The following is a 115,343-nucleotide window of genomic DNA, read 5'->3' on the forward strand; positions in this document are numbered from 1 at the left end:
GCCGATGAAGCGTTAGACGCTGAACTGAGCGCCAGCTTCAAAGCCTATACCGACGGCTTACAGCCGATGCTGAAGTACGCTAAAAACGGCATGTTTGAAGCGATCATCAACCATGAAAATGAACAGGCCAGACCGCTGGACTCTGCGTACAACAAGGTGCTGTTAAAGGCGATCGACATTCGTACCACCAGGGCGAATCAGTTAAGCGAACAGGCGCATCAGCGTACACAGCTTGGTATGGCTTTTATGCTGGGCGCATTCGTTCTTGCGCTGGCGCTGACCGTGATGACGTTCATTGTTCTGCGCCGTACCGTCATTCATCCTCTGTTGCGTGCCGCCCAGCGTATTGAGCAAATTTCAGCGGGGGATCTGACCATGCCGGAGGAACCGACCGGGCGCAGCGAAATTGGTCGCCTGAGCCGCCATCTGCAAACAATGCAACGTTCGCTGGGGACAACGGTAGGCACGGTGCGTCAGGGCGCGGAAGAGATTTATCGCGGTACCAGTGAGATTTCGGCGGGGAACACCGATCTGTCTTCACGTACCGAACAACAGGCTGCGGCGATTGAACAAACGGCGGCCAGCATGGAAGAGTTGACGGCGACGGTGAAGCAAAACGCCGACAACGCGCATCATGCGAGCAAGCTGGCAGAAGATGCCTCCGGCAAGGCCAGTCGGGGCGGTCAGATGGTTTCTGGCGTGGTCAAAACCATGGGCAATATCTCAACGAGTTCGAAGAAAATCTCCGAAATCACAGCCGTTATTAACAGCATTGCTTTCCAGACCAATATTCTGGCGCTGAACGCAGCGGTTGAAGCAGCGCGGGCAGGAGAGCAGGGCCGTGGGTTTGCCGTGGTTGCCAGTGAGGTGCGCACATTGGCAAGCCGCAGCGCTCAGGCGGCAAAAGAGATTGAGGGATTGATCAGCGAATCAGTCCGACTGATTGACCAGGGTTCCGGAGAAGTGGTCGCAGCGGGCAATACGATGACGGATATTGTCGATGCGGTAAAACGCGTCACCGACATTATGCTGGAAATTGCAGCGGCCTCTGATGAGCAGAGCCGGGGTATCGTCCAGGTGAGTCAGGCAATTTCAGAAATGGATAAGGTAACGCAGCAAAATGCCTCGCTGGTTGAAGAAGCCTCTGCCGCTGCGGCATCGCTGGAAGAGCAGGCGGCGCGCTTAACGGAAGCTGTTGGCACATTCCGTTTAACAGGGACAAGTGCTATTAAACGCGTTCCTGTGACGACAAAGCCTGACCATTCACGCCCGCAGGCGGCAACTGCCAGTGGCGATAACTGGGAAACGTTTTAACAATAAAATCAATTAAGGGACCTGATGGTCCCTTAATTTTAGGCATCAAAACGGCACGGTTTTGCGTATTGCGGCGATCAGGATCTGCGCGGCCTGAGAGAGCTGCACATCGACACGGGTAAGAATGCCGATGGGTTCACCCGCACCGTGGGTGGGTATCGGCAACGACACCAGCGTCGCCTGGCGTAAATCTTCTCTAACCGCGCCTGAAGGGACAAACCACACATAGTCGTAATCGACCGTCAGTTGGCGGGAGAGCGATGCTGAAAGCGTTTCAATACAGCCCGGCGGCATTTTGCAGCCCTGACTTTGCAACAACGCCTCTGCGTGCTGGCGAGGGGCGGTTCCTTTTGGTGAAACCACCACCGGCCACTCCATCACCCGACTCAGCGTGATGGTTTCCTGCAACAACGGATGGTTAGGGCGCACGACCAGTTTGAGCGATTCCAGAAATAACAGCTCGTAGTTCAGACCAACCATCAATTCCGGATCGGCCATACGGCCAATGCCGAGATCAATTTCCCCTGACTTTAAACCCGCCAGGATCATGGGATTACTCATGGTGGCAACCTGCAGCGTGGTCTCCATTTGCTGCTTATGGAACGGGCCAATGACCGCCGGCAGAATGCCCAGGGCCGCGGTGGGTAAGGCGCCAATCCGTACAACATCCGTCTGTGACTCTTCGCGCTGGTTTAAGGCTTGTCCGGCGGTGTTGAGCGCATCCAGCACTCTGACTGCGTGGGTAAGAAACTGTTCTCCGGGCAGCGTTAATTGTGCGCCAAGGCGACCACGCTCAAAGAGCCGGGTACCGGTCAGTTGCTCCAGTTCATTCAGCGTTTTGGAGAGGGCTGGTTGGCTCAGGTTAAGGGTCTCAGCCGCGCGGCCCAACGTTCCCTGCTGTGCAACGGCGACAAAAGTATGAAGGTGGCGCAAGCGAATGCGCTGATTGAACAGAACATTTTTTTCCATAAGCGATGTTAAAAACAGAGTCGTATCGGTGACAAGTGAAGTTGTTCGATTTTGATAACTTGATAGCAAAATATTATTAACATTTATCCTATTTTACTTACAACTGATTTATTTTGCTTATGTTTTGTACAGCGTCACCGGGTGGTGGGATCATGGAAGAGAATCCGTCCAGTCGATATACTTTCGTTATTGTTTGCTTTTGAACCATTATCTTCACAAGGTACTGATTAATGATAGATGTAATAGGGCACCTTAACCCCGATAGCGATGCCATTTGTACCGCCGCCATGACGGCGCGTTGGCTTACTTTACGTGGCCAGCAGGCGACGGCATGGCGTCTGGGCGAACCTAACCGCGAAACGCAATTTATCTTTGAGCATGCGGGACTGACGATGCCCGAACGGCTGACGTTTGAACTGACCAATCGTGATGTGTGGCTGGTCGATTTCACCGAGCCTGCCCAGGGGCCGGCATCGCTGGCAGAAAGTAACGTCGTGGGAATTATCGATCATCACCGACTCGGTGGATTAGTCACTCGTCTGCCACCTGAAGTATGGGTGAAGCCAGTCGGCAGTAGCGCGACGCTGTTATGGCAACTGATGACGGAAGAGGAGCGCAGCCAGTTGTCTGCCGCTGAGGCTGTTTTATTGCTGGGTGCCGCATTGAGTGACACTGTCACGCTTCGCTCACCAACGACCACCTCTGACGATCGCCTGGCGGTGGAGGCCCTGGCCCAAAAAACCGGTGTGGATCTCGAGGCGTTTAGTCGCGACCTGCTGTCTGCTAAAACAAGCGTGGAAGGCATGAGCGCTCGCGAGCTTCTGCAGAAAGACATTAAAACCTTCACCATTCATGGACATTCGGTCTGTGTGGCGCAGCTTGAACTGTATGCGCTGCAACAGGTGGATGCGGTGCTGGACGATCTCCGTCTGGAAATGGCGCGCTATGCTGAGGAAAAGAATGCCGCGCTGGTTGTACTGATGCTCACCGATATTAATCTGGGCGACACCAGCCTGTGGTTTGCCGGCCCAGCGCTGTCAGACATCCCGCAGCCCTGTAAGGTGGAGGGGATGCTCAGCCGTAAAAAACAGATGTTGCCCTGGCTGGAAAGTCATTTAAAACCACGCCAGTAGGTTCTGTTCACTGTCTGTAGGGGTGGGAAATTTACGCGGGGTCACACTTTGTAAATTCTTCCCACCGGAGTCAGCGGCGTTTTCTACACTCCAGGTAATATTCACTGGAGGCATGACATTATGGCGAACACCATCACGGCAGATGAGATTCGGGAACAATTTTCGCAGGCAATGTCAGCAATGTACCAGCAGGAAGTCCCGCAATATGGCACGTTGCTGGAACTTGTCGCTGATGTGAATCTGGCGGTACTGGAAAATAATCCTACGCTGCATGAAAAACTGGCGAATGCAGATGAGCTGGCCCGGCTAAACGTTGAGCGCCACGGCGCCATTCGGGTGGGCACTGCGCAGGAGCTTTCTACGCTACGCCGGATGTTTGCCATTATGGGCATGTATCCGGTGAGTTATTACGATCTCTCCCAGGCCGGTGTTCCCGTGCATTCCACCGCGTTTCGTCCCATTGACGATGCGTCGCTTTCGCGCAACCCGTTTCGGGTATTCACCTCGTTATTGCGGCTCGAATTAATCGAAAACGCCGCGCTACGGCAAAAAGCCGCGGAGATCCTCGCGAAACGCGATATTTTCACCCGTCGTTGTCACGAACTGCTGGATGAGTTTGATGTGCAGGGCAGTTTTACGCCTGAGCAGGCGCAGGAGTTTGTGCAAGAAGCGCTGGAAACTTTCCGCTGGCATCAGCATGCCACGGTCGATGAGGCGACCTATCACGCATTGCACAATGAGCACCGGCTGATTGCTGATGTGGTGTGTTTCCCTGGGTGTCATATCAACCATCTGACGCCGCGTACGCTGGATATCGACCGGGTTCAGTCGATGATGCCGGAGTGCGGCATTGAACCCAAAATACTGATTGAAGGGCCACCGCGCCGCGAGGTGCCCATTTTATTGCGTCAGACCAGTTTTAAAGCGCTGGAAGAGCCGGTGTTATTTGCCGGTGAAATGCGTGGCACTCACACGGCGCGTTTTGGTGAAATCGAACAGCGCGGCGTGGCCCTGACGCCGAAAGGCAGAGCATTATACGACGAATTGCTGAATAAAGCGGGAACGGGAAAAGACAACCTGACACATCAGCTGCATTTGCAGGAGGTGTTCAAAGCATTCCCGGACAGCGAATTTCTGCTGCGCCAGCAGGGACTTGCCTGGTTCCGCTACCGGCTGACGCCGTCGGGCGAGGCGCATCGACAGGCGATTCGCCCGGATGACGACCCGCAACCGCTCATTGAGCGGGGCTGGCTGGTTGCTCAGCCCATTACCTACGAAGATTTTTTACCGGTGAGCGCCGCGGGGATTTTCCAGTCTAATCTGGGGAATGAAACTCAGGCCCGTAGCCACGGTAATTCCAGCCGCGACGCGTTTGAACAGGCGCTGGGGTGTGCGGTTTATGATGAGTTTGCGCTGTATCAGGAGGCGCAAGATCGAAGTAAACGGCGGTGTGGTTTACTTTAATTGAATTTACATGGGATTCGGTCTGTTCCCATCGACATAAAATATTTTCGATTTTGTACAGATAATCGGCGACCAACAATTGGATTATTAATGAATTTTGTCTAGAGTGAGCGGTCAGAAATGTGCACTCTCTTGCCGCTGATTATGGCCGGCGCGGGACCATTTACACGACCAGAAGGACTTACTTTCAGGCATGAATCGCAGACGATTTATTAAAGGTTCAATGGCAATGGCCGCCGTGTGCGGAACCAGTGGTATTGCATCACTCTTTTCCAGCGCCGCCTTTGCGGCAGAGTCTGACATTGCAGACGGAAAAACCGTACGTTTTGATTTTTCCGTTCTGCAATCGATGGCCCATGACTTAGCACAGAAGCCCTGGGGCGGCGCACCGCGCGCGTTACCTGACACGCTGGCCAAACTGACGCCTCAGGCCTACAACAGCATTCAATATGACGCAGAGCAGTCTCTGTGGAACAATGTTGAAAATCGTCAGCTTGATGCGCAGTTCTTCCACGTGGGAATGGGCTTCCGTCGCCGCGTACGCATGTTCTCGGTTGATGGCAGCACGCATATGGCGCGCGAAATCCACTTCCGTCCGGAACTGTTTAAATACAATGATGCGGGTGTGGATACCAAACAGTTGGAAGGGCAGACTGACCTCGGGTTCGCCGGGTTCCGCGTGTTTAAAGCGCCAGAATTAGCCCGTCGCGATATCGTTTCGTTCCTGGGCGCCAGCTATTTCCGCGCCGTGGATGACACCTATCAGTACGGTTTATCGGCCCGCGGTCTGGCGGTAGATACCTACACCGACAGCAAAGAAGAGTTTCCTGATTTCACCTCTTTCTGGTTCGAAACGGTCAAACCGGGCGCAACCTCCTTTACCGTGTATGCGCTTCTCGACAGCCCCAGCGTAACCGGCGCATTTAAGTTCGTGATCCACTGCGAGAAAACGCAGGTGATCATGGATGTACAAAACCACATCTATGCGCGCAAAGACATCAAGCAGCTCGGTATTGCACCGATGACCAGCATGTTTAGCTGCGGCAACAACGAACGTCGGATGTGTGACACCATACACCCGCAAATTCATGATTCCGACCGTCTGGCGATGTGGCGGGGCAATGGCGAGTGGATCTGCCGCCCGCTGAATAACCCGCAAAAACTGCAGTTCAACGCCTATACCGATAACAACCCGAAAGGGTTTGGCTTGCTGCAGCTCGATCGCGACTTCTCCCATTACCAGGATATCATGGGTTGGTACAACAAGCGTCCGAGCCTGTGGGTCGAACCGCGTAACCAGTGGGGCAAGGGGACTATCGGCCTGATGGAGATCCCGACGACCGGCGAAACGCTGGATAACGTCGTCTGCTTCTGGCAGCCTGAAAGGTCGATCAAAGCGGGCGATGATCTGGAATTCAAATATCGCCTGTACTGGAGTGCTCAGCCGCCGGTGCGTTCACCGCTGGCTCGCGTGATGGCGACCCGAACAGGCATGGGCGGCTTCCCGGAAGGATGGGCGCCGGGCGAGCACTACCCGGAAAAATGGGCGCGACGTTTTGCTGTTGATTTCGTTGGTGGCGATCTAAAAGCCGCCGCGCCGAAGGGTATTGAACCGGTGATTACGCTCTCCAGCGGTGAAGCGAAACAGATTGAGATCCTTTACGTGGAACCTATCGACGGTTATCGCATTCAGTTTGACTGGTATCCGACCTCTGACTCAACCGATCCGGTAGATATGCGTATGTTCCTGCGTTGTCAGGGCGACGCCATCAGTGAAACCTGGCTGTATCAGTACTTCCCGCCAGCGCCGGATAAACGTCAGTACGTTGACGACCGCGAGATGCGTTAATCACTCCCTTTACGGCTCTCCGAATGGGGAGCCGTATCCGTAATCCTCTTCACAACCATTCTGTACACTATTTACTCGATCCCGTTCGCATTTTTCTGTAAGTCAAGTGGGTACTCTGGAGGTGTGTATTTCTTATACACGTTCTTTTCCACTAACAGGGAGAAAGTATGTTTCCAGAATATAGAGACCTTATTTCCCGACTGAAATCCGAGAACCCTCGCTTTCTGTCCTTATTCGAAAAACACAACAGCCTTGATCATGAGATCTCCAGACTGGAAGGTTCGGATGGTCGGGGGTATAGTTTGGACATTGTTCGCCTTAAGAAACAGAAACTCCACCTGAAGGAAGATCTGCTCAAAATATTGCAAAAAGAGAGTGTCAGTGAGAGCTAAGTAAAACGGCGCTTGCTGTGTAAAAGGGCTTCCAAAAGGGAGCCCTTCCTGTTTTTATTTGATGAGCAGGGTGGCCTGCTTAACCATCATAATGGAATGAAAATGTCAGAAGTGATTACCATCAATGACACGCTGGAACTGCGTGCCGTAGAAGAGCAACACGTCACGCCTTTGCATCACTTGGTGCTTAAAAATAAAAGCTGGCTCCAGCAGTCGCTGAACTGGCCGCAGTTTGTTGCCTCTGAGGAGGACACCCGCAAGAATGTGCAGGGCAATATGATGTTACACCAGCGCGGTTACGCCAAAATGTTCCTGATTTTTGCGCAAGAAAATGTGGTCGGGGTTATCTCGTTTAACCAGATAGAACCGCTGAACAAAGCGGCTTATATCGGCTACTGGCTAGATGAGGAGCATCAGGGTAAAGGCATCATGTCCCAGGCGCTACAGGCCTTAATTCATCATTATGCGCAGCGTCAGGAGATTCGCCGCTTCGTGATTAAATGTCGCGTAGAAAACGTTGAGAGTAACCAGGTGGCGCTACGTAATGGCTTCCAACTGGAAGGATGTATGCAACAGGCGGAATTCCTTAATGGTGATTACTATGATGTGAATCTCTACGCCCGCATCATTGATGGCTCTTCAGAATAAACCTGCGATAGGCGTGCGCGTAATGCGCTGTTCACCGTTAATCACTTTCGGTCCGCGTAGGTGAATGGTATCGCCATCAAACGCCTGGATATGCGCCTGACCGGCTATCTCAATGTGATGCTCGATCAGCACTTCGCCCAGCACGCAGACGTGGCCTTCAATCAGGATGTGGTCGTCTAACTGGAGCGGTCCACCGCGTAATTGCGCATGACCGCCGACCAGCACGTGGTGTTTCAGCACGCAGTTACCTTCAACTACCGCGTGCTCCGCCACCTGCGAGCTGTAGCGTAGGGTAGGTATGGCATCTTCTTCGCTCCCGGCGATGACGCGCGCATATCCATAGACTTTGGCGCAATCGCAGATCCAGACATTGTTCTCTTCATTACCTTCCACCTGTGCGAAATCAAAAACTTCCGCCCGATGTTCAATAAAGGCATAGTTGATTTTCGCATCGCCATAGATCTGCGCCTGATGCACCACTCGTGAGTGGCTGACAAAAGCCCGATCATAAATTTGCAGGAGCTGGTCGTTTTCACGGGTTAGCCCCCTGGCGGCGATGATTTCAGAGTCACACATCACGCGCGCATCACCAAAGAGAAGGCACTCGCCGCGAACCACAGAATCCTGAATGGTGACGTTGTCACGTATTTGCGCGTTATGACTGATTTCAGCCCGGTCAATCCACACGTCATCGCTAATTTGCGCGCCATCTCTGACCACGCTTGCCTGAGTAATGCGGGCGTTTCCTGTAATCGTCGCGCCGGAAAATGCGAGCGCGTTTTCATCGTAAATCCAGCAATCACCGCTTTGTGACAGCACGCTTTCATTGTCGATCCAGCCACCGGGCGTGCCGGCCTGGACATCATTAAAATCAGTGAGCGCAATGATTTGGCGTAGTAATACGCTTTTTTTATTGCCATTATCCTGGTAACTAAAGGATCGAGACTCATCGCTGAGACGATATTTGGTCATAGCTCATTTCCATGTTGCGCACCTTAGTTAAACGTAGCAAAGTTTTCCGCACTGGCTAAATCAGCGGAAATTCCATAAAATGCATTTCAAATATACTTTAAAAAATAAACAAAATGAGTAAGAACAAGCAGAGTGAGCGGGTCCTCAATCTTCCGGCCGGTTATTTTGGCATGGTACTGGGCATCATTGGGATGGGGTTTGCGTGGCGTTATGCCAGTCAGGTGTGGCCAGTGAGTCACTTGATTGGCGACGGTTTAGTGATCCTCGCAATGGTCATTTGGGGGCTGCTGACGCTGGCTTTTCTGAGCCGTTTACTGCGTTTTCCGCATAGCGTATTGGCGGAAATTCGTCACCCGGTGATGAGCAGCTTTGTCAGTCTGTTTCCGGCCACAACGATGCTGGTCGCGATTGGTTTTGTCCCGTGGTATCGACCGCTGGCGATTGGGTTGTTCAGCATTGGCGTGGTGATACAGCTGGCCTACGCCGCCTGGCAAACGGCAGGGTTGTGGCGTGGATCGCATCCAGAGGAAGCCACCACGCCGGGTCTGTATCTGCCGACCGTCGCCAATAACTTTATCAGTGCAATGGCCTGTGGCGCACTGGGTTTCAACGACGCAGGATTGGTGTTTTTAGGCGCCGGGGTTTTTTCCTGGCTCAGCCTGGAGCCGGTGATTCTGCAACGTTTACGTAGCTGCGGCGAGTTGCCTGCGGTATTACGTACTTCACTTGGCATTCAACTGGCGCCTGCGCTGGTCGCCTGCAGCGCCTGGCTTAGCGTCAACGGCGGCGAGGGCGATACGTTAGCCAAAATGCTGTTCGGCTATGGTCTCCTGCAACTTTTGTTCATGCTACGGCTCATGCCGTGGTATTTGTCACAGCCATTTAATGCGTCTTTCTGGAGCTTCTCGTTTGGCGTGTCGGCTCTGGCGACAACAGGGCTGCATCTGGGCCACGGTAGCGAGTCAGGATTTTTTCATACGCTGGCGATCCCACTGTTTATTTTTACCAATTTTATCATTGCATTATTACTGGTACGTACGTTTGCATTGCTGATGCAGGGGAAACTGCTCATCCGCACGGAGCGTGCTGCATTACTGAAATCTGAGGATAAATAATGACCCTTTGCGACGAAAACTACTTTACTGAGAAATACGATTTAACTCGTACGCATTCCGATGTTGTTGAAGCGGCAAAAATTGTTAAGCCAGGTAAAACGTTAGACCTGGGCTGCGGTAACGGTCGTAACAGCCTGTACCTTGCGGCAAACGGTTATGACGTGACAGCATTAGATAAAAATCCCATGAGCATCGCTAACCTTGAGCGTATCAAAGCGGCGGAAGGGCTGACCAATCTGCACGCGAACGTCGCGGATCTCAACTCATTACGCTTTGATGGCGAATATGATTTTATTCTTTCTACCGTTGTGCTGATGTTCCTTGAAGCCAAAACTATCCCTGGCCTTATTGAAAATATGCAGCGGTGCACTAAACCGGGCGGATATAACTTAATCGTCGCGGCGATGGATACCGATGATTTTCCGTGTACCGTGGGTTTCCCGTTCGCGTTTAAAACCGGAGAATTGCGCAATTATTACAGCGGATGGGATCTGCTGAAATATAACGAAGACGTGGGTGAACTTCATCGTACGGATGAAAACGGTAATCGAATTAAACTGCGCTTTGCCACAATGCTGGCACGCAAAACTGCCTGAACCTCCCGCTTGGGTTAACTCTTTCTGCGCTCAGCATTTTTTGTGCCGGGCGTAGAGAGAAAATTGTGCGGTGTTTACCATTTTTAGTACATCCAAAATGAAACGGTTTTGCTATCCTTTTTAAGCATCATTGCGAAAACTAAAGGGATCGTTTCATGCGTACTCAAACTTTATTTAAAGTTGCAGTGCTTACTGGCTTGTTGGCATTATCCGGCTGTGCGTCAAAAGTGACTGCGCCGGATAAATATTCTGGGTTTTTAAAAAATTACTCTGATTTGAAGGAAACACAATCAGCATCGGGACAAACCGTACTCCGTTGGGTTGATCCGAGCTACAACGAATCCAAATATGACAACATTGTATATAACCCGGTAACGTATTATCCGGTTCCTAAACCTACCACGCAGGTAGGGCAGCAGGTTCTTGATCAACTGCTGACCTACACCAATACCCAGTTGAAATCCGCCATCAGCAAGCGTAAGCCCCTGGTTACTACCCCTGGGCCACGTAGCCTGATTTTCCGCGGAGCGATTACCGGTGTTGCAACGAGCAAAGAAGGACTGCAGTTCTATGAAGTGATCCCGGTTGCGCTGCTCGTTGCGGGAACACAAATGGCAACGGGTCACCGTACCATGGATACCAACCTCTATTTCGAGGGTGAGTTGATTGATGCTGCGACCAATAAACCGGTAATTAAAGTTGTACGTAAGGGTGAAGGTAAAGATCTGAGCAACGAAAGCACGCCGATGGCGTTCGAAACGTTGAAGAAAGTTATTGATGACATGGCGACGGATGCCACCATGTTTGATGTGAACAAAAAACCACAATAATAATCAACGCACCATCTCAGGATGGTGCGTTTTTTTTATGCCACCCGGCGTCGATAGAATAGTTTACCCATCAGTACTTCTGGTCGGGCAAACATCACCATATTCCCCAGTAAAATCAACACCAATCCGGCAATAGCGTTAACCTGCCAGACGTATCCTTCATACAATGTTGACAGCGTTAGCGCAACCAGCGGGAAAAGCAGGGTACTGTATGCCGCCCTACTGGGACCAATGCGCCCTACCAGTGTGAAATAAGCGCCGAAAGCAATCACTGAGCCAAAAATAGCCAGATATAATAGCGCGCTGAGATAGCTGAATGTCCACTGTGGCGTAAAATTGTCCCCGCGCATCAGCGCAATGGCAGCGATCAACAGCGTGCCGTACAGCATGGCCCAACTGTTGGTCGTTAACACTTCCAGCCCTTTTTTCTGGTGACGCATGCTAATCATATTACCCAATGAGAAACCGAAGGTTCCAAGGGCGCTTAAGCCGATACCCGGCAGCAAGGAATGATTGAATCCGCTGTTGAGCAAATCCTGCCAGAAAAGAGTCACAATGCCCGTCAGTCCAAGACCGGCTGCGATATAGAAACGCAGCGGTGGTTTTTGCCCAAAAAAGATGAAGCTATTGACCGCATTGAACAGGACGGCCATTGAGAAAATCACCGACTCCAGGCCGGTATTAATCCAGGCCGCAGCCGTATAAAAACACCAGAAGTTGAAGCAAAAAACGCATCCACCCTGTAACAGACAAAACAGATGATCGCGACCAGACAGTTTGCGTAATTTACCGCTAACCAGCAGGATCACTATCATCAGCGAACTGGCAACGGCGAAGCGCCAAAAGATAGAAACCGGCGCAGAAACCGGGCCCTGCTGCAAATAAATCGCAATCCATGTCGTTCCCCAAATTACCACCACCAGGCAGTACAACAGTGCGTTCATACAACTCTCTCTTTTTTGGATTCAGGTTCACACTGTGTCATGTCTGGCGGCAGGAGGCTTTCATCGGTTTGCGGCGGACTTGCAAAATCTTGCGCTTTTTTAGCGTAAAAGCGAAAAGGAAGCTGTTAACAATATGTGGCTGTTATAGACTGAAAGCCTGCTAACTTATTTTGAATGTGATGGTATGCCTCAGCCCTACGATGCCTTTGAAAACTTACGCAAACATAATGCCGTGCTGCATGAATCGGTTGCGTTACATTCAGGGATCCAACTGGCGGCCTGGTCAAACAAGCGCGATACCATCACCCAGTATTGCGATCACCATACGCTCAGTTTATATATCGCGGATGGCTACGAGAGTTATCACAAAACGGCGGGGGGCTGGAAGAATGGCGGCGGACCGGACCGTTTTTGCCTGATGCCGAAAGAGAGCGAATCAAGTTGGGATATCCGCGACGATCTCTCCTTTGTTCATCTCTATTGTACCGACGAACATCTGCGCGAAGTGGGTGAAAAAGTCTGGGATAAAAGCCCCTATAGCTTCACGCTGGACGAGCACACGTTTGGCAGTGACCCGGGGATCACGGCGGTTTACCGTCAGTTTCTGCTTGATAACGACTGGCAGCAACCGGCCAATCACCTCACGCTCAGCGCGGCATCTTCGCTACTGTTAACGCATCTGATCCAGCATTACAGCAACGTCCAATGGCGACTGCCCACCGTCACCGGGGGACTCGCGCCCGTCACCTTGCGTAACGTGCTGGCCTATATTGACGCGCATCTGGCGTACCCAATCACCCTGAACGATCTGGCTAGCGAGGCGGCGCTTAGCGAATTCCATTTTGCCAGAATGTTTCGCCAGTCGATGAATATGGCACCGCATCAGTACGTGATGCAACGTCGTATGGCGCTGGCACAGCATCTGGTTTGTTACACTTCACGCAGTTTGTCAGATATTGCGATGACCTGCGGATTCAGTTCGGCAAGCCATTTTAGTAACCGGTTTAAACAGGTAACCGGTAAAACGCCAACGCAGCTACGTGCGGCGAAATAACGTCAACACGGCGTAGCAGATACCGCCGACGACCAGCCCCCAGAATGCAGATCCAATCCCCAATAACGTCAGGCCGCTGGCCGTGACCAAAAACGTAACGATGGCTGCGTCGCGTTCCGCTTCATTATGCAACGCCTGATACAAACTACCGCTAATTGTCCCGAGCAAGGCCAGACCGGCCAGCATCTGGATCCAGCTTACGGGCAGTGCCGCCATTAGTCCTGTGACTGAACCGCCAAACACCCCTGCCAGAAGATAGAAGACGCCAGCCGCGGCGGCGGCGAGCCAGCGTCGTTTGGCATCTGGATGCGCTTCGGGACTTTGGCAAATTGCGGCGGTTATGGCGGCAATGCAGATGGAGTAGACACCAAACGGCGAAAAAATCAGCGCCAGCAGGCCGGTAAAGATAATGAGCGGTGAAACGGGTAATGAATAGCCCGACGCATTCATAGTGGCAATACCTGGGGCATTTTGCGAAGCCATGGTAACCAGAAACAGCGGTAGCGCAATGCTGATACTGTGGGCAAATGAAAAGTGTGGGGCTATAAACGCAGGCATGACCGGCGACAAATCCACTCCGTTTGTGACAATGTCACCTTTTATTAGCGCGATAGCGATACCCGCCAGCATCGCGGCGATCGTCGCGTACCGTGGGGCTGTGACTTTAAATACCAGCCATGCCACCAGCATACTACCGCACAAAATAAGCTCACTGTTGAGGCTATTAAAGGCCTGCAGACCAAAGCGCAGCAGGATCCCGGCCAGCATGGCTGATGCCAGTGAGTGAGGGATTATTTTCATCAGACGGGCAAACAATCCGGTTATGCCGCACAGCACAATCAACGCGTTAGCTACGATAAAAACGCCGATAGCATCCTGAATCGATACCCCGTGCAGACCCGTAACCAGCAGCGCGGCGCCAGGTGTTGACCAGGCCGTGAGCACAGGAGCGCGATACCATAACGTCAGCGCCAGCGTACTGACGCCCATTGCAATCCCCAGTGCGGTCATCCAGCCCGCGATTTGATCTGTGGTCGCACCTGCGGCCAGGGCCGCTTGCCAGATAATGGCAGCCGAGCTGGCGTAACCGACCAGGACAGCCACAAAACCCGATAATACGGTGGGCAGTGGGATGGAAAATGCGCGCATAGTCACTCCATGTGCGTTATAACGGTCAATCAATGTAGCACTGTGCGTTATAGCGTACAAGTGCTAAGCTGTAGCCTTGAGAAAGGAGAGTCAGGAAGGCGAAAAATGGAAAACTTAACCCACTATCTGGCCACAACGCTTCGCACGCTACGTCACCAGCGGGAATGGAGCCTGTCACGTTTGGCGGAGGAAACCGGCGTGTCAAAAGCCATGTTGGGGCAGATTGAGCGCAACGAATCCAGCCCAACGGTGGCGACATTGTGGAAAATTGCCACCGGACTGAACGTGCCATTCTCGACGTTTATTTCACCGCCAGAGTCAGACGGCGCGCCAACATTCGATCCCCAGCAGCAGGCGATGGTCGTTACGCCATTGTTTCCGTGGGACCCACAGCTGTGCTTCGATCATTTTTCGATACAGCTGGCACCTGGCGCACTCAGTGAATCGACTCCGCATGAAACCGGCGTTATAGAGCACGTGGTGGTGATAAATGGGCTGCTGGATATGTGTATTGAGGGGCAGTGGCGCACCATGAAATCCGGCGAGGGGGTGCGTTTTGCGGGAGACAGGGCGCATAGCTACCGTAACAGTAGCGAACAAACGGTTCACTTTCATTCCCTGATCCATTACCCGCGCGGTTAATCGGGAAAACTATTCCGAAAAGCCGCGCTTGTGACTACAATAGCCGCCATTTTTACCACTTGTGGATGGTAACAACTGTATGCGTCAGCAGCCTCATCACCTTGAATTGTTAAGCCCGGCCCGGGATACCGCCATTGCACGTGAAGCCATTTTGCACGGCGCTGACGCCGTTTACATTGGCGGACCGGGTTTTGGTGCGCGTCATAACGCCAGTAACAGCCTGAAAGATATCGCCGAACTGGTGCCGTTTGCGCATCGTTACGGGGCGAAAATCTTTGTGACGCTGAATACAATCTTGCATGATGATGAGCTGGAGCCCGCACAGCGATTAATTACCGATCTGTATCAGACCGGCGTTGACGCCCTGATTGTGCAGGATATGGGGATTCTGGAGCTGGATATTCCTCCCATTGAGCTGCACGCCAGCACCCAATGTGATATTCGCAGCGTCGAGAAGGCGAAGTTTCTTTCTGACGTCGGATTCACCCAAATTGTCCTCGCACGCGAACTGAGCCTTGAGCAGATAAACGCCATTCATCAGGCTACGGATGCGACTATTGAATTTTTCATTCACGGTGCGCTGTGCGTCGCCTATTCAGGCCAGTGTTATATTTCACATGCGCAAACCGGACGTAGCGCTAACCGCGGTGACTGTTCTCAGGCTTGTCGCCTGCCGTATACCCTGAAAGACGATCAGGGGCGCGTGGTGTCCTATGAAAAACATCTGCTGTCGATGAAAGATAACGATCAGACCGCCAACCTCGGCGCGTTGATTGACGCAGGCGTGCGCTCCTTCAAAATTGAAGGGCGCTATAAAGACATGAGCTATGTGAAGAATATTACCGCGCATTATCGTCAGATGCTGGACGCCATTATTGAAGAGCGCGGCGATCTTGCCCGTTCTTCAGCCGGGCGTACCGAACATTTCTTTACTCCATCCACGGAAAAGACCTTCCATCGCGGCAGCACCGATTATTTTGTGAATGCCCGTAAAGGGGATATCGGCGCATTCGACTCACCAAAGTTCATCGGTCTGCCGGTTGGCGAAGTCCTGAAGGTGGCAAAAGATCATCTCGATGTTGAGGTAACAGAACCGCTGGCCAACGGGGATGGTCTGAACGTGTTAATCAAGCGTGAGGTCGTCGGATTTCGCGCCAACACCGTTGAAAAAACGGGGCACAATCGTTATCGGGTGTGGCCGAATGAAATGCCCGCCGATCTGCACAAAGTGCGCGCCAACCATCCGCTGAACCGCAATCTCGATCATAACTGGCAGCAAGCGTTGACCAAAACCTCCAGCGAACGCCGCGTCGCGGTCGATATTGAGCTGGGCGGCTGGCAGGAACAGTTGATCCTGACGCTCACCAGTGAGGAGGGGGTGAGTATCACCCATACGCTGGACGGCCAGTTTGAGGAAGCGAACAATGCAGAAAAAGCGTTGAGCAACCTGCAGGATGGCCTGGCAAAACTGGGACAAACGCTGTATTACGCCCGTAATATTCAGGTGAATCTGCCGGGAGCATTGTTCGTGCCTAACGGTCAACTGAATCAGCTGCGACGTGAAGCGGTCGACATGCTGGATGCAGCTCGTTTGCAAAACTATCAGCGCGGTCGCCGTAAACCGGTTGCCCAGCCGGCGCCGGTTTACCCGCAAACGCATCTGAGTTTTCTGGCTAACGTCTACAACCATAAAGCGCGAGAGTTTTATCACCGTTATGGCGTGCAGTTGATTGATGCCGCCTATGAGGCGCATGAAGAAAAGGGCGATGTGCCGGTGATGATCACCAAACATTGCCTGCGTTTTGCGTTTAACCTGTGTCCGAAACAGGCGAAAGGAAATATCAAAAGCTGGAAAGCCACGCCGATGCAGCTGGTTAATGGCGATGAGGTCCTGACGCTGAAATTTGATTGCCGACCGTGCGAAATGCACGTGATCGGCAAGATGAAACATCACATTCTGAAGATGCCGTTGCCGGGCAGCGTGGTGGCTTCCGTCAGCCCTGAAGAACTGCTGAAAACGTTGCCAAAGCGTAAAAGCTAACGGTTAGCTCTGATGTGTATCGGGTTTGCGTGATTTTTGCCAGTAATGGTGTTCGCGAAGATCGGCGGCGGATTCTTCCGCCGTCATTCGTAGTTCATCGCTGTCGGCCGTGTGTCGTAATAAGTGATCGGCATCCTGCACCTGAAGATATTCATGTCCCTGATTAGTAGCGAGAAGCTGACCGGAAAAAAGCGCGCTGGCCAGCAATAACACCGTTAACCCTTTCTTAAACATCATGCACCCTCTGGTACGTTAGCTGCGGAATTGACGATAATTTCGCCAGGTGACTATTCAATATTTTAATCGGGTTAATGACAATCTCTGTTTTGTCATTTCGATGTTTTTTACATTTTTGTTTAGATAACGTTGGGATTTGTCACAACCGGGCAGTGCAGCGCTGCCCGGTTGTTATCAGAGAGAGAATCAGGATTTAAATCCGGCGGCCGTCATCAAGAGACGAAAGAACATACCAACGGCGGCCAGGGCCAGCACGCTGCCGCCCCAGAGGATCACCAGCCACATCAGGCGTTTCCAGATTGTTTGTTGCATCAATGATACCCCTCACCATGTTGAACTTTGCCGCGGAAAACGTAGTAGCTCCAGAAGGTGTACACCAGGATTATCGGGATAATCAGCAGCGCGCCAACCAACATAAAGCCCTGACTCTGCGCCGGAGCTGCCGCCTGCCACAGCGTAATGGAAGGTGGAATGATGTGGGGCCAGATACTGATCCCCAGCCCGCTGAACCCGAGAAAAATTAGCCCCAGCGTCAATACAAAAGGCAGCGTATGGCTGTTTTGCTGACCCAGCGAGCGCCACAGCCAGAGGCTAATCAGCGCAACCAGGAGCGGAACCGGCATCAGGAACCACAGATTGGGCAGGCTAAACCAACGCTCGGCAATGGCGCTGTGCGCCAGCGGCGTCCACAGACTGATAATGGCAATGACAACCAGCATCGCCAGCAGCAGTTTTCTTGCCACGCAGCGCATTTTATCCTGCAACGGATTTTCGCTTTTCATCACCAGCCATGTTGCCCCCAACAGGGCGTAGGCTACAACCAGGCCCACGCCGCAGAACAGGGTAAAGGGGGTCAGCCAGTCGAAAGGACCGCCGCTGTAGCTGCGTCCGGTGACGGAAAATCCATTGAGTACGGCACCGACCACAATACCCTGAGTGAATGTCGCGAGGATTGAACCGCCGAGAAAAGCTTTGTCCCAGAATGGTCGATGCGCCGGCGTGGCTTTGAAGCGAAACTCAAACGCGACGCCGCGAAATATCAGGCCGATGAGCATCAGGGTCAATGGGATCGTCAGCGCATCGACAATCACCGCATAGGCCAGGGGAAAAGCGCCGAATAATCCGGCGCCACCCAACACCAGCCAGGTTTCATTACCGTCCCATACCGGGGCGACGCTGTTGACCATCACATCGCGGTCATCCGCATCCGAAATCGCAGGGAATAAAATACCGATCCCGAGATCAAAACCGTCCATCACGATATACATCAGCGTGGCGAACACGATAATTACAAACCAGATAACTGATAAATCGATACCCATTAGCGGTGTGCCTCCGGTTGAGAATCGAGAACGACAGCAGAAAGCGGCCGCGCCGGCGTGCCTGTTGGTGGAATGGTCGGCTCATCTTCCTGTGGTCCTTTACGGATCAGGCGGATCATGTAGCTGTAACCCACGCCAAACACCGAGCTATACACCACAAAGAAAGACAGTAGGCTGATGCTCATATGTAAATCACCATGTGCGGAAACCGCATCCGCCGTACGTTGCAAACCGTAAACCACCCACGGCTGACGGCCAACTTCGGTGGTCACCCAGCCAGCAAGGATGGCAATCAGACCGGAGGGCCCCATCCACAATGCAAAACGCAGGAAAGGACGTGAGGTGTATAGCCGCTCCTTATAACGCAGCCACAGGGCAAACGCGCCCAGCAGGATCATCAGCATGCCTAACCCTGCCATAATGCGAAACGACCAGAACACGATGGTGGAATTGGGCCTGTCTTCCTTCGGAAATTCTTTTAACGCCGGGACCTGTTTATCCAGACTATGAGTCAGGATCAGGCTGCCCAGCGCCGGGATTTCCAGCCCATAGCGGGTGCGCTCCTGCTCCATATCCGGCCAGCCGAACAACAGCAGCGGGGTCGGTTCACCGGGCGGATTTTCCCAGTGTCCTTCAATCGCCGCAATTTTTGCAGGCTGGTGCTTCAGCGTATTCAACCCGTGCATATCGCCAATTAAGGCCTGCAGCGGAGCGACGATTAACGTCATCCACAGCGCCATTGAAAACATAGCGCGAATTGCTGGCGTGCTATTACCGCGCAATAAATGCCATGCGGCTGATGCCGCGACAAACAGCGCGCTGCTCAGGAAGGCGGCAACGGACATATGCAGCAAACGATAAGGGAATGACGGATTGAAAATCACGGCGAACCAGTCGACGGGAACAACTTGCCCGTTAACAATTTCATAGCCCTGTGGCGTTTGCATCCAGCTGTTGGAGGCGAGGATCCAGAAGGTAGAAATAATAGTACCCAGCGCAACCATACAGGTCGCGAAGAAGTGAAGTCCTGGGCCAACCCGATTCCAGCCAAACAGCATTACCCCAAGGAAGCCCGCTTCGAGGAAGAAGGCGGTTAATACTTCATAGGTCAGCAGCGGCCCGGTGATGCTACCGGCGAACTCAGAAAAACCACTCCAGTTCGTGCCGAACTGATAAGCCATCACCAGCCCGGAAACCACGCCCATACCAAAGTTTACGGCGAATATTTTCGACCAGAAATGGTATAGCGAGCGCCAGGTCGGATTTTTCGTTTTTAACCATAACCCTTCGAGCACCGCCAGATAACTGGCGAGGCCAATGGTAATCGCCGGAAAGATGATGTGAAAGGATACCGTAAACGCGAACTGGATCCTCGCCAGGTGAAACGCGTCAAGACCGAACATGCTTAGCTCCGCAGGCAAAATTGATTTGGCGCAATTCTAAGGCTGCGAAGCAATGGAAGGCAGAAACAGAACAGTTCTTTTTAACCATAACAGTTGTCGTGCTGTTATAGGTTAGCCTGGCTGATATGAAATCTGGAACCTGGATTCCTGTTATTGAATCGCGTCCTCCCCATGCGAGTGATTTTACGCTATCACTGGCGAGGTAATGAAAAGGTAATCATAAATGTTTACTTTATGCGTATAATAGACGACAGGGAGGCGCAGTGAAGCAAAGTGAGTTCAGACGCTGGCTTGAATCTCAGGGAGTGGCTGTTACAAACGGCTCAAATCATCTGAAGTTGAGGTACCAGGGAAGGCGTAGCGTTATGCCCAGGCATCCTGGTGATGAAATAAAAGAAGCCTTGCGAAAATCGATCCTGAAGCAGCTTGGTTTACAGTCATCATCAATATGAGGTTAATTATATGAGAGATTTTGAAAAAATCATGCGTTATCCCGTTAATCTAATCCCCGCCGTGGAAGGTGGATTCGTGGTTTCTTTCCCGGATATTCCTGAAGCATTAACCCAGGGCGAAACCCGTCATGGGGCTTTGCAGGCTGCGCAGTCTGCATTGGTGACCGCTTTTGAATTCTATTTCGACGATAACGAACCGATTCCTTTACCTTCGGCGGTTGGCGCTGAAGGTGACTATGTGGAAATCCCCCTGAGCATTGCGTCGAAGGTTCTTTTGTTAAATGCCTTTCTTGAATCAAAAATCACCCAGCAGGAGCTGGCAAACAGGATCGGCAGGCCTAAGCAGGAAATTACCCGTTTGTTCGATTTAAAACACGCGACAAAAATTGATGCTGTGCAAATAGCTGCACGCGCCTTAGGCAAGGAGCTGTCAGTAACAATGTTGTAAAACTGTTAACTATAACAGTTATAAAAAACACCCTGATTATGTAAACTGATATATACAGTGCTTGTCACCGACACCGATTATCAGGACGAAAAATGAAAAAATACCAGCGACTGGCTGAGCAAATTCGCGATCAAATCGCATCTGGCGTATGGCAGCCCGGCGATCGCTTGCCATCCTTGCGCGAGCAGGTGGTCAGCAGCGGCATGAGTTTTATGACCGTCGGACATGCATATCAGTTGCTGGAAAGTCAGGGCCGGATTATCGCCCGGCCGCAGTCGGGTTACTATGTTGCCGCGCGCCCTGAACGTGAGCTGGCAGCGCCGCAGGCGCAGGTGATGCGCGATGAAGCGGTGGATATCAACACCTATATTTTTGATATGCTGCAGGCCAGCCGGGATGCGTCAGTGATGCCATTTGCCTCTGCATTCCCCGACCCGCGTCTGTTTCCCCTCCAGCAGTTGAACCGCTCGCTGGCGCAGGTCAGTAAAACCGCGACCGCCATGAGCGTGATAGAAAACCTGCCGCCGGGAAATGCTGAGCTGCGCCATGCCATTGCCCGCCGCTATGCTCAACAGGGGATGACCATTTCACCTGATGAAATTGTCATCACTACCGGTGCGCTGGATGCCCTCAACCTGAGCCTGCAGGCGGTTACCGAACCGGGAGACTGGGTGATTGTCGAAAACCCCTGTTTCTATGGGGCGTTGCAGGCCCTGGAGCGATTACGGCTGAAGGCGCTTTCGATTGCCACCGACGTGAAAGAGGGGATCGATCTTACCGCGCTGGAGCAAGCGTTGCAGGAGTATCCGGTAAAAGCCTGCTGGCTGATGACCAACAGCCAAAATCCGTTGGGTTTTACGCTCAGCACAGAGAAAAAGGCGCACTTGGTCGCATTGCTGGAAAAATATCATGTAATGCTGATAGAAGATGATGTCTACAGCGAGCTGTACTTTGGTCGCGAAAAACCACTGCCAGCCAAAGCCTGGGATCGCGCCGACAGCGTTTTGCATTGTTCGTCTTTCTCGAAGTGCCTGGTGCCCGGATTTCGCGTGGGCTGGGTGGCGGCCGGGAAGCATGCTCGACGTATTCAGCGACTCCAGCTCATGAGCACGTTATCCACCAGTTCCCCCATGCAGCTTGCGCTCGTGGATTATCTGTCAACCCGGCGCTATGACGCGCATCTGCGCCGCTTACGCCGTCAACTGGCGGAACGCAAACAGCAGGCCTGGCAAACGTTGCTGCGCCATCTTCCGGCGGAAGTCAAAATTCACCATAACGACAGCGGCTATTTTCTGTGGCTGGAACTGCCTGAACCGCTTGATGCAGGCGTGCTCAGCACCCAGGCACTGGCGCACCATATCAGCATTGCACCGGGAAAAATGTTTTCGACCTCGGGGAGCTGGACTCGTTTTTTTCGCTTTAATACCGCATGGCACTGGGGAGAGCGTGAGGAACAGGCTGTGAAACAGCTGGGAAAATTAATTCGCGAGATGATGAAATAAAACGTAACGCGCTATTCAATATAAAAGAATAGCGCGTTCTTATTTTCGAAATAGAGAATACCTAACCCCGATGTTATTTATATCGGGTGCTACCATACAAAAAATCAATAGTTCTTACTATTGCCACCGTTGCACCTAACTCCTTGTCTATACTCCAGAAGATTAAAGCTCCCGTTCAGCATCAGTAGCGTAATGAGCGTTAGCTCACAACCTGATTAAATTTCCTTGCGCCAGCAGGAACGCTTACAACACCCCGACTATTTTTAGGAAAGGACATATATTTACGGCAAGGCTGCCGCTCAATATTTTTTAGACAGGAGTAAGACGTTATGAGCAAGCAGTTTGCCCTCAGTAGCCTGTGCGCACTCAGTATGACGCTGATGACTGCACAAGCAGCCGAACCCCCGACATCCTTAGATAAACCGGAAGGCCGTCTGGATATTATTGCCTGGCCGGGCTACATCGAACGTGGACAGACCGATAAACAATATGATTGGGTCTCGCAGTTTGAGAAAGAGACCGGCTGCGCGGTCAATGTTAAAACAGCGGCCACTTCTGATGAAATGGTCAGCCTGATGGCAAAAGGCGGCTACGACCTGGTTACCGCTTCCGGTGATGCCTCATTGCGTCTGATTATGGGAAAACGCGTTCAGCCGATTAATACCGCGCTGATCCCTAACTGGAAAAGCATCGATCCGCGCGTGGTAAAAGGCGAGTGGTTTAACGTTGGCGGAAAAGTTTACGGCACACCATACCAGTGGGGGCCAAACCTGCTGATGTACAACACCAAAATTTTCCCAACGCCGCCGGATAGCTGGAACGTGGTATTTGTTGAGCAAAAACTTGGGGACGGAAAAAGCAATAAAGGGCGCGTTCAAGCCTACGATGGCCCGATCTATATTGCCGATGCTGCATTATTCGTTAAGGCGACTCAGCCGCAACTGGGCATTACCGATCCCTATCAGCTCACCGAACAACAGTATCAGGCGGTGATCAAAGTCCTGAGCGATCAACACGCGCTGATCCATCGCTATTGGCACGATACCACCGTGCAAATGAGCGACTTCAAAAACGAAGGTGTGGTGGCGTCCAGCGCCTGGCCTTATCAGGCGAACGCCCTGAAAGGAGAAGGTCAGCCTATTGCCACGGTCTTCCCAAAAGAAGGGGTTACCGGATGGGCTGATACCACCATGCTGCACAGCGAAGCCAAACACCCGGTGTGCGCTTACAAATGGATGAACTGGTCATTAACCCCGAAAGTTCAGGGCGACGTCGCAGCCTGGTTTGGTTCTCTGCCAGTCGTGCCTGAAGGTTGTAAAGCCAGCCCGCTGCTGGGTGAAAAGGGCTGTGAAACCAACGGCTATAGCTACTTTGACAAAATTGCCTTCTGGAAAACGCCGATCGCAGAAGGTGGCAAATTCGTTCCTTACAGTCGCTGGACGCAGGATTACATCGCCATTATGGGCGGTCGTTAATTCCGCTGGGGGTTTTATGACGTACGCAGTGGAGTTTCATAACGTCTCGCGTCTGTACGGGGATGTTCGTGCAGTTGATGGGGTGAGTATTGCGATTAACGACGGTGAGTTTTTCTCTATGCTGGGGCCATCCGGCTCCGGCAAGACCACTTGTCTGCGCCTTATTGCAGGGTTTGAGCAACTGTCAGGCGGCGCAATCACCATTTTTGGTAAGCAGGCCAGCGAATTGCCGCCCTGGGAACGGGACGTCAATACGGTATTTCAGGATTATGCGCTATTCCCGCATATGTCGATTCTCGACAATGTCGCCTACGGACTGATGGTCAAAGGTATTGATAAAAAACAGCGTCACGCAAAAGCACGTGAAGCGCTGGATAAGGTTGCGCTCGGTTTTGTTTATGAACGCAAACCATCGCAACTCTCCGGTGGTCAGCGGCAACGCGTGGCGATTGCCCGCGCGCTGGTCAATGAACCGCGCGTCCTGCTGTTGGATGAACCGCTCGGGGCATTGGATCTTAAGCTGCGTGAGCAGATGCAGCTGGAACTGAAAAAGTTACAGCAATCCCTGGGTATCACCTTCATTTTTGTCACCCACGATCAGGGTGAAGCCCTGTCGATGTCCGATCGTGTGGCGGTGTTTAATAATGGTCGCATCGAACAGGTGGATTCTCCGCGTGAACTGTACATGCGTCCGCGCACACCGTTTGTGGCAAGTTTCGTCGGGACGTCAAATGTTTTTGATGAAACGATGTCAGCGAACGTTTGCGGGCTACAGGGTATGTTTTCCCTGCGTCCGGAACACATTCGCTTGAATGATACCAGTGGTGAAGTCCAGGCCCGGGGGGTTATCCAGGCGGTGCAGTACCAGGGCGCGGCGACACGTTTTGAGCTGAAACTTGTCGGCGGTGAAAAATTGCTGGTTAGCCAGGCGAACCTGACGGGAGAAATGCTGCCAACAACGCTGTCGCCGGGTCAACAGGTGATGGCATCGTGGTCACGCGACGTGATGGTACCGCTGGTTGAGGAGAGGTGAATGGCTATGAATGTCTTACATTCGCCTCCACAGTCGACAAGTCTGAACCGGATCTCAGGGTTCTTCTGGCGTAATCCGGGTCTGGGGCTGTTTTTGCTGCTCCTCGGACCGCTGATGTGGTTTGGGATCGTCTACTTCGGCTCATTACTGACGCTGTTGTGGCAAGGTTTTTATACCTTCGATGATTTCACCATGTCGGTCACGCCCGACCTGACGCTGGCGAATTTGCAGGCGCTGTTTAATCCCGCCAACTACGACATCATTTTGCGTACCCTGACGATGGCGGTGGCAGTCACCATTGCCAGCGCGATTCTGGCGTTTCCGATGGCGTGGTATATGGCGCGATATACCAGTGGCAAAATGAAAGCCTTTTTTTACATTGCTGTGATGTTGCCGATGTGGGCCAGTTACATTGTTAAAGCCTACGCATGGACGTTACTGTTGGCTAAAGACGGGGTGGCGCAGTGGTTTTTAACCCATCTGGGGCTGGAGCCGCTGCTGCTTTCGTTCCTGACGCTGCCTGCGGTAGGCGGCAATACGTTGTCGACTTCAGGGTTAGGGCGTTTTCTGGTGTTCGTCTACATCTGGCTGCCGTTTATGATCCTGCCGGTACAAGCCGCGCTGGAGAGACTTCCGCCTTCGCTCTTACAGGCCTCCGCTGATTTGGGCGCTCGTCCGCATCAGACTTTCCGCTATGTGGTCCTGCCACTGGCGATACCCGGTATCGCGGCAGGGTCGATCTTTACCTTCTCTCTGACGTTGGGCGATTTTATCGTTCCGCAACTGGTGGGACCGCCAGGCTATTTCATCGGCAATATGGTGTATTCGCAACAAGGGGCGATCGGCAATATGCCGATGGCGGCGGCATTTACTCTGGTGCCGATTGTGTTAATCGCACTGTATCTGGCGTTCGTGAAGCGTCTGGGAGCTTTCGATGCACTCTGAACGCGCGCCCTGGTTACTCAAACTGGCGGCATGGGGCGGGGTTATTTTCCTGCACTTTCCCATCCTCATCATCGCCACCTATGCTTTTAATACTGAGGAGGCTGCTTTTAGTTTTCCACCACAGGGGTTAACGCTGAAGTGGTTTAGCGTTGCGGCGCAACGTAGCGATATTCTGGAATCGGTGACGTTGTCACTTAAAATCGCTGCATTGTCGACGGCCATTGCTCTCGTTCTGGGGACGCTGGCCGCTGCCGCACTGTGGCGCAGGGACTTTTTTGGTAAAAGCGCAATATCGCTGTTGCTGCTGTTGCCGATCGCGCTGCCGGGGATTATTACCGGTCTGGCGCTACTGACGGCGTTTAAAACTATCAACCTGGAACCCGGTTTTCTCACCATCGTGGTCGGCCATGCGACGTTTTGCGTGGTGGTGGTATTTAACAACGTCGTGGCGCGTTTTCGCCGTACCTCATGGAGTCTGGTTGAAGCGTCTATGGATCTTGGCGCCAACGGCTGGCAAACCTTTCGTTATGTCGTGCTGCCAAACCTGGCATCGGCACTGCTGGCGGGAGGGATGCTGGCGTTTGCTTTGTCGTTTGATGAAATCATCGTGACAACGTTCACCGCCGGACATGAAAGAACACTTCCTTTGTGGCTGCTCAATCAACTGGGTCGACCACGAGATGTGCCTGTCACCAACGTTGTGGCATTGCTGGTAATGCTGGTGACAACACTGCCAATTTTAGGGGCCTGGTGGCTAACGCGTGAAGGCGACACTCTCGCCGGAAACGGTAAATAAACGACGATATGGGAAATTGCTATGCAACATCAATTACTGATTAATGGCGAGCTGGTCAACGGTGAAGGTGAAAAGCAGCCAGTCTATAACCCTGCCACTGGAGAACGCATTCTGGAGATTGCCGAGGCGTCAGCCGGGCAGGTTGATGCGGCGGTACGTGCAGCAGACAACGCATTTTCCACCTGGGGACAAACCACACCGAAAGTCCGTTCCGAACTGCTGCTGAAACTGGCGGATGCTATCGCCGATAACGCGCAAACCTTCGCTGAGCTGGAATCGCTTAACTGTGGTAAGCCGCTGCACTGTGTCCTTAACGATGAAATTCCGGCAATCGTCGACGTTTTCCGCTTCTTCGCCGGGGCAGCTCGTACTCTACAAGGGCAGGCGGCCGGAGAGTATCTGGAAGGGCATACGTCGATGATTCGTCGGGATCCGCTGGGCGTGGTGGCCTCTATCGCGCCGTGGAACTACCCGCTGATGATGGCGGCGTGGAAGCTGGCACCGGCGCTGGCGGCGGGTAACTGCGTGGTGATTAAACCGTCAGAAATCACCCCGCTAACCGCTCTTAAACTGGCTGAATTTGCCAAAGATATTTATCCGCCTGGCGTTATCAACGTGCTGTTTGGCCGTGGCAAAACGGTGGGTGACCCGCTGACCGGTCATGAAAAAGTCCGGATGGTTTCCCTGACCGGCTCCATTGCGACCGGTGAACACATTATCCAGCACACCGCGCCTTCGATTAAGCGCACACATATGGAGCTGGGCGGCAAAGCCCCGGTCATCATTTTTGATGATGCCGATCTGGATGCGGTGGTGAGCGGCGTGCGAACCTTTGGGTATTACAACGCCGGGCAAGACTGTACCGCCGCTTGTCGAATCTATGCCCAGAAAGGCATTTATGACGCGTTGGTTGAGAAACTTGGTGCCGCGGTTGCCAGCCTGAAAATCGGCGCACCGAATGATGAATCGACGGAGCTGGGGCCGGTAAGCTCGCAGGCGCACCTCGATCGCGTGACTAAAGCGGTCGATGAAGCCAAAGCACTGGGGCATATCAAAGTCATCACCGGTGGTAAAAAAGTGGACGGCGCAGGCTACTATTTTGCTCCGACGCTGCTGGCCGGGGCGAAGCAGGAAGATGCTATCGTGCAGCGGGAAGTTTTCGGTCCGGTGGTCAGCGTCACCGTATTTGAGGATGAAGATCAGGTGCTGGCGTGGGCTAACGATTCGAAATACGGCCTGGCATCCTCCGTCTGGACTCGGGATGTGGGGCGCGCGCATCGATTTAGCGCTCGCCTGCAGTATGGTTGCACCTGGGTCAATACCCACTTCACGCTGGTCAGCGAGATGCCGCACGGCGGACAAAAACAGTCTGGTTATGGCAAGGATATGTCGGTTTACGGGCTGGAAGATTACACGATTGTTCGCCATGTCATGATCAAGCATGAGTAATATCTGAAGCGCGAGCAATAAATGCGGCACGGATAGCTAAATACTGGCAAACGTGTGTCTATATTATTCGCGCCACTGGCCTCGTCGCCATCGGACGGCGGTAAGTTGGAAATATCCGCGAGGTCAGGCTAATTGATACAACAAAGCCCCGGCTTATTAATGTCAGGGCTTTGTGCTTTCAGGAACCTCATCCGGTTATCCGCGGCGCAAGCTGCAAATCCAGGCGAGTAGCGCACAGACGCTCAGAACCAGCCCCAGTTGTTGCACCATGCCTGCCACCCCCAGCATCATTCCCAGCAACAGGTAATAGCTTAATCCAAATAATGCACCGGCGGCCCCGGCCTGTTCACGATAGTGGCGTAGGGCCTGACTCAGCACATTAGGGATCGCGATGCCATAGGCAATCACCGCGCCGAAAACCGGTATCAGAATCCACGCGGAGTGCTGTAACCACCACGCGGCGAGGCCTGACAATGCTGCCAGCGCACAGGCATAACGTACCCTCTGTTCCGATGTCAGGTCTGTCGTCAATAATCTCCGGTTCAGCAGGCTGCCCGACAGCGAAGCAAACGCAAGTAGTCCCCCCGTCCAGCCAAAGGCTCTGGAACTCCATCCCAATTGCCCGAAAAGAAACGGAGCCAGGCTGTAATAGCTGAACAGCATGGTGTTCAGCAGCGCAACCAGCATGGTATTTTTCCACAGCTCGCGGTCACGCATCATACGGGAGAGCAGTGCAGCAAGGCTGGGGCTGAGCGTATTTTCGGGCCGGGTTTCTGGCAGCATGGTCGCAGTCAGTAGTAGCAGTAGCAGCGCCAGCAGCACAAGGGCAATAAATACACCGGTATGACCATACAGGCTAACCAACCAACCTCCGCTTAGCAGGCCGAAAACGGGACTCAATGCCAGCGCAGCGCCCATCACGGAAAAGACGCGGGATAGCGCAGTTGATTCATAAGTGTCCCGTAACATGGTCTGTACCACCACTGACCCGGCAGCCGCGCCGATGGCTGAGATCATCCGCGCCAGCAGCAAAACGCTGAAGTCAGTGGCAACCACGGCCAGGGCACAACCTGACCCATAGCAGATAAGTCCTGCCAGCATCGCCCAACGTCGACCGAGGCAGTCGCTCAGCCAACCCCACATCGCCACGCCGATGGCGAAGGCAATAAAATAAACGGAGAGTGTTTGCGCCGCGCGCTCACTGCTTACGTGATAAGACGTGGCGATTCCTGGCAATGCCGGGCTATAAATGGTTTCCACCAGTTGCGGAAACATAATCAGCAAAGTAAGAAGCCACAGCGGCGGGCGGCGAAGAGTGTTCATAGCAATATCCAGAGAGACAGAAAACTGGCGGGCATTATTGCTGAAAGGGAGGTGTCGCATTACCATTATCAAGACTTTAAATATCAAATATCGGACAGATAATGGAAATTGCCCCGGATGATGATTTCGATGCGGATAGCTTTGATAAACCGGTAATCGGGATTGCCTCCGAGATGGGCGTACACGATTCCGGCCGGCATAGCCATCTTCGTCATCAGCTACTTTTTTCGGCAGCGGGAAGCATTACGATTGAGCTGGAGCATGCCCTGTGTCTGCTACCGCCACGGCGCGCGGTCTGGATCCCGGCTGGTACGGTACATCGCGCCATAATGCGTGGCGTGATGGCTTATCGTTCGTTGTATTTTTCAACTACATTGCCGTTATCTAAATTACCGCTGCAGATAGTCGACGTTAATCCTCTCTTTTTTGAAGTAATAGAACGTATGGCTTTCTGGCCATGGGAAATGCCTGCCGCGCAGCAGGCCAGTCTTATCACCGTTTTCTGTGAGGAAATGCGGGCCGCCCACAGTGAAAACTGGACGTTGCAGTTTCCCTCAGATCCACGGCTGAACGTGTGGCTTGAAGGAGTACGCATGGGCGAATTGCCACCACGACTAAATCAATTATCCCAACGGGTTGGGGCATGCGAGAGGACGATCAGTCGAATATTTACCAGGGATACCGGGATGAATTATCAGAGCTGGCGGCAGCAATTTAGACTATTAAAAGCCATGGAGATGCTGGCTGACGGGGGGCAGATCAGCCAGGTGGCGCAATATCTGGAATTTGTCAGTGACAGTGCTTTTATCGCTTTTTTCCATCAGCATACCGGCACAACACCGAGCCGTTATGCGGGCAATGTAATGCCGCAGAAGGATTAGGGGGATTACATACTAAGGATAATTTACCGGGTGGCAGGAGAGTGGGAAAATCGTGTACTAATGGCAGAGAGAAGAGCCTCTCTGCCAGCGGACGCTGCAATTAATCAAGAAGAACGACATCAAGCAAACCAGCCAAACCTTGCGGAAATCAGACTGAAAAGTCCTACAGCAGCAAATATATTTATCAGCACCACAGTTTTACTGGAAACATTCATTTGTGCCACCTTTCGTTTTAACCCTTATGGGTATAGTACGGGTTATAACTATCCGCAATAGTACGGATTCTGAACATAATGAAAACGGCTTGTTTTACCGGCGTTTCTCTTAAAATAATTAATAAAACTTGATGTAGGTCATGAAAAAGAGCATATTGCGCGCGATTTTACCTTTCGGCCCGGATGCCTGACATGTCTCTGTACCAAAAAATGTTGGTTTTTTATGCGGTGATGGCCGCTATCACGGCAATCATCACCTGGTTTCTTTCCCGCGATAAAAAGCGGATTCGTTTTCTCAGCGCGGTATTAGTCGGGGCGACCTGGCCGATGAGTTTTCCCGTCGCGTTAATGTTTTCTCTCTTCTGATGACGGCGTAAACGCCGTTTCAGGAGGAAAGCAGGGCATCTAATCGTTTTTTGTCGGCTGCGCAAACATCCATTGGATGCTGATATCCCACGTTTTCATTGGCGCGGGTATACAAAGCGACCAGCCAGTCGTAAACGTAACGGCTTGCGCCATGCGAAGGTTGTTCATCCAGTTTCGTCAACCGTAACATCGGCTGTTGCGCCGGGGCACTAAAAATAGCCGATCCTTTTTGGATCCTGCTGGCCGGACGCTGTTCCTCTGCCACGCTGGCAAATCCAAGCCAGGTAATAAAATCCCCAATATCGGCGTGAAGCTGCGCGGCGCAGACGTTTTCTCGCTGCATAATGCGCTGTAAGCGTTGCGGCATCTCCAGCCGATAGCTGGTGGTGACGAGGATATCGGCAACCTGCCTTAGCGTACGCGGCTCGAGACGTAATCGGCGCGCATTATTTTCATCGCGACACCACTGGCGCACGTGGTTAACCCACATTTTGTGCGCCTGATACCCGGCCTCTTTGCTTTCCGGCGAGTGCGGTGTGTCACGCACCTCGGCAAACAGGTCAATCTCTTCATTAAATAATCCGCTCACCTGTTCCTCGCGCGGCTGCTGAACACGCAGCAGCGACTCAAAGAGGCGCATCGGCGGAAGCAAACCGTCCAGGAGTTCGCCATGCTTTGCCGCCTGGGCCTGGAGCTGGCGGATCACCGACTCATTGCTACCCGATTCGGTTTCAACGGGGTTAATCCAGCCGATCAGGGTTTCGCGTACACGCTGCTGGTGCTGCTCACGCAGGGAGGTCAATCTCGCCTGGCGTTGCTGGGGCGAGGTTGCCTGAGTCAGCCATTCTACGAGGCGTTGTAAGCTGTGTTTATCCAGCGCCTGCAGCGTGCCCCAGTGCAGTCCGGGTTTGCCCATTAATTGCTGCACAGATTCATCAAGATTTTGCTGAGTGCTAAACCGCGCATCCTGCGGAGTAATGGCCCAGACACTCCCGGCAATGCGGCGTCATGTACGGGCTGAGTGTCGTTAACCCAGCCCAGTAGTTTGCGGGTGATGGCGGGCGTCTGGGAGCGGGTAGATACCGCATTACAGATTAAAAGTACATCCGGTTGCAGATGCTGGCGATAATGTTCCAGCATCCAGCCTAATTTGGCCTGCCACAATGGATGGGGATGAACATCCGGGGCGAGGGGAATATCCAGCAGATCGACATTTTCCAGTACCGCGTCTTCAACTGTCAGGACCAGCTCGCGCGTGAGCAGCGCCAGCGAAGCCTGAGAAAGGCTGACCGCATTGAGCAACTGATCATTTTCTATTGGATGAACCACCACATCGCTTTGCGCCTCATTCCCGTTCAATGCTACCTGAGTCAGGAAACTCTCGGCAGGTAAACCAAAATGGTCAACCAGCAGGCTCAGCGGAGCCGCGAGTTCTTGCGCGCTCCCGGTTTGTTGCAGCGTATGCGCCAGCGCCAACCACTGTTGCGTCAACTCTGGTTGTTCTCCCCACAGTAACGCCCAGGCGTTTGCCCGGGTAGTCAGATCCAGAGCGGGTAGCAGCGTGGCAAACTGATGCCATAGCGCGTCGTCAAATTGCTGTTGTCTGGCCGGTACGCAGGCGCGCCAGAAACGACCAATTGCCGCGACATCATGCGCGGTAATGCCCGGCACCGGATGACGCTGGCGCAACGTTTGCCATTTTTCCAGGCGCGCCTCAATAATCGATTTCTCGACCTGGCGGTTGTCCGCAAGCGCACAGAACTGGGTAATAAATAGCTGTACCAGTTCGGCTTCACTGAGTAGCCGCAGGCGCAACGGCCATTCACCATCGAGCGGATTTTCATCACGCGTAAAGCGGATCGCCATATTGGTTGGCGCATGACCAGGATTAATATGTGAAAAGTAATCAAAGCTGCGATCCGGGGTAACGATATTCACTTTGCCATTGGCGTTGCTGCACAATGCTGTGAGCAGGTGCGCTTTTGCCGATTGCGAATGTCCGTAAAGCCCAACGCATCCTCGCGATGAAAAGGTCGTCTTCAACGCAGATTCATTAACGGCGGCCAGGGTGAGCTGCGCCAACAGGGCATCCGCTTCATCATCAAGACGCGCCGCACGCTGACGGGTATCAGTTACCCACTCGATGGCGGCCTGCGCGGTGTTTAACATCTTACTCATTTCAGGTACACGCTCCCGCTATCAATCCAGTAATGGCTCCCGCTATGGCGTCGGTCTGCCAGCGTATTCAGTTTTAACGTTAAGGCATTGGCGGCAACGGGAGTGCCATCCTGTAACCACGCATCGCTCAGTACGAAAAATTCCGGGCCGCTTTCTTTGCTACCACCGCGTAGCTGCAGCCGTACATTCAACACGCCATCTCCGGCGATGGTTTTTGCCAGTTCGGCAGAATTTATGCTGAGCGTATACAGCGGTGTGGCAGGCCAACGGCTGTTGGCCAGTTGACGGAAACCTAACGTAACGTTGCCGCGCAATGGGAAGTGCAGGCGGGCATCCAGCTTCGCGCCGGGCTTATCCAGATCGATATCGTGATACCAGATGTTCTCATCGCGCAGCGTATTGACCGTATTATCCAACACGCCGAGATAACGTACGGTCGAGTAAGCGCCGATATCGGCAGCTTTAAAGTTGAAACGCGGCAAGCGTAGATCCAGCGCCAGGCTACACAACATGGCACCAACTGCTGCGGTGGATTTGGGGTTACCAATCCGCCCTTGTTGGCTGAACGGATACCACTCATGTACGCGGTAGTTATCCATCCAGATCATACGATTAACCGGAACGGGCTGCAGATGGCGGATCAACGCTTGTACGCCCGGCAAACAGGCGGGTCTGCCGGTCACTAATAAAATATCGCAGCGATAGTGTGAAATGGCCTCACAGACCGCGTGCAGTGGGGAGGTCAGGGTAAACTGGCCCGCCAGTAACGCTTCTTGTAACTGCCTGAACTGCACCTGTAACGGCACGCTCAACACATCAAACGCTGGCGATCCCGCAGGTAACGCATGATCGATAGCCTGCTGGATGTAATTCAGTACGTTGCGCGTTGGTTGCTGGCTCAGGAGTTCGCCAAAGGTGGCATGCAGACCCGCTACCGGATCGTTAATATCACTTTGTTCCCAGGCTGAAAGTACCGCATGACCGAGCGGCATAAAGAGTTGTAACGCCGTTTGTTGACGCAAAATCGCCTGGGTGTCGATGCGCCCGGAATCGCCAAATAGCGTAGCCAGCAATGCGGCGGCGTCGGTCACGCCAGCCTGTTGCAGACGGGTTTGCAGCGCAGGCAACACGCAGCGCTGAATCACGTCCAGCAGCATGTCATCGCCCGCAACCTTAAAGCCTTCACGGAACAGCAGGTGCGGGGTAATTTTGACATTTGTACCCACGCCGTCATCAAGCTGGTAATGGACGACGGCCATATCCGTTGTCCCGCCGCCAATGTCGATCGATGCCACGCGCAGCGCACGACCTTTAGTCTCACCAGGCTCCGGCAGACGGTCCGGGCGGGCAAGGGCGTTAAAGAACGATTCGGTGTGACCATCGTAGTGAGAGATAGCTTCGTTATACAGCCACACCAGTTGCCCGCAGCTGGCCTCATCCCATTCCATCTGGATCTCAGGTACGGGAACCACGCTCTTTTCCTGCTGTTTACGGGTGGTGAAGTCTTCATCCTGCGGGTGCCAGCCCATCGCTTTCCAGACCAACGCAATAGCTTCAAACATGCGCAGGCGGAAAATCTCACGCTCCTGTTTGGGCATCGCCGACGGCAGGGTCAGGATCAGCGTACGCAACTGACGAGGAGATGCCGGGAATCCGAGGCGCAAACGCGTCGCCACGCTGTTAATTTGCCCCAGCGCCTGGGCCAGTATTTCGCACAACATATGCGTCATCAGCGTACTGCGGCTGTATTGCGGTGAGAATACCGGTAGACGATCATCCTGCGGCAGGCTGAACAGCGGTTGCCCGTCATCGTTCATCAGGTTCATCAGCGGGAAGGCGGTAGCCAGTGGTTCGCGCTGGGTTTTGCCATTCATCTGGCTAAAGCGCCAGTCATGTAACACCGGCGTTTCGTCCCACAGATAACGGCGCGGGCTGGAGATCCCACTGCTGCCTTCAGTGCCCATGCGCTGCATCGCCAGCTTTCGGGCTTCATCGCCAACGCGGACAATCGACGGCCAGATAAAGGCATCATCACGGCCGCTCTCCACGGAAAAGTGCTGCTTACCAAAACGCGCTTCGGAAAACTCCAGTCGGCTGGTGAACAACGGATCGTTGAGAAACTGTGGCTCGCTTAACGAACGCACCTGCAATTCGGCTGTCTGGCGCAGTCCGTCATTGGCATCCCCGTGATCTTCAATCAGGACGCCACAGGTATGGGTGTTACCGATATCCAGGATAAGATCAACGGGAATGGCGGGCGTGCTAAGGGTATGCGTGACCAGTTTCACTTCCGGAACGGAAAGCTGCTCGCCTAACAGGGTCAGCACATTCAGCCAGTGCGCCTGATATTCAAAGTTACGCAGCGCCTGCTGGATCTCTTGTTCTGAGCGGTTCTCATGCTGTGTGACATGATGCATAAAGGATTCGCGCAACCAGCCGTCAATCCAGGTCTGGTCGAGGAAATCGGCAATTTCGTTGTCATGCCAGGCCAGCGCAAATCGCGTACCGTTCAGCAGGTCATTTTCGTTGGGGGTTAACGCCGCAGGGGCATTTTCAGTGAGCTGGCTGTCCAGCGCCACGGTGACGCGGTGGGTGTTGCCCGCGCTGTCAGGTTGCGCCAGCTTTCGCACCTGTACGCGCGCCCAGTTATCCGGGCCTTCAACGAACGTACGCGGCGGATTAAAGCGCAGGAACGGCAGCGGCAGCCAGACACCGTCGAGCACGTCCAGCGAATAATGCAGCTTCTGGGTGCTTTCCGGCTTCACCACTTCGGGCTGAGCGCCGGTGCTGCCAGGTAAGGTATAACGTCCGGTTGTCAGATCGAAATCCAGCCGCAGCAGGGGACCGTTTGCCGTTTTGCGCACAAAGCGGCCATGATGCGCAGATTCCTGCGGCGTCAGGCCAAAATCCAGAAATTGCACACCGCTATTGGCGATGAGCGTCACGCTCTGTTTGTAGTCACACAGATTCACCAACATAAAATCAGGCACCTATCTTTTTGATCGTCAGAGGGATTTCCGCGTGATCGTCATAACGTGCGGTACAGGCGGCGACGTCATTGGTTCCCGCTTTGCAGGTAATTTCCGGCATCGGATAACGTGACCCGTCCGTACAACGGGCATTCCCGCGACTCTTAATCATTAATTCACCTGACTGATGCAAACCGGAGAAAATCTCGGCACGACAAACAATATTGTCGCCATGAACCACGCGCGCCGTGCCTTTATTGGCCTGGATCTGATAGCGCAGCGACGGCGCTTTACCGCTAACCGGATCTTTAACATCAACCATTACGCGCCAGTTACCGTTGAGAAAACGCGTCGTTCCTGCCTTCATCTGGTTGGCATCCATCACCAGCGCATCTTTCGGAATCGCGGCGATCACGACCGGTCCCTCGACAGGTTTTTCTTTTTTGGCAGCCGGAGCCACTTCAGCCCGATGCAGCGGCAGTGCAGATGTCAGTTCTGGCAGCGGTGCCATATCTGCCTTAGCGACGTCTCCAGGGGGAACAGCGGGTACGGGCTGGGTGGTCTGTTGCTTCCACAGCAGCGGCCCAACCATGGCTGCAATGATCACCGCGGCAACGGGCAGGCTCCACAGCGGCAGGCGGCGTGCGGGTTTCTTTTGTGCGAGCGGCGGCGAGACTTCCGGTTCGTTAACAACGACCGGGGGTTGTAGTTCATGTTCAGGTTCAGCCGGTTTAGGTAGCTCAACCACTGGAGTCAGCAAAGGTGCGTCGGCCTCGACAAAGGTGATTTGGGCAGTGATTTCTTCTTCCGGCTCAGGCTCTGCTACGGTGACGACCGGAGGAATATCGGCAAGGCGCAGGCAATCGAGCACATCGTCGCGAGGATTTTCATTCAGATTGACGAAACCCCAGAACGTAATAACGGGTTTACCTTCAACCAGAAACACGTGATTCTCACCAGGAAACTGGATGGCTTTTTCCAGCAGTGAGCCAAACAGTTGCAGGGAGGTTTTACCCGATTGCAGACTTTTACGACTCAGCGCCGCCGCATTTTCCAGCGTGCTTCCCAGATAGCGCAGCGCACGAAAACGGGCCTCTTCATCAGCGGCTTTCCATGCAACGGCTTTCCCTTCAATCGGCGAATACCAGTCAACGCGATCGCCGTTGTCGTTAATTTGTGGGATCGCCAGACAATCCACCATCGCCTGCTGTTTACGCAGGCGAAGCGTTTCACGAATTTGCAATGCTGAATCAAACACGGCCTGACCACCGCCGCCCACGGCCTGATAGTCATCCAAATTGCCGCTGCGCAAGAGAGTTTTTGCCACGTTGTTACCCCTTAGACTTCTTCACGTATCTACTTTACGTTTTATAAAAACGAGCAAACGGTGGAAGAGAGGCAAAAAGGGGCGAATTTTCATGGCATAGAGTGCCGGGAAAAATCTTGACGTTTTGAAAAAGACTTAAGGGAAATTAATTCGCTTAGGGTGATGAATTATTCAGCGAAATACACCGGATTAGAATAACCTGATAGTGATTTGTTATTGGTCAGTTTTTGTCAGCTATGCTCTGATATCCCGGTTAATAATAAAATAAGAAGGCTTATAACCATGATTGCAAGGAAAACGTTACTCGCGCTGGCGCTCAGCGCCGTCTTACCATCAGGCGCGGCGTTCGCGGCCAATACTGACACTCTCATTTACTGCTCAGAAGCGTCGCCAGAGTCATTTAACCCGCAAATCGCCAGTTCCGGTCCATCGTTTGTAGCCAGCTCACAGGTGCTCTACAACCGACTCATCAACTTTGATCCGGTAAAAAATACGCCAGTTCCGTCTCTGGCAACGGACTGGACGATTTCGCCGGACGGTAAGACCTACACTTTTACCCTGCGTCAGGGCGTGAAATTCAACAGTAATAAATTCTTCAAACCAACCCGTGACTTCAACGCTGATGACGTGGTTTTCTCGGTATTACGACAGAAAGATGCCGATCATCCATACCACAAAATTTCTCAGGGAAGCTACGAATACTTCAACGATGTCGGTCTGGATAAACTGATTAAAGAAGTGAAGAAGGTCGATGATTATCATGTTCAGTTTATCCTTAATGAACCTAACGCCGCGTTTCTTGCCGACTGGGGAATGGATTTTGCCTCCATCCTCTCTGCGGAATATGCCGACGTGATGCTGAAAAAAGGCACCCCGGAAAACGTCGATAACTGGCCAATTGGCACCGGGCCATACGTGTTGCAGCAGTACAAGCAGGATTCGCAAATCCGCTATCTCGCCAACCCGAACTACTGGGACGGTGCCGTCCCCACGAAGCACCTGATCTTCTCAATCACGCCAAACGTTCAGACCCGATTGGCGAAACTGCAAACCAATGAATGCCAGATAATTCCGGCACCTGCGCCCGTACAGTTTGATGAGATTAAGAAGAATAAAGAGTTGACACTGCATTCGGTTGAAGCGCTGAACGTCGGCTATCTGGCGTTTAATACCGAGAAAAAACCGTTTGATAACGTGCTGGTGCGTCAGGCGCTTAACTACGCGACAGACAAAAAGGCCATTATTAACGCCGTCTTTTTAGGTTCCGGTACGGTGGCAAAATCGCAAATTCCGCCGAATATGTTGGGGTTCAATAAAGATCTGCAGGATTACGCTTACGACCCGCAGAAAGCGAAAGATCTGCTGAAACAGGCGGGACTGGAAAACGGCTTTGAAGCGACGCTGTGGTCAATGCCGGTTCAGCGCCCATACAACCCGAACTCCCGACGGATTGCCGAGATGATCCAAAGCGACTGGGCGAAGGTTGGCGTGAAGGCGAAAATTGTGTCGTACGAGTGGGGCGAATATCTCTCCGGAATGCGTAAAGGTGAGCATGACACCGCGTTGTTCGGTTGGATGTCAGACAACGGCGATCCGGACAACTTCGCCGATGTACTGCTGGGCTGTGACAGCATTAAAACCGGATCTAACGCCGCGCGCTGGTGCGATAAAGAGTATAATTCGCTGGTTCAAAAGGCGAAACTGGTGAGTAAACCGGAAGAACGCGCCGCGCTTTACCAGCAGTCGCAAGAAATTTTCTACCAGCAGGCTCCGTGGATTGCGTTGGCAAACGGGAAAACGTTTTACGCGACGCGCAGCAACGTCAGCGGATACAGCGTTAGCCTGATGGGCAGCGATTTTTCAAAAGCAAAATTAAATTAATGAGTTAAGGAGAGGTTATGTCGCATCTGGATGAGGTCAGCGCACGTGTTGATGCCGCCATTGAAGAGAGCGTCATTACGCATATGAATGAATTGCTGATTGAACTCAGCGATGATGTCGTGCTGAGCCGGGAAGAACGTTACACCCAGCAACAGCGTTTGCGTACGGCTATCGCACATCATGGCCGTCAGCATAAAGAGGATATGGAAACCCGTCGCGAACAGTTGACCAAAGGCGGCACAATCCTTTAATTCGTTGTGGCCAGATGGCGAAGTAACACCTTATCCGGCCTGCATGTTCAGGCCGGATAAGCGCAATTAAAACGAACGTCTCGCCACCAGCCAGGCCCCAACGACCAGCAGCACCGCGCCGCAGACCGGCCCCACCAACGCCCGCAGCGGTACGCCATGACTGCGCAGAATATCCAGCACCAGTCCGCCGATTAACTGGCTGGCCACCAGCACCGCGATAGTGGTTGCTGCGCCCACATTTTGGTATCCACTGATGCTGGCAAAAACAAAGAACGATCCCAGCAAGCCAGGGATTAGCGTCCACCAGCGCACGCTGGAAACCAGTTCCCCAAACCCCGCCATACCTTGCTTAAACCACAGTATGCTGACAAACAGCACGATCCCGACCAGAGAGTTAAGTAACATGGCGATGAGGATCGTCGAGGACGTCTGCGTGATGCGTACCATCAAGGTATTTTGCACCACCAGACCAATACCTGCGGCAATCAGAAAGGAGAGGGTTAGCGTCTGGTTCATCTGCTGGCATCCGGTTCGCGGCGATCGTCTAACTGCAACTGCATAAAAGTCAGATCCAGCCAGCGCCCAAATTTCGTGCCAACCTGTGGCATTTGCGCGGTGGTTTTAAAACCCAGCGTGCTGTGCAGATGCAGCGACGCCTGATTATGAGACTCAATGCCCGCAACCATCACATGCTTGCCGCACGCGCGGGCTTCTTCTATTAACCTGCTGAGCAGCGCTCGTCCCAGACCTTTACCCTGATGAGCAGGATGGACATACACCGAATGTTCAACGGTATGACGGAATCCATCAAAGTTACGCCAGTCGCCAAAGGAGGCGTACCCTGTAATCACGCCATTCTCTTCACTCACCAGCACCGGATAGCCCATCAACTGGCGGGCTTGATACCATGAGATACGGTTTTCGGCATCGACCGTTTGATCGTTCCAGATAGCCGCCGTATGCAGTACCGCGTGGTTGTAGATTTCTGCAATGGCGGCACAGTCTTCTTTGCTGGCAAATCGAATGGACATGTTGAACCTCAGGGATTGTTCACTATAGTATTACAATATGAATACTATTGAAGACAGCATAAATCAACGGATCGGTGCAAGAATTCGCATTGAGCGGGAATCTCGCGGCTGGTCTCTGACGGAACTCGCTGAGCGCGCAGGCGTGTCGCGGGCGATGATCCATAAAATAGAGCGCGGTGAGAGCAGCCCAACGGCCACGCTGCTGGGCAGGCTCTCCGGTGCCTTTGGCATCAGCATGTCTATGCTGATGGCGCGGGCCGAAATGCAGGAGGGCAAGCTGCTGCGCTTCGCTGATCAGCCTGTGTGGCACGACCCGCAAAGCCACTATCTGCGCCGCCACGTTTCACCGCGCAGCGATCTGCCTATTGATCTGGTGCAGATAGAATTGCCCGCCGGAAGCGATATCCCGATGCCAGCCTCTTCCTACGTGCAGGCAAGACAACTTATCTGGCTACAGCAGGGGGAATTGGTCTTTGTGGAAGGGGACGTGCGTCATGAAATGCGGGCTGGCGATTGCCTGGAGCTTGGCCCGCCGAATGATTGTCGGTTTATCAATGAAACCGCACACCCCTGCGTTTACCTGGTTGTGCGGTTAAATCATGTCGTCAGCTAACTGGCGGACACAGGCTGCTACTATTGATGGAATCATGCCAAAAGCAGAGGAGCACATCATGGGTCAACAGACTAATCGCAATCGCCGCTGGGTACTGGCTTCCCGCCCGCATGGCGCGCCGGTCCCGGAAAACTTCCGTCTTGAAGACGATGAGGTGGCAACGCCGGGTGAAGGCCAGGTTTTACTGCGCACCATTTTTCTTTCCCTCGATCCCTACATGCGAGGACGCATGAGCGATGAGCCGTCTTACTCCCCGCCGGTAGAGATTGGCGGCGTGATGGTTGGCGGGACCGTGAGTCGCGTGGTGTCCTCCAACCATCCTGATTACCAGCCTGGCGAGTGGGTGCTGAGCTACAGCGGCTGGCAGGACTATGATATCTCCGACGGTAACGGGCTGGTGAAACTTGGCGATAATCCCGAACATCCCTCCTGGGCGCTGGGAGTGATGGGGATGCCAGGATTTACTGCTTATATGGGGCTGCTGGATATCGGTCAGCCAAAAGCGGGGGAAACGCTGGTTGTGGCCGCCGCCACCGGCCCGGTTGGCGCAACGGTAGGGCAGATTGGTAAGCTCAAAGGCTGCCGGGTGATCGGGGTTGCAGGCGGGGCAGAGAAATGCCGACATGCCACCGAGGTATTAGGCTTTGATGTCTGCCTCGATCACCATGCACAAGATTTTGCGCAACAGCTGGCAAAAGCCTGTCCGCAGGGGATCGATATTTACTACGAAAACGTCGGCGGTAAGGTATTCGACGCCGTTCTGCCATTGCTCAATACCTCTGCGCGCATTCCGCTGTGCGGACTGGTCAGCGGTTACAACGCCACAACACTTCCTGGCGGACCCGATAGATTACCTTTGCTGATGGCAACGCTGCTGAAAAAGCGAATCCGGATGCAGGGCTTTATCATTGGTCAGGATTATGGTCACCGCATTCAGGAGTTTCAGCGGGAGATGGGGCGCTGGGTTAAAGAGGGAAAAATCCATTACCGCGAGCAAATCACCGACGGTCTGGAAAATGCGCCGCAGACCTTTATCGGCCTGCTGACGGGAAAAAACTTCGGTAAAGTGGTGATTCGTCTTGCAGACGATGCGTAAAACGGATGGCGGGAGTCATTCCCGCCAGTGTTACTCAAAACGCCAGGCCAGATTAATCCCTACGCCATAGTTTCGTCCTGGCGCCGGTTCGTAATATCGACCATTTGCCTCATTCACTATCACCGAACCGACGTAGGACTTATCAAGCAGATTATCCACCCGACCGAACAGGTCGAACATCAGACTGCGGTAATAAAATTTATAGCCGGTATTTAAACCCACTACGGTATAGGACGGGGCTTGCGCCGTATTTTCATCATTGGCCATAATGTTGCTCATATAACGAACATCAGTTCCCGCATACCAACCTTCATCAGGCACGTAGCCCAGCGAAGCAAATCCCATGTTTTGCGCAATGCCAGGCAGGCGGTTGCCGTTGCAGTTTTGATCGCCACAGACGTTGCTGCGGTAGGTCGCATCCAGCCAGGTCCATGCAGCTTTTACGCGCCAGCTTGCGGCAAAGCGTTGGTCCCAGGATAACTCACCTCCCTGACGGCGGGTTTTTCCAGCGTTTTTGTAGGTTGTCCGCCCGCCGCTACTGCTGTCAACCACGATCTCGTCATCGGTATCGGTCTGGAATAGCGCTGCGGTAAACAGCCCATCGCCGATACGCGTTTTACTGCCGATTTCCACGGTATCGTTTGTGGAAGGCTGTAGGTCAAAATTCATCCCACTTTGACCGTCGGAGCGGTAAGACAACTCGTTGATGGTGGGCGTTTCGAACCCGCGTCCTGCGGCCAGGTAGACGTTCCAGGCATCGGTGATGGCGTATTTTAACGATCCAGCAGGTAACCACTGGTGATAGCTGGCGTCACCGCTGTCATCTGCGTTACCAGGCGTAATATAGCGATCGTTAGAATCAAACCACACCGAACTGTAGCGAATGCCGGCATCCAGCGAGAGTTTCTGCGTTAATTGCCACTGGGTTTGCAGATAGGGATCGACATTCCACATCAGGTTACGTTCGTTACGTCGTAAGTCGCCTTTTTGACCATATTCTGGCACGCCATCATCAAGGCGAAAGTTGTTGTAGCCTTTACGGTTTTCGCTCATGTTTTCGTAATTCAGACCGGTGGTGAAGGTCACGGGTACGCCCAGCTCGCCACGGTGAGTCCAGCGGTTGTCTATCCCCTGATAATGACGGTGCAGGGTAATAACGCCTCCGGCATGAGAGGGTTTTAACTGCGGGGCCATCGGGATCGACTGATACTGAGTGGTTTCACGCTCGCCTGCATAAGTCATGATGCTGATATCATCCTTCGCGCTAAGCTGGCGTTCATAGCGCAACCCCGCCTGGGTCTGCTTGATGGTTTTTCGCGTGTTGTATTGCTCAGCGCGGGGAGATTGCTGCGGATTGGCCTGCCACTCCGACTCGGTAAGACCACCAGGATCATCAGCTTTACTCTCTACACTATTGAAAATCAGGGTTAGTTTGCTCGTATCGTCCATGCGCACGCCCAGTTTGGCATTGGCCAGATTTTTTTGTGCGCTGCTGCGATCGCGATAACCATGGGTGGTAAACCGGGTTGTTGAAATGGTGTAATCCACATCCCCTCGCTGTGTGCCATCGCCCAGTGCGCCCGTTGCTTTTAACCCGTAGCGCCAACTGCCAAAACTGCCGTAATAACTGCTGGCTTCAATGGTTGGCGGCTCATGTCCCGTTTCAGTGCTGACATTCATCACTCCACCAGACGCATTGCCATACAGAGCAGAGAAGGGGCCGCGTAAAACCTCAATATTTTGTACGCTGCTGATATCAATATTGAATGTTTGACCCTGCCCATCCGGCATGGTTGCCGGGATCCCGTCGACATACAAACGAATGCCGCGGATGCCATAAGTGGTTCGCGAACCAAATCCGCGAATCGACAACTGGAGATCCTGGGCGTAGTTCTGCCGATTTTGCACCTGCAGCCCAGGGACGCTGGTCAGGGATTCAGACAGGTTAATTCGCGGCGTTGCCAGACGCATATCTTCTCCGTCAACGACGCTGACGGCGGCAGGGGTGTCCAGTTCAGAAACGGACTGTGGTGTCGCGCTAACGATCAGCGTTTGATCGTTTATCTCACTTTCTGCCACGGCATAAGGCGAGAGGAAGACAGGCAGTAAAGAAACAGGAAGTGCAGTGTAGCGGGCTGAAAAAATCGTCATGAACAAGGCCAGTTAATGATGCTTACGCCGTAACACCGGCGATAAGCGCGTGAATTTTTTTATAAAAGATGAATTTTAGCGCTGCTGAATTGCGCTAATTTTTCGGGCAATGACAACGATTGTAGTCAATATGTGAAGAAGTGCTCCACTTTGAGATGAATAATGATTACTATTCTCATTCTTAAAAAAGGCAAAACCATGATTTTGCTCATTGAAGCTATGTGAAGCAGTAACAAACGAATTTATCAAAGGGAGTCGTCATGTCTTTACGTCATCTGTTTTCGCCGCGTCTGCGTGGTTCTTTACTGTTAGGTTCACTGCTCGTTGCATCATCTTTTACTACGCAGGCTGCAGAAGAACTGCTGCGCAAAGCCGTGGGTAAAGGCGCCTATGAAATGGCATACAGTCAGCAAGAGAACGCGCTGTGGCTGGCGACCTCGCAGAGCCGCAAACTGGATACCGGCGGGGTGGTTTACCGTCTTGACCCGGTCACCCTCGAAGTGACTCAGGTTATTCATAACGATCTCAAACCGTTTGGCGCCACCATCAACAACGCCACGCAAACGCTGTGGTTCGGCAACACGGTAAACAGCGCGGTGACGGCAATGGATGCTAAAACGGGCGCGGTGAAAGGACGTCTGGTGCTGGATGCGCGTAAGCGTTCTGAAGACGTTCGCCCACTGCAGCCGCGTGAGCTGGTCGCTGATGACGCCACCAACACGGTATACATTAGCGGTATTGGTAAAGAGAGCGTGATTTGGGTGGTGGACGGTGATGCCATTAAATTGAAGGACACCATTCAAAATACCGGCAAAATGAGCACCGCTCTGGCTGTCGACAGCAAGGCTAAACGCCTGTACACCGCCAATGCGGACGGTGAATTCATCACCATCGATACCACCACCAACAAAATTCTCAGCCGTAAAAAGCTGCTGGATGATGGAAAAGAGCATTTCTTCATCAACCTGAGCCTGGACACGGCGGGCAACCGCGCCTTTGTCACCGACTCTAAAGCGGCGGAAGTGCTGGTAATCGACACCCGTAATGGCAACGTCCTGGCAAAAGTCGCCGCGCCGGAATCCCTGGCCGTGCTGTTTAACCCGGCGCGTAACGAGGCCTACGTGACCCATCGTCAGGCCGGCAAAGTGAGCGTGATCGACGCGAAAAGCTATAAAGTCGTTAAAACGTTCGAGACCCCAACATTCCCGAATAGCCTGGCGCTCTCCGCCGACGGTAAAACCCTGTACGTGAGCGTGAAACAGAAGTCCACCCGCGAGCAGGAAGCCACCCAGCCGGACGATGTTATTCGTATTGCGCTGTAATTAACCGGAGGGGGAAACCCCTCCTGTCACTTCTCTAAATCCCCCGATACGCCTCGTTACACCCCGCCAGTAGCCTGACCTACTTCAGGGACTTACACTACGCCCTCAACGGCTAACTGAATAACACGGGAATACCATGAAAGAGCCATTTATCTGTCTTTGTGCAGGCGTAATGCTGTTTACATTGGCAGGATGCACCACCGATTACGTCATGACGACCAAAAGCGGACAAACCATCACCACCCAGGGTAAGCCAAAACTGGATAAAGACACGGGAATGACCAGTTATACCGATCAGGATGGGAATGCGCGGGAAATTAACAGCAACGACGTAGCGCAGTTGATTGAAGCGAACTAAAAAAGAAGGCCTGAAGGATTAACCTGTCAGGCCTTCTGCCGTTATGGCGCGGTGCGGTGGATCTCTGCAACGCGTTTACGCACGCCGAACCAGCCCGCGACCAGCAGGATGGCAATCAGCGGTAATGACGCGATGGTATAGGTGCCGTTTGGATAGTCAAACGCCATCAATACCAGTACGCTCACCAGGAACAGCAGCGTTAACCACGAGGTAAACGGTGCGCCCGGCAGTTTAAAGCTGACGTCTGCCGTTTTACCTTCTTTTATGGCCCGGCGCAGACGCATCTGACAGACCATGATAAATCCCCACGACGCAATAATGCCCAATGACGCGAAGTTCAACACGATCTCAAACACCTGTGACGGCACCAGATAGTTCAGGAATACCCCGACGACATACACGACCAGCGTGGCGAGGATCCCGGCCCAGGGCACCTGTTGACGGCTCATTTTAGCCATGAATTTCGGTGCCGAACCGCCCATCGACATGGAGCGTAAAATACGCCCGGTGCAGTACAACCCTGAGTTAAGGCTGGAAAGCGCCGCGGTGAGCACCACAATATTCATGATACTGCCAATGTACGGCACGCCCAGTTTGGAAAAGAAGGTCACAAACGGGCTTTGCCCCGCCTGATAGGCGTTCCAGGGCAGTAGCAGAACCAGCAGCACGACAGAACCCACATAGAACAGACCAATACGCCAGATAACGCTATTGATTGCTTTTGGCACCATCGTTTGCGGATCTTTGCACTCACCGGCGGCGGTACCCACCAGTTCAATAGAGGCAAAGGCGAAAACCACACCCTGTACCAGTACCAGCGCAGGCAGCAGGCCATGCGGGAAGAAGCCGCCGTTGTCGGTAATCAGGTGAAAACCCGTGGCGTTACCATCCAGCGGCTTTCCGGTACCTAAAAAAACGGTACCCACCACCAGGAAAATCACAATTGCCAGTACCTTAACCAGCGCAAACCAAAACTCCATCTCCGCGAACCACTTCACGCCGATCATGTTCATGGTGCCGACAATAGCCAGCGCGCCGAGGGCGAACACCCACTGCGGCACGTCGCCAAACGCGCCCCAGTAGTGCATATACAACGCCACCGCGGTGATATCGACAATGCCGGTCATCGCCCAGTTGATGAAGTACATCCAGCCAGCCACATAGGCGGCTTTCTCACCTAAAAATTCACGGGCGTAGGAAACGAAGCTACCGCTGGAAGGGCGATGTAAAACCAGTTCGCCGAGCGCGCGCAGTATAAAGAACGAAAAAATACCGCATACCAGATAGACCAGCGCCAAAGCCGGGCCGGCCATCTGCAGGCGTGCGCCTGCCCCTAAAAACAACCCGGTACCAATTGCGCCGCCAATGGCGATCATTTGTACCTGTCGATTGCCCATCGCTTTGTGATACCCCTCTTCGTGAGCATTCAACCAGCGTCGTTTCGCCGCATGTTGTTCCGCGGCTTGCGTGTTGTTTGTGTTCATTACGATTCCTGTTGACCTGACAAAAATACAACATCCTTTTTGCCGCACCTGCTGCGGCGAAAACAGCCTTACCCTTCATTGTGTTACGGGGGAAAACTGCTGGCCGAGCATCCTACATTCAATTGATTGGTTCCGCAAAGCCCCGGTAACAAGAATTCAGCATTTTTATGCAGCCGGTACTGGCGCGGTGTGGCCTCGATTCAGCCAATAAAAGAGAAGGGCGTTTATGCCTGTAGAGGAGTGCGCTTATCGAGACATTCACCCAATAAGCGCCGTAACGTTATGCCGATACGCCAAAGACCTGAACGGCCTGCTGTAAGCGTGATGAACGCTGGGTCAGATCGGCGGTGGCGTCGGTGACGCGCTCCACCATCTCGGCATTATTGTGTGTCATGGTGCCAACGCGTGAAATTGAATCGTTAATCAGATCCAAAGCCTGGGTTTGCTCACGCGTGGCCAGACTAATGTCTTTGATCATCATCGACATCTGCAGTACATCCCCAATCATCCCGGTGAGATGCGTTTCCGTTTGCTCCACCATTTTGACGCCGTTATTAACATTGGCGACGTTCTTCTCAATAAGCTGTTTGATCTCTTTTGCCGCAGACGCCGAGTGTTGGGCCAGATTGCGGACTTCTGCCGCGACAACGGCGAAGCCACGCCCGGATTCCCCGGCTCGCGCGGCTTCAACCGCGGCATTGAGCGCCAGAATATTGGTCTGAAAGGCGATGCTGTCGATCACGCCAATGATGTCAACGATCTGCCCGTTGTCACGCGATATCGCCTGCATCATGGCGATAGTTTGTTTCATGATATCACCGCCTTCTGCAGCGTTGGCGCTGGTTTTATCGGCCATGGTCATGGTATGTGCCGCCGTCTCAGCGGTTTGTTGTACCGCGCTACCAATTTCTTCAATGGCCGCAGCGGTTTGTTGCAGGTCGGCAGAGGTTTCTTCTGAACGCTGATGCAGCGCCGTACCTTCTTTTGACACCCGCTGACTGATAGCGCGAATACCGGAAATTTGCGTACTGACGTCATCGACCAGAGAATTCAGATTAAGCCCGGACTGATTAACCAGTCGCATTAGCATTCCGATCTCATCCACCCGATTTAAATGACAGTTATCAGGTTTACGACCGGACACCACTTTCTTCATTTGCGTCAGGAGCGTATTAACTGGCTGACAAATTTGATACTTAAGGTAAATAGCCAGCGCCAGAAATAACACCAGCAAGCCACCCGACTGAATAAATGGATTAAACGGGGCGAAGATAAATAGCAAAGCGAGCAGGGCCGTCACCCCTAAAGAATAATTGACGCGCTGGCTGATATTCAGCCATTTAAACATGGAGGTCCATGCCAATAAGCCGCGACGAATGATAATCCCTTTAAAAAGTCGAAAGCTTTTAAACTGCTGACTATTCATTTTTTGGTATAAACTTTCGCTGTGAGTTATTTCATCACGCGAAGGAACGGTACGCACTGAGATGTAACCGGTGAGTTTTTCATTGTGCCAGACCGGCGTAACGTTGGCGCGAACCCAGTAATGGTCACCATTTTGGCGGCGGTTTTTCACCATACCCGTCCAGCTGTCTCCCTGCTGTAGCGTGTACCACATATCAGCGAATGCAGCGGGAGGCATGTCAGGATGGCGAATAATATTATGCGCTTCGCCCATTAATTGATCTTCGTTAAATCCGCTGGCATCGATAAAAGCAGAGTTAGCGTAGGTAATATGACTTTCTTTATCCGTCGTTGAAAGCAGCGTCGCTTTGTCGTTAAGTGCGTGCTCAATTTGTGTAACGGGCATGTTACTTTTCATAGAGGCCCCATAATGATATGTATAATCCATACAAAAATTCCCGCAATAAAATCGGGAGGAATATTAAAAAGCCGTTTTAAACCGTTTTAATAAGAAACGCTGCATTCTCTACTAATCATCATTTCTGTGGAAGTATTTAAATTAAAAAATCTCTGTGGAATATTCATTCAGGGTCATAAAATTGAAACATTTTATACAACCGCATAACGTTTTAAGTCATTTAACCTGACTTAACGTAAATCGCGTTAAAAAACGTTTCCGCAAAAAGAAAACTGGCATGAAATGATTTGGATGTTATTCCCGTGAGACCAACGACCCTATTATATTTTGTAGGCCATACATTCCGCGTGTTTTCAGTTTCGTGTTCCGACCAGTACAAGGCGATCCGAATTTTAACCCTGACAGCGTCAGGGCTGGTTATCTACTTTTTAGCTGAGCAAATGTGAATTAAATGTTTCTGCATGGTTATCTGATAATTTAATAATAATGACATGTTAACAAGCATAGGCCCGTAACATGTCATATCGCCTGAGTATTCTGGATAAAAGCCCCCTCGGGGAAGGTGAAACCGCCGCGATGGCGCTTGCCCGGACGTTGCGTCTGGCGCAGCGGGCAGAAGAGTGGGGATACCATCGTTTCTGGATCGCGGAACACCATAATACGCCACAGCTGGCCAGCCCATCACCGGAGCTGGTGATTGCCTGGATCCTCGGGCAAACCCAGCGTATTCGCGTAGGCTCCGGTGGCGTGATGCTGCAACATTACAGCCCGTACAAAGTGGCGGAAAACTTCAATCTTCTGGCCTCGCTGGCACCCGGGCGTGTCGATCTCGGCGTAGGGAAAGCCCCTGGCGGCTTACCACTGTCGACTCGGGCACTACAGCAAGGAGTGCATCAGGATGAAAAAGGCAGTTTTGCCGACCAACTTTCCCAGCTTAACGACTGGCTGACGCTGAGCGGCACGGAAAGTGGGGAAACGGTATTTCCGACGCCAATCCCACCGATACCGCCGGAAGGATTTGTCCTGGGAGCCAGTGTGCAAAGCGCACAGTTAGCAGCGCAATTCAATTGGCATTTTATCTTCGCGGCACACCTCAACGGTGACCGCGCGTTATTGCGTGACGTTTTGTCCTTCTGGCAGACCCACAGCGCACGTCCGACGATAGTTGCCGTCCAGGTGATTGTGGCTGACAGTAGCGATACCGCCGCGCAGCTTGCGGAAAACGTGCAAATCTGGGGCGTGGAGCTGGAGAATGGTCAACGTGTCACGGTAGCCAGCGAAGAGCAGGCGCTGGCATTCGCCGCGCAGGCCGGCAGTCCGCCACGCAAAATCGCGCGTCGTGAGCAGGCGTTGTTACACGGCACGGCTCAGGAGGTGATGGCGAAGCTGAATGCCCTGCATACGCAATTTGGCATTGATGAGTTCATTATCGACACGCCAGTGGCGGAAGGTCACGCGCGTCTGACATCGCTGCGGTTGCTGGCGCAAGCCCATAACGCCGTGGAGGTGCTCTGATGACTCTGGCCTCAACGCTTATCAACTGGCGTCGTGAATTACACCAGCACCCGGAACTTTCCCTGCAAGAGGCGGCAACGACGGCGCGCATTCACGCCTGGCTGCACGCAGCGGACGTCGAGATTTTGCCGTTCGACCTGAAAACCGGTCTGGTCGCGGAAATCGGGCAGGGAGACGAGGTCATCGCGCTGCGAGCGGATATCGATGCGCTACCGATTGAAGAAAGCGCCGATGTGCCGTTTCGCTCCCTCACACCGGGAGTGATGCATGCCTGCGGGCATGACGTCCACACCAGCGTCATGCTGGGCGCCGCGCTGCTGCTTAAACAACAGGAAACACACTTACCGGGTCGAGTACGTATTTTGTTTCAGCCCGCTGAAGAGAGTTTCGGTGGCGCAAAAACGCTGATCCGCGCCGGTGCGCTGCACAACGTTGCGGCTATTTTTGGCATGCACAATGAGCCAGGTTTACCGGTGGGGGAATTTGCCACACGCGGCGGTGCGTTCTATGCCAACGTCGATCGCTTCGTGCTGCGTATTAATGGCAAGGGCGCACATGCGGCGCGTCCGCATGAAGGCAGAGATGCCATCCTGCTCGCCAGCCAACTGGTCACGGTGTTGCAAAGCGTTGCCAGTCGCGACGTTAACACACTGGATTCAGTGGTGCTTAGCGTGACCCGTATTCAGGGAGGAAATACATGGAATGTGTTGCCAGAATCTGTTGAGCTGGAAGGGACGCTCAGAACGCACCGGACTTCGGTGCAACAGCAGGTTAAAGCACGGGTTAATGACATCGCCGCCGGTTTTGCCCACGCCTTTGGCGCACAAATCGACGTTATCTGGCATGCGGGGCCGACCGCGTTGGTAAACGATGCTCGTTGGGCCGATATCGCAACCGCCGTGGCGAAACAATCAGGCTACACCACCCATCATGCCGACCTGCATATGGGAGGCGAGGATTTTGCCGTCTATTTGCAAAATACGCCTGGGGCATTTGTCAGTATTGGCAGCGCCAGTGAATACGGATTACATCACCCGGGCTTCAATCCGGACGAACGTTTAATTGAACCTGCCGCGCATTACTTTGCACAGCTAGCAAAAACGGCATTCGCACATCTTTAAGTTTACCTGTTGGGTAGGGGTTATTATGGCTGAAAATCGGCAACTACGGCTCGGCACTATTCTGCATGGCGCAGCGGGAAATATGTCCGCATGGCGTCATCCGGCGGCACAGGCCGATGCCAGTATTAATTTTGATTTTGTCAAAGAGACGGCGCTTATTGCGGAAAAAGGGAAGCTGGATTTTATTTTTGTCGCCGATGGTCTGTATATTAATGAAAAATCAATTCCACACTTTTTAAATCGCTTTGAGCCGCTGACGGTATTATCTGCTTTGGCCAGCATTACCCAAAATCTGGGATTGGTTGGCACGGTATCCACGTCATACAGCGAGCCGTTTACTACCGCACGGCAGTTCGCCAGCCTTGATCATCTCAGCCAGGGGCGAGCCGGATGGAACGTGGTCACGTCACCTCTGGAGGGTTCGGCAAAGAACTATTCCCGTGCCCAGCATCCAGAACATGCCCTGCGTTATCGTATCGCCGATGAATATTTACAGGTGGTGAAAGGACTGTGGGATTCCTGGGAAGATGATGCTTTTACCCGTAATAAGGCAAGCGGAGAGTTTTTTAATCCGCAAAAACTGCACACGCTTAACCATCATGGAGATTATTTTCAGGTCGCAGGGCCGTTAAATATTGGGCGCACGCCACAAGGCCGTCCGATTATATTCCAGGCGGGCGCTTCACAGGATGGTAAGAAATTAGCGGCGCAGCATGCCGATGCTATTTTTACCCATCAGGAGTCGCTGGCGGAGGCCAAAGAGTTCTATCAGGATGTAAAAAGCCAGTTGGCCTACGCCGGGCGACATCCCGAACAACTGCATATATTCCAGGGCGTCAGCGTGATTGTTGGCGACAGCGCAGAGGATGTTGAGCAGCAGTATCAGACTACCGCTGCGCTGGTCTCTATTACCGACGCGCTGAACTACCTGGGCCGCTATTTTGAACATCATGATTTCGCCCAATATCCACTGGACGCACCGTTCCCGGATTTGGGTTCCCTTGGACAAAACAGCTTTCGCAGTACGACTGATGAGATCAAACGCAACGCGCGTGAGCGTGGCTTAACGCTACGCCAGGTTGCTCTGGAAGCGGCCAGTCCACGCCCACGTTTCAGCGGTACGCCACAACAGGTTGCCGATGGTCTTCAGCAGTGGTTCGACGAAAAAGCCGCAGACGGTTTTATCATCCAGGGGGGAACGCCAGATACCTTCCCGCGTTTTGTCGAACAGGTTGTCCCCGTGCTTCAGGCGCGTGGCCTGTTCCGCCATGAATATCCCGGTACGACCCTGCGCGCAAGCCTGGGACTCGCGACACCTGCAAACCAATTCACACAATAAGAGAAAAACGCTATGCAGAAAAAATCAGTCTTCCTCGCGCTGTCACTGGCTTTCAGCGCTAACGTCTGGGCAAATGATGTGACTATTAACGGTACGGGCGTAAGCCTGGAAGCCAATAAAACGCCAATCAATACGGCAAAAAATCCGCAGGCGATTGCGCAGTTGCCCGCGAATCTGCACCTGGCCGTACCGGGTAAATTCACCGTGGCGATTGCCGGGTTAAGCCAGCCGCCGCTGACCGTCTTTGCCGATGACAATAAGACACTGATCGGCAGCGAGGCGGACATCGCTCGTCTGGTGGCTGACAGTCTGGGGCTGGAACTCAACGTCGTGCCCACGTCATGGGAAGACTGGCCGCTGGGCGTCACGTCCGGCAAATATGATGCCGCGATCAGCAATATTACCGTCACCAAAGCCCGCAAAGAGAAATTCGATTTCGCGACGTATCGTAAGGACTCCCTTGGCTTCTATGTCAAAACCGGCAGTAAGCTGAAGAAAATCGAGCAGGCAGAAGATATCGCCGGTCTGCGTATCATCGTCGGTTCGGGGACAAATCAGGAAGCCATCCTGCTCGCCTGGAACGATGAGAACGTGAAGAAAGGTCTGCAGCCGTTTACGCCGGTGTATACCAAAGATGATGCCGCGCAAACCCTGGCCCTGCAGTCAGGCCGTGCCGATGCTTACTTCGGTCCTAACGTTATCGGCGCGTGGAAAGCTGCACTCAACGGTAAAACGCAACGGGTGGGCAGCGTTGATGGCGGTTGGCCAAAAGCGGCACACATCGCTGTGACGCTGAAAAAGGACAGCGGTCTGGTTCTGCCGGTACAAACCGCCCTCAACGGCGTAATTGGCAACGGCGACTATGACAAGGTGCTGAACCGCTGGGGAGAAGGGGTGGAACGTATTCCGCAATCTGAAATCAACCCGGCCGGTTTAGGCGACTAAGGAGGTCATCGTGAGCGATCAATTTCGCGTGGTCTCACCTGAAGCCAGCGAGCTGCAGCCAATTTTGAACGGTCTGTTCGGTGAATATGCCGCCCGCTATGGCGATTATTTTTCTCGCGACGCTGAAGTGGAGCTGACCGAATGGTATCTGGCACCGCAGGGACTTTTCGTGGTACTGGAGCGCAGCGGCGAGATTATCGCCATCGGGGCCTACAAACCTTACGACAAAGACACCGCCGAGATTAAGCGCATCTGGACGAAAAGCAGCCTGCGCCAGCAGGGGCTGGCGGCGCGCGTGGTGCAGGAGCTGGAACGCAGGGCGCTGCTGGCGGGCTACAGCCGGATTTATCTGACCACGGGATTTCGCCAGCCAGAGGCCGTGCGACTTTATTTAAGCCAGGGTTACGATCCGCAGTTTGATACAGCGCGCGATCCCGAAGAGTACAGCCTGCCACCGTTTGATGGCCGGCTGCGCTTTACCAAACTGTTGACCATCGCCGGTCAGGCCAGAATAGCCTGAGGAGAGAAAATGAAAACGACGGAGAGTATTAAAGTCGTACCGGCGCGCTATCCGATGCGCACCGCAGGAGCAGTCATGGCCTTGTTTGTCCTGGCGGTGATTATCCAGTCCGTGGCGTTTAATCCGCGCTGGGAATGGGGCGTGTTTGCCCGTTGGTTCTTTGATCCGGTTATCTTGTCCGGCCTTGGGCAAACTCTGCTACTGACGCTTATCGGTACGCTGTTGAGTATTATCATCGGTGGTCTGCTGGCGCTGGCACGGCTTTCATCTTCCTGGTTGCTGAACGGCCTGGCATGGGGATACATCTGGCTGTTTCGTTCGTTACCGCTGATTGTGGTGCTCATCGTTTTGTACAACTTCTCCTATTTGTACGACACGCTGGCGATTGGTATTCCGTTTACTCCCATTCAATGGGGCAGTTTTGAGACCATCAATGTGCTCGGCCAGTTTTCCACCGCGGTGGTTGGCCTGACGCTGGTGCAAAGCGCCTATACCGCTGAAATTATTCGTGGTGGATTTTTAGGGGTTGACCACGGCCAGTACGAGGCAGCGGCAGCGCTGGGCTTACCCGCATGGCGACGTACGCTGCGGATTATTCTGCCGCAGGCGCTGCGCACCATTTTGCCTGCTGGCTTCAATGAAATCATCAGTCTGGCGAAAGGGACGGCGATGGTATACGTGCTGGCAATGCCAGAGCTGTTCTACACCATCCAGATGATCTACAACCGCACGCAGGAAGTGATCCCGCTGCTGATGGTGGGTGCGGTGTGGTATCTGGTGATCACCAGCGTCCTGTCGTTAATTCAGCACCTGGTCGAACGCGCGCTGGCCCGCAGCGAGCGACGTTCAGCAATCAATACCGCCCGGGTGAGCCGTGCAGAAAAACGCAACCGTCAACGTCCGCAGCAGGAGGCCATCCATGTCCCACTCGCCTGAAGGCCATATTTCCATTACCGGCGTCAGCAAATATTTCGGTCGCCACAAAGCGCTGGATAATGTGTCGCTGGAGATCCCTCCCGGAACGGTAACGGTTATTCTTGGCCCGTCCGGTTCAGGAAAATCCACACTCTTGCGGACGATCAACCATCTGGAGCGCGTCGATGAAGGGTTTATTCAAATCGATGGCGATTATATTGGTTATCGTCGGCAGGGAGACAAGCTGTATGAGCTGAAAGAGGCGGAAATTTTGCGCCAGCGCGTTAACGTCGGCTATGTGTTCCAGAATTTTAATCTGTTCCCGCACTTAACGGTGCTGGAGAATTTGATTGAAGCGCCCATTGCGCACGGTCTGGCATCGCGTAAAGCCGCCACCGAGCGGGCATTAACTCTGCTTGATGCCGTTGGCTTGCGTAATAAAGCCGATGCCTGGTCGCGTCATCTCTCCGGCGGTCAGCAGCAGCGTATCGCTATAGCCCGTGCGCTGGCGCTAAATCCACGCGTTATGCTGTTTGATGAACCCACTTCTGCGCTGGATCCTGAACTGGTAGGCGAAGTTCTGGATGTCATCAAAGCACTGGCGCAGTCGGGAACCACGCTGGTTGTTGTGACGCACGAGATTGGGTTCGCCCGGGAAGTGGCGGATCAGGTGGTGTTTATGGTCGATGGCAAAATTGTCGAGCAGGGCAGCAGCGAGCAGGTGCTGAATCATCCACGCCACACGCGCACCCAGCAGTTCTTGTCGAAAGTGCTGTGAACTTGCAGGGAAAGATAGGCAGGCCTGCATAGACTGACGAATGCTGCTCTACACTTAGTGTTTTAACTTTGGGGGGTTGCAGCATGATTAAGGTCTATGGGGTGCCGGGCTGGGGATCGGCCATCAGTGAAGTGATGCTCACACTGGCGGAGATCCCTTACAGCTTTATTGATGTGGATGGTTTTGACCGCGACGGGCCTTCGCGGGAGTTGCTTAAAAAAATGAATCCGTTGTGCCAGGTGCCCACACTGATACTGGAAAATGGTAACGTGATGACGGAAACGGCGGCGATCGCCCTGATGATCCTCGATCGTTGTCCTGAACTTGCGCCACCCGTTGGGCACGCTGAGCGCCAGCAGTTTCAGCGTCTGTTGATATGGCTGGTGGCAAATGTCTATCCAACGTTTACCTATGCCGATTATCCACAACGCTGGGTACCAGACGCCGCGGCGCAGTTGAAAAAGAACTGTATTGAGTACCGCAAATCGCTTTATATGTGGCTGAACGACCAGCTAAGCGCTGAGCCGTACGCGTTTGGCGATCAGCTAACACTGCTGGACGTTTATATTGCCGTTATGCGCACCTGGGGGCCGGGGCATGACTGGTTTCAGGACAACACGCCCAATATCAGCGCCATCGCTGACGCGGTTTGCCAGCACCCGCGACTGCGTACTGTACTGAAAAATAATAAGATTATTTGAAAAAAAACGCTGTTCCGCAGGAGTGCAAATCCCGGAACAGCGGGCGAACTATCGCCATAAGCTTACATTACGCGACGGACGGGTTCAGCGTAATACGATCCAGTGGCCCCACGATAAACAGATAAGAAATCAGGCCAATCAGCCCCATCGAACCGACGTACAAAATGGCGTAATCGAATGACTGGGTGTTCGCCAGAATGACGCCAATCACCAGCGGCGTGATAATACTCGCCATATTGCCGCACATATTGAATACGCCGCCAGCAATGCCGAGCACTTCTTTTGGGGAAGTATCGCTAAGTACGCACCATCCCAGATTGCCAAAGCCTTTGGCGAAAAATGCCAGACTCATCGCCGCGATAACCACAAATTCTGACGAGGTGTAGTTAGCGATAACGATGACACAGGAAAGTAACATTCCGCAGATAACGGGTAGCTTACGAGCAACCGTCAGGCTGTAGCCGCGTTTTAATAGCCAGTCTGAAAAAACGCCCCCTAACAATCCACCGATAAAACCGGCAATAGCAGGAATACTGGCGACAAACCCCACTTTAAGGATCGACATTCCTTTAGCCTGATACAGATAGGTAGGAAACCAGGTCAGGAAGAACCAGGTGATTGACGTCACGCAGAACTGCCCGATGTAAACGCCAATCATCATGCGGTTGACGCAGACGCTTTTTATTTGCGCAAAGGTAATCTTCTGTGGCTCTTTTTTATTTCCCAGCGACGGTTCGCCACCGCCTTCCCGGATATAGTCAATTTCCTGCTGGTTTACCTTCGGATGATGCATAGGATCTCTGATTTTTACCAGCCAGAAGATGCCAAGAATAACGCCAATCGCCCCGATGTAATAAAAAACAAAGTGCCAGCTGAGATTATGCAAAATAATCGTCATTAACGGTGTAATTACCCCTAACGAGATATATTGCGCGGCCTGGTAAACTGAGGTGACAAATCCTCGTTCGTTATTAGGAAACCACTGCACGCTTAATCGGCTGTTGGCAGGAAAGGCCGGAGCCTCAATGGCACCCATCAGTAAACGTAAGATAATCAATACCACAAGTGGACTGGCGTACAGATAAATGGTGCCCTGAAACATGGTCACCAGTGACCAGCCAATGAGGGCGCAGCCGTATACCAGACGAGAACCGTAGCGATCAAGTAGCCAGCCGCCAGGCAATTGCATAATGACATAAGAAATACCGAAGGCAGAAAAGGCCAGCCCCATTGCTTCGGGATCAAAACCTAATTCTTTGCTCATAATCGGAGCCACGACGGATAACGTCGCGCGATCGGCGTAATTAAATACGGTGGCAAGAAACAGAAATATCAAAATACCGTAACGCACTTTTGTGCGCTTTATTATTGTGTTCATCACCCACTCCTTTCATAAGGTTGAGAGCGTTTCTGTAGGGAAGAGGGCGGGTATTACTTACCCGCCAAATAAATTAAGGACGTTTACCAAACTCGCAGGTTAATTGCGTCCAGCGGCGTGTCTGCTCGCTGATGCTGAACCCCAGACCGTGACGGTCGGAAACCCACATCCGCCCATCGCGCAGCTCAAGCTGTTCATTAAATAACGGGTTCAGCCATTCGAAATGTTCCAACCATGGCTCAAGCGGGTAAGCGGCGGACAGATGCAGGTGAACTTCCATGGCAAAGTGCGGAGCCAGTTTGCGACCGTGTTTTGCCGCCAGGTCCATAATTTTCAGAAACGGTGAAATTCCCCCCACACGCGGTGCATCGGGCTGCACAAAATCACTGGCATTACCGAGGATCAACTGTTCATGTTCGCGGAAGCTGGTCAGCATTTCACCGGTAGCAATCGGGGTATCAAGCGCGGCGGCCAGTTGGGCGTGACCTTCCACATCGTAGGCATCCAGCGGCTCTTCAATCCAGATCAGATTGAACTGCTCCATTTTTCGCCCCATACGAATGGCGGTTTCTCGATCCCACTGCTGATTGGCATCGACCATCAGCGGGAAGTCATCGCCCAGCGCTTCACGCACCGCGGTTAAGCGGCGAATATCCTCGGCGCAGTTTGGCTGACCAACCTTGAGTTTGATGCCGCCAATGCCGTTTTCACGGGAAATAACGACGTTTTTGAGCACCTGATCCAGCGGCGTATGCAGGAATCCGCCGGAGGTGTTGTAACACTGCACGGAGTCCCGGTGTGCACCCAATAGTTTTGCCAGCGGCAACCCTGCACGCTTGGCCTTCATATCCCACAAGGCGATATCGATAGGGGAGATAGCCTGAACCGCCATGCCGCTGCGCCCTACGGAAGCGCCAGCCCACAGCAGCTTGGTGTAGATCTTGTCGATATCGTTTGGATCTTCGCCTAACAGGTTATCGGCAATTTCTTTGGCATGAGCATAGATTCCCTGGCCGCCAGCCCGTTTGGAGTAACTAAATCCAACGCCTTCAAACCCGTCGCGACTGCGGATCTCCGCGATAATAATGGCAACTTCGGTTAGGGGTTTCTGGCGACCGGTCAGCACTTTGGCATCGCTCACGGGTGTTGCCAGGGGAAGGAAAGCCAGGGACAGCTTAACCCACTCGATACGGTCGCCGGTTTCAGCCGCGGTTTTTGCATTGGCTGATTTGGCATACGTTACGGCATCGGAATTCGCACTTAATGACATTTTAATCTCTCCTGGTGATAACAAATGATTGCGCTAACATTTTTAGTGTTAGCGCAATCATTGCGCCAGCGAATTGAATGCGTTTTGAACAATCGCTCACAAATACTGAGACAAAAGGGCAGTAACTTGTAAACAGCATCACATCCCAATACTTTATGGGTAAATGCACAAGTCATTATGATGGCGCTATCATTTCAGATGGCGCTAATTAACTAAGCTGCTGTTTTCTCAGCGTTATCGTAGAGGGGCGCTGGAAATAGCCGAAATCATGATGAATAATGCCAGGATAAATCAGCGATTTTTGACAAGGGCATCGACAGTGAAAAATCCCAGACCTCCGCGCGCACCCACGCTGGAAGATGTTGCCCGTACCGCGGGATTGTCGCCCATGACGGTGAGCAGGGCGTTGAATACCCCGCAACTGGTGCGCCCGAGAACAGTAGAAAAAGTGATGCAGGCGGTACGCGCCACTGGCTATATTCCCAACGCGCTGGCCGGGGGGCTGGCGTCGCGTCGCAGTAAGCTTATTGCTGTGGTTGTCCCACAAATTAACAACAATATGTTTGTCGATACCATCCAGTCATTAAGCGATGAACTGGCTGAACGCGGATACCACATCTTGCTCTGCGTGTCGGGTTATACGCCGCAAACAGAGGCTGAGCTGGTGGCGACGCTGCTTTCTCGTCGCCCGGATGGTGTAGTGCTCACCGGTATCCATCATACCGCCGAGCTGAAAAAGGTGATTCTTAATGCGGCCATCCCGGTCGTGGAAATATGGGATTTAACGCCAACGCCCATCGATATGCTGGTGGGGTTTTCGCATGAAAAAGTCGGGCAGGCGGTAGCAGACTATTTGCTGGACAAAGGGTATCGCCGTCCTGGTTTGCTATGGACCGCCGATCGCCGGGCAGGCCAGCGTAAACAAGGACTGTGCGATGCGCTGAGTCGTCATGGTATCGCGGCTTGCACACAGGTGGATGTCCCGCTTCCTGCCTCTCTGGCATTGGGGCGTAGCGGGTTGGCACAGCTATTGGCTGAACGCGCGTTTGATGTCATCGTCTGTAGCTCAGATACGTTAGCCCAGGGGGCGATCATGGAAGCCGAAAGCCGTGGTCTACGCGTGCCGCAGGAATTAGCGGTAATCGGTTTTGGCGATCTCGACTTTGCCGCCAGTAACCGACCTGCCATCACCACCGTCAGCGTCGACAGACGGGCTATTGGACAACGCGCCGCCTCTCTGCTTGCCGATCGTATCGAACAAATTCCGCGTGAAGACGATATTATTGATGTTGGATTTCAGCTGGTGGAACGAGAATCCGCATAAGTTACCTGCATCCCAAAACAATAAGGAATCTGCTATGCCGCACGTCGATATCAAATGTTTTCCTCGCGACCTGAACGACGAACAAAAATCCGCGCTGGCGGCGGATATTACCGACGTCATTATTCGTCATTTGCAAAGCAAAGACAGTTCAGTGAGCGTGGCGCTTAATGAAATTGAACCCGAGGCGTGGCAGGGCGTGTGGGATGTGGAGATTGCGCCGCAGATGGCCAGGTTGATTAAAAAACCCGGCTACAGCATGTAAGACAAAACGGGCGGATTTCCCGCCCGTTTTGTCGTGCCATTATTCAGCTGCTGTTATGAGTTTTCCACTGGAGACAAACGTTCCGGCCCCAAGGTGATGCAGGGTATTGAGCTTGCCATCATCAAACTGCCAGCGTCCTTCCACGAAGGCTCGCTCATCAGCGGCAGCCGAGACCACTTCACCAAACAGCGTGTCATATTTTTCCTGTGCCGCAGTGGCAGGCAACAGGCGGCACTCCATCCAGGCCAGACATTTTGCTTCAATCAGCGGTAAACCCAGTACCGGTCCCTGCACCACGGGAATGCCGTAGCAGTTGAATTTATCTTCCACACGACCGGAAACGCTGCCTACGGCCCAGGTCCAGTTGGCGGCGGCAACGCCCGGAATAACGATGCCGAATTTGCCGCTACGTTCAATGAGCTCACGTGACCAGGCGGTCTTGTCGACAACAATCGCGATCCGCGGTGGTTCAAACTCCACGGGCATTGACCACGCGGCAGCCATCACATTTCGCCGCTCGGTATGCTCATCCCGGCTGGTGATTAATATCGTTGGGCCGTGATTTAGCAACCGACTGGCATGTTTTAATTCGATCGGACGAAAATGGCTCATGGATGCTCCTTGGCTGAGAGATAACACACCACAATAAACATAGATATTAACGGTATTAGCGATTTTGTCGCCTCGTCTGGAGGAACAACGCACAAAATCGACGGCGCAAAATTAAAAATGCGTTATAAGTACTGCATTAATTGAACAGGAACTCCGTATGACGCCTTTTTTAACCGCTTATTTTGCCCGTATTGGCTGGTCAGATTTGGCCAGGGTCAACATTGAAACCTTACGGGCGCTGCATTTACTGCACAACGCCGCCATACCTTTTGAAAACCTGGATGTATTGCTTCCAAGAGAGATGCAGCTTGACGATTTGTCTTTGGAGGAGAAGCTGGTGACGGCGCGTCGCGGCGGCTATTGTTTTGAACAGAACGGAGTATTTGAGCGAGCGCTACGCGAAATCGGTTTTACCGTACGCAGTCTGCTCGGACGTGTGGTACTGGCGAACCCGTCAAGCCTGCCACCACGCACGCATCGTCTGTTGCTGGTTGAGTTGCAGGGAGAGCAGTGGATCGCCGACGTTGGCTTCGGCGGGCAAACGCTGACGGCGCCGATTCGTCTGCAGGCGAATGTTGAGCAGAAGACACCACACGGCGAATATCGGCTGATTCAGGAAGGTGAAGACTGGATCCTACAGTTCTGTCATCACGAACACTGGCAATCAATGTACCGTTTCGACCTGGTCGTACAGCATCAGAGCGATTATCTGATAGGCAACTTCTGGTCCGCTCACTGGCCGCAATCACATTTTCGCCATCATTTGCTGATGTGTCGTCATCTGCCTGACGGCGGGAAATTAACGTTAACCAATTTTCATTTCACCCATTATCAGGATGGACACGCGGTAGAACAGATTAATCTACCTGACGTCGCCAGTCTGTATGCTTTGTTGCAGGAGCGGTTTGGCCTGGGCGTGGAGGACGTGAAGCATGGGTTTACCCAGGATGAGCTGGCGACGGTAATGGCGGCGTTTGATACGCATCCGGAGGCGGGGAAATAGGGGCATCGGAATTAGTGCCGGATTGGCGTAATCGCCTTATCCGGCCTCCGGGAACAATTAAAAATCTATCGTCCATTCTGCGTGAAACAGGATCACCGCCGAACCGGTAATGGTGACTTTTTCTGGCTGGTTATCACGGATAGTCACCGTCACATCAACAATACCGTCGCGCCCGAGCGCACGGCCCTGATGTCCCTGAACACGTAACGTTTTCCCATCATGCGCTATCAGCCCATGGTGAACCAACCACGCGCCCATTGGACCGTTGGCATTGCCGGTAACCGGGTCTTCCACAATCCCAATTGCAGGCGAAAACATGCGGCCATCGGTGGCGTTTTCGCCCGGGCGGATTTGAAAAGGAAAGAAGCCGTTACAGCCAATTTGTTGGCTGATGGCTGTCAAAGCCTGCAAATCAGGGGAAAGGGCGTCGAGGTCCACCTCGGGCTTGAGCGGAATCATCACTTTCGAATGCCCGGTGGTAGCAACCTGAATCGGCAAGCCTGCCAGCATATCGTCTTCGCTCAGGTGTAGGGCCTCGATAATCGCACTACGAATAGCCCCTTCCAGCGGAGGTTCAAATCCGGGTACGCCTTGCTCAAGGCTGATACGATAGTCTTTCCCGGTAGCTTCGATATCCACCCGATGACGACCAGCCAGCGAGGTTTGCCAGACTGTACTGTTGCCCAAGCCAAGCACGTTTGCCCGCACATAATGTGCAGCGACGGTAGCATGCCCACAGATAGGAACTTCTACCGTCGGCGTGAAATAGCGGATGCGAACATCGCTGTCGTCGCTGGTCAGCAGGAAAGCGATTTCCGAATGACGCAGCTCGCGAGCAATGAGTTGCATCTGCGCTTCGCTCAGTCCGTCAGCATGCAAAACCACGCCTGCTGAATTGCCGCGAAAGGGTACCGAGGTAAAGGCATCGACGTGGTAAACCTGTGGTTTCATTAACGTTCTCCCTGGAATGGAGAAGCATCATAACGTGCAAAATGCCGGATGGCGATGATCGCTATCTTATCCGGCCTACGGTGCCTGGTTGTAGGCCGGATAAGGCGTGTCGTCACCCGACATTTCAATGCGGATTTATCGGCGTGAACGCACTATTTGATAGCGGCGGGTAAAGTACTCAAACGGCGCGCTCCACACGTGAACCAGGCGTGTGAACGGGAACAGCAGGAAGATAGTCATCCCCAGAACCAGATGCACACGGAAAATCAATGCCACGCCATCCAGATGCGCAGACGCGCCGCCCTGGAAGGTCACCACCGACTGCGCCCAACCTACCAGTTTCAGCATTTCACTGCCGTCAGGATGCTGCGCAGAGAATGGGATGGTGGTTAAGCCGAGGATACACTGAATCAGCAGAACGCAGAGGATCAGGATATCGGCAGTGGAGGAGGTTGCACGAATGCGCGGATTGGTCAAACGACGTACCAGCAAGCCAGCGCCACCGACCAGCGTCAGCACGCCACAGAGCCCACCGGCGATCATCGCCATCTGCTGCTTCACCGCAATCGGCAGGAACCAGGCATACATCCAGTGCGGGGTTAACATGCCAAACAGGTGCCCGAAAAAGATCCCCAGAATGCCGATGTGGAACAGGTTTGACCATAACACCATGCCGCGTTTGTCCAGCATCTGGCTGGAAGAGGCTCGCCAGGTGTATTGCCCGTAGTCATAGCGTAGCCAACTGCCGAGGATAAATACCGTGCCGCACAGGTACGGGTAGATATCGTAAAAAAAGACGTTCAGGTACTGTATCATTTCGGGCCTCCCGCGCTGACGTCGACATACTGAGGTGCCACGTCCTGGCTAAAGCGTCGTTGATAGTTTTGTAACGGTGAACTGTCACAGGCGGTGGCGTTATCCTCGATAAACTTCACCTGTTCCTCTTCCCAGACGGCATCCAGCGCCTGTCGGGTATCGTCGCGGGTTTCCGTGCCAACCTGTTTAGTGACACTGTCACTTGAAAGAGGGCTTCCGGCAAGCAATAGCAGGGCGTCAAACAGTTGATACCACGGCGTATCACGCTGTTTCAAACGCCCACCCAGCAGCGCCAGAATCGGTGCGACGTTCTGCAATCCTTCTTTGGCCTCCGCTTCCGGCAACACGCTTAAGTACTCAAGATACAGCGGCAGATGATCCGGCAGTTCGCGGCAGTCGAGCTGCAGTCCGACCTTTTCGTACTGCGCCAACAGATCAACCATCGCCTGGCCCCGATCGCGAGACTCGGCGTGCACGTGCTCAAACAGCAGCAGAGAGGTGGCCCGGCCCCGGTCAAATATCTCACACCATTCGGCTTGTTTATCCAGTAATGGCGCATTGAGCAGCCCCTGGCTAAATTCGGTAAGCATTGGGGCATCGCTGGCCACAAGCGCCAGCGCCTCGTCTTTACACTCCCACAGCAACTCGTCGGGATATTCCATCAGCAGGCCGATAACCTTCAGGATTTGCATTATTCACCCTCCGCGTTATCGCGCACTTCGGTGATGTCGATGGCGTCAATACGGCTGCTGTTAAACAGGTTGAATTTGGTATCTGAACCATGGCAGCCGTCGCCAAAGGTAAATCCGCAACCGTTTTTCTCCGGGAACGCATCACGCGCCATTTCACGGTGGCTGGTCGGGATCACGAAGCGGTCTTCATAGTTGGCGATGGCCAGATAGCGATACATCTCTTCAACCTGCTCAACGGTCAGACCCACTTCCTCAATCGCGCGGGTGTCCGTTACGCCTTCTACGGTTTGAGAACGCATATAATGGCGCATGGCCATCATTCGTTTTAGCGCGCGCAGTACCGGACCGGTATCGCCCGCGCTAAGCATGTTGGCAAGGTACTGAACCGGAATTCGCAGTGATTCAACCGCTGGCAGAATGTTGCCATTGTGCGGCAGTCCCCCCGCGTCAGCGACCGACTGAATCGGCGACAACGGCGGTACATACCAGACCATCGGCAGGGTGCGGTATTCCGGGTGCAGCGGCAGCGCCAGCTTCCAGTCCATCGCCATCTTGTAAACGGGCGAACGTTGGGCCGCTTCGATGACGTTGTGCGGAATACCTTGTTTTAACGCCTCTTCAATGACCGCCGGGTCGTGTGGATTGAGGAACACATCGCACTGACGCTCGTAGAGATCGGTCTCATGCTCGGTGCTGGCTGCTTCTTCGATGCGGTCGGCGTCATACAGCAATACGCCAAGATAGCGGATGCGCCCCACGCAGGTTTCCGAACATACCGTCGGCTGGCCGGACTCAATACGCGGGTAGCAGAAAATGCACTTCTCTGATTTACCGCTCTTCCAGTTAAAGTAGATTTTTTTGTACGGACAACCGCTGATGCACAAGCGCCAGCCACGACATTTATCCTGGTCGATCAACACGATGCCGTCTTCTTCACGCTTATAGATGGCACCGCTCGGGCAGGTGGCGACACAGCTTGGGTTCAGGCAGTGTTCGCACAAGCGCGGTAAATACATCATGAAGGTGTTTTCGAATTGCCCGTACATCTCCTTTTGCATTTTCTCAAAGTTACGGTCGCGGGCACGTTTTGAGAACTCACCGCCGAGCAACTCTTCCCAGTTAGGGCCCCAGATAATCTTGTCCATCCGTTTGCCATCTATCAGCGAACGCGGACGTGCGGTGGGCTGATTCTTGCTTTCCGGCGCGCTATGCAGATGCTGATAATCGTAGGTAAAGGGTTCGTAATAATCATCGATTTGCGGGATCACTGGGTTAGCAAAAATTTTGGTGATAACGCCCATCTTGCCGCCCAGGCGCGGCCTTATCTTCCCGTTAACATCGCGAATCCAGCCGCCTTGCCACTCTTCCTGATCTTCCCAGTTTTTCGGATAGCCAATGCCTGGCTTGGTCTCAACGTTGTTAAACCACGCATATTCCATCCCTTCACGTCCGGTCCAGACGTTTTTACAGGTGACGGAGCAGGTGTGGCAGCCGATGCACTTATCCAGATTAAGAACCATGCCTACCTGTGAGCGTATTTTCATTTTTTCGCCTCCTGTACCTGATCGCGACCTTCATCATCCAGCCAGTTAATATTTTTCATTTTTCTAATCATGATGAACTCATCGCGGTTAGAGCCGACTGTGCCGTAATAGTTGAAGCTGTATGCCAGTTGCGCATAGCCGCCGATCATGTGCGTGGGTTTCGGGCAGACGCGGGTGACTGAGTTGTGGATCCCGCCGCGCATACCAGTGACTTCCGAGCCAGGGATATTCATGATTCGCTCCTGAGCGTGATACATCATGGTCATTCCCGGCGGCACGCGCTGACTCACCACAGCCCGCGCGGTGAGCGCGCCGTTGGCGTTAAAGGCTTCAATCCAGTCGTTATCCTCAATGCCCAGCTCTTTAGCATCGGTCTCACTGATCCAGACAATGGGGCCGCCGCGCGACAGCGTCAGCATCAGCAGGTTTTCGCTGTAGGTAGAGTGGATCCCCCATTTCTGATGCGGAGTCAGGAAGTTGAGCGCTTTTTCCGGGAAGCCATTAGGCGGAACTTCGCGCATATTGCTGACGCTACGGGTATCGATAGGCGGACGATATGCCACCAGACTTTCACCAAAGGCTCGCATCCACGCGTGATCCTGGTACAACTGTTGGCGACCGGACAGGGTACGCCACGGGATCAGCTCGTGGACGTTGGTATAGCCTGCGTTATAGGAGACATGTTCACTTTCCAGCCCGGACCAGGTGGGGCTGGAGATGATTTTGCGCGGCTGCGCCTGAATATCGCGAAAACGGATTTTCTCGTCTTCTTTGTTCAACGCCAGATGCGTATGGTCGCGTCCGGTCATCGCTCCCAGCGCTTCCCAGGCTTTCACCGCCACCTGACCGTTCGTTTCCGGTGCCAGGGCGAGGATCACCTCAGACGCATCCAGCGCGGTGTCTATCAGTGGTCGGCCTTTCGCCGGGCCTTCGCGTTTGGTGTAGTTCAGCTTGCCGAGGAAATCGACCTCCGCCTGGGTATTCCACGTAATACCTTTCCCGCCGTTACCGAGCTTGTCCATTAGCGGACCGAGCGAAGTGAAGCGTTCGTAGGTGGCGGGATAGTCACGTTCCACAACGGCAATATTGGGCGCCGTTTTCCCCGGGAGGAGATCGCATTCGCCTTTACGCCAGTCCTGAATGTCAAACGGCTGCGCCAGCTCTGCCGGGGAGTCGTGTTGCAGCGGTTGTAATACCACATCCGTTTCTTGCCCAAGGTGCCCGACGCAAACCTCAGAGAAGACTTTGGCGATGCCTTTATAAATTTCCCAGTCGCTCTTCGATTCCCACGCAGGATCGACCGCCGCCGACAGCGGGTGAATAAACGGATGCATATCCGAGGTGTTCATATCGTCTTTTTCATACCAGGTGGCGGTCGGCAAAACGACATCGGAGAACAGGCAGGTACTCGACATACGGAAATCGAGCGTTACCAGCAGATCAAGCTTGCCCTCTATCGCCGCGGACTGCCATTCCACCTCTTCAGGTTTAATACCTTCGCTTGAACCGAGCGCTTCCCCCTGGATCCCGCTTTCGGTACCCAGTAGATACTTGAGCATGTATTCATGCCCTTTACCGGAGGAGCCGAGCAGGTTAGAGCGCCAGACGAAGAGATTACGCGGATGGTTGTTACCACTATCCGGCTGCTCGCAGGCAAAACGAATTTCACCCGATTTCAGCGCCTGTGCAGTGTATTGCGCAGGCGACACTCCCGCTTGTTCTGCCTTTGCTTTGACGGTCAGAGGGTTGAGGTTGAGCTGCGGTGCGGACGGCAGCCAGCCCATTCTTTCTGCCCGCACGTTAAAGTCGATCAAATGTCCGCTAAACTTCGACGCGTCAGCCAGCGGAGAGAGGAGTTCCTGAGCGGTGAGTTTTTCATAACGCCACTGGCTGGAGTGATTGTAGAAAAACGAGGTGCTGTTCATCTGACGCGGCGGGCGGTTCCAGTCCAGCGCAAAGGCCAGCGGCAACCAACCAGTTTGCGGACGCAGTTTCTCCTGACCCACATAGTGCGCCCAGCCGCCGCCGCTTTGTCCCACACAACCGCAGAACACGAGGATGTTAATCATTCCACGGTAGTTCATATCCATGTGATACCAGTGGTTGACGCCAGCCCCGAGGATAATCATCGAACGGCCATGGGTTTTGTGCGCCGTATCGGCAAACTCACGGGCGATTTGTTCGATATGACGACGAGGTACACCGGTAATTTGCTCTCCCCAGGCCGGGGTGTAGGCTTTCACTTCGCTGTAATCTTGCGCGCTATGAGCGTCATCCAGACCACGGTCGAGGCCGTAATTCGCCAGCACCAGATCATAGACGCTTACCACCGGGCAACGGCTGCCGTCGGCGAGGGTAAGATGTTTTACCGGCAGTTGACGAATCAGCACGGGTTCCTGTTTCACGCTGCGAAAATGTGGGTTTTCGTTACCGCCGAAGTAGGGGAATGCCACGCCGGTCACTTCATCATGCTGACCGAGCAGCGAGAGGGAAAGTTCTGTTTCAGCGCCAGCCGCCAGTGGCTCCAGGTTCCATTTACCTTTCTCGCCCCAGCGAAAACCGATAGACCCGTTCGGGACCACCAGTTCGCCAGCAGTGTTAAAGGCCACGGTTTTCCACTCCGGATTGTTACTTTCGCCCAGACCATCGACAAGATCTGAGGCGCGCATCATGCGCCCTGGCACGTAGCTGCCATCTTCCCGGGCATCCAGCAAAACCAGCATCGGCATATCGGTATAGCGACGACAGTAATTGATGAAGTAATCGCTTGGATTGTCGAGGTGGAATTCTTTCAGGATGACGTGGCCCATCGCCATCGCCAACGCGCTGTCTGTTCCTTGCTTGGGTGCCAGCCACTGGTCGCACAGTTTAGCGACTTCCGAGTAATCCGGCGTAATGGCAATCGTCTTGGTGCCTTTGTAGCGTACTTCAGTAAAAAAGTGCGCATCCGGGGTACGGGTCTGCGGCACGTTTGACCCCCAGGCGATGATGTAGCTGGAGTTATACCAGTCGGCGGATTCTGGAACATCGGTCTGTTCGCCCCAGGTCATCGGTGATGCAGGCGGTAAGTCGCAGTACCAGTCATAGAAGCTCAGGCAGGTTCCGCCCAGTAGCGAAAGATAACGTGTGCCTGCGGCATAGGAGACCATCGACATAGCAGGGATCGGGGAGAACCCGGCCACGCGATCCGGGCCATAGGTTTTCACCGTCCAGACGTTGGCGGCAGCAATGAGCTGATTAAGCTCTTTCCAGTTGGAACGGATAAAACCACCGCGCCCGCGTACCTGCTTGTAGCTCTGGCATTTTTGCGGGTCGTTCATAATGGATTCCCAGGCCAGCACCGGATCGGGCTGGCGGGACAGGGCGTCGCGCCACAGTTCGATCAGTCGTTTACGCACCAGGGGATATTTCAGACGGTTGGCGCTGTAAAGATACCAGGAGTAGCTGGCACCGCGCGGGCAGCCACGGGGTTCATGATTTGGCAGGTCAGGGCGGGTACGCGGGTAATCGGTTTGCTGCGTTTCCCAGGTCACCAGTCCGTTTTTGACGTAGATTTTCCAACTGCATGAGCCGGTACAGTTAACGCCGTGGGTAGAACGCACAATTTTGTCGAACTGCCAGCGCTGACGATAGCTGTCTTCCCAGTCCCGGTTGGTGTGCATCACTTGCCCATGCCCATCGGCAAACGTATCGCCCTTTTGTTTAAAGTAGCGAAAGCGATCGAACAGTTTACTCATGACATAACTCCTGCTTTGAGAATATTGCCGACGGTGAATCGAACGGTAGGCCGGATGGCGGTTAACGCCTTATCCGGCCTATCGAACTGTCCGATCCTGCGGTATCCATTTTGTTATTTTTTTTGTGATTTACGGCCATAGACCAGCCAGGTCACCAGCACGCAGACGATGTAAAACACGAGGAATATTTTCATTGCGCCCACCGGAGAGCCGGTCAGCGCCAGCGATGAACCAAACGCTTTGGGGATGAAGAAGCCCCCCACAGCGCCAATAGCAGAGATGAATCCCAGGGCGGCAGCGGTATCGGTTACCGCCTCACGTTGGGCCTGTTCTTCAGTACCGCCGTGCAGCTTGACCCGGTATATGGTGATTTTGCGAAAGATCACCGCGATCATCTGGAAGGTTGAGCCGCTTCCCAGACCCGCAGTCAGGAACAAGCCCATAAACACCAGGTAGAAGGCGACAAAGTTTCCTTCGCCTGACCCAGGCAGGGTGAGGAACAGCAGGGCGCTAAACAACGCCATAAAGATGAAGTTAATTAACGTGACGCGCACACCACCGAATTTGTCAGAGATCACGCCGCCTGCCGATCGCGCAAGAGCGCCGATGAAGGGGCCGAAGAACGCCAGTTGCAGGATATTCACGTCCGGGAACTGAGTTTTCGCCAGCATGGCAAAGCCTGCCGAAAAGCCGATAAATGAACCGAAGGTGGCGAGATACAGCAGGCTTAATAACCACAGATGAAAACGTTTGAGGACCGGCAACTGGGAAGCAATTGAGGCCTTCGAACTGGCAATATCGTTCATTCCCATGCCTGCTGCTAAGGTGGCTATCAGCAGTAACGGAACCCAAATCCATGCGGCATTGGCCAGCGACAATAACGAGCCGTCGGCCTGCGGTACGCCCTGTACGCCCAAAAAGGTAAAGATAGGCAGAAAGATCACCAGCGGCGCGATCAACTGCATCACGCTGACGCCAAGGTTGCCGAGACCACCGTTAACGCCTAATGCGCTGCCTTGTTTCGCTTTGGGGAAGAAAAAGCTGATATTACCCATGCTGGAGGCAAAGTTTGCGCCCGCAAAACCACACATCAGCGCAATGATAATAAATACGCCAAACGGAGTAGCGTTATTTTGCACGGCAAAACCGAGCCAGACGCAGGGAATAACCAGAATAATCGTGCTAAAAATGGTCCACCGGCGCCCACCAAATATAGGTACCATAAAGGAGTAGGGGACGCGCAATATTGCGCCAGAAAGAGAAGGCAATGCTGTTAATAAAAACAGTTGGTCAGTGGTGAAATTAAAACCAATTTTATTCAGATTGACGGCCACGGCGCTGAACAACATCCAGACGCAGAACGCCAGCAACAGACAACTTACTGATATCCAGAGGTTTCTGCGTGCAATATGCTTACCTTTGTTTTCCCAAAAGGCGGGGTTCTCCGGTTTCCAGTCAGTTAAAAGATAACGATTATTTTTCTCATTTGATGCTGACATATTATTCTCCATGCCCATGCCGTTCATGAAAAAGAAATAAACGCACACAGCGCCGCGCGAGTTCTTTTTAGAAACTATTGAAAAGTTTTGGGAATATTGACTGAAAGAATAGATAAAAAAGCGCAATAACGCGGCGTGATGAGGGAATTACATGTTGCTTAAGTGTTACCAATTGTAAAAATAAAAGATGTATTATTAATTCATCTGTAACATCAATTAACTAACTCTAACGTAATCATACGATCCAAATGGCGCACGAATGCAGGGTCGGCCATTTCCTCAATGCCTAAGACATAGATGCCATCCAGGCCGCAAACCAATGCGATTAAGCGCCAGGCCACCTCGGCCGCATCCGGTATTGCTGAGAATTCACCTGCACTCTGTCCTTGAGTGATGATAGCGGCGGTTTCTTCATGCCACATCCGCATGGTTAGCAGGTAGGCGCTTTTGATTTCCGGATCTTTATCCGCCAGGACCTGCGCTTCGCGCCACAGTTTAATGTAGGGTTCGAACCCGCCATCTTCGCTGCCCAACATAGCATGCAGTCGTTCGCGGAAGCTGGCGTTATCACTGACCTGTTCGGCATCCAGAAGGGTCCGTATCAGTTGCACAAAAGCGAGGGATTTTAACTCACCCGCAGAGGTAAAGTGATGGTGTACCTGCCCGGTGGACACCTGAGCTTCCGTGGCAATACGCCGCACCGTCATCGCAGTAAATCCTTCCTCAAGCGCGACACGCATGGCCGCTTGCAGAATAACTTCCCGACGTTCGTCCCGATTCAGATAGCTCATCTTTCCTCCTGTACCCGTATAGCACGCAGTCTAACAAAAAGTTGGACATACGTTCAAATTTCCGTAGGATCGCTAAAGCTGGACACGTGTCCAGTTTCAGTTTCGTTAGGGAGTTTTATGTTTCGTCAGTGGTTAACGTTAGTCATTATTGTACTGGTCTACATCCCTGTTGCGATTGATGCAACGGTGCTGCACGTTGCCGCGCCCACGCTGAGTATGACGCTGGGTGCCAGTGGTAACGAGCTGCTGTGGATCATTGATATTTATTCTCTGGTAATGGCCGGAATGGTATTGCCAATGGGCGCGCTGGGCGATCGTATTGGCTTTAAACGTCTGTTGCTGTTAGGGGGCGGATTATTTGGTCTCGCATCGCTGGCCGCTGCCTTTGCCCACAGCGCGGGTTGGCTGATTGCCACTCGGGCTGTATTGGCGATTGGGGCGGCGATGATTGTTCCGGCAACGCTTGCGGGTATTCGCGCCACATTCGCTGAGCAACGGCATCGCAATATGGCGCTCGGTGTCTGGGCTGCCGTGGGTTCCGGCGGTGCGGCATTTGGCCCACTGGTTGGTGGAATGCTGCTGGAGCACTTCTACTGGGGATCCGTATTCTTAATTAATGTACCGATTGTCCTGGTGGTGATGGCCTTAACCGCACGTTTAGTGCCGCGCCAGGCCGGACGTCGCGATCAGTCGTTAAATTTCGGTCATGCGATAATGCTGATTGTCGCCATTCTGCTGCTGGTTTACAGCGCTAAAACCGCGCTGAAAGGGCATACGGCGACCGCTGCCATTGCGTTGACGCTGTTAACCGGCGCGTTACTGTTGTGGCAGTTTGTCCGCATTCAGCTCGCTGCTTCCCGCCCGATGATTGATATGCGGCTGTTCACGCATCGTATCATCTTAAGCGGCGTTGTGATGGCGATGACCGCCATGATAACTCTGGTGGGTTTCGAGTTACTGATGGCTCAGGAGCTACAGTTTGTTCATGGTTTAACACCGTATCAGGCGGGAGTGTTTATGCTGCCGGTGATGCTGGCAAGCGGCTTCAGCGGACCCATTGCCGGTATGCTGGTGTCACGCCTGGGATTACGTTGTGTGGCAACGGCGGGTATGGCGCTTAGCGCCGTCAGTTTTTACGGCCTGGCGATGACAGATTTCAGTACTCAGCAGATTCAAGCCTGGATATTAATGGCTTTGCTCGGTTTCAGCGCCGCCAGTGCGCTGCTGGCCTCGACGGCGGCTATCATGGCGGCAGCCCCGGCAGAAAAAGCCGCAGCCGCGGGCGCCATTGAGACAATGGCTTATGAACTGGGGGCCGGGCTTGGGATCGCTATCTTTGGTTTGTTGTTGAGCCGCAGCTTTTCAGCCTCGATTCTGCCGCCTGTCGGACTTAATCCACAGGAGATAGAACGAGCCTCATCGTCAATGGGTGAGGCGGTGCAACTGGCGCACTCGCTCCCGCCGTCGCTGAGTGAGGCGTTGCTGTCGGCTGCTAAAGAAGCCTTTACCTGGTCGCACAGCGTGGCCTTAAGCAGCGCCGGCAGCATGCTTATCGTATTAGCGGTAGGAATGTGGTTCAGTCTGGCAAAGGTACAGCGTCAATAACTAATGGGCTAAATGACAGGGGTAATCCATCTCTTCGACTTCTTTCCCACTCAGTCGAGCGTATTGCCCCGTCAGCCTCCAGAACGCAGGCTGTGTTTCCGTATAGATCTCTGCCGCTAAAACCAGGCGGCGGCGATCCACCTCATTCAGCTCCAGCAGCGTCCACGGCACAAAATAACGATCGCTACCCGTTAGGGTAAACCACAGCGGGCACCCGCAACCGGAACAGAAAAAACGTTCACCACGATTTGAAGATGGGAAGTGCGAAGGTTCTGCTGAATCCGGCGACATCAGCGGCTGAGCGCTGGCTTCCAGATACATAGCGATGCCACCTGACCACTTCTGGCACAGCGTACAATGACAGGCATAGACATCCAGCATTTCGACGTCGACGGTAAAATGACTCTGCCCGCAAAGACAACGACCAGTGAATGTCTGCACGGCATACTCCTTATGACCGAGTCTACATTAAGAGAAAAAGCCAGCCCTGGAAGGACTGGCTTTGTATTCAGACTACAACAAAATTAGAACTGGTAGTTCAGACCAACAGCAACGATGTTGTCAGTGCTTACACCGGCAGCTCTTGTGAAGTTGTTGGCATCCAGCAGGTTGATTTTGTAATCAACGAAGGTGGACATGTTTTTGTTGAAGTAGTAGGTAGCACCCAGGTCTACGTATTCAACCAGATCCTGGTCGCCGTAACCGTTGATGTCTTTACCTTTAGACTTCAGGTAAGCAACGGACGGACGCAGACCGAAGTCGAACTGGTACTGAGCAACAGCTTCAAAGTTCTGTGCTTTATTTGCAATACCGATGATCTCAGTACCTTTAACAGTACCACCAAAGGTAGTCATGTTACGGGTTTCGGAGTAGGTGGTTGCCAGGTAGATGTTGTTCGCATCATATTTCAGGCCAGCAGCCCAAACTTCAGCGTTCTTACCGTCAGCTTTGAACTGACCGCTGTGGTTGTTCTGGGAGTCAGTACGGTCAGATTTCGCATAGGCTGCACCTACGCCGAAGCCATCGTACTCATAGGTAGTTGACAGACCGAAGCCGTCGCCGTTAGCTTCTTTGTCGGCGCTACGATCGTTTTTACCCTGGTACTGCAGGGCAAAGTTCAGACCTTCGACCAGACCGAAGAAGTCGGTGTTACGGTAGGTTGCAACGCCAGTAGTACGACCAGTCATGAAGACGTCAGTCTGGGTCCAGGTATCGCCACCGAACTCTGGCAGAACGTCGGTCCATGCGCCGATGTCGTAAGCTACGCCGTAGTTACGACCGTAGTCAAAAGAACCGTATTCAGCGAATTTCAGACCAGCGAATGCCAGACGGGTTTTATCTTTGTCGGAACCCTGATTTTCAGAACGGTTGCCTTTAAATTCATATTCCCACTGACCAAAACCAACCAGTTGGTCGTTGATCTGAGTTTCGCCTTTGAAGCCCAGACGCGCGTAAGTTTTGTCGCCATCGCTGCTGGTATCGTTAGAGAAGTAGTGTTGAGCGTGAACTTTACCGTACAGGTCCAGTTTGTTTGCGTCTTTGTTATATACCTCAGCTGCGTTTACCGCACCTGCCGCCAACAGGCTAGTCACTGCCACTGCAACTAATTTAAGTTTCATTCTAAATAATCCTTATAATTATTTCTTGGTGTGTTTCCTAAACCATTGCTAAACGAAGGGGTTCGTCAATGGCAAACCATTTTTAAATGACGCAGTGGTATAAGTTCAATAATAAGTTTCATAATATTGCGAAATATTTGAAGTTGTGTGATCCAGATCTACATAATATAGCTGATTGTATTAATCTTAATATGTGACAGATCGGAATGGGTATATTTACATGGGGAACTATTGTGCAGGCTATGATTTAAATGGCGTTAGTTTCGCAGGTGTAATATATACATGTGAAGATATATAGATGACCGAGTAATACTTTCGGGTGTTAATTAATTTCCATGCATTTAACATTTAATTAAACAAATATAAACATAAACCGCAGTGGAATGAACAATTATTATTCATTAAATTGTCTAAAGTATAGCCGGATTTTATTTGTTTGTGATAAAACCCGACTTTTTTTCAGGCACGGCGCGTTGCCAGCCAGCAAAGCAGAGACCCCGCGCAGACCATCAGCGCTCCTTGCCAGAAGGATAGTGACAGCGGGGCACTGAGCAACACTGCCGCCAGCGCAGAGGACAGCACTGGAGTAAAATAAGATCCGACGGCCATAACGGTCACGTTGCCATGCAAAATGCCAATATTCCACGCGGCATAGGCAAATCCTAACGTTAATGCTGCAGTGAACATTTTAATCGTCACCGAAGTGCTGAAAACCATTTCCGGTTGAGGCGTAATAAAATAGTAAACCCACAAACTTGCCGCCGTTAGTAAAACGAACACGGTGATACCGTTAAAACCTTTTGCATATTTATTGGTCACCGTGCAATACGTTGCCCAGATAAAAGCGCCGAGAAAGGCGAGGAAATAGCTAAGCGGACTGCTGGCAACATTGCTGATAATTTCTCCAGGATTAAGACCGTTTTCGCCCCCCAACACCCAACAAACCCCGGTCAATGCGATGATTAATCCGGGAATCACCAACCAGGTTGTTTTTTGGCCATTAAATAAGATGGCGAATAATATTGTCAGACTTGGCCAGAGATAATTGACCATACCGACTTCAATAGCCTGGTGACGAGTGGCGGCATAGCCCAGGGCCAGCGCTAAACATATTTCATAGCTAACAAAAAGCACGCTGCCGGCGATTAAATATCGCACAGGAATTTTTCTGATATTTGGGAATCCGACGGTAAATATCAGCAACAGGCCGCTTAATGTAAAAATCATCGCCGCGCCGCCTGCCGGCCCCAGTCCTTCGCTTACCCCACGAATAAGCCCGACCATCGTGCTCCAGAGCACGATGGCAATAAGCCCAATTAACGTTGCTTTTTGTTTTGTCATGCTGATTGTCTGTCCATGGTACTGGCAAAAATTAAGCTGAAATGTATAGCACCTTTACACCGTAGCGCGCTAATTAATTCCCTTTTGTCTACTCCCTTATGGGTACAAAGGTTAAGCGAAGTGCACTATTTAGTAGCGGAACCGTTTCGTTATTGATTTGACGCAAAAAAAATATGGATATAGCTGATAGTTTCGTCGCGAAGTTGTACATGTCATCTTTCAATCATGCCGCGCTGGCGCAATTTGAGAGATTTCCTGTACGAATCCCTGCAAAAAAGAGGAAAGCAATGGACGTCAGCCGCAGACAATTTTTTAAAATCTGCGCGGGCGGTATGGCGGGAACAACAGTAGCCGCTCTGGGTTTTGCACCCAAAATGGCACTGGCTCAGGCGCGAAACTATAAGCTGTTGCGCGCCAAAGAGATCCGAAACACCTGCACATACTGTTCCGTAGGTTGCGGGCTATTAATGTATAGCCTGGGAGATGGAGCAAAAAACGCCAAAGAGTCGATTTACCATATTGAAGGGGATCCAGATCATCCGGTGAGCCGTGGGGCATTATGCCCTAAGGGCGCAGGATTACTGGATTACGTGCACAGTGAAAACCGTCTGCGTTACCCGGAATATCGCGCTCCAGGCTCCGAAAAATGGCAGCGTATCAGCTGGGATGAGGCTTTCACCCGTATCGCGAAGCTGATGAAAACTGACCGCGACGCCAACTTTATTGAGAAGAATGAGCAGGGCGTAACGGTAAACCGCTGGCTTTCTACCGGGATGCTGTGCGCATCTGCGGCAAGTAATGAAACCGGCATGCTGACGCAAAAATTTGTGCGCTCACTCGGCATGCTGGCAGTAGACAACCAGGCGCGCGTCTGACACGGACCAACGGTAGCAAGTCTTGCTCCAACATTTGGTCGCGGTGCGATGACCAACCACTGGGTTGATATTAAAAACGCCAACGTCGTGATGGTGATGGGCGGTAACGCCGCTGAAGCACATCCGGTGGGATTCCGCTGGGCGATGGAAGCTAAAAACAACAATGATGCCACGCTAATTGTTGTTGACCCCCGTTTTACACGTACAGCCTCGGTAGCGGATATTTACGCGCCAATTCGTTCCGGCACGGACATTACGTTCCTGTCCGGCGTCTTGCTGTATCTGATTGAAAACAACAAAATCAACGCTGAATACGTTAAGCATTACACCAACGCCAGCCTGCTGGTGCGGGATGATTTTGCTTTTGAAGACGGCCTGTTCAGCGGTTACGACGCGAAAAAACGCCAATACGATAAATCGTCCTGGAACTACCAGTTCGATGAAAACGGCTACGCGAAACGCGATGAAACGTTAACCCATCCTCGCTGTGTCTGGAATCTGCTAAAACAGCACGTTTCCCGCTACACGCCGGATGTGGTGGAAAACATCTGCGGTACGCCAAAAGAAGACTTCCTGAAAGTTTGCGAAGTGCTGGCTTCTACCAGCGCAGCGGATCGCACCACCACGTTCCTGTATGCGCTGGGCTGGACACAGCATACCGTCGGGGCGCAGAACATCCGTACCATGGCGATGATCCAGTTGCTGCTCGGCAACATGGGGATGGCAGGTGGCGGGGTCAACGCTTTACGCGGTCACTCCAACATTCAGGGTTTAACCGACTTAGGGCTGCTCTCTACCAGTCTGCCAGGCTACCTGACGCTGCCGTCAGAGAAACAGGCCGATCTGCAAACCTATCTGGCTGCTAACACGCCAAAAGCGACGTTGGCCGATCAGGTGAACTACTGGGGCAACTACCCAAAATTCTTCGTCAGCCTGATGAAATCTTTCTACGGCAATGCGGCGCAGAAAGAAAACGACTGGGGCTTTGAGTGGCTGCCGAAGTGGGATCAGTCCTACGACGTCATCAAATACTTCAACATGATGGATAGCGGGAAAGTCACCGGCTACATCTGTCAGGGCTTTAACCCGGTCGCGTCCTTCCCGGACAAAAACAAAGTGGTGCAGTGCCTGAGCAAACTGAAGTATCTGGTGATTATCGATCCGCTGGTGACTGAAACCTCAACGTTCTGGCAGAACCACGGCGAATCAAACGACGTTGATCCGGCTTCTATTCAGACCGAAGTCTTCCGTTTGCCATCCACCTGCTTTGCGGAAGAGGACGGCTCCATCGCCAACTCCGGTCGCTGGCTGCAGTGGCACTGGAAAGGTCAGGATGCCCCGGGTGAAGCCCGCAACGACGGCGAAATTCTGGCCGGTATTTATCACCGTCTGCGCGACATGTATCGCACTGAAGGCGGTAAAGCCGTAGAACCCGTGCTGAAAATGAGCTGGAACTATAAGCAGCCGGACGAACCGCACTCCGAGGAAGTGGCAAAAGAGAACAACGGCTATGCGCTGGAAGATCTCTATGATGCCAACGGTGTGCTGGTTGCGAAGAAAGGCCAGTTACTCAGCAGCTTTGCGCTTCTGCGCGATGATGGGTCTACGTCATCGTCCTGCTGGATTTATACCGGTAGCTGGACCGAGCAGGGCAACCAGATGGCCAATCGCGATAACGCCGACCCGTCAGGTCTCGGTAATACGCTGGGCTGGGCCTGGGCATGGCCGTTAAACCGTCGCGTGTTGTATAACCGCGCTTCGGCGGACCCGCAAGGTAAGCCATGGGATCCAAAACGCATGCTGATCCAGTGGAACGGCACGAAGTGGACGGGGAACGATATCCCGGACTTCAACACCGCAGCACCGGGCAGTGGCACCAATCCGTTTATTATGCAGCCGGAAGGGCTGGGTCGTCTGTTCGCTATCGATAAGATGGCGGAAGGTCCGTTCCCGGAACACTACGAGCCGATGGAAACGCCGCTGGGTACGAACCCGCTGCATCCGAACGTGATCTCCAACCCGGCAGCGCGTCTGTACGAAGCGGATAAGTTACGCATGGGCACGAAACAGGACTTCCCGTACGTCGGGACGACCTATCGTCTGACCGAACATTTCCATACCTGGACCAAGCACGCATTGCTGAATGCGATTGCCCAGCCAGAGCAGTTTGTGGAAATCAGCGAAACGCTGGCGGCAGCGAAGGGGATCTCCAACGGTGATCACGTCAAAGTTAGCAGCAAGCGTGGATTTATTCGCGCAGTTGCCGTGGTTACCCGTCGTCTGCGTACTCTGCACGTCAACGGTCAGCAGGTTGAAACGGTTGGGATCCCGATCCACTGGGGCTTTGAAGGAGTCGCGCGTAAAGGCTATATCGCCAACACCCTGACGCCGAATGTCGGTGATGCAAACTCGCAAACGCCGGAATACAAAGCGTTTTTAGTTAACATCGAGAAGGCGTAAGGGAGGCGAACATATGTCTATGGAAACGCAGGACATCATCAAACGGTCCGCAACAAACGCCATCACGCCGCCGCCTCAGGCCCGTGATTACAAATCTGAGGTCGCGAAGCTGATCGACGTTTCCACCTGCATAGGCTGTAAGGCCTGTCAGGTGGCATGCTCAGAGTGGAATGATATCCGCGATGAAGTCGGCCACTGCGTCGGGGTGTATGACAACCCTGCCGATCTTAGCGCCAAGTCCTGGACGGTGATGCGGTTTACCGAAACCGAACAGAACGGCAAACTCGAGTGGTTGATTCGTAAAGACGGCTGTATGCACTGTGAAGATCCGGGCTGCCTGAAGGCATGCCCGTCTGCCGGGGCTATCATCCAGTACGCCAACGGGATTGTTGATTTTCAGTCAGAGCACTGCATTGGCTGCGGCTACTGTATTGCCGGGTGTCCATTTAATATTCCGCGCCTCAATAAAGAGGATAACCGCGTATATAAATGTACGCTTTGTGTGGACCGCGTCAGCGTCGGGCAGGAACCTGCCTGCGTGAAGACCTGTCCGACCGGGGCAATCCATTTCGGCACCAAGCAGGAAATGCTGGAAATGGGCGAACAGCGTGTGGCAAAACTGAAAGCACGCGGTTATGAACATGCCGGTGTCTACAACCCGGAAGGTGTGGGTGGCACGCACGTGATGTACGTTCTGCATCATGCCAACCAGCCGGAGCTGTATCACGGCCTGCCGAAAGAACCGCAGATCGATACCTCTATCAATCTGTGGAAAGGGGCGCTGAAACCGCTGGCCGCTGCCGGATTTATCGCCACCTTCGCCGGACTGATTTACCACTACATTGGTATCGGTCCGAATAAGGAAGTGGACGACGACGAGGAGGATCATCATGAGTAAGTCGAAAATGATTGTGCGCACGAAGTTTATCGACCGCGCCTGTCACTGGACGGTGGTGATCTGCTTCTTCCTGGTGGCGTTGTCGGGGATTTCGTTTTTCTTCCCGACTCTGCAATGGCTGACGCAGACCTTCGGTACGCCGCAGATGGGGCGCATTTTGCACCCGTTCTTCGGACTGCTGATCTTCGTGGCGCTGATGTTCATGTTTGTACGCTTTGTTCACCACAACATCCCGGATAAAAAAGATATCCCGTGGCTGAAAAACATTGTGGAAGTGCTGAAAGGCAATGAACACAAAGTGGCGGACGTGGGTAAGTACAATGCCGGACAGAAAATGATGTTCTGGTCGATCATGAGCATGATTTTCGTGCTGCTGATCACCGGCATCATTATCTGGCGTCCATACTTTGCGCAGTTCTTCCCGATGCAGGTCGTGCGCTATAGCCTGCTTATCCATGCGGCTGCGGGGATTATCCTGATGCACGCCATCCTCATCCACATGTATATGGCATTCTGGGTGAAAGGATCGATTAAAGGCATGGTCGAAGGGAAAGTGAGCCGTCGCTGGGCGAAGAAACATCACCCACGCTGGTATCGCGAAGTTGAACGACAAGAAGCGAAAAAAGAGAGCGAGGAAGGGGTTAACTAACTCCTGACGTGCCCTGATCGTAATGGCGCTACACCTGTAGCGCCATTTTTTGTGCACAGAAAACCCCCAGCTAGGCTGGGGGTTCCGGAAAGCTTTCAGCTTTGGGCCAGTTATTAAAACCCCTTTTGATTTGTTAAAACACATTGCGGTCTGGCAACTGCAAATGTTTAACAAGAAATCAAAAGGGGGTCCCAATGGGGGACGAAAAGAGCTTAGCGCACACCCGATGGAACTGTAAATATCACATAGTTTTTGCGCCCAAATACCGAAGACAAGCATTCTACGGTGAGAAACGCAGGGCGATAGGCAGCATCTTAAGAAAGCTGTGTGAGTGGAAAAACGTGCGGATCCTGGAAGCGGAATGCTGTGCGGATCATATCCATATGCTTGTGGAAATCCCACCCAAAATGAGCGTATCCGGCTTTATGGGGTATCTGAAAGGGAAAAGCAGTCTGATGCTGTATGAACAGTTTGGGGATATGAAATTCAAGTACAGGAATAGAGAGTTCTGGTGCCGGGGATACTACGTAGATACGGTGGGTAAGAACACGGTGAAGATACAGGAATACATAAAGCACCAGCTTGCAGAAGATAAAATGGGTGAGCAGTTATCGATCCCTTATGCGGGTAGCCCGTTTACGGGCCGTAAGTAACGAAGTCTGATGCAAATGTCAGATCGTATGCGCCTGTTAGGGCGCGGCTGGTAACAGAGCCTTATAGGCGCATCCGAAAAACCTCCGGCTATGCCGGAGGATATTTATTGCCAAAAAAACGTCATGTTTCTGTCATCTGCTGAACGTAAGGTATTGTCTTTCCAATAATAGAAGAGTTAAAAGACAATGCATCTGGTGAAAAAATTACTCGCAGTCAGCGTGTTTCTTTGTGCGTCCGCTCAGGCGCAGAACATCCTCGAATTTCCTCAACCGGAAAATAACCCTGAAGAGTTTTATGCCGTAACCGAAATCCCGGCAGGTGGAATGATTAAATATGAAACTGACGCCAAAACCGGTTTTATCGTGGCCGATCGCTTCCAGTCAATGCCGGTTGCCTATCCCGCCAACTACGGTTCACTAACCCAGTCTTTAGCCGGTGACGGCGATCCGCTGGATGTTATCTTTTATACCCGTGCGCCGCTGGCCCCGGGAACGTTGATTAAGCTGCGGGCTATAGGCGTACTGAAGATGATTGACGGCGGTGAAAAGGACGATAAAATTGTCGCCGTTCCGGCCAGCAAAATTGACCCCACTTATGACAACATCAAAGAGTTGAGCGACCTGCCTAAGATTGAAGTTCAACGTCTGGAGTCTTTCTTCCGCGTGTACAAAGATCTGCCGGAAGGGCGCAAGAAGGTCGAATTAAACGGTTTCAATGACGCCGCTACGGCAAAGCAAGAGATCAAGCAGGCCTGGGATGCCTGGAAAGAGAAAAAACCGCAATAACAAAAGATAAGCCGGATGACGGGCCTACACGCGCATTTTGCTGACGTAGGCTGCCATCCGGCAATACGGTTTACTCCAGTTGTGAGTTCAGGCGCTCAATCTCCTCACGCCATTGCGCCTGTAACAGCGGCTTTTGATGTTTCGGCTTGCGGGCAAGATCGTCAGCCAGACGCTGCTCCAGCTCAAGAAGTTGTTCCAGCAATCCATCGCTGTCACCGCTTATTTCGACTCTCGCAACGACCACCGTTTTGGGAACGGTTATCTCCGAGGATGTTTCCCGAATACGCGCATTGACCGCGTCCAGATCGTGCCATTCACTGAGTTCGCCCTTGTCGATCAACCAAAACCGGTTACAGCTTTGGCTGATAAGCTGACGGTCGTGACTGACCAACAACACGCCGCCGTTATAGCTTTGCAGCGTTTCTGCCAACGCCTCTTTACCTTCCAGATCCAGATGGTTGGTCGGTTCATCGAGCATCAGCAGGCTGTAGCGCGCAAGCGTTAGCCCAACAAACAACAGCCGGGAGCGCTCACCGCCGCTTAGGGAACTGATCCGCTGCGCGTGACGAACCCACGGAAAACCCGCGCTAATCAGCGCCATTTTGCGGATATCAGGCTGCGGAGCAAACGGCTCCAGCGCGTCAAATAACGAATCGTTATCTGCGAGTTGGTGCAGCGTCTGGTCGTAATACCCCAACGTAACGCGCGGGTGCAACACCAGTGAAGGTGATGCCAGTTGTGAGTGAAACTGTTGCCAGATAAGCCTTAACAACGATGATTTCCCACAACCGTTGCGCCCGACAATCGCCACGCGATCGCCGCTTTTTAACCGGAGACCGGCAATGGAAAACAGCGTATCAGCGTCGGGAACAGGGGCCACGGACAGATTAGTCATCTCCAGCAAACGATCCGCACGCAGGGCATCTCCCTGCAATGTTAGTGTCCACTGACTTCCTGACGTCACTTCAGTCTGTACCTCTTTCAGGCGCTGTACCTGTTTTTCCATCTGCTTGGCCTTGCGGGAAAGATCTTCGTTGTCGTAGACCCGCCCCCAGGTAGCCAGCCGTTTGGCGCTGGCGGTCACCCGGTCTATCTCCTTTTGCTCAGCCTTATGGCGCAGAGCATCGCTGATGTCTCTTTCTGCCAGAGCCTGACGCGCCGCGCTACAAGGCAGATCGAAGGCATGGAGAGTTCGATCGCGCAGGATCCAGGTTCCGTGAGTCACCGCGTCTAACAGTTGCGGGTCGTGGGAAACCACCACAAAACTGCCAGACCAGTTTTGTAAGAACTGTTCCAGCCACAATAATGTTGGCAAGTCCAGGTGGTTACCCGGCTCATCCAGCAGCAGCAGGTCAGGGTTTCGCATCAGCGCCCGCGCCAATAACAGACGCGTGTGTTGGCCGCCGCTCAGCGTGTGTGCTGTCAGAGATAAATTCTCCGGCGTGAACCCCATTTCAGCGAGCAGTGCTTCAACTCGCCACTGCTGACCTGCGCGTTCATGCTCGGGCAGTTGAGCCAGAACGGCTTCCTGCAGCGTGAGCGGCAGTATTTCGTCTGGGAGATGTTGTTCTACACGGGCGAGATGGCAGTGATTTGCCTGCGCGATAACCCCACGGGTCGGCGAAATTGTGCCATCGAGCAGTTTTAACAGCGTGCTTTTGCCGCAGCCGTTGTAACCGATAAGCCCGATGCGGTCGCCTTTTTTCAGGGTAAAGGAAAGATCGTCGAATAGCGTGCCGAATGCCGTATCAACGTGTAAGGATTGTGCGGTTAGTAATGTGCTCATTGTTGCTTACTCAAGAGTTACAGGCGTAAAAACGCCTCGTCAAACATCGCTGACGATAACCCGGTAAGCCCGAGAGAAGGGGATTTAGAAGTTAGCTTCGCTCAAGCAGAAGTTATCGCAGCACGATACCGATAACGCTTGAGCACTGGCGATCGCCAAAAGCATGTGAAACGATAAAACGTTCACAGTACAGCATAAGTATCCTCCTTTTGTTATTCAGAATGTTAATCGGTAGCGAAAGTGTAATCGTAAGTCACGCAGTCGCGCAAGTTCTGAGCGCCCGGCAGCAGAGTGCCGCCGGGCAAACCGTCAGATAGAGGTACGACGGTAGTCGCGGTATTCTGCCTGCCAGAAGTTATCGTCAATCGCCTGTTGCAGCGCTTCGGCGGAGGTTTTCACCGCCACGCCTTGCTGCTGGGCCATTTTACCGACGGCAAACGCGATGGCGCGGGAAACGGTCTGAATATCTTTCAGCTCAGGTAACACCAGTCCTTCGCCGTTAAGCACCAGCGGTGAATACTGCGCCAGCGTTTCACTGGCTGACATCAGCATTTCATCGGTGATACGCGATGCGCCAGAAGCAATTACCCCCAGACCAATTCCCGGGAAGATATAGGCATTGTTACATTGGGCAATGGGATAGATTTTCTCTTTCCACAGTACCGGTGCGAACGGGCTACCGGTCGCAACCAGCGCGTTACCCTCGGTCCAGGCGATAATATCCTGTGGCGTGGCTTCTACGCGGGAAGTCGGGTTAGACAGCGGCATGACGATCGGACGCGGGCAATGCTTATGCATTTCGCGAATGATCTCTTCGGTAAACAGGCCGGTCTGTCCGGAAACACCAATCAGGATGTCCGGCTTAACGTTGCGTACCACATCGAGTAACGACAGCACATCTTCTTGCGTATCCCAGTGCTGCAGATTTTCGCGTTTTTGCACCAGTTTGGTCTGGAAAGAGAGCAGGTTCGGCATCTTATCGGTTAACAGGCCGAAGCGATCGACCATAAACACGCGTTGACGCGCCGCTTCTTCGCTTAAACCTTCACGCTGGATTTGCGCGATGATCTGCTCGGCAATTCCGCAACCGGCGGAACCTGCCCCGAGGAAGACAATGTTCTGTTCGCTTAACTGGCTACCGGCCGCACGGCTGGCCGCAATCAGCGTGCCAACGGTCACCGCAGCGGTACCCTGAATATCGTCGTTAAACGAGCAAATTTCATCGCGATAGCGGGTCAACAGCGGCATGGCGTTTTTCTGTGCGAAATCTTCAAACTGCAACAGCACGTCCGGCCAGCGATGCTTCACAGCCTGGATGAATTCATCGACAAATTCGTAGTATTCATCATCGGTGATACGCGGATTACGCCAGCCCATATACAGCGGATCGTTGAGCAGTTGCTGGTTGTTGGTTCCGACGTCCAGTACCACCGGCAGGGTGTAGGCCGGGCTGATCCCACCACACGCGGTATACAGCGACAGTTTACCGATTGGAATACCCATCCCGCCGATCCCCTGATCGCCAAGACCCAAAATACGTTCCCCATCGGTGACAACGATGACCTTGATATTGTGGTTAGGGACGTTTTGCAGGATATCGTCCATATTGTGGCGGTTCTGATAAGAGATAAACACGCCGCGCGCGCGACGATAAATCTCGGAGAAACGCTCACAGGCCGCGCCGACCGTTGGGGTATAGATAACTGGCATCATCTCATCAAGGTGATTATGCACCAGCCGGTAAAACAGGGTTTCGTTGGTGTCCTGGATGTTGCGCAGGTAAATATGTTTATCGATTTCGGTTTTAAATCCCTGATATTGGATCCAGGCGCGTTCAGCCTGTTCTTCAATCGTCTCGACCACTTCCGGCAGTAACCCCAGCAGGTTGAAGTTACGGCGTTCTTCCGCACTGAAAGCACTCCCTTTATTCAGTAAAGGGAATTCCAGCAGAACCGGGCCAGCGTAGGGGATGTAAAGGGAACGCAGTTTTTTAGTTTCGTTTTCCATGTCACTCACTCTTTTTTGAATAACCGTCCCTGGCACTCTTTATGATCGTATGTGGCCTGTCCGCCAGGGAAACGGCCGAAGTATAAAGCATTGTGAATGGGTTAAGGGGTTTTATAAGCAAAAACACCATTGCGGTTGCAATGGTGTTTATCTCGTTATTCAGTCAGACGTGCGAAAGGCTATTTGCCGTCAGCGCGGCGCTTTCTTCCGGTAGGATTATTGACCACGTTGGTTTTGTCACCTTCGGTCACGACTTTGCGTTGATTTGAGATTTTGTGGTCCAGTCCGAGAATATGACGGGCCTGACGGTTCGATTTCATTCTAACTCCTTAATCCTGTTACTGGTTTCAAGGGCGAGTCCGTATGAGAACGGACGAAATACAACCTGATAGAAAGCCGATGTTGAAAATAGCGGCTTTCTGGATGGTCGGTCATTTCAACTGAAAGGTCAATGCTTAAGCGGCAAATGAGAACTATCCCGTATGTGCCATGCTTTTTCTCAGCCGTCCTATACTTGTAACTCCAACGACAACACAGGAGAGCGGTAATGACTATCCATAAGAAAGGTCAGGCACACTGGGAAGGCGACATTAAGCGCGGTAAAGGTACCGTGTCGACCGAAAGTGGGGTGTTGAATCAGCAACCGTATGGGTTTAATACCCGATTTGAAGGGGCGAAAGGCACCAATCCTGAAGAGTTGATTGGCGCGGCGCATGCAGCCTGCTTCTCAATGGCGCTTTCGCTCATGCTGGGCGAAGCGGGTTTTACCCCAGATGCAATTGATACCACTGCCGATGTTTCTCTGGATAAAGTGGATGCCGGATTTGCTATCACCAAAGTCGCGCTACACAGTCAGGTGAGCGTCCCGGGGATAGATGCCGCCACGTTTGACGGCATCATCCAGAAAGCAAAAGCCGGCTGCCCGGTATCACAGGTACTGAACGCGGAAATTACGCTGGATTATCAGTTAACATCGTAAAGAAGGTGTGCCGGATGCGACGGGGTCTTATCCGGCACCAGATATCTTTATTGCGCCACCCAGCCGCCATCCATATTCCACGCCACACCACGCACCTGCGACGCCCCGTCTGAGCACAAAAATAGCGCAAGCTCACCCAACTGTTGCGGCGTGACGAATTCGCGCGACGGCTGTTTTTCCGCCAGCAGGGCGTCACGCGCGGCGTCAGGCTCAGCGCCTTCGGCAATACGTTTATCGATTTGCTGCTGGACCAACGGCGTAAGTACCCAACCGGGGCACAGCGCATTGCAGGTAATACCCGTCTGCGCGGTCTCCAGCGCAATGGTTTTGGTTAATCCCACCACGCCGTGCTTCGCCGCCACATAGGCGGATTTCTCTTTTGAGGCCACCAGACCATGAACAGAAGCGATATTGATGATGCGTCCCCAGTTACGCGTTCGCATGCCGGGAAGCGCCAGGCGCGTGGTGTGAAAGACAGAAGAGAGGTTAATGGCGATAATCGCGTTCCATTTATCAACCGGGAAGGTCTCCACCGGTGAAACATGCTGGATCCCGGCATTGTTGACCAGAATATCCACCCCGCCAAATTCGCTATCGGCATAGCGCATCATGTCGGCAATTTGCGCTTCATCGCTCAGGTCCGCGCCATGATAGCCTGGCGTTTTGCCATATTGTGCAATGGCATCTTTGGCGGCTTCCACATCACCAAATCCGTTAAGGATCAGGGTAGCGCCCGCTTGCGCCAGCACCTGTGCGATGCCTAATCCAATACCGCTGGTAGAGCCGGTAACCAGAGCGGTTTTTCCCGTTAAGTTCATGATGATTCTCCTTAAACAATTCCGGTGGTGTAGAAGACGCCGATAACAAACAGCACGGCCAGACTTTTAATTACGGTAATGGCGAATATCCCGCCGTACGCCTGACGATGGCTAAGACCGGTTATGGCCAGCAGGGTAATGACCGCACCGTTATGTGGCAGGGTATCCATACCACCACTGGCCATTGACGCCACGCGGTGGAAGACCTCGAGGGGAATATTGGCGGCATGGGCGGCGGCAATAAAAGTGTCAGACATGGCGGCGAGGGCAATACTCATCCCGCCAGACGCTGAACCGGTGATCCCGGCAAGCGTAGTGATACTGATAGCCTCATTGAGCAGCGGGTCGGGAATGGCCGCCAGCGCTTTTGACAGCACAAGGAAACCTGGCAGGGCGGCGATCACTGCGCCAAAACCGTATTCTGATGCGGTGTTCATGGCCGCGAGGATCGCGCCGCCAACCGCCGTTCGGCTCCCTTCCGCCAGGCGACCTTTAATGTTGCGATAGCCGAAGAGCACCACCAGCAGGATCCCAGAAATCAGCGCCGCTTCTACCGCCCAGATAGCGGTGATTTTACCGACTTCGGTGGTAATCGGTTTGACAAGGCCCGGAAGTTCCAATTGATGCGTAGCGCCATACCATTGCGGGATCCAGTGGGTAAATAGTAGGTTAAAAACGCCAACCAGGATCAGCGGAGAGATAGCAATTATCGGGTTCGGCAGGTTAATGTTATCCGGCGTTTCCGGCTCGTTTAACAGTTCAGTGCCGTACCCTTCATTCTTTGCCTGCGCTTTACGACGCTGGCGCTCGAGATAAACCAGACCGACAACGATGATAAACAGAGAGCCGATCAAACCCAGCCAGGGCGCGGCCCAGGCGTTAGTTCCAAAGAAGCTGGTCGGAATAATGTTCTGGATCTGCGGCGTGCCTGGCAGAGCGTCCATGGTGAAGGAAAACGCGCCCAGCGCAACGGTGGCCGGGATCAGGCGCTTCGGAATATTACTCTGACGGAACAGCTCCGCTGCAAATGGATACACCGCAAATGCCACCACGAACAGCGATACGCCGCCGTAGGTCAACAGTGCACACACCAGCACAATCACAGGGATGGCGTGACGACGCCCGAGAATGTTGATGGCGGCGGCAACGATGGAGCGAGAAAAACCCGATAACTCGATTAACTTGCCAAACACAGCGCCCAGTAAGAACACCGGGAAGTAAAGCTTCACAAAACCGACCATTTTTTCCATAAACAGGCCGGTGAAGGCAGGGCCGACGGCGCTGGGTTCGGTGAGCAATACAGCACCTAATGCCGCGATGGGGGCAAACAGGATGACGCTATATCCGCGATAGGCTGCCAGCATCAGCAGGCCCAACGCTGCCAGGGCGATTAATACACTCATCATGACTCCTCAATATCATTGTTATAGTGGGGTACAGAAAGAGAAGTTACGGTTTCAGGGCAAAGCGCAGCTGATGCTCTCTGCGTTGCTGGATATATTCCTTGCGCGAATCATCCCAGCGATAAAATCCCTGACCGCTGCGCAAACCGGTATCACCGTTAGCAACCTTGTCAGCGACCAGAGACATCATGTCGCTCCCGGTCGCCAGCTCCGGTAGCAGATGCCGACAAATGTCCTGTACCGTAGAAAGTCCGGTCATATCCGCCGCCTCCAGCGGACCGACCATCGCATAGCGACGACCAAGCGAGGCGCGCATTACCTGATCCACCACCTCTGCGCTGGCGATCCCGCTTTTTACGATATGCAACGCTTCACGCAGCAGAGCGAACTGCAGGCGATTACCGACAAACCCCGGCGCGGCGCGGTCGAGCACAACGGCTTCCAGCTGCATCGAAAGCAGCAGATGTTGCAGTTCCTGCAGATATTCCGGCTTCGTGGCCGTGCCGGGTACAATCTCAACCAGTGGAATAAAATGCGGCGGGTGCCAGAAATGGGCGATTAACAACCGCTCAGGATGGGCGAGCTTCTCTGCCAGCGCATCCGGCGGCAGGCCGCTGGTGTTACTGGCAATGACGGCCTCAGGCGCGATCAGTGCTTCCAGTTGTGCATACAACGCGTGCTTGAGTTCGAGTCGCTCCGGGATGGCTTCGATCAGTAACCCGCACGCGGCGATATCTTGCAGTGAGGTAGTGCCATGCAGACGACTCACAGCCTGTTCTTTGTCGTTTTTAGGAAACTGTTCGGTGGCAATCAGTTCATCCAGAATACCGCTGGCAACTGCGCCAATGTCTGCAATACGGTTGCTATCGGTGTCGTACAGCCAGACATCGTGACCATAACGGACGAAGTGGGTGGCAATACCGACACCCATTAAACCCGCGCCCAGTACGCAGATATGCTTACTTTTCATGAGATACCTCCTGCGGGCGCTCAACCGCCAGCGCCACCCCCTGACCGCCGCCTACGCACAGCGTAGCCAGCCCTTTGGCTGCGTTACGGCGGGCCATTTCGTGCAGCAAAGTCACCAGAATTCGGCAACCTGACGCGCCAATGGGATGGCCCAGCGCAATCGCGCCGCCGTTTACGTTCACCCGATCGCTGTCCCAGTTCAGGGATTCGCCAACCGCCAGCGCTTGCGCGGCAAAGGCTTCATTGGCTTCAATGAGATCGACATCATTCAACGTCCAGCCAGCTCGCTTCAGGCACTGAAGTGATGCCTCTACCGGCCCAATGCCCATAATCGCAGGGTCGACGCCGGAGACAGCGTAGCCCGCCACTCTGGCAAGAACCGGCAGATTGAGTTCTGCTGCTTTGGCGGCGCTCATCAACATCACCGCGGCGGCGCCATCGTTGATTGAAGAGGCATTCCCGGCGGTCACCGTGCCGTTACCAGGGCGAAACGCTGGTTTAAGCTGCGCCAGCTTTTCAGCCTGCGTATCCGGACGAGGCTGTTCGTCACGATCCACGACACGCGGCGGTTTTTTGCCCTGTGGGACGCTGACTGGCGTGATTTCCGCGCTAAAACGACCGGCTTCAATGGCGGCGGCCGCTTTTTGCTGTGAGCGCAGGGCAAAGGCGTCCTGCTGCTCGCGACCGATCACGAACTTATCCGCCAGATTTTCCGCGGTAATCCCCATGTGATAGTCGTTAAACGCATCCCACAGACCGTCATGCACCACGCTGTCTTTCATGCTGGCATGACCGAGCCGCAGTCCCGCCCGGGCGCCGTCGAGGAAATAGGGTGCATTGCTCATGCTCTCCTGCCCACCGGCAATCACAATTTGCGCATCGCCGCAGCGAATCGACTGGACCGCCTGATGCACCGCCTTCATGCCCGAGCCGCACACCAGATTCAGGGTTAACGCGGGCGTGGTGACCGGCAGTCCTGCGCGTAACGCTGTTTGCCTGGCAGGGTTCTGGCCGCAGCCTGCCGTCAGAACCTGGCCGAAGATCACTTCATCAATTTGCTCAGGTGCCACGGCGGTTTTTTCCAGCAGCGCACGGATCACCACTGAACCTAGTTCAACCGCGGAAAGCGGCGCCAGCGCGCCATGAAAACTGCCAATTGGGGTGCGCGTTGCCGCGACAATAACAACATCCTGCATGGTCAGCTCCTCAGCTAAAGTGCATTTCGGGGACATTTTCGGGAACGATCAGCTTGCCGGCGGTTCTGGCGACAATCTCATCCACGCTGATGCCCGGCGCTCGCTCGCGCAGAATGAACGCCCCATCGGCAATCTCCAGCAGCGCCAGATCGGTAAGCACGCGTTTAATACAGGCCACGCCGGTCAGCGGCAGGGTGCAGGCGGGAAGCAGTTTCGACTCGCCGCTTTTAGAGGCATGCGTCATCACCACGATGATGTTGTCGGCTCCGGCAACCAAATCCATCGCGCCGCCCATGCCTTTCACCATTTTTCCGGGGATCATCCATGAGGCGATATTGCCGTTAACATCCACTTCAAACGCGCCGAGCACCGTCAGGTCGACGTGACCGCCGCGGATCATGGCGAAGGATTGCGCCGAGTCGAAGATTGCCGCGCCTTTGCGCGCCGTCACGGTCTGTTTCCCGGCGTTGATCATGTCAGCATCAATTTCGTCTTCCGTAGGAAACGGGCCCATGCCCAGCAAGCCGTTTTCCGATTGCAGCATTACGTCCATGCCTTCAGGAATGTAGTTCGCCACCAGAGTAGGAATACCAATCCCGAGGTTGACGTAATAACCGTCTCGCAGTTCGCGGGCGACACGCATCGCCATTTGTTCACGCGTTAACATGGTCAGGCTCCTTTCTGGCGCAGGGTGCGTTGTTCAATACGTTTTTCAAACTGCCCCTGGATAATGCGGTTAACGTAAATTCCGGGGGTGTGAATTGCGGCGGGGTCCAGCTCTCCGGGAGGGACAATTTCTTCAACTTCCACGACGGTAATACGCCCAGCGGCAGCCATCAGCGGATTAAAATTTTGTGCGGTGTGGCGATAAATAACGTTGCCGTACCAGTCGGCTTTCCAGCCTTTAACCAACGCAAAATCACCGGTTATCGCCTGCTCTAAGATGTAAGGGCGTCCGGCAAACTCGCGAACCTCTTTCCCTTGCGCGACCGGGGTTCCGTATCCGGTCGCGGTAAAGAATGCCGGGATCCCCGCGCCTCCCGCGCGCAACTGCTCTGCCAGCGTGCCTTGCGGCGTCAGGATAGCTTCCAGTTCACCGCTGAGAACCTGCTGCTCAAACAGGGCGTTTTCACCTACATAAGATGCGACCACTTTGCGTACCTGGCGCGTTTCCAGCAGAACGCCAAGGCCAAAACCATCCACGCCGCAGTTGTTTGACACAACCGTAAGCCCCTGAACCTCCCGACGGCGTACTTCGGCAATCAGGTTCTCAGGGATCCCACATAAGCCAAAACCGCCCGCCAGCAGCGTCATGTTATCGGTCAGTCCTTCCAGCGCCTCTTGATAGGTGGCAACCCGTTTATCCAGTCCAGCCATACACTTGCCCCTCCTGTTGTCCTTGCCGACATCATTGGGGGTGAAAAATGATTTGTTAATTTTAAATTTGTGACTCACTCATTGGGTTTTTTTATCAATTTAATGTTAATTAAAGGTATTCAACAAGTTAAAGGAATGAGAAATGGGAATGAGCATCAAACAGTTACGCGCGTTTTTAGCGGTAGCTCACACTCTGAATTTTGCTCATGCCAGTGAAAGACTGAATATGTCGCAACCCGCTTTAAGCCTGGCGATTAAAGGACTGGAGGATTCACTGGGCGGGGCGTTACTGTTGAGAACCACCCGCAAAGTGACCCTGACGCAGGAGGGAGAAACGCTGCTCAACATGGGGCGACAGCTGCTGGCGGACTGGGAGAATACGGAAGAGGCAATGCGTCAGCGCTTTACGCTGCAGCGCGGGAAAATCTCTATTGCCGCCATGCCCTCATTCGCCGCTAACGTCCTGCCATCGGTACTGAAAACGTTTCGTGATTCCTACTCCGGGATCAACGTAACGGTACATGACGTGATTAACGAACAAGTGATTGAGATGGTCAGTGAAGGGCGGGTGGAGATGGGCATTGCCTTTGAGCCGGACTCTTCAGGGCATCTGCATTTCACCCCGCTCGGCGTGGATCGTTTTATCGCGATTGTTCCGCCGACATGCAAACTGGCGGGCCGGGATCGTATTGCGTGGCGCGAATTGCTGACGCTGGATTTTATCACCCTGCAACGTCCTTCCGCCGTGCGCCTGATGCTGGAACAACAGCTGGTGCAAAGTGGGCATACGCTGGAGGTGGCGCTGGAGAGCCATCAACTGGTGACGGTTGGTCGCCTGGTGGCGAGCGGACTGGGCGGCAGCGCCGTGCCCGCATTGTGCCGCACGCAAATGACAGAGCTGGGCGCAACCTGTATCGATCTGGATACGCCGGTGATCCAGCGTCGGATCGGCGTTTTGCGTTCGGCGCATCATAAGTTATCTACCGCTTCTGAAGTGCTGGTGGATTCCCTGAAAAAGGCGTATTGCACCTGACCCTCACGCAATACGCCAACCGTTCAGCTCATGCAACCGCCCGCCAGCAGCGAACTTCACCACCGCTATCACTTTTCAGCAATGCCTGTTTCTTCTCACAGCCGCTGGTCGCCAGTGGGCATCTGTCACGGAAAAAACAACCCTGGGGCAGCGTTCGGTTCCCCGGTAGTTCGGTTTTCCGTAACACCAAATCCTCCGCCAGCGGTGCTCCCGTTTTAGGGACCGAATCCAGCAATAATCGCGTGTAGGGATGGGCGGGCTGCGTGAGTACCTGCTGCGCATCGCCCAGCTCAACAATTTGCCCGAGGTACATCACCGCCACGCGGTCGCTCATATGGCGAACCACCGACACGTTGTGCGAGATCAGCACGTAGGTCAGGTTCCTGCGAGCCTGCAATGACACCAGCAGATTGAGAATTTGTGCCTGCACGGAGATATCCAGCGCCGAAGTAGGTTCATCAAGCACAATCACGTCCGGCTCTGATGACAACGCCCGGGCGATGGCAATACGCTGGCGCTGTCCACCGGAAAACGCATGCGGCAGGCGGTCGAGATATTCAGGACGAATTCCCACTTGTCGCGCCAAATCTTCAGCAAGCATACGGCGCTCACGTTCTGCAGGACGTTTTTGGATCCACACCGGTTCGGTGATAATCCGCCATACCGGTAAGCGCGGATCCAGCGATGAAAGGGGATCCTGAAAGACCATTTGCATACCGGTATGCTGCTTGTCACCACGGCGCGCATAGTTGCCCTGACTGGGTTTCAGCATCCCCATCAGCAGTTGCGCCAGCGTACTCTTTCCACAGCCGGACTCGCCAACAATCCCCAGCGTTTCCCCCTGACGGATCTCTAAATCCAGACCATTGAGGGCATGCACCCGTTCCGTTACCTTGCCAAGCCAGTTTTTACGCGCAGGGAAGTTGACATGAACATTCTGCAGCGCCAGTAAAAAATCAGACATGTGTTGTCTCCAGTTGCGGATACCAGCAGGCAGATTGTTGATCCCCGCCTCCCTGACTGCGTAACGCAGGTGTTTCTTCACAACGGGGGCCAGCGGCAAAGCAGCGCTCGCGAAACGCGCATCCCGTCGGTAAGCAGGTTAAGTTCGGCACGGTGCCGGGAATGGCGGGCAGCAATGCGCGCGGCTCGCCGTGTTCCGGCGCGCATTTCAGCAGACCAATGGAATAGGGATGCGTCGGGCGTTGAATAACGGTTTGCGTTGGGCCACTCTCAATCACGCTTCCGGCATACATGACGTACAACCGGTCGCATAACTGTGAAACCACCGCCATATCATGGCTGATAAATAACACGGCTGTCCCGCTAGCTCGCGCTTTTAACTTCAGCAAACGCAGCACCTGCAGTTGCACCGTGACGTCCAGAGCGGTGGTCGGTTCATCGGCAATGATAAGCTCCGGTTCACACGAAAAGGCCAGCGCTATCATTACGCGCTGGCGCATCCCGCCGGAAAGCTCAAACGGGAAACGCTTCATGACTTCCGCCGCATCCGGGATTTGCATCTCCTGGAGTAAAGCGATGGCTTTCTGACGGGCATCCGTGCGGCTTAACGCCTGATGATGGCGGATAACCTCCACCATTTGCTGACCGATGCGTCGGGTCGGATTCAGCGCCGTCATGGGTTCCTGAAAGATCATCGCTACGCGTGCGCCGCGCCATTGGCGCATTTGCTTCTCGCTGGCATTGAGCACATCTTCCCCCAGCAGCGAAACGCGTCCCTGGTGGATATGATAACTGCCTTCCGGCAGCAGACGCATGGTGAGCATGGCCGTCACGGACTTACCAGAACCGGACTCGCCAACCACCCCAACGATTTCTCCGCGGTTGATATGCAGCGATACATGGTTAAGCGCATGCACGTCAGCTTTATAGCCGGGAAAACTCAAATGCAAATCTTCGATTTCCAGCACGGGTTGTGTCATGACTGTTTTCCTCCGGCTTTCGGGTCAAGCAGATCGCGAATACCATCACCAAAGAGATTAAAGCCCACGGCGGTAATCAGAATGGCGGCGCCGGGGAAAGCGCAATACCACCACTGATCAAGCACATAGTTACGGCCTATTGCGACCATCGCTCCCCATTCAGCGCTGGGCTGCTGTGCGCCCAGACCGATAAATCCGAGCGTAGCGGCCATCAGGATCGCACTGCCGATATCCAGCGACGCTTGCACAATTAGCGGGGGCAGAGAGTTACGTAAAATGTGCCAGCTAATCAGATGCCAGCGTGATGCGCCGTAGGTCCGCGCCGCCTGCACATAGGTAAACTGGCGCACTACTAACGTTTGACCGCGTGCGAGGCGCACATAAAACGGAATACGTACGATAGCAATCGCCAGCATGGCGTTAAACAGGCTTGGACCCAACGCGGCGGCCAGCGCCATCGTCAGCACCAGCGAGGGAATGGACAGCATAATGTCCATTATTCGCATAATAATTGCATCGGCGCGTCCGCCCATGACGCCAGACAAACAGCCCAGCAGCGAACCCAATCCCCCGGCGATACCCACCACGACCAGCCCCGCAACGACCGATTGTTGGCTACCCACCAGAACGCGGCTGAACAGATCGCGGCCGACTTCATCGGTACCAAACCAGTGAGCGGCTGACGGGGGCAGCAGGCGCGCACTCAAATTGATGGCATTAGGGTCGTGAGGGGTTATCCACGGCGACAGCACCATCAGCAGCAGTATCACCACAATGATGACCCCGCCAACCAGCGTCAGCGGGCTGCTTTTCATCATCCAGAACAGTTTAGCCCAGTCTGTGCGACGGCGTGTTGTCTGAGGCGCGGCTGGCGTTTCTTGTGTGAGCATCATTGTGCGTCTCCGCGTCCAATTCGTGGATCGATCCACAAGTAGAGTAAATCCACCACCAGGTTAACCAGCACATAGGCGAAAGAGACCACCACGGCAAATCCCATTACCGCCGGGAAGTCGAGCGCCTGAATCGACGTCACCACCCAGGCACCCATTCCCGGCCAGGCGAAGACCGTTTCAGTCAGCACCGCACCGTAGAGCAGATCGCCCAATGCCAGGCCGAGAACGGTTATCGAGGGGATAAGCGCATTTGGCAACGCGTAACACAACACGATGTACCAGCCCGGCAACCCGCTGGCGCGAGCGGTGCGAATGTAATCTTCACTCAGTTGCTCCAGCATGGCGGAGCGAATCTGACGGGCAACGATCCCCAGGTGCACAAAGGCCAGCGTCAGCGATGGCAGGATCAGGTGCTGAAGCGCATTGAAAAAGACTTCGCCATTGCCTTCCAGCAGTGCATCAATCAGATAGAACCCGGTGACGTGAGTTGGCGGATCCAGCCAGTCGTCTAAACGTCCACCGCCGGGTAAAATTTGCAGATGACCATAAAACAGCACGATAACCCCCAGCTCCAGCCAGAATGCTGGCGTGGAGATACCGGTGATCGCCATCAGACGAACGAGGTGATCAAGCCAGCGGTTGCGCCAGACCGCAGATAAAATGCCCAAAGGAATACCGATAACCAGCGCCAGCAACAAGGAGCAGAAAGCCAGCTCAAGGGTGGCGGGGAAGAAGATGCGCAGCTCATCCAGCACCGGACGTCCGGTGCGAATAGAAGTGCCTAAATCACCGTGAAAAATGTCGCTGACATAGCGAAAAAACTGGATATACAGCGGCTGGTTCAGCCCCAACTGTTGGCGAATATTTTCGACAATTTCATCACTGGCGCGATCGCCCGCCAATAGCCGCGCGGGGTCGCCAGGTATCAGGTGCGAAATAATAAAAGTGATTACGCAAACACCGATAACCACCAGAATAAGTCCCCAGCATCGCTGGCGTAAAATGCTCCAGAACGTCATTAGCTTCCCCTTGCGGAGCCAGAGCGGCTCCGCATTAACGTGGCTTATTTACTCATGGTGGAGATATTGAAGACCTGTTCCAGCATGGGGTTGAATACAAATCCTTTGACGTCTTTGTTCATCGCCAACTGATAGTTTTTCTGGAATAAATAGACGTAGGCGGCTTCATCAATCACGATAGTTTGCGCCTGCTGGTAGTCATTGGTTCTGGCAACCTGATCGGTCGTGGCCAGCGCGCTACGCAGTAGCTTATCGACCTCACCGTTTTCATAGAACGAACGGTTACCCGGCAAGCCTTTCTTATCTGACTCAAACCAGTAGTTCATAAACATGTACGGATCGGCGAAATCAGGGCTCCAGTTGCCAATGGCAATGTCGTAATCTCCTTTGCCCACGCGGTCACGCATGGTGGCGTTCGCCAGTTTTTCCAGCTTCACCTTAATGCCCAGTTTGCCAAGGCTTGCCTGGGTCGCGAGCGCGATAGGTTCCCAGTTAGGGTCATTATCCGAGTACAGGAAGCTCAGGCTGTCAGGTTTGGAGGCAACTTTGTCCCACGCCGCTTTCGCTTTAGCTTCATCGAAACTGTACTGCATGGCCTTGTCGTCAAAACCCCACATGCCTTCAGGGATCGGACCCCGCATTTGCTTACCGTTGCCGCTCAGGATCCCGTTTACCATGCCTTTATAATCGGTGGCCCACGAGATGGCGCGGCGTAAATCCACCTGATTGAGCGGCGCTTTACTGTTATTCAGATACAGATAGGTCACGCGCAACGAGGGATAATCCGCCACGTTAACTTTGCCTTCCTGTTTTAAGGCGGCAAGCTGGTCAACCGGAAGCGCATCAGCAATGTCGATATCACCCCGCGACAATTGCAGACGGCGAGAGGCGCTTTCACCGATGATTTTTACCGAAACCCGCTTAAACGCCGGTTTTGCACCGGCATAATATGGGTTAGGAACCAGCACCAACTGCTGTCCCTTTTGCCAGCTTTTGAGCATGAAGGGACCGGAGCCTGCCGTGTTCTGCGCCAGGAATCCGCGGGCATCGTCTGCGGCATGCTCTTTTAAGACGGCCGGGTTAATAATTGAAGCCCCGTCATTGGCCAGCGTATACAGGAACGGCGCAAATGGCTGGCTGAGGGTAAACTTCACCGTATTGTTATCGATAGCCTCGACCTTCAGATCTTTCGGGAACGCTTCTGCAGGCCCCTGGCCGATTTTGAGCAGGCGTTCAAAAGATTGCTTTACCGCATCAGCCGTCACCGGCGTTCCGTCGGCGAATTTGGCATCGTTTTTCAGGATAAACGTCCACTCTTTCTGGTCGTCAGAGGCCTTCCAGCCGCTGGCCAAATCGCCTTCAACTTCCGTGGAGCCTTTACCGCCATCCGTTTTGTACTGAACCAGCCGCTGATAAGAGGGATAGGTGACCGTCCAGTCGTTGTTATCGATGGTCACGGCGGGATCGAGCGTCTGCGGATCGGCAGCTTTGCCGATCACCAGCATATCTTTGGGAACGGCGGCCTGCGCAGCGGGCAGGGCAAACGCCAGCGCAACGGCTATCAGAGCGGGGCGAAAAAACGCGTTTAACGCAAGTGTAGTCTTCATAACCAGGCTCCAGAATTAAAGGGAATGTTGTGTTGTTATGGGTGTGACAGTGTAACAATCTATCTGATCGTCAAGCAGCGGATAGCGGGCGGCATCAGGTAATTCAAAATGCCACCACTCGCTGGTGATACCGACAAAACCGCCGCCGAACATAATGGCATTGAGCAGCAGGCGGTTGCGCTGCGCAGCCGGAGGAACAGAAGGGTGCCAGGCATGGGAACGGTCGTGCATCTCATCAAAGCCCGCGCCCATATCGAGAAGATTGCCACGATCGTCCATTAGCGTAACGTCAATGGCCGTCCCGCGGCTGTGATTGGATCCTATCGCCACATCAACAACATACTGAGGATCTGGACACGCATTCCACAGTACCGCCTGCGCCTGCTGCGGGCGATACGCGTCGTATACCACAAGTTTCAGGCCCGCCAGTTGCGCAATACTGATGCTTTTCGCCAGCGCAGTGACCGCCTCGGTGTGCAACAGGCAACGAGCTTCCCGGTAGATAGGGGCGCCGGTAATGTTGTCTGCCGTAGCGTATTTAAGATCGATATGCAGCGACGGGAATATCACCGACAGATCGACCAGTTCTGGGGTTTCTGACATAGCACGTTTCCTGTTTATTGTTCGAATTGACCAAATTGTTGTTGTAACTGGCGATTGGTTTGCAGGCGTTCTGCGAGGGAGTCACCCAGTTGTGCCACCACCGCAGAGAGTAATAAGTTGAACAGACAGCTCACCGGAGCCAGTGAGTCCCAGAAATGTCCGGTGTCAGTTTTCACCTGAAGTAAGTCAATGGAATAGTCTCTGGCCCACGGGCACCACACATCGGTGATTAACGCCAGCGGAATGCAGCGTTCTGTGGCAACGCGGCAATATTGTCGCGAGATAGCGGAATAGGCGCGCATATCGGTGATCACCACGTAAGGCTGGGTGAATCCGGAATTCAGCGACTCGACCCAACTGCCGGAAAGCCCTTCGGAGTAGCTGACTTTAGGCCGCAGGTATTCCAGGTGACTGAAAAAGGCGTTAGCGATCCCGCGGGTGGACTGGATCCCAAGGATATACACGGCTTCCGCATGCGCCAGCCGCTGCGCTATGCGTAAAAACGTTTCGCCTTGCGCGAGTTGATAGACATAGGTAATGGCGTCGATTTCCAGTAACAGCGACTGCTGCGCGCGATCTGGCAGGCTTTGTTGCTGGTGCCAGGAGTCCAGCCGCTCGTTCATCCCCCAGGGTTGATAGGCGACGACGGGTAGCTCCCGCAGGCTGGCTTTTGCATCTTCCAGATTGCGAAAGCCCAGTTTACGCAGATAGCGTCCAACGGTAATGCCGCTGGTTCCGGTCGCTTTAGCAATACCATCCGCGGTTTCAAAAGGGATCTGCACAGCATGGGCTAACAGCCACCCGGCCACGCGCTTTTCGCTGGGCGTCAGTTGGCTAAAGGTCTGCTCTATGCGGGTAAATAACTCCGGTTTCGCTGTCATTACCTTCTCGCTGTTAATTGTTTGTCAGAGTACGGTTCACTGTTAGCAAATTAACAATGCAGGACGCGTGCCATGTTGGTAACAGCGGCACGCTGACCATTTTTGTTAAAAATCAGCCCATATCCGTTAACTAATGATCAACATTTGTGCAGCGTAGTTCAGTTTTGGTGCAGCGACAGGGGAAGAGGGGTATGAATCTGCTGATTTCGTCGGAACGATCACATTGTGGCCACGTTTTACGCCCAGACATCAGAATCAGTAATGTGAAATATAAATTTCAGCCATATCAATGGTGGCAATCTTTATTCTTATGACGTTAGGGGTATTATTTTTTGCGAACTACATTAACGGTTTGAAGCGCAAGTGTAGATATTATTTATATTATAAATGGAGTACTACAATGAATAAATTCTCCCTTTCTACAGCAGGTATTCTGGTCGCAGCGCTGTTAACCAGTGTCAGCGTCAATGCAGCAACTGATAACGCTAAAACTGAAGTGACTCCAAAAGGCATGAATTGCCAGGAGTTTATTGATTTGAACCCGCAAACTATGGCCCCGGTGGCTTTCTGGGTGCTCAATGAAGATGAAGATTTCAAGGGTGGCGATTACGTAGACTATAACGAAACCGTGACGACTGCAGTTCCTCTGACCGTTGAACTTTGTAAAAAACATCCGCAGAGCGAATTAAGCAAAATAAAAGACGAAATCAAAAAAGAATTATCCAAATAAGATTAAGTCATTATTAAAACCCAGCCAAAGTGCTGGGTTTTGCTATTTGTGACAATGTCACCTATTTATTTTGTGATACTTAAGAAAACTTTATAAAGATATAAACGCCTGTGCCGATACTGGATAAAAGTTAGCCTTTTGCAGAAGGAGTTTGTATGGCCTGGTATCCTACTCGTATTTCAACGCGTTTAACCATCGGCGGCATTCTGCTGCTTGCAGTCACGACCCTTGTTATTGTGGTGATTATGCTCTGGCGTGGTCAACCGCGCGTCGTTGAAATCAACACCGCCCTGATCGAAGAAACAGGGCAAGGTTTAACCCGCCAGTTGAGTACCGTATTGTCCCGAATTGAAGGTGAGACCGTCAGCTTGTCACGACTGGCTGAGGTGCTGCCAAATGATGAATCTCTTTACCAAAGCGTCGTTCCGCATCTGATTGGTGAAGATAAAGATTCGATTATTACCGGCGGCGGCATCTGGCCAGAACCAGACGCTTTCACCGCAGGTGTGGAGAAAAGAAGCTTTTTCTGGGCGCGTAATGCTGAAGGTAAACTGGTGTATTCCAACGACTATAACGTCGAAGGGTCAAGCGGATACCACAATGAAAACTGGTATCAGCATGCTAAAGGGCATTCACAAAACAGTTGCCTATGGTCTGATGTCTACCAGGACGCCAGTTCAGGCGTCAACATGGTAACGTGCAGCGTACCTTATCAACTGGCGGGCAAGTTTGCCGGTGTCGCCACCACCGATATTCGCCTGGATAACGTCGCCACTTTCATGCAGCAGCAGGGAAACAGCACCGGTGGTTACGCGTTTGTGGTGGACAAGCAGGGACAAATCCTCTATTTCCCGCAGGCCGATCTGGCGAAATATAAAACCATTAACGATCTGGCGCAAAGCGCGCAATGGCTTATCCCGGTGGAAAACGGTCTGAAATCTCTGCGCCCAGCGGACGGGGTGAAAACGCTTACGCTTGCAAATGATAACGTCCTGAATTCGGCTTCACGGGTGATGCTGTTCCCGATGGCGGATACCGGTTGGGTTGTTGGTCTTGCGACGCCTGAATCGCGTATCGTCGGCCTTGCCAAAGTGATGATGCAGGACGTGCTGGAAGTGTTGATCCCGATCATGACCCTGTTGCTGGTGGGATCCTGGCTGGTGGTTCGCCGACTGATTTCACGTCTCGATGACACCCGTCAGGCTCTCGATGACATTGCGCAGGGAGAAGGCGATCTTACCCGTCGCCTGGATGTGCGTGGCAAAGATGAGATTTCTGCTATCGCCGAAGCGTTTAACCTGTTCGTCGATAAAATCTCAGCCATCCTGATCACTGTCAGAAGCAGTAGCGTAGTGGTGGCGAATAACGCTGTCAGCCTGGCAGACAGTAATATGGAACTTTCATCTCGCGTGACGCAACAGGCCGCTGCGCTGGAAGAGAGTTCGGCGGCAATGGAACAGTTAAATGCGACCGTTCATCAAAATGCCAGTAATACACAACTGGCGGATGAACTCTCCGATAGCACCGCGCAAACAGCCAACCGCTGCGGCGATGTTATGCAGGGTGTTATCTCTACAATGGATAACGTCAGTGCCTCATCCGGCAGAATGGTGGAAATTGTCGCGGTTATCGACAGCATTGCGTTCCAGACCAATATTCTCGCCCTGAATGCTGCGGTTGAAGCCGCCAGAGCAGGTGATGCCGGGAGAGGGTTTGCCGTTGTGGCCTCCGAGGTGCGTACGCTGGCCCAGCGCAGCGCCACCGCCGCGCAGGAAATAAAAGCATTGATCGATGAATCCGTTTCTCATGTAGGTAGCGGAAGTCAGCAAATTCACAATGCGGGCGAACGTCTGGGAGAACTGGTCAGTAATGTACGTCAGGTACGTCAGTTAATGGGGGAAATACGCGTTGCGGGTGAAGAACAACGCAAGGGCGTTTCCGAAGTTACGCTGGCTGTTACCGAAATGGACAGCACCGTTCAGCAAAACGCCTCGTTAATAGATGATGCTGCCGCGCGAACGCAGGCGCTGAAAGAGGAGGCGGAACAGCTGGCGATGCTGGTCTCATCATTCAGATTGCCTGAGCCTTCAGTTGCCTGATGAATCGGTTAAGAGCGTCCGTATAACCGGACGCTCTTGCGTTATAAATCCAATACGGACGACCATTAACGCCCCCAACGACTGCGAATATAGGTCACGGCTTCCTGCGTTTGCGGCTGATTAAGGTAATCTTCGCGAAACAAAATTGTGCCGTTAATGTGCGGTTCAGACTCGTTCAGATCGAGCTGTTTTTTCAGCTCCGGCACACCGCCTTTGACCGTCCAGTCAGGTTCTTTTCGCGACGGCTCACCGACTTTGTACAACGCCACCCCAATATACAGGCGGGTGTTGGTTGATTTGACGACATCTGCCCACCATTTCGCCAACACATCGTAACGCGCCGCATCGCGGGCAAAAGGCCAGTACAGCTGCGGGGCGATGTAGTCCAGCAAGCCTTGTTGCACCCAGCGGCGGGTGTCCGCATACGATTCATCATAGGCTGCCGCGCCGCGCGTGTCGGAGCCCGCCGGATCGTGCGAACGGTTGCGCCACACGCCCGCAGGGCTGACGCCAAATTCAACTTCAGGTTTGAGTTTCTTGATGGTTCGTGAAACCTGAGCGATCAGGCGTTGCGTGTTATCGCGCCGCCAGTCAGCTTTGGAGACAAATCCCTGGCCGTATCTTCTGAAGGTCTGGCTGTCGTTGAGCGCAGAGCCGGGAGACTCGGTATAGAAGTAATCATCGAATTGCACGCCGTCAACCGGGTAATTCTCAACCACTTCAGCCACGATGCTGGTTATCCAGTCACGCACTTCGGGAATACCGGGATCTAACACAAAACGCTCGCCCGAGGTACGGATCCAGTCTCGATGCAGGACATAAACGCTGGAAGGCGTCTGTGACAGCGTGTTGTTTAATTCGGTAACCGTTGCCGGTTTAGTGTTCACGGACACGCGGTAGGGGTTAAACCAGGCATGGACTTTCATTCCGCGTTTATGCGCTTCATCGAGCATAAACCGTAACGGATCGTAACCCGGATCCTGACCAATCTTACCGGTCAGGGTATCTGACCACGGCAAGATTGTAGAATGCCACAACGCAGTGGCATCGGGCTTCACCTGGAAAAAAACGGTGTTAATACCAAGACGTTTCAGGTTATCCAGCTTGTCAGTCAGCGCCTTTTGCTGCTGGCTGATACGAACGGCAGGCGAGCTGATGTTGACGGATGAAATCGGCGGCCAGTCAAGACGCGAAACCGTTGCCAGCCAGATACCGCGTACCGGCTCCTTGCTCTGCTGCGGTTTGCCCACCGGGGGCAGTGGGGTGATTTTTGAACCGGGCGGCTGTGAAGAACAACTGCCAAGTAGCAACATACTGCCTACGAGCAGCGCAAACCATTTCATGTTGGTTCGCGGCAGCCTGGCTCGGGAACGGGCGAGAATAGTCGCCAGTTTTTTCTGATAATTTGCTGAAATAAAACCGGATGCTGACATCAGATTTTGCTCTTAATTCTTCTTGTTTCGGCTGTTAGCCCAGGGATCGAACGCCGGTTCGGTGGTGTTATTTGAGGCAAGGTCATGCAGTGAATCCAGGTACAGCGCTTCAACTTCTGCCCGCGCCCACGGCGTGCGGCGCAGAAACTTCAGACTGGATTTAACGCTCGGCTCATTTTTAAAGCAGTTGATATTAATGCGTTGCGCCAGCTCAGCCCAACCATAACGATCAACCAGTGCATTGACCTGCATTTCAAGCGTTACGCCATGTAAAGGGTCTTTAGAAATATGAGCATTCATATGAAGTCCAGTTCAGTGGTTCCAGATTTTGTCAGTAGTGCAACGGGAAGAAGGTTACAAGAAAGCGGGGCGACCAGCAATGGCATCTGTTCCTCAGGCTTTCATGATTAAGAAGTAAACATCAGCCAAACATTGCTGAAGAAAAGATCTGGATTAGATGCGTTCATTAATCTTAAGTGGGTATTTATACCTGGATTGTTACTCCAGTTTCTCTTTATTTATGTATTATCGCTGTCATTCGACTATTAAAATAAAAAAACAAAAGATCTAAAAAAAGCGAAAATAACATATCCATAATGTTAACTATTGATAAAATTAAAGTAACATTTAGTAAAACATGGATATTTTGTTTTTCATGGACGAGAGTTTACATATCATGATATAATATCGCGGAAAAATTTGCAGGTTATTAATCTGCGTGTAATGTAAATGAATTTCTGAGGAGACTATTCCAGTGGGACGTAAATGGGCAAATATTGTTGCTAAAAAAACTGCTAAAGACGGTGCAACGTCTAATATATATGCAAAATTCGGTGTGGAAATCTATGCTGCTGCCAAACAAGGTGAACCAGACCCAGAATCAAACTCAGCTTTAAAATTCGTTATTGAACGTGCGAAACAAGCACAGGTTCCTAAACACGTTATTGATAAAGCAATTGATAAAGCCAAAGGCGGCAGCGATGAAACGTTCGTGCAAGGGCGTTACGAAGGCTTTGGTCCAAGTGGTTCACTGATTATCGCTGAAACATTGACGTCAAATGTTAACCGTACGATTGCTAATGTCCGCTCAATTTTCAATAAAAAAGGCGGGAATATCGGAGCAGCAGGTGCTGTCAGCTATATGTTTGACAATACCGGGGTGATTGTATTTGCAGGAACAGATCCTGACCATATTTTTGAAATTTTGCTTAATGCTGATGTAGATGTTCGCGATGTAACCGAAGAAGAGGGAAACATCGTTATTTATACTGAATCTACAGACCTTCATAAAGGAATTGCAGCCCTGAAAGCCGCAGGGATTACTGAATTCTCAACAACAGAATTAGAAATGATTGCTCAATCAGAAGTTGAACTTTCACCAGAAGATTTAGAAATCTTTGCAGGACTCGTTGATGCCCTTGAAGATGACGATGATGTTCAAAAAGTCTATCACAACGTTGCAAACCTCTAATTATAAATAAAGGAATCTGTTATTGCGGCAGATCTTTAACTTATAAAGTTGTTACAAAAATATCTAGCCCGATACATTGATTATAAAAAAAGAAAAAATTTACGGTAGAAAATCAAAGTGACTGTCTGCTTTTGCTCAAGGCAGACAGTCATGTCCTGCAGTTTTCAGTCAGGATTAGCAGGGGGAGCTTTTCCAGGAATGAAAAAAACCGTTTCCTGGCTTCCTGACTCGAAGGCGACAACAGCTCTGACCTTATCGTTTTTCATCACTGTGTACCAACCGGAACCGCCAAACTGAGAATGGCTAAAGAGGGATCTGCATTCGGGGTCATCTGACGAAAACTTTTTACCGTAGCAGATAAGGGAAGGGTAAGGATTTGATGGAACGGCGTCAGCTAAGGGGTATGAACTAAGCATTCATCAAATACCAAATTGCATTTAACTATTCTGGGTTTGAGGGAAATACATAATTTAATTTATAATAAAAAACTTTGCAACCCACTGTAATTAAATAATTTTTTCTCATCGAGCAATCAAAGCATGCACTTATGAACTAAGTTTTGGTTCATAACTGTGCAAGTAGCTGAACACAAATCATACGAATTTTCTACCATTGCTTCATGAACTGGTTTTTCTGATTTTGTGATGAACATCAGGTTTTAGTATTCAGTTATTATACCTTTTAGTTGGTAACCGAATGCGTACTGAAAAATCCAATAAAATTCCTTAAATATGCGAGCGTGATAATGGCACTGACCCCGGCTCAAATACGCTACCTCAATCAATGTGAACCAGGCGAACCTGTGTCACATGCATTGTCCGAGCTACTATTCAATGATCATGATCTACTCAGTATTGATGCTAACGAACGGTCCATTACCTTTCGCTTTGCGATGTACCTCCAGCTATCTTTCCCCGGTTGGAATGTAGATTGCGAATATAACCGGGATGGTGTAGAACCTAAACGGCTCAGACATTTGGAGCTTTATCCAGACAGCGAAGACGTTGAAGCAAAGACAGTATTTCCTGATGTGATCGTGCATCGGCGAGGTACACAACAGAATCATCTGGTCTTAGAATTTAAAAAATCAACGAGTCGCGTCGATAGACGAATCGATCTACTGAAACTTCAAGGTTATAAGCAGCAGCTTGGCTACGATCACGCTTTGTTTGTGGAGGTCGGTACTGAGGGACAATCGATTATCACGGCGCTCGAGTGGGTCTGAAAGGTGATAAAAAGGTAATTTATGATACGTATTCCATTATTCAACTCTCAGCACCTTGAGGCCGCTTGTCGCGTTCTTGCTGATACCGAACGTGGCTTGAGTGGGGCGCAGATCGAGCGACTCCTACAAGAAATCAAAGTTGCCGACACATCGCCAAGCATGACAAAATGGAAACGGCTGTATAATGCGCTCGTAGGTGCGCAGAACCAATATCAGGTCGGCAACCATCTCATAATGTTCATTAACCGTGCGATGAATCCGGTAAATTACGCTCGTGATCCAGCAGTATTTACCTGGAGGCGTGATGAACTCAATGTTGTCCTAGCTTTTTCCGGCTTTTATGTCCGCGAAGATGGTAAGGTCACGAACGCTACTAAAGCAACAACACTCGATTCAGCCAGAGCCCGCGCCGGGCGACTTAAGGCTGCACTCGAAAACCGTGCTGTGCATGCAGAAGTTTTGAACTATTGTCGTGCAGAACTTCTGGACGAAAACTATTTTCATGCCGTCTTCGAGGCGACGAAAGGGGTTGCGGAACGTATTCGTCAGTTGTCTGGGTTGAGCGGCGATGGTGCTGACTTGGTGAACAAGGCATTTACCGGACAACAACCAGTTCTGACCTTGGGACCGCTCACTACCGACTCAGAAAAGAGTGAACAAAAAGGTTTTGCGAACCTACTCATTGGTCTATTCGGCGCTGTGCGCAATCCACTGGCCCATTCGCCTAAGAAGAATTGGCCCATGTCTGAATTGGATGCGCTGGACATCCTTACGTTGGTTTCGCTTATTCATCGCAAGCTGGATGGCACACAGAAAAAAATATAGCCATATTATTGGGGAGTTGCATGAGCTACGCGGACTGGCGAGTTTATCAGGAGGCCACAGCTGAAGTATTTCGACGTCTTGGATGTAATGCTTTGGTTGATTATCGAGCCAAAGGTGTTCGAGCGCCCCATGATATTGACGTCTACGCGACCTTCCTTCGATCGGGTATCCTCTGTACTTGGGTAATCGAATGCAAATTGTGGAAAACTCGCGTTCCTAAGGAAAAGGTGCTTGCTCTCAAGAGCCTCATTGATGACCTTGGTGCCGATCGAGGAATCATGGTCAGTGAGGTTGGTTTCCAACCTGGAGCACAGGATGCGGCACGAGGGTCGAACATCACTCTGGTCATATCCTTGGATGATTTTGCCAAGACTGCACAGGCAGCAACATCAGAAGCCTCTCTTATTCTAGGGAAGGTGCGAACAAGTTCCTGATATGAGATCATCATATTCATCCGGAGCGCATCCCAGAGGGACATCATGAGCCATCAACTCACCTTCGCCGATAGTGAATTCAGCACTAAGCGCCGTCAGACCCGAAAAGAGATTTTCCTCTCCCGCATGGAGCAGATTCTGCCATGGCAAAACATGGTGGAAGTCATCGAGCCGTTTTATCCCAAGGCGGGCAATGGCCGACGGCCCTATCCGCTGGAGACCATGCTGCGTATTCACTGCATGCAGCATTGGTACAACCTGAGCGACGGTGCCATGGAAGATGCCCTGTACGAAATCGCCTCCATGCGCCTGTTTGCCCGATTATCCCTGGATAGCGCCCTGCCGGATCGCACCACCATCATGAATTTCCGCCACCTGCTCGAGCAGCATCAACTGGCCCGTCAATTGTTCAAGACCATCAATCGCTGGCTGGCCGAAGCAGGCGTCATGATGACCCAAGGCACTTTGGTGGATGCCACCATCATTGAGGCACCCAGCTCTACCAAGAACAAAGAGCAGCAACGCGATCCGGAGATGCATCAGACCAAGAAAGGCAATCAGTGGCACTTTGGCATGAAGGCCCACATTGGTGTCGATGCCAAGAGTGGCCTGACCCACAGCCTGGTCACCACCGCGGCCAACGAGCATGACCTCAATCAGCCGGGTAATCTGCTTCATGGAGAGGAGCAATTTGTCTCAGCCGATGCCGGCTACCAAGGAGCGCCACAGCGCGAGGAGCTGGCCGAGGTGGATGTGGACTGGCTGATCGCCGAGCGTCCCGGCAGGGTAAAAACCTTGAAGCAGCATCCGCGCAAGAACAAAACGGCCATCAACATCGAATACATGAAAGCCAGCATCCGTGCCAGGGTGGAGCACCCGTTTCGCATCATCAAGCGGCAGTTCGGCTTCGTGAAAGCCAGATACAAGGGGCTGCTGAAAAACGATAACCAACTGGCGATGTTATTCACCCTGGCCAACCTGTTTCGGGTGGACCAAATGATACGTCAGTGGGAGAGATCTCAGTAAAAACCGGAAATAACGCCAGAAATGGTGGAAAAAATAGCCTAAATAGGCTGATTCGATGTGTTTGCGGGAAAAAAATCGGCCCAGATCCGCGAAATTTTAATCAGCGAGTCAGCTTGGGAAGAAATGACCTGCTTATTCGCACCTTCCCTAAGCCTAACCCAAAACTCTTGGAGCACATTTGTCTCACTGAAAATGTAGATATTAAAGATGCGGTATATGTTGGTGACTCTATTACTAAAGATATATCAATGGCAAAGTCTATTGGAATGAAAGCTGTTTGGGCTCGCTATGGTCGTCAGTTTGCTCCCGAGCTATGGGAAATTTTAGTGAAAATAACACACTGGACTGATAAAGATGTTGAAAGAGAAGAGCAACTGAAGGAATCATTTTCAAGAGTTAAACCGGATTATTCAATTAATAGTTTTGCAGAAATTTTGGATCTGATGTGATTTTCATTATGGTTCCAAGATCTTAAAGGATTTTGGAACCACTTTATACTGGCTTTATTATCACAAAAGTGATTGGCCTGGCCCCCATTTTATAAGATATCTCAATTTTCGAAAGGCACCATAATCTGAATCGACACTTCTTAGTTTCAGGAGTATCTCCTACCAGTAAAATCGCAGCAAGGATTGATAGGGGCCTGAGAGATATTCATCCCTGATTTTGTGTAGCTCAACAGCCAGTCCAATGTATGGCACAGTTTAATTCACGTCACCGATTCTATATGTATAGGATTTCCTTACGATGAAAGTGTATCTTGTACAAGTTTCAGCTAGTTTCATCTACGGACACGGGGGTACCCAAAACAGAGGGAGGAGCAAAAAACGCATAAGACAATGATTTTTTTCGACAATCGTAAAAGTATTGGGAGATCACTGCCTATTAGGCTTACAAACTGTTAAAATTCCCATCAATTTTTCATTGACTGGGGCAGCGGACGAATTAACTGACGGTTATACCCGGGTCTCAGCATACGACTAAAACCTACATTTGCAGAAATGTTACACCCAACTTCCAAGGTGCAATCGCTCTACGAATGGTTGTTAGTGAAAAAAGGGTCATCGCATGAAGTCTAACCTTTTTCGAATTAAGGAGTAGGGTATGGTCCCGTTCTATGATTGGTGCGACTCGGCTGACATGCCATTAGGTAATCACCATGTTCGAGTCATGACGGGCCGGCCAGGAGATATTGCGACTGGCATTCAGATGACAGCTAGGGCTATCCCCGCCCACTACACTACAGAGGAGCGGATTGCCGCCGCGCTTGCGAAGTTAGGTAAGACAGCAGCTGCTCAAATGCTCAACGATCTCCTTCCGCAAACTGCGCATATTAGGTCGGGTGACCTTGGCGAGATCTATGCAACAGAATGGATTGATGCGTACAGCGGTTATCGAGCGCCTATCAAAAGACTGCGCTGGAAGGATCATCGAAATATGGCAATGCGCGGCGATGATGTCATCGGTATGCTTCTCGACGCTGAAACACAGCGACTCAGCTTCCTGAAAACAGAAGCTAAAAGCCGTATTAACCTGCGCGCTCAAACGCTTGAGGAGGCTCGGAGCGGCTTAGATAAGGATAGCGGCCTTCCCTCGTCGCATGCGTTATCTTTTATCTCGGCCAGACTTATGGAGATAGGCACCGATGCACCGCTCGTAGACGCAATCGACGAGGCACTCTACCGGCACGGTATCCCGCCCGAGAGCGTTAAACATCTACTCTTCACGTTTTCAGGTAACCCACCACAGACGCTCCTAACACAGGCGCTACAGGCCTATCCTGGCCCGATTGGACAATGGGGTGTCGGTTTGCATATCGACAACCATGCTGCTTTTGTCGGAGCCGTCTACGATCGAGTAATTGCCGATGCCAACAACCCCTGATGCTATCATTGCTGCTATAACGGACGCGGCGACGGTCGGCTTTCGCGGCAGGCTAATTGCACGAGGTCAGGCACGTGCAATGATCTGGCGTGACGGTGTTCTTCCTCCTGGTGCGCCGGATTTCTCGGCTCAACTCAGCTTCGATCTTCACAGTTACGCGTATGGTTTGCTTGGACTAGGTCTGCGCCTTTTAGAGTCAGATGGCGACCCGAATCAAGCACGGATCGCATTCGAACAGGCGGCGACAGCGCTTGAGTCGGTCATGGCCAACGGCAATCGCGAAGAAGCTGATCGCGATTTCCATTTTCTCCTTGCAGCTGCCAGTTATCACCTCGCGCACCTTTCTGCCCGGGCCTATTCCCTCCTCGCAATTGTGGCCGATGAAGCAAATTTCTCGCCGATCGAGCATGCGCTAACTCTGTTGATACGCCGAGATATCAATTCGCTGCGTACACGCGTATATACCTTTCGTCTCGATGGTCGTGGATCTGATGCGACCATTACGACATTCTTACAGCAGCATCTCACCGAGTCCATCGTTGCCGATGCGGCGGAACGAGATGGAAAGGACTTTCTTTTCGAAGGCCTGAATCTCGCACTGACAGATGTTTTCTTCGGTGCCTTTTCGATGTTCCTGCTCGCCCTAGATCGCGGTGAATATACTCTTCTCGAAAAAGCGATCGCCCAGCTTCGTGAAAACCTCGATATCTGCGGGGAGCTGAACCTTATACCGCAATGGTGGGTGCACCGGATTGCTATCCATCTGCTTAAAGATTTCTGGTCGAACACCTTCCACGAAAAAGTTCCGCTGCTTCCCGCTGGCGGCGTTGCCCCTTCGTGGCCTGTCCTTCGTGAACTCTTTATTGGCTTGCTCGCTCGACGCCCAAGGGCAGAGGTCGACTTGTGGCCGTCGCAGATTGAAGCGGCATCGCGAGCTGTCAACCAGACCGACAACCTCGTTGTTTCGTTGCCGACCAGCGCAGGTAAGACCCGCATCGCTGAATTGTCTATTCTGAGATGTTTAGCCGGTGGGAGGCGTGCCATTGTCGTGACCCCGCTTCGCGCTCTATCTGCGCAAACCGAAGCCACACTTCAGCGTACCTTCGGGCCACTCGGCAAGACCATTTCTGCCCTTTATGGCAGTATCGGAGTGTCCGGCTTCGACGAAGATGCCATCCGCGGGCGTGATATTGTTGTCGCAACCCCAGAGAAGCTCGATTTCGCCTTGAGGAACGATCCGTCACTGCTCGACGATGTGGGCTTGCTCGTTTTCGATGAGGGCCATATGATTGGTTCAGGTGAGCGCGAAGTTCGTTACGAGGTTCAGATTCAGCGCCTCTTACGTCGTAAGGACGCAGATCAACGCCGCATAGTCTGTCTATCGGCAATTCTTCCGGACGGAGATCAAATGGAAGACTTCTCGGCGTGGCTACGGCGCGATCAACCGGGAGGTCCCATTAAGAACGATTGGCGTCCGACGCGTTTGCGGTTCGGCGAGGTCACTTGGAATTCGCCGACAGCGCGCCTAAATCTTCGCGTTGGTGAGGAAAGGCCATTTGTGCCCAGATTTCTGACTGGTGCGGCACCGCCGCTGTTCGTACCACCGAAGAAGTGTCGCAACCGACTCTTTCCGGACAATCAGCAGGAGTTGAGCCTTGCAA

The 115,343-nt window shown here is 52.8% G+C and carries 102 protein-coding genes and 3 pseudogenes (2 of these 105 only partly in view); 56 read left to right on the top strand and 49 right to left on the bottom strand.

Features of this window, described 5'->3' with window-relative positions:
• On the top strand, positions 1-1,314 hold the 3' portion of the coding sequence (locus HV237_RS11755) for a methyl-accepting chemotaxis protein (protein ID WP_047358118.1). The gene continues 375 nt to the left of window position 1, outside the view; only the last 1,314 of its 1,689 coding nucleotides appear in the window; its start codon lies off the left edge, out of view; the stop codon is at positions 1,312-1,314.
• Positions 1,315-1,359: 45 nt separating this feature from the next.
• On the opposite strand, the gene pcaQ is transcribed toward HV237_RS11755, so the two are convergent.
• Complete coding sequence (gene pcaQ, locus HV237_RS11760) at positions 1,360-2,283, bottom strand: pca operon transcription factor PcaQ (RefSeq protein WP_003020288.1); 924 nt, start codon at positions 2,281-2,283, stop codon at positions 1,360-1,362.
• A gap of 230 nt (positions 2,284-2,513) precedes the next feature.
• Here pcaQ and HV237_RS11765 point away from each other — a divergent pair, with 230 nt between their 5' ends.
• The 5 genes from HV237_RS11765 to rimL all read left to right on the top strand — a co-directional run bounded on the left by HV237_RS11765 (position 2,514) and on the right by rimL (position 7,769).
• A complete protein-coding gene (locus HV237_RS11765; protein ID WP_047358119.1) occupies positions 2,514-3,416 on the top strand; it encodes a manganese-dependent inorganic pyrophosphatase in 903 nt (300 codons plus the stop codon).
• A gap of 120 nt (positions 3,417-3,536) precedes the next feature.
• Entirely contained in the window at positions 3,537-4,880 is a 1,344-nt protein-coding gene (locus HV237_RS11770; protein ID WP_016156596.1) for a VOC family protein, read from the top strand.
• A 193-nt stretch (positions 4,881-5,073) separates the two neighbouring features.
• Positions 5,074-6,729 carry a glucan biosynthesis protein gene (locus tag HV237_RS11775; protein WP_029139548.1) on the top strand — a complete coding sequence of 552 codons (1,656 nt, stop codon included), beginning with the start codon at positions 5,074-5,076 and terminating at the stop codon, positions 6,727-6,729.
• 167 nt (positions 6,730-6,896) lie between these two features.
• Complete coding sequence (locus HV237_RS11780; RefSeq protein ID WP_003833168.1) at positions 6,897-7,121, top strand: YdcH family protein; 225 nt, start codon at positions 6,897-6,899, stop codon at positions 7,119-7,121.
• A 102-nt stretch (positions 7,122-7,223) separates the two neighbouring features.
• A complete protein-coding gene (gene rimL, locus HV237_RS11785; RefSeq protein ID WP_047358120.1) occupies positions 7,224-7,769 on the top strand; it encodes a 50S ribosomal protein L7/L12-serine acetyltransferase in 546 nt (181 codons plus the stop codon).
• Here rimL and ydcK read toward each other — a convergent pair.
• Positions 7,761-8,741, bottom strand: a complete 981-nt coding sequence (ydcK, locus tag HV237_RS11790) for a YdcK family protein (RefSeq protein ID WP_047358121.1) — start codon at positions 8,739-8,741, stop codon at positions 7,761-7,763. The two genes, rimL and ydcK, sit on opposite strands and share 9 nt — an antisense overlap.
• A 113-nt stretch (positions 8,742-8,854) precedes the next feature.
• Between ydcK and tehA the strand changes: the two genes are divergently transcribed.
• The 3 genes from tehA (at position 8,855) to HV237_RS11805 (ending at position 11,282) form a co-directional block, all read left to right on the top strand.
• Complete coding sequence (gene tehA, locus HV237_RS11795; RefSeq protein ID WP_047358122.1) at positions 8,855-9,856, top strand: dicarboxylate transporter/tellurite-resistance protein TehA; 1,002 nt, start codon at positions 8,855-8,857, stop codon at positions 9,854-9,856.
• Entirely contained in the window at positions 9,856-10,452 is a 597-nt protein-coding gene (gene tehB, locus HV237_RS11800; protein WP_047358123.1) for a tellurite resistance methyltransferase TehB, read from the top strand. The genes tehA and tehB overlap by 1 nt, the downstream gene beginning before the upstream one ends.
• Before the next feature lie 155 nt (positions 10,453-10,607).
• The gene (locus HV237_RS11805) at positions 10,608-11,282 is read left to right on the top strand and encodes a DUF3313 domain-containing protein (protein ID WP_016156591.1); all 675 of its coding nucleotides are present in this window, start codon (positions 10,608-10,610) and stop codon (positions 11,280-11,282) included.
• Positions 11,283-11,317: 35 nt separating this feature from the next.
• Here HV237_RS11805 and HV237_RS11810 read toward each other — a convergent pair whose 3' ends face one another.
• Positions 11,318-12,226, bottom strand: coding sequence for a DMT family transporter (locus tag HV237_RS11810; RefSeq protein WP_181541826.1), 909 nt, complete (start codon positions 12,224-12,226; stop codon positions 11,318-11,320).
• A gap of 184 nt (positions 12,227-12,410) precedes the next feature.
• On the opposite strand from HV237_RS11810, the gene HV237_RS11815 reads away from it, so the two are divergent.
• Complete coding sequence (locus HV237_RS11815) at positions 12,411-13,280, top strand: helix-turn-helix domain-containing protein (RefSeq protein ID WP_046275602.1); 870 nt, start codon at positions 12,411-12,413, stop codon at positions 13,278-13,280.
• On the opposite strand, the gene HV237_RS11820 is transcribed toward HV237_RS11815, so the two are convergent.
• Positions 13,263-14,429: a benzoate/H(+) symporter BenE family transporter gene (locus tag HV237_RS11820; RefSeq protein ID WP_047358124.1), complete on the bottom strand. Its 1,167-nt coding sequence runs from the start codon at positions 14,427-14,429 to the stop codon at positions 13,263-13,265. The two genes, HV237_RS11815 and HV237_RS11820, sit on opposite strands and share 18 nt — an antisense overlap.
• 105 nt (positions 14,430-14,534) lie before the next feature.
• Between HV237_RS11820 and HV237_RS11825 the strand changes: the two genes are divergently transcribed.
• Complete coding sequence (locus tag HV237_RS11825) at positions 14,535-15,071, top strand: XRE family transcriptional regulator (RefSeq protein WP_016153160.1); 537 nt, start codon at positions 14,535-14,537, stop codon at positions 15,069-15,071.
• Positions 15,072-15,150: 79 nt separating this feature from the next.
• Entirely contained in the window at positions 15,151-17,112 is a 1,962-nt protein-coding gene (locus HV237_RS11830; RefSeq protein ID WP_019076832.1) for a U32 family peptidase, read from the top strand.
• Positions 17,113-17,115: 3 nt separating this feature from the next.
• Here HV237_RS11830 and HV237_RS11835 read toward each other — a convergent pair whose 3' ends face one another.
• From HV237_RS11835 to HV237_RS11850, 4 genes are all read right to left on the bottom strand, one after another.
• The gene (locus tag HV237_RS11835; RefSeq protein ID WP_016153158.1) at positions 17,116-17,346 is read right to left on the bottom strand and encodes a DUF2554 family protein; all 231 of its coding nucleotides are present in this window, start codon (positions 17,344-17,346) and stop codon (positions 17,116-17,118) included.
• 189 nt (positions 17,347-17,535) lie between these two features.
• Positions 17,536-17,661, bottom strand: coding sequence for a DUF2474 domain-containing protein (locus HV237_RS11840; protein WP_003020230.1), 126 nt, complete (start codon positions 17,659-17,661; stop codon positions 17,536-17,538).
• Positions 17,661-18,671 (bottom strand): cytochrome d ubiquinol oxidase subunit II, encoded by a 1,011-nt coding sequence (gene cydB, locus HV237_RS11845; RefSeq protein WP_016153157.1) that lies wholly within the window; start codon positions 18,669-18,671, stop codon positions 17,661-17,663. The genes HV237_RS11840 and cydB overlap by 1 nt, the downstream gene beginning before the upstream one ends.
• On the bottom strand, positions 18,671-20,074 hold the full coding sequence (locus HV237_RS11850; protein WP_016153156.1) for a cytochrome ubiquinol oxidase subunit I: 1,404 nt from the start codon (positions 20,072-20,074) through the stop codon (positions 18,671-18,673). Before HV237_RS11850 ends, cydB begins: the two co-directional genes overlap by 1 nt.
• A 263-nt stretch (positions 20,075-20,337) precedes the next feature.
• On the opposite strand from HV237_RS11850, the gene HV237_RS11855 reads away from it, so the two are divergent.
• The 8 genes from HV237_RS11855 (at position 20,338) to patD (ending at position 28,174) form a co-directional block, all read left to right on the top strand.
• Positions 20,338-20,526: a type II toxin-antitoxin system HicA family toxin gene (locus HV237_RS11855; RefSeq protein ID WP_049259794.1), complete on the top strand. Its 189-nt coding sequence runs from the start codon at positions 20,338-20,340 to the stop codon at positions 20,524-20,526.
• Between the two features lie 31 nt (positions 20,527-20,557).
• Positions 20,558-20,974, top strand: a complete 417-nt coding sequence (locus HV237_RS11860; RefSeq protein ID WP_131341011.1) for a type II toxin-antitoxin system HicB family antitoxin — start codon at positions 20,558-20,560, stop codon at positions 20,972-20,974.
• 92 nt (positions 20,975-21,066) lie between these two features.
• Positions 21,067-22,476: a PLP-dependent aminotransferase family protein gene (locus HV237_RS11865; protein ID WP_047358125.1), complete on the top strand. Its 1,410-nt coding sequence runs from the start codon at positions 21,067-21,069 to the stop codon at positions 22,474-22,476.
• Between the two features lie 329 nt (positions 22,477-22,805).
• The gene (ydcS, locus tag HV237_RS11870) at positions 22,806-23,951 is read left to right on the top strand and encodes a putative ABC transporter substrate-binding protein YdcS (protein WP_016153154.1); all 1,146 of its coding nucleotides are present in this window, start codon (positions 22,806-22,808) and stop codon (positions 23,949-23,951) included.
• 16 nt (positions 23,952-23,967) lie between these two features.
• The gene (locus tag HV237_RS11875) at positions 23,968-24,984 is read left to right on the top strand and encodes an ABC transporter ATP-binding protein (protein ID WP_016156582.1); all 1,017 of its coding nucleotides are present in this window, start codon (positions 23,968-23,970) and stop codon (positions 24,982-24,984) included.
• On the top strand, positions 24,985-25,929 hold the full coding sequence (locus HV237_RS11880) for an ABC transporter permease (protein WP_016153152.1): 945 nt from the start codon (positions 24,985-24,987) through the stop codon (positions 25,927-25,929).
• Positions 25,919-26,725, top strand: coding sequence for an ABC transporter permease (locus HV237_RS11885; RefSeq protein ID WP_003020204.1), 807 nt, complete (start codon positions 25,919-25,921; stop codon positions 26,723-26,725). Before HV237_RS11880 ends, HV237_RS11885 begins: the two co-directional genes overlap by 11 nt.
• A gap of 21 nt (positions 26,726-26,746) precedes the next feature.
• Complete coding sequence (gene patD, locus HV237_RS11890) at positions 26,747-28,174, top strand: aminobutyraldehyde dehydrogenase (RefSeq protein ID WP_047358126.1); 1,428 nt, start codon at positions 26,747-26,749, stop codon at positions 28,172-28,174.
• Between the two features lie 195 nt (positions 28,175-28,369).
• Here the strand turns inward: patD and HV237_RS11895 are convergent, their stop codons facing one another.
• On the bottom strand, positions 28,370-29,497 hold the full coding sequence (locus HV237_RS11895) for a multidrug effflux MFS transporter (protein WP_047358127.1): 1,128 nt from the start codon (positions 29,495-29,497) through the stop codon (positions 28,370-28,372).
• Between the two features lie 101 nt (positions 29,498-29,598).
• On the opposite strand from HV237_RS11895, the gene HV237_RS11900 reads away from it, so the two are divergent.
• A complete protein-coding gene (locus HV237_RS11900; protein ID WP_047358128.1) occupies positions 29,599-30,378 on the top strand; it encodes a helix-turn-helix transcriptional regulator in 780 nt (259 codons plus the stop codon).
• Between the two features lie 119 nt (positions 30,379-30,497).
• Here HV237_RS11900 and yncL read toward each other — a convergent pair whose 3' ends face one another.
• Positions 30,498-30,593: a stress response membrane protein YncL gene (gene yncL, locus HV237_RS11905; RefSeq protein WP_071524268.1), complete on the bottom strand. Its 96-nt coding sequence runs from the start codon at positions 30,591-30,593 to the stop codon at positions 30,498-30,500.
• Positions 30,594-30,785: 192 nt separating this feature from the next.
• On the opposite strand from yncL, the gene HV237_RS11910 reads away from it, so the two are divergent.
• Complete coding sequence (locus HV237_RS11910; protein ID WP_016153148.1) at positions 30,786-30,959, top strand: GhoT/OrtT family toxin; 174 nt, start codon at positions 30,786-30,788, stop codon at positions 30,957-30,959.
• A gap of 19 nt (positions 30,960-30,978) precedes the next feature.
• On the opposite strand, the pseudogene HV237_RS11915 reads toward HV237_RS11910, so the two are convergent.
• From HV237_RS11915 to HV237_RS11925, 3 genes and pseudogenes are all read right to left on the bottom strand, one after another.
• Positions 30,979-33,137: pseudogene (locus tag HV237_RS11915) on the bottom strand (virulence factor SrfC family protein).
• Entirely contained in the window at positions 33,134-36,115 is a 2,982-nt protein-coding gene (locus tag HV237_RS11920) for a virulence factor SrfB (protein ID WP_047358152.1), read from the bottom strand. The pseudogene HV237_RS11915 and the gene HV237_RS11920 overlap by 4 nt, the downstream one beginning before the upstream one ends.
• Before the next feature lie 4 nt (positions 36,116-36,119).
• A complete protein-coding gene (locus tag HV237_RS11925; protein WP_047358129.1) occupies positions 36,120-37,433 on the bottom strand; it encodes an SrfA family protein in 1,314 nt (437 codons plus the stop codon).
• 282 nt (positions 37,434-37,715) lie between these two features.
• Between HV237_RS11925 and HV237_RS11930 the strand changes: the two genes are divergently transcribed.
• Positions 37,716-39,314 carry an ABC transporter substrate-binding protein gene (locus HV237_RS11930; protein WP_047358130.1) on the top strand — a complete coding sequence of 533 codons (1,599 nt, stop codon included), beginning with the start codon at positions 37,716-37,718 and terminating at the stop codon, positions 39,312-39,314.
• 17 nt (positions 39,315-39,331) lie between these two features.
• Positions 39,332-39,565, top strand: a complete 234-nt coding sequence (locus HV237_RS11935; RefSeq protein WP_016153143.1) for a YdcY family protein — start codon at positions 39,332-39,334, stop codon at positions 39,563-39,565.
• 66 nt (positions 39,566-39,631) lie between these two features.
• On the opposite strand, the gene HV237_RS11940 is transcribed toward HV237_RS11935, so the two are convergent.
• Positions 39,632-40,081: a DMT family transporter gene (locus HV237_RS11940; RefSeq protein ID WP_016156572.1), complete on the bottom strand. Its 450-nt coding sequence runs from the start codon at positions 40,079-40,081 to the stop codon at positions 39,632-39,634.
• A complete protein-coding gene (gene mddA / locus HV237_RS11945) occupies positions 40,078-40,596 on the bottom strand; it encodes an L-methionine sulfoximine/L-methionine sulfone acetyltransferase (RefSeq protein WP_047358131.1) in 519 nt (172 codons plus the stop codon). The genes HV237_RS11940 and mddA overlap by 4 nt, the downstream gene beginning before the upstream one ends.
• A gap of 37 nt (positions 40,597-40,633) precedes the next feature.
• Here mddA and HV237_RS11950 point away from each other — a divergent pair, with 37 nt between their 5' ends.
• Positions 40,634-41,209, top strand: coding sequence for an XRE family transcriptional regulator (locus HV237_RS11950; RefSeq protein WP_046275593.1), 576 nt, complete (start codon positions 40,634-40,636; stop codon positions 41,207-41,209).
• Between the two features lie 58 nt (positions 41,210-41,267).
• Positions 41,268-42,305, top strand: a complete 1,038-nt coding sequence (locus tag HV237_RS11955) for an NADP-dependent oxidoreductase (RefSeq protein ID WP_046275592.1) — start codon at positions 41,268-41,270, stop codon at positions 42,303-42,305.
• A 30-nt stretch (positions 42,306-42,335) separates the two neighbouring features.
• On the opposite strand, the gene pqqU is transcribed toward HV237_RS11955, so the two are convergent.
• Positions 42,336-44,456 carry a TonB-dependent receptor PqqU gene (gene pqqU, locus HV237_RS11960; protein WP_047358132.1) on the bottom strand — a complete coding sequence of 707 codons (2,121 nt, stop codon included), beginning with the start codon at positions 44,454-44,456 and terminating at the stop codon, positions 42,336-42,338.
• A gap of 260 nt (positions 44,457-44,716) precedes the next feature.
• On the opposite strand from pqqU, the gene HV237_RS11965 reads away from it, so the two are divergent.
• Positions 44,717-45,778: a YncE family protein gene (locus HV237_RS11965; RefSeq protein WP_016153137.1), complete on the top strand. Its 1,062-nt coding sequence runs from the start codon at positions 44,717-44,719 to the stop codon at positions 45,776-45,778.
• A 136-nt stretch (positions 45,779-45,914) separates the two neighbouring features.
• On the top strand, positions 45,915-46,136 hold the full coding sequence (locus HV237_RS11970) for a YgdI/YgdR family lipoprotein (RefSeq protein ID WP_047358133.1): 222 nt from the start codon (positions 45,915-45,917) through the stop codon (positions 46,134-46,136).
• Positions 46,137-46,177: 41 nt separating this feature from the next.
• Here HV237_RS11970 and ansP read toward each other — a convergent pair whose 3' ends face one another.
• Complete coding sequence (gene ansP / locus HV237_RS11975; RefSeq protein WP_047358134.1) at positions 46,178-47,620, bottom strand: L-asparagine permease; 1,443 nt, start codon at positions 47,618-47,620, stop codon at positions 46,178-46,180.
• Positions 47,621-47,900: 280 nt separating this feature from the next.
• On the bottom strand, positions 47,901-49,442 hold the full coding sequence (locus HV237_RS11980; RefSeq protein WP_047358135.1) for a PAS domain-containing methyl-accepting chemotaxis protein: 1,542 nt from the start codon (positions 49,440-49,442) through the stop codon (positions 47,901-47,903).
• Between the two features lie 516 nt (positions 49,443-49,958).
• Between HV237_RS11980 and HV237_RS11985 the strand changes: the two genes are divergently transcribed.
• The 7 genes and pseudogenes from HV237_RS11985 to HV237_RS12020 all read left to right on the top strand — a co-directional run bounded on the left by HV237_RS11985 (position 49,959) and on the right by HV237_RS12020 (position 57,276).
• The gene (locus HV237_RS11985) at positions 49,959-50,957 is read left to right on the top strand and encodes an MsnO8 family LLM class oxidoreductase (RefSeq protein WP_046275587.1); all 999 of its coding nucleotides are present in this window, start codon (positions 49,959-49,961) and stop codon (positions 50,955-50,957) included.
• Positions 50,957-52,078 carry an amidohydrolase gene (locus HV237_RS11990; protein ID WP_047358136.1) on the top strand — a complete coding sequence of 374 codons (1,122 nt, stop codon included), beginning with the start codon at positions 50,957-50,959 and terminating at the stop codon, positions 52,076-52,078. The genes HV237_RS11985 and HV237_RS11990 overlap by 1 nt, the downstream gene beginning before the upstream one ends.
• A gap of 25 nt (positions 52,079-52,103) precedes the next feature.
• Positions 52,104-54,362, top strand: a pseudogene (locus HV237_RS26190) (NtaA/DmoA family FMN-dependent monooxygenase).
• Between the two features lie 10 nt (positions 54,363-54,372).
• Positions 54,373-54,882, top strand: a complete 510-nt coding sequence (locus HV237_RS12005; protein WP_047358137.1) for a GNAT family N-acetyltransferase — start codon at positions 54,373-54,375, stop codon at positions 54,880-54,882.
• A gap of 9 nt (positions 54,883-54,891) precedes the next feature.
• Positions 54,892-55,818 (top strand): amino acid ABC transporter permease, encoded by a 927-nt coding sequence (locus tag HV237_RS12010; RefSeq protein ID WP_047358138.1) that lies wholly within the window; start codon positions 54,892-54,894, stop codon positions 55,816-55,818.
• Positions 55,802-56,575: an amino acid ABC transporter ATP-binding protein gene (locus HV237_RS12015; protein WP_016153129.1), complete on the top strand. Its 774-nt coding sequence runs from the start codon at positions 55,802-55,804 to the stop codon at positions 56,573-56,575. Before HV237_RS12010 ends, HV237_RS12015 begins: the two co-directional genes overlap by 17 nt.
• Before the next feature lie 83 nt (positions 56,576-56,658).
• Entirely contained in the window at positions 56,659-57,276 is a 618-nt protein-coding gene (locus HV237_RS12020; RefSeq protein ID WP_016153128.1) for a glutathione S-transferase family protein, read from the top strand.
• A gap of 67 nt (positions 57,277-57,343) precedes the next feature.
• Here the strand turns inward: HV237_RS12020 and HV237_RS12025 are convergent, their stop codons facing one another.
• Together HV237_RS12025 and HV237_RS12030 are read right to left on the bottom strand one after the other, a co-directional pair.
• Positions 57,344-58,654, bottom strand: coding sequence for an MFS transporter (locus tag HV237_RS12025; RefSeq protein WP_047358139.1), 1,311 nt, complete (start codon positions 58,652-58,654; stop codon positions 57,344-57,346).
• Between the two features lie 73 nt (positions 58,655-58,727).
• The gene (locus HV237_RS12030; RefSeq protein ID WP_016153126.1) at positions 58,728-59,924 is read right to left on the bottom strand and encodes an L-talarate/galactarate dehydratase; all 1,197 of its coding nucleotides are present in this window, start codon (positions 59,922-59,924) and stop codon (positions 58,728-58,730) included.
• 319 nt (positions 59,925-60,243) lie between these two features.
• Between HV237_RS12030 and HV237_RS12035 the strand changes: the two genes are divergently transcribed.
• Both HV237_RS12035 and pptA read left to right on the top strand, forming a co-directional pair.
• Entirely contained in the window at positions 60,244-61,248 is a 1,005-nt protein-coding gene (locus HV237_RS12035) for a LacI family DNA-binding transcriptional regulator (protein ID WP_181541828.1), read from the top strand.
• Between the two features lie 34 nt (positions 61,249-61,282).
• Positions 61,283-61,510: a tautomerase PptA gene (gene pptA / locus HV237_RS12040; RefSeq protein WP_047358141.1), complete on the top strand. Its 228-nt coding sequence runs from the start codon at positions 61,283-61,285 to the stop codon at positions 61,508-61,510.
• Positions 61,511-61,549: 39 nt separating this feature from the next.
• Here the strand turns inward: pptA and HV237_RS12045 are convergent, their stop codons facing one another.
• Positions 61,550-62,122 carry a flavin reductase family protein gene (locus tag HV237_RS12045; protein ID WP_016156553.1) on the bottom strand — a complete coding sequence of 191 codons (573 nt, stop codon included), beginning with the start codon at positions 62,120-62,122 and terminating at the stop codon, positions 61,550-61,552.
• A gap of 157 nt (positions 62,123-62,279) precedes the next feature.
• Here HV237_RS12045 and nhoA point away from each other — a divergent pair, with 157 nt between their 5' ends.
• Positions 62,280-63,125 (top strand): N-hydroxyarylamine O-acetyltransferase, encoded by an 846-nt coding sequence (gene nhoA / locus HV237_RS12050; protein ID WP_047358142.1) that lies wholly within the window; start codon positions 62,280-62,282, stop codon positions 63,123-63,125.
• A 57-nt stretch (positions 63,126-63,182) separates the two neighbouring features.
• Here nhoA and HV237_RS12055 read toward each other — a convergent pair whose 3' ends face one another.
• From HV237_RS12055 to HV237_RS12085, 7 genes are all read right to left on the bottom strand, one after another.
• On the bottom strand, positions 63,183-64,076 hold the full coding sequence (locus HV237_RS12055) for a PhzF family isomerase (RefSeq protein WP_047358143.1): 894 nt from the start codon (positions 64,074-64,076) through the stop codon (positions 63,183-63,185).
• 135 nt (positions 64,077-64,211) lie between these two features.
• Positions 64,212-64,892 (bottom strand): respiratory nitrate reductase subunit gamma, encoded by a 681-nt coding sequence (gene narI / locus HV237_RS12060; RefSeq protein ID WP_003833047.1) that lies wholly within the window; start codon positions 64,890-64,892, stop codon positions 64,212-64,214.
• On the bottom strand, positions 64,889-65,584 hold the full coding sequence (narW, locus tag HV237_RS12065) for a nitrate reductase molybdenum cofactor assembly chaperone (protein ID WP_016153117.1): 696 nt from the start codon (positions 65,582-65,584) through the stop codon (positions 64,889-64,891). The genes narI and narW overlap by 4 nt, the downstream gene beginning before the upstream one ends.
• Positions 65,584-67,128 (bottom strand): nitrate reductase subunit beta, encoded by a 1,545-nt coding sequence (gene narH / locus HV237_RS12070; RefSeq protein ID WP_047358144.1) that lies wholly within the window; start codon positions 67,126-67,128, stop codon positions 65,584-65,586. The genes narW and narH overlap by 1 nt, the downstream gene beginning before the upstream one ends.
• Positions 67,125-70,865: a nitrate reductase subunit alpha gene (locus HV237_RS12075; protein ID WP_047358145.1), complete on the bottom strand. Its 3,741-nt coding sequence runs from the start codon at positions 70,863-70,865 to the stop codon at positions 67,125-67,127. Before HV237_RS12075 ends, narH begins: the two co-directional genes overlap by 4 nt.
• 113 nt (positions 70,866-70,978) lie before the next feature.
• Entirely contained in the window at positions 70,979-72,364 is a 1,386-nt protein-coding gene (locus tag HV237_RS12080) for a NarK family nitrate/nitrite MFS transporter (protein WP_047358146.1), read from the bottom strand.
• A 212-nt stretch (positions 72,365-72,576) separates the two neighbouring features.
• The gene (locus HV237_RS12085) at positions 72,577-73,155 is read right to left on the bottom strand and encodes a TetR family transcriptional regulator (RefSeq protein ID WP_047358147.1); all 579 of its coding nucleotides are present in this window, start codon (positions 73,153-73,155) and stop codon (positions 72,577-72,579) included.
• A 117-nt stretch (positions 73,156-73,272) separates the two neighbouring features.
• Between HV237_RS12085 and HV237_RS12090 the strand changes: the two genes are divergently transcribed.
• Positions 73,273-74,760: an MFS transporter gene (locus HV237_RS12090; RefSeq protein ID WP_181541830.1), complete on the top strand. Its 1,488-nt coding sequence runs from the start codon at positions 73,273-73,275 to the stop codon at positions 74,758-74,760.
• On the opposite strand, the gene HV237_RS12095 is transcribed toward HV237_RS12090, so the two are convergent.
• From HV237_RS12095 to yddG, 3 genes are all read right to left on the bottom strand, one after another.
• On the bottom strand, positions 74,761-75,141 hold the full coding sequence (locus HV237_RS12095) for a GFA family protein (RefSeq protein ID WP_087121860.1): 381 nt from the start codon (positions 75,139-75,141) through the stop codon (positions 74,761-74,763).
• Positions 75,142-75,284: 143 nt separating this feature from the next.
• Positions 75,285-76,379, bottom strand: a complete 1,095-nt coding sequence (gene ompD, locus HV237_RS12100; protein ID WP_131350773.1) for a porin OmpD — start codon at positions 76,377-76,379, stop codon at positions 75,285-75,287.
• A 459-nt stretch (positions 76,380-76,838) separates the two neighbouring features.
• A complete protein-coding gene (gene yddG / locus HV237_RS12105; protein WP_016156546.1) occupies positions 76,839-77,720 on the bottom strand; it encodes an aromatic amino acid efflux DMT transporter YddG in 882 nt (293 codons plus the stop codon).
• A 287-nt stretch (positions 77,721-78,007) separates the two neighbouring features.
• On the opposite strand from yddG, the gene fdnG reads away from it, so the two are divergent.
• The 5 genes from fdnG (at position 78,008) to HV237_RS12130 (ending at position 84,041) form a co-directional block, all read left to right on the top strand.
• Positions 78,008-81,055 (top strand): formate dehydrogenase-N subunit alpha, encoded by a 3,048-nt coding sequence (gene fdnG, locus HV237_RS12110; protein ID WP_135107982.1) that lies wholly within the window; start codon positions 78,008-78,010, stop codon positions 81,053-81,055.
• A 13-nt stretch (positions 81,056-81,068) separates the two neighbouring features.
• Complete coding sequence (fdnH, locus tag HV237_RS12115; protein ID WP_047359248.1) at positions 81,069-81,953, top strand: formate dehydrogenase N subunit beta; 885 nt, start codon at positions 81,069-81,071, stop codon at positions 81,951-81,953.
• Positions 81,946-82,602: a formate dehydrogenase-N subunit gamma gene (gene fdnI, locus HV237_RS12120; RefSeq protein WP_016153106.1), complete on the top strand. Its 657-nt coding sequence runs from the start codon at positions 81,946-81,948 to the stop codon at positions 82,600-82,602. The genes fdnH and fdnI overlap by 8 nt, the downstream gene beginning before the upstream one ends.
• Before the next feature lie 194 nt (positions 82,603-82,796).
• On the top strand, positions 82,797-83,255 hold the full coding sequence (tnpA, locus tag HV237_RS12125) for an IS200/IS605 family transposase (RefSeq protein ID WP_079778750.1): 459 nt from the start codon (positions 82,797-82,799) through the stop codon (positions 83,253-83,255).
• A gap of 186 nt (positions 83,256-83,441) precedes the next feature.
• The gene (locus HV237_RS12130) at positions 83,442-84,041 is read left to right on the top strand and encodes an inorganic diphosphatase (RefSeq protein WP_046276368.1); all 600 of its coding nucleotides are present in this window, start codon (positions 83,442-83,444) and stop codon (positions 84,039-84,041) included.
• 70 nt (positions 84,042-84,111) lie between these two features.
• Here the strand turns inward: HV237_RS12130 and HV237_RS12135 are convergent, their stop codons facing one another.
• The 3 genes from HV237_RS12135 to sra all read right to left on the bottom strand — a co-directional run bounded on the left by HV237_RS12135 (position 84,112) and on the right by sra (position 88,154).
• Complete coding sequence (locus HV237_RS12135) at positions 84,112-85,827, bottom strand: ABC-F family ATP-binding cassette domain-containing protein (protein WP_047359113.1); 1,716 nt, start codon at positions 85,825-85,827, stop codon at positions 84,112-84,114.
• 309 nt (positions 85,828-86,136) lie between these two features.
• Entirely contained in the window at positions 86,137-87,834 is a 1,698-nt protein-coding gene (maeA, locus tag HV237_RS12140) for a malate dehydrogenase (protein WP_016153104.1), read from the bottom strand.
• 179 nt (positions 87,835-88,013) lie between these two features.
• On the bottom strand, positions 88,014-88,154 hold the full coding sequence (sra, locus tag HV237_RS12145; protein WP_006684530.1) for a stationary-phase-induced ribosome-associated protein: 141 nt from the start codon (positions 88,152-88,154) through the stop codon (positions 88,014-88,016).
• A 227-nt stretch (positions 88,155-88,381) separates the two neighbouring features.
• On the opposite strand from sra, the gene HV237_RS12150 reads away from it, so the two are divergent.
• Positions 88,382-88,813 carry an OsmC family protein gene (locus tag HV237_RS12150; RefSeq protein ID WP_047359112.1) on the top strand — a complete coding sequence of 144 codons (432 nt, stop codon included), beginning with the start codon at positions 88,382-88,384 and terminating at the stop codon, positions 88,811-88,813.
• Positions 88,814-88,860: 47 nt separating this feature from the next.
• Here HV237_RS12150 and HV237_RS12155 read toward each other — a convergent pair whose 3' ends face one another.
• Genes HV237_RS12155 through HV237_RS12180 form a run of 6 tightly spaced genes read right to left on the bottom strand, consistent with a single transcriptional unit; the run spans position 88,861 to position 94,576 of the window.
• Positions 88,861-89,631: a 3-hydroxybutyrate dehydrogenase gene (locus tag HV237_RS12155; RefSeq protein WP_047359111.1), complete on the bottom strand. Its 771-nt coding sequence runs from the start codon at positions 89,629-89,631 to the stop codon at positions 88,861-88,863.
• Between the two features lie 11 nt (positions 89,632-89,642).
• The gene (locus HV237_RS12160) at positions 89,643-91,037 is read right to left on the bottom strand and encodes a GntP family permease (protein ID WP_200012206.1); all 1,395 of its coding nucleotides are present in this window, start codon (positions 91,035-91,037) and stop codon (positions 89,643-89,645) included.
• Between the two features lie 43 nt (positions 91,038-91,080).
• The gene (locus HV237_RS12165) at positions 91,081-92,004 is read right to left on the bottom strand and encodes a 3-hydroxyacyl-CoA dehydrogenase family protein (protein ID WP_047359109.1); all 924 of its coding nucleotides are present in this window, start codon (positions 92,002-92,004) and stop codon (positions 91,081-91,083) included.
• A complete protein-coding gene (locus HV237_RS12170) occupies positions 91,994-93,199 on the bottom strand; it encodes an acetyl-CoA C-acetyltransferase (protein ID WP_047359108.1) in 1,206 nt (401 codons plus the stop codon). Before HV237_RS12170 ends, HV237_RS12165 begins: the two co-directional genes overlap by 11 nt.
• A gap of 10 nt (positions 93,200-93,209) precedes the next feature.
• The gene (locus HV237_RS12175; RefSeq protein ID WP_016153097.1) at positions 93,210-93,866 is read right to left on the bottom strand and encodes a CoA transferase subunit B; all 657 of its coding nucleotides are present in this window, start codon (positions 93,864-93,866) and stop codon (positions 93,210-93,212) included.
• 2 nt (positions 93,867-93,868) lie between these two features.
• Positions 93,869-94,576 carry a CoA transferase subunit A gene (locus HV237_RS12180; protein WP_016153096.1) on the bottom strand — a complete coding sequence of 236 codons (708 nt, stop codon included), beginning with the start codon at positions 94,574-94,576 and terminating at the stop codon, positions 93,869-93,871.
• Positions 94,577-94,718: 142 nt separating this feature from the next.
• Between HV237_RS12180 and HV237_RS12185 the strand changes: the two genes are divergently transcribed.
• Positions 94,719-95,609, top strand: coding sequence for a LysR family transcriptional regulator (locus tag HV237_RS12185; RefSeq protein ID WP_047359107.1), 891 nt, complete (start codon positions 94,719-94,721; stop codon positions 95,607-95,609).
• A 28-nt stretch (positions 95,610-95,637) separates the two neighbouring features.
• Here the strand turns inward: HV237_RS12185 and HV237_RS12190 are convergent, their stop codons facing one another.
• Genes HV237_RS12190 through HV237_RS12220 form a run of 7 tightly spaced genes read right to left on the bottom strand, consistent with a single transcriptional unit; the run spans position 95,638 to position 102,555 of the window.
• A complete protein-coding gene (locus HV237_RS12190; RefSeq protein WP_047359106.1) occupies positions 95,638-96,573 on the bottom strand; it encodes an ABC transporter ATP-binding protein in 936 nt (311 codons plus the stop codon).
• Positions 96,566-97,552, bottom strand: a complete 987-nt coding sequence (locus HV237_RS12195) for an ABC transporter ATP-binding protein (protein ID WP_016156537.1) — start codon at positions 97,550-97,552, stop codon at positions 96,566-96,568. Before HV237_RS12195 ends, HV237_RS12190 begins: the two co-directional genes overlap by 8 nt.
• The gene (ddpC, locus tag HV237_RS12200; protein WP_047359105.1) at positions 97,549-98,445 is read right to left on the bottom strand and encodes a D,D-dipeptide ABC transporter permease; all 897 of its coding nucleotides are present in this window, start codon (positions 98,443-98,445) and stop codon (positions 97,549-97,551) included. Before ddpC ends, HV237_RS12195 begins: the two co-directional genes overlap by 4 nt.
• Positions 98,442-99,464 carry an ABC transporter permease gene (locus HV237_RS12205; protein ID WP_181541553.1) on the bottom strand — a complete coding sequence of 341 codons (1,023 nt, stop codon included), beginning with the start codon at positions 99,462-99,464 and terminating at the stop codon, positions 98,442-98,444. Before HV237_RS12205 ends, ddpC begins: the two co-directional genes overlap by 4 nt.
• A gap of 44 nt (positions 99,465-99,508) precedes the next feature.
• Positions 99,509-101,071, bottom strand: coding sequence for an ABC transporter substrate-binding protein (locus HV237_RS12210; protein WP_047359103.1), 1,563 nt, complete (start codon positions 101,069-101,071; stop codon positions 99,509-99,511).
• Positions 101,072-101,086: 15 nt separating this feature from the next.
• Positions 101,087-101,674 (bottom strand): D-alanyl-D-alanine dipeptidase, encoded by a 588-nt coding sequence (gene ddpX, locus HV237_RS12215; RefSeq protein ID WP_016156534.1) that lies wholly within the window; start codon positions 101,672-101,674, stop codon positions 101,087-101,089.
• Positions 101,675-101,688: 14 nt separating this feature from the next.
• On the bottom strand, positions 101,689-102,555 hold the full coding sequence (locus HV237_RS12220) for a MurR/RpiR family transcriptional regulator (protein WP_016156533.1): 867 nt from the start codon (positions 102,553-102,555) through the stop codon (positions 101,689-101,691).
• A gap of 400 nt (positions 102,556-102,955) precedes the next feature.
• Here HV237_RS12220 and hdeB point away from each other — a divergent pair, with 400 nt between their 5' ends.
• Complete coding sequence (gene hdeB, locus HV237_RS12225) at positions 102,956-103,285, top strand: acid-activated periplasmic chaperone HdeB (RefSeq protein WP_003019999.1); 330 nt, start codon at positions 102,956-102,958, stop codon at positions 103,283-103,285.
• A gap of 155 nt (positions 103,286-103,440) precedes the next feature.
• Entirely contained in the window at positions 103,441-105,384 is a 1,944-nt protein-coding gene (locus HV237_RS12230) for a methyl-accepting chemotaxis protein (RefSeq protein ID WP_065554448.1), read from the top strand.
• A gap of 65 nt (positions 105,385-105,449) precedes the next feature.
• Here the strand turns inward: HV237_RS12230 and HV237_RS12235 are convergent, their stop codons facing one another.
• Both HV237_RS12235 and HV237_RS12240 read right to left on the bottom strand, forming a co-directional pair.
• The gene (locus HV237_RS12235; RefSeq protein WP_047359101.1) at positions 105,450-106,817 is read right to left on the bottom strand and encodes a glycoside hydrolase family 10 protein; all 1,368 of its coding nucleotides are present in this window, start codon (positions 106,815-106,817) and stop codon (positions 105,450-105,452) included.
• A 12-nt stretch (positions 106,818-106,829) separates the two neighbouring features.
• Positions 106,830-107,117 carry a VF530 family protein gene (locus HV237_RS12240; RefSeq protein ID WP_016153085.1) on the bottom strand — a complete coding sequence of 96 codons (288 nt, stop codon included), beginning with the start codon at positions 107,115-107,117 and terminating at the stop codon, positions 106,830-106,832.
• A 454-nt stretch (positions 107,118-107,571) separates the two neighbouring features.
• Here HV237_RS12240 and HV237_RS12245 point away from each other — a divergent pair, with 454 nt between their 5' ends.
• The 8 genes and pseudogenes from HV237_RS12245 to HV237_RS12280 all read left to right on the top strand — a co-directional run.
• Entirely contained in the window at positions 107,572-108,288 is a 717-nt protein-coding gene (locus tag HV237_RS12245) for a YebC/PmpR family DNA-binding transcriptional regulator (protein WP_016153084.1), read from the top strand.
• A gap of 745 nt (positions 108,289-109,033) precedes the next feature.
• Positions 109,034-109,513 (top strand): hypothetical protein, encoded by a 480-nt coding sequence (locus tag HV237_RS12250; RefSeq protein WP_001542736.1) that lies wholly within the window; start codon positions 109,034-109,036, stop codon positions 109,511-109,513.
• Positions 109,514-109,534: 21 nt separating this feature from the next.
• The gene (locus tag HV237_RS12255) at positions 109,535-110,338 is read left to right on the top strand and encodes a TIGR02391 family protein (RefSeq protein WP_000619352.1); all 804 of its coding nucleotides are present in this window, start codon (positions 109,535-109,537) and stop codon (positions 110,336-110,338) included.
• A 20-nt stretch (positions 110,339-110,358) separates the two neighbouring features.
• Positions 110,359-110,748, top strand: a pseudogene (locus HV237_RS12260) (restriction endonuclease); the annotation flags it as partial.
• Positions 110,749-110,817: 69 nt separating this feature from the next.
• Positions 110,818-111,798: an IS5-like element ISKpn26 family transposase gene (locus tag HV237_RS12265; protein ID WP_181541554.1), complete on the top strand. Its 981-nt coding sequence runs from the start codon at positions 110,818-110,820 to the stop codon at positions 111,796-111,798.
• The gene (locus tag HV237_RS12270; protein WP_249415293.1) at positions 111,780-112,247 is read left to right on the top strand and encodes an HAD-IA family hydrolase; all 468 of its coding nucleotides are present in this window, start codon (positions 111,780-111,782) and stop codon (positions 112,245-112,247) included. Before HV237_RS12265 ends, HV237_RS12270 begins: the two co-directional genes overlap by 19 nt.
• Positions 112,248-112,902: 655 nt before the next feature.
• A complete protein-coding gene (locus tag HV237_RS12275) occupies positions 112,903-113,682 on the top strand; it encodes a Hachiman antiphage defense system protein HamA (RefSeq protein WP_000248889.1) in 780 nt (259 codons plus the stop codon).
• Positions 113,666-115,343, top strand: partial view of a DEAD/DEAH box helicase gene (locus tag HV237_RS12280; RefSeq protein ID WP_181541555.1) — the 5' portion only. Its footprint extends 1,856 nt past the window's final position; 1,678 of the gene's 3,534 nt are visible here — the first part of the coding sequence; it begins with the start codon at positions 113,666-113,668; the stop codon falls past the right edge of the window. Before HV237_RS12275 ends, HV237_RS12280 begins: the two co-directional genes overlap by 17 nt.

Origin of the sequence: Citrobacter sp. RHBSTW-00570, from assembly GCF_013739755.1 — a bacterium.
Taxonomy (GTDB): Bacteria; Pseudomonadota; Gammaproteobacteria; order Enterobacterales; family Enterobacteriaceae; genus Citrobacter; species Citrobacter braakii.

Excerpts from the sequence above, each read along its gene's own strand:
- pcaQ (WP_003020288.1), bottom strand. The coding sequence starts at position 2,283 with ATGGAAAAAAATGTTCTGTTCAATCAGCGCATTCGCTTGCGCCACCTT.
- HV237_RS11765 (WP_047358119.1), top strand. The coding sequence starts at position 2,514 with ATGATAGATGTAATAGGGCACCTTAACCCCGATAGCGATGCCATTTGT.
- HV237_RS11770 (WP_016156596.1), top strand. The coding sequence starts at position 3,537 with ATGGCGAACACCATCACGGCAGATGAGATTCGGGAACAATTTTCGCAG.
- HV237_RS11775 (WP_029139548.1), top strand. The coding sequence starts at position 5,074 with ATGAATCGCAGACGATTTATTAAAGGTTCAATGGCAATGGCCGCCGTG.
- HV237_RS11780 (WP_003833168.1), top strand. The coding sequence starts at position 6,897 with ATGTTTCCAGAATATAGAGACCTTATTTCCCGACTGAAATCCGAGAAC.
- rimL (WP_047358120.1), top strand. The coding sequence starts at position 7,224 with ATGTCAGAAGTGATTACCATCAATGACACGCTGGAACTGCGTGCCGTA.
- ydcK (WP_047358121.1), bottom strand. The coding sequence starts at position 8,741 with ATGACCAAATATCGTCTCAGCGATGAGTCTCGATCCTTTAGTTACCAG.
- tehA (WP_047358122.1), top strand. The coding sequence starts at position 8,855 with ATGAGTAAGAACAAGCAGAGTGAGCGGGTCCTCAATCTTCCGGCCGGT.
- tehB (WP_047358123.1), top strand. The coding sequence starts at position 9,856 with ATGACCCTTTGCGACGAAAACTACTTTACTGAGAAATACGATTTAACT.
- HV237_RS11805 (WP_016156591.1), top strand. The coding sequence starts at position 10,608 with ATGCGTACTCAAACTTTATTTAAAGTTGCAGTGCTTACTGGCTTGTTG.
- HV237_RS11810 (WP_181541826.1), bottom strand. The coding sequence starts at position 12,226 with ATGAACGCACTGTTGTACTGCCTGGTGGTGGTAATTTGGGGAACGACA.
- HV237_RS11815 (WP_046275602.1), top strand. The coding sequence starts at position 12,411 with ATGCCTCAGCCCTACGATGCCTTTGAAAACTTACGCAAACATAATGCC.
- HV237_RS11820 (WP_047358124.1), bottom strand. The coding sequence starts at position 14,429 with ATGCGCGCATTTTCCATCCCACTGCCCACCGTATTATCGGGTTTTGTG.
- HV237_RS11825 (WP_016153160.1), top strand. The coding sequence starts at position 14,535 with ATGGAAAACTTAACCCACTATCTGGCCACAACGCTTCGCACGCTACGT.
- HV237_RS11830 (WP_019076832.1), top strand. The coding sequence starts at position 15,151 with ATGCGTCAGCAGCCTCATCACCTTGAATTGTTAAGCCCGGCCCGGGAT.
- HV237_RS11835 (WP_016153158.1), bottom strand. The coding sequence starts at position 17,346 with ATGTTTAAGAAAGGGTTAACGGTGTTATTGCTGGCCAGCGCGCTTTTT.
- HV237_RS11840 (WP_003020230.1), bottom strand. The coding sequence starts at position 17,661 with ATGCAACAAACAATCTGGAAACGCCTGATGTGGCTGGTGATCCTCTGG.
- cydB (WP_016153157.1), bottom strand. The coding sequence starts at position 18,671 with ATGGGTATCGATTTATCAGTTATCTGGTTTGTAATTATCGTGTTCGCC.
- HV237_RS11850 (WP_016153156.1), bottom strand. The coding sequence starts at position 20,074 with ATGTTCGGTCTTGACGCGTTTCACCTGGCGAGGATCCAGTTCGCGTTT.
- HV237_RS11860 (WP_131341011.1), top strand. The coding sequence starts at position 20,558 with ATGCGTTATCCCGTTAATCTAATCCCCGCCGTGGAAGGTGGATTCGTG.
- HV237_RS11865 (WP_047358125.1), top strand. The coding sequence starts at position 21,067 with ATGAAAAAATACCAGCGACTGGCTGAGCAAATTCGCGATCAAATCGCA.
- ydcS (WP_016153154.1), top strand. The coding sequence starts at position 22,806 with ATGAGCAAGCAGTTTGCCCTCAGTAGCCTGTGCGCACTCAGTATGACG.
- HV237_RS11875 (WP_016156582.1), top strand. The coding sequence starts at position 23,968 with ATGACGTACGCAGTGGAGTTTCATAACGTCTCGCGTCTGTACGGGGAT.
- HV237_RS11880 (WP_016153152.1), top strand. The coding sequence starts at position 24,985 with ATGGCTATGAATGTCTTACATTCGCCTCCACAGTCGACAAGTCTGAAC.
- HV237_RS11885 (WP_003020204.1), top strand. The coding sequence starts at position 25,919 with ATGCACTCTGAACGCGCGCCCTGGTTACTCAAACTGGCGGCATGGGGC.
- patD (WP_047358126.1), top strand. The coding sequence starts at position 26,747 with ATGCAACATCAATTACTGATTAATGGCGAGCTGGTCAACGGTGAAGGT.
- HV237_RS11895 (WP_047358127.1), bottom strand. The coding sequence starts at position 29,497 with ATGAACACTCTTCGCCGCCCGCCGCTGTGGCTTCTTACTTTGCTGATT.
- HV237_RS11900 (WP_047358128.1), top strand. The coding sequence starts at position 29,599 with ATGGAAATTGCCCCGGATGATGATTTCGATGCGGATAGCTTTGATAAA.
- yncL (WP_071524268.1), bottom strand. The coding sequence starts at position 30,593 with ATGAATGTTTCCAGTAAAACTGTGGTGCTGATAAATATATTTGCTGCT.
- HV237_RS11910 (WP_016153148.1), top strand. The coding sequence starts at position 30,786 with ATGTCTCTGTACCAAAAAATGTTGGTTTTTTATGCGGTGATGGCCGCT.
- HV237_RS11920 (WP_047358152.1), bottom strand. The coding sequence starts at position 36,115 with ATGTTGGTGAATCTGTGTGACTACAAACAGAGCGTGACGCTCATCGCC.
- HV237_RS11930 (WP_047358130.1), top strand. The coding sequence starts at position 37,716 with ATGATTGCAAGGAAAACGTTACTCGCGCTGGCGCTCAGCGCCGTCTTA.
- HV237_RS11935 (WP_016153143.1), top strand. The coding sequence starts at position 39,332 with ATGTCGCATCTGGATGAGGTCAGCGCACGTGTTGATGCCGCCATTGAA.
- HV237_RS11940 (WP_016156572.1), bottom strand. The coding sequence starts at position 40,081 with ATGAACCAGACGCTAACCCTCTCCTTTCTGATTGCCGCAGGTATTGGT.
- mddA (WP_047358131.1), bottom strand. The coding sequence starts at position 40,596 with ATGTCCATTCGATTTGCCAGCAAAGAAGACTGTGCCGCCATTGCAGAA.
- HV237_RS11950 (WP_046275593.1), top strand. The coding sequence starts at position 40,634 with ATGAATACTATTGAAGACAGCATAAATCAACGGATCGGTGCAAGAATT.
- HV237_RS11955 (WP_046275592.1), top strand. The coding sequence starts at position 41,268 with ATGGGTCAACAGACTAATCGCAATCGCCGCTGGGTACTGGCTTCCCGC.
- pqqU (WP_047358132.1), bottom strand. The coding sequence starts at position 44,456 with ATGACGATTTTTTCAGCCCGCTACACTGCACTTCCTGTTTCTTTACTG.
- HV237_RS11965 (WP_016153137.1), top strand. The coding sequence starts at position 44,717 with ATGTCTTTACGTCATCTGTTTTCGCCGCGTCTGCGTGGTTCTTTACTG.
- HV237_RS11970 (WP_047358133.1), top strand. The coding sequence starts at position 45,915 with ATGAAAGAGCCATTTATCTGTCTTTGTGCAGGCGTAATGCTGTTTACA.
- ansP (WP_047358134.1), bottom strand. The coding sequence starts at position 47,620 with ATGAACACAAACAACACGCAAGCCGCGGAACAACATGCGGCGAAACGA.
- HV237_RS11980 (WP_047358135.1), bottom strand. The coding sequence starts at position 49,442 with ATGAAAAGTAACATGCCCGTTACACAAATTGAGCACGCACTTAACGAC.
- HV237_RS11985 (WP_046275587.1), top strand. The coding sequence starts at position 49,959 with ATGTCATATCGCCTGAGTATTCTGGATAAAAGCCCCCTCGGGGAAGGT.
- HV237_RS11990 (WP_047358136.1), top strand. The coding sequence starts at position 50,957 with ATGACTCTGGCCTCAACGCTTATCAACTGGCGTCGTGAATTACACCAG.
- HV237_RS12010 (WP_047358138.1), top strand. The coding sequence starts at position 54,892 with ATGAAAACGACGGAGAGTATTAAAGTCGTACCGGCGCGCTATCCGATG.
- HV237_RS12015 (WP_016153129.1), top strand. The coding sequence starts at position 55,802 with ATGTCCCACTCGCCTGAAGGCCATATTTCCATTACCGGCGTCAGCAAA.
- HV237_RS12020 (WP_016153128.1), top strand. The coding sequence starts at position 56,659 with ATGATTAAGGTCTATGGGGTGCCGGGCTGGGGATCGGCCATCAGTGAA.
- HV237_RS12025 (WP_047358139.1), bottom strand. The coding sequence starts at position 58,654 with ATGAACACAATAATAAAGCGCACAAAAGTGCGTTACGGTATTTTGATA.
- HV237_RS12030 (WP_016153126.1), bottom strand. The coding sequence starts at position 59,924 with ATGTCATTAAGTGCGAATTCCGATGCCGTAACGTATGCCAAATCAGCC.
- pptA (WP_047358141.1), top strand. The coding sequence starts at position 61,283 with ATGCCGCACGTCGATATCAAATGTTTTCCTCGCGACCTGAACGACGAA.
- HV237_RS12045 (WP_016156553.1), bottom strand. The coding sequence starts at position 62,122 with ATGAGCCATTTTCGTCCGATCGAATTAAAACATGCCAGTCGGTTGCTA.
- nhoA (WP_047358142.1), top strand. The coding sequence starts at position 62,280 with ATGACGCCTTTTTTAACCGCTTATTTTGCCCGTATTGGCTGGTCAGAT.
- HV237_RS12055 (WP_047358143.1), bottom strand. The coding sequence starts at position 64,076 with ATGAAACCACAGGTTTACCACGTCGATGCCTTTACCTCGGTACCCTTT.
- narI (WP_003833047.1), bottom strand. The coding sequence starts at position 64,892 with ATGATACAGTACCTGAACGTCTTTTTTTACGATATCTACCCGTACCTG.
- narW (WP_016153117.1), bottom strand. The coding sequence starts at position 65,584 with ATGCAAATCCTGAAGGTTATCGGCCTGCTGATGGAATATCCCGACGAG.
- narH (WP_047358144.1), bottom strand. The coding sequence starts at position 67,128 with ATGAAAATACGCTCACAGGTAGGCATGGTTCTTAATCTGGATAAGTGC.
- HV237_RS12075 (WP_047358145.1), bottom strand. The coding sequence starts at position 70,865 with ATGAGTAAACTGTTCGATCGCTTTCGCTACTTTAAACAAAAGGGCGAT.
- HV237_RS12080 (WP_047358146.1), bottom strand. The coding sequence starts at position 72,364 with ATGTCAGCATCAAATGAGAAAAATAATCGTTATCTTTTAACTGACTGG.
- HV237_RS12085 (WP_047358147.1), bottom strand. The coding sequence starts at position 73,155 with ATGAGCTATCTGAATCGGGACGAACGTCGGGAAGTTATTCTGCAAGCG.
- HV237_RS12090 (WP_181541830.1), top strand. The coding sequence starts at position 73,273 with ATGTTTCGTCAGTGGTTAACGTTAGTCATTATTGTACTGGTCTACATC.
- HV237_RS12095 (WP_087121860.1), bottom strand. The coding sequence starts at position 75,141 with ATGCTGGATGTCTATGCCTGTCATTGTACGCTGTGCCAGAAGTGGTCA.
- ompD (WP_131350773.1), bottom strand. The coding sequence starts at position 76,379 with ATGAAACTTAAATTAGTTGCAGTGGCAGTGACTAGCCTGTTGGCGGCA.
- yddG (WP_016156546.1), bottom strand. The coding sequence starts at position 77,720 with ATGACAAAACAAAAAGCAACGTTAATTGGGCTTATTGCCATCGTGCTC.
- fdnH (WP_047359248.1), top strand. The coding sequence starts at position 81,069 with ATGTCTATGGAAACGCAGGACATCATCAAACGGTCCGCAACAAACGCC.
- fdnI (WP_016153106.1), top strand. The coding sequence starts at position 81,946 with ATGAGTAAGTCGAAAATGATTGTGCGCACGAAGTTTATCGACCGCGCC.
- tnpA (WP_079778750.1), top strand. The coding sequence starts at position 82,797 with ATGGGGGACGAAAAGAGCTTAGCGCACACCCGATGGAACTGTAAATAT.
- HV237_RS12130 (WP_046276368.1), top strand. The coding sequence starts at position 83,442 with ATGCATCTGGTGAAAAAATTACTCGCAGTCAGCGTGTTTCTTTGTGCG.
- HV237_RS12135 (WP_047359113.1), bottom strand. The coding sequence starts at position 85,827 with ATGAGCACATTACTAACCGCACAATCCTTACACGTTGATACGGCATTC.
- maeA (WP_016153104.1), bottom strand. The coding sequence starts at position 87,834 with ATGGAAAACGAAACTAAAAAACTGCGTTCCCTTTACATCCCCTACGCT.
- sra (WP_006684530.1), bottom strand. The coding sequence starts at position 88,154 with ATGAAATCGAACCGTCAGGCCCGTCATATTCTCGGACTGGACCACAAA.
- HV237_RS12150 (WP_047359112.1), top strand. The coding sequence starts at position 88,382 with ATGACTATCCATAAGAAAGGTCAGGCACACTGGGAAGGCGACATTAAG.
- HV237_RS12155 (WP_047359111.1), bottom strand. The coding sequence starts at position 89,631 with ATGAACTTAACGGGAAAAACCGCTCTGGTTACCGGCTCTACCAGCGGT.
- HV237_RS12160 (WP_200012206.1), bottom strand. The coding sequence starts at position 91,037 with ATGATGAGTGTATTAATCGCCCTGGCAGCGTTGGGCCTGCTGATGCTG.
- HV237_RS12165 (WP_047359109.1), bottom strand. The coding sequence starts at position 92,004 with ATGAAAAGTAAGCATATCTGCGTACTGGGCGCGGGTTTAATGGGTGTC.
- HV237_RS12170 (WP_047359108.1), bottom strand. The coding sequence starts at position 93,199 with ATGCAGGATGTTGTTATTGTCGCGGCAACGCGCACCCCAATTGGCAGT.
- HV237_RS12175 (WP_016153097.1), bottom strand. The coding sequence starts at position 93,866 with ATGTTAACGCGTGAACAAATGGCGATGCGTGTCGCCCGCGAACTGCGA.
- HV237_RS12180 (WP_016153096.1), bottom strand. The coding sequence starts at position 94,576 with ATGGCTGGACTGGATAAACGGGTTGCCACCTATCAAGAGGCGCTGGAA.
- HV237_RS12185 (WP_047359107.1), top strand. The coding sequence starts at position 94,719 with ATGGGAATGAGCATCAAACAGTTACGCGCGTTTTTAGCGGTAGCTCAC.
- HV237_RS12190 (WP_047359106.1), bottom strand. The coding sequence starts at position 96,573 with ATGTCTGATTTTTTACTGGCGCTGCAGAATGTTCATGTCAACTTCCCT.
- HV237_RS12195 (WP_016156537.1), bottom strand. The coding sequence starts at position 97,552 with ATGACACAACCCGTGCTGGAAATCGAAGATTTGCATTTGAGTTTTCCC.
- ddpC (WP_047359105.1), bottom strand. The coding sequence starts at position 98,445 with ATGATGCTCACACAAGAAACGCCAGCCGCGCCTCAGACAACACGCCGT.
- HV237_RS12205 (WP_181541553.1), bottom strand. The coding sequence starts at position 99,464 with ATGACGTTCTGGAGCATTTTACGCCAGCGATGCTGGGGACTTATTCTG.
- HV237_RS12210 (WP_047359103.1), bottom strand. The coding sequence starts at position 101,071 with ATGAAGACTACACTTGCGTTAAACGCGTTTTTTCGCCCCGCTCTGATA.
- ddpX (WP_016156534.1), bottom strand. The coding sequence starts at position 101,674 with ATGTCAGAAACCCCAGAACTGGTCGATCTGTCGGTGATATTCCCGTCG.
- HV237_RS12220 (WP_016156533.1), bottom strand. The coding sequence starts at position 102,555 with ATGACAGCGAAACCGGAGTTATTTACCCGCATAGAGCAGACCTTTAGC.
- hdeB (WP_003019999.1), top strand. The coding sequence starts at position 102,956 with ATGAATAAATTCTCCCTTTCTACAGCAGGTATTCTGGTCGCAGCGCTG.
- HV237_RS12230 (WP_065554448.1), top strand. The coding sequence starts at position 103,441 with ATGGCCTGGTATCCTACTCGTATTTCAACGCGTTTAACCATCGGCGGC.
- HV237_RS12235 (WP_047359101.1), bottom strand. The coding sequence starts at position 106,817 with ATGTCAGCATCCGGTTTTATTTCAGCAAATTATCAGAAAAAACTGGCG.
- HV237_RS12240 (WP_016153085.1), bottom strand. The coding sequence starts at position 107,117 with ATGAATGCTCATATTTCTAAAGACCCTTTACATGGCGTAACGCTTGAA.
- HV237_RS12250 (WP_001542736.1), top strand. The coding sequence starts at position 109,034 with ATGGCACTGACCCCGGCTCAAATACGCTACCTCAATCAATGTGAACCA.
- HV237_RS12255 (WP_000619352.1), top strand. The coding sequence starts at position 109,535 with ATGATACGTATTCCATTATTCAACTCTCAGCACCTTGAGGCCGCTTGT.
- HV237_RS12265 (WP_181541554.1), top strand. The coding sequence starts at position 110,818 with ATGAGCCATCAACTCACCTTCGCCGATAGTGAATTCAGCACTAAGCGC.
- HV237_RS12275 (WP_000248889.1), top strand. The coding sequence starts at position 112,903 with ATGGTCCCGTTCTATGATTGGTGCGACTCGGCTGACATGCCATTAGGT.